The 85,023-nt window shown below is 72.4% G+C and carries 73 protein-coding genes, 1 tRNA gene, 1 pseudogene and 1 other annotated feature; of the genes and pseudogenes, 39 read left to right on the top strand and 36 right to left on the bottom strand.

Annotated features, from left to right (window positions below):
• A pseudogene (locus ACQKQD_RS25100) lies at window positions 1-204 on the top strand (methyl-accepting chemotaxis protein); the annotation flags it as partial.
• A 96-nt stretch (window positions 205-300) separates the two neighbouring features.
• Here ACQKQD_RS25100 and ACQKQD_RS25095 read toward each other — a convergent pair.
• Both ACQKQD_RS25095 and ACQKQD_RS25090 read right to left on the bottom strand, forming a co-directional pair.
• Window positions 301-573 carry a hypothetical protein gene (locus ACQKQD_RS25095; protein ID WP_427509872.1) on the bottom strand — a complete coding sequence of 91 codons (273 nt, stop codon included), beginning with the start codon at window positions 571-573 and terminating at the stop codon, window positions 301-303.
• Window positions 574-658: 85 nt separating this feature from the next.
• Window positions 659-1,576: an SGNH/GDSL hydrolase family protein gene (locus tag ACQKQD_RS25090; protein ID WP_427509871.1), complete on the bottom strand. Its 918-nt coding sequence runs from the start codon at window positions 1,574-1,576 to the stop codon at window positions 659-661.
• Window positions 1,577-2,040: 464 nt separating this feature from the next.
• Between ACQKQD_RS25090 and ACQKQD_RS25085 the strand changes: the two genes are divergently transcribed.
• The 4 genes from ACQKQD_RS25085 (at window position 2,041) to ACQKQD_RS25070 (ending at window position 8,991) form a co-directional block, all read left to right on the top strand.
• Entirely contained in the window at window positions 2,041-3,147 is a 1,107-nt protein-coding gene (locus ACQKQD_RS25085; protein ID WP_427509870.1) for a lipase family protein, read from the top strand.
• A gap of 146 nt (window positions 3,148-3,293) precedes the next feature.
• Window positions 3,294-4,727 (top strand): hypothetical protein, encoded by a 1,434-nt coding sequence (locus tag ACQKQD_RS25080; protein ID WP_427509869.1) that lies wholly within the window; start codon window positions 3,294-3,296, stop codon window positions 4,725-4,727.
• A 276-nt stretch (window positions 4,728-5,003) separates the two neighbouring features.
• Window positions 5,004-6,221, top strand: a complete 1,218-nt coding sequence (locus ACQKQD_RS25075; RefSeq protein ID WP_042672956.1) for a flagellin — start codon at window positions 5,004-5,006, stop codon at window positions 6,219-6,221.
• Between the two features lie 328 nt (window positions 6,222-6,549).
• Window positions 6,550-8,991 carry a PAS domain S-box protein gene (locus ACQKQD_RS25070; RefSeq protein WP_427509868.1) on the top strand — a complete coding sequence of 814 codons (2,442 nt, stop codon included), beginning with the start codon at window positions 6,550-6,552 and terminating at the stop codon, window positions 8,989-8,991.
• A 339-nt stretch (window positions 8,992-9,330) separates the two neighbouring features.
• On the opposite strand, the gene ACQKQD_RS25065 is transcribed toward ACQKQD_RS25070, so the two are convergent.
• From ACQKQD_RS25065 to ACQKQD_RS25050, 4 genes are all read right to left on the bottom strand, one after another.
• Window positions 9,331-9,777 carry a lysozyme inhibitor LprI family protein gene (locus tag ACQKQD_RS25065; protein WP_427509867.1) on the bottom strand — a complete coding sequence of 149 codons (447 nt, stop codon included), beginning with the start codon at window positions 9,775-9,777 and terminating at the stop codon, window positions 9,331-9,333.
• 101 nt (window positions 9,778-9,878) lie between these two features.
• Window positions 9,879-10,199 carry a YbjQ family protein gene (locus ACQKQD_RS25060; RefSeq protein ID WP_020094546.1) on the bottom strand — a complete coding sequence of 107 codons (321 nt, stop codon included), beginning with the start codon at window positions 10,197-10,199 and terminating at the stop codon, window positions 9,879-9,881.
• A gap of 42 nt (window positions 10,200-10,241) precedes the next feature.
• On the bottom strand, window positions 10,242-10,646 hold the full coding sequence (locus ACQKQD_RS25055) for a lysozyme inhibitor LprI family protein (protein WP_244540783.1): 405 nt from the start codon (window positions 10,644-10,646) through the stop codon (window positions 10,242-10,244).
• 50 nt (window positions 10,647-10,696) lie between these two features.
• A complete protein-coding gene (locus ACQKQD_RS25050) occupies window positions 10,697-11,737 on the bottom strand; it encodes a hypothetical protein (RefSeq protein ID WP_427509866.1) in 1,041 nt (346 codons plus the stop codon).
• Window positions 11,738-12,516: 779 nt separating this feature from the next.
• Here ACQKQD_RS25050 and ACQKQD_RS25045 point away from each other — a divergent pair.
• The 13 genes from ACQKQD_RS25045 to ACQKQD_RS24985 all read left to right on the top strand — a co-directional run bounded on the left by ACQKQD_RS25045 (window position 12,517) and on the right by ACQKQD_RS24985 (window position 26,336).
• Entirely contained in the window at window positions 12,517-12,774 is a 258-nt protein-coding gene (locus tag ACQKQD_RS25045) for a hypothetical protein (protein WP_020094549.1), read from the top strand.
• A 279-nt stretch (window positions 12,775-13,053) separates the two neighbouring features.
• On the top strand, window positions 13,054-15,147 hold the full coding sequence (locus ACQKQD_RS25040) for a caspase family protein (RefSeq protein ID WP_427509865.1): 2,094 nt from the start codon (window positions 13,054-13,056) through the stop codon (window positions 15,145-15,147).
• Window positions 15,144-16,478, top strand: a complete 1,335-nt coding sequence (locus tag ACQKQD_RS25035) for a hypothetical protein (RefSeq protein WP_427509864.1) — start codon at window positions 15,144-15,146, stop codon at window positions 16,476-16,478. Before ACQKQD_RS25040 ends, ACQKQD_RS25035 begins: the two co-directional genes overlap by 4 nt.
• A 161-nt stretch (window positions 16,479-16,639) precedes the next feature.
• Window positions 16,640-18,031, top strand: a complete 1,392-nt coding sequence (locus tag ACQKQD_RS25030) for a hypothetical protein (RefSeq protein WP_427509863.1) — start codon at window positions 16,640-16,642, stop codon at window positions 18,029-18,031.
• Window positions 18,028-18,540, top strand: a complete 513-nt coding sequence (locus ACQKQD_RS25025; protein WP_427509862.1) for a hypothetical protein — start codon at window positions 18,028-18,030, stop codon at window positions 18,538-18,540. The genes ACQKQD_RS25030 and ACQKQD_RS25025 overlap by 4 nt, the downstream gene beginning before the upstream one ends.
• Before the next feature lie 58 nt (window positions 18,541-18,598).
• On the top strand, window positions 18,599-19,729 hold the full coding sequence (locus tag ACQKQD_RS25020) for a hypothetical protein (protein ID WP_427509861.1): 1,131 nt from the start codon (window positions 18,599-18,601) through the stop codon (window positions 19,727-19,729).
• Between the two features lie 80 nt (window positions 19,730-19,809).
• Window positions 19,810-20,790: a trypsin-like serine peptidase gene (locus ACQKQD_RS25015; RefSeq protein ID WP_427509860.1), complete on the top strand. Its 981-nt coding sequence runs from the start codon at window positions 19,810-19,812 to the stop codon at window positions 20,788-20,790.
• Between the two features lie 106 nt (window positions 20,791-20,896).
• Window positions 20,897-21,712 carry an OmpA family protein gene (locus ACQKQD_RS25010; protein WP_427509859.1) on the top strand — a complete coding sequence of 272 codons (816 nt, stop codon included), beginning with the start codon at window positions 20,897-20,899 and terminating at the stop codon, window positions 21,710-21,712.
• A gap of 44 nt (window positions 21,713-21,756) precedes the next feature.
• Window positions 21,757-22,743: a hypothetical protein gene (locus ACQKQD_RS25005; RefSeq protein ID WP_427509858.1), complete on the top strand. Its 987-nt coding sequence runs from the start codon at window positions 21,757-21,759 to the stop codon at window positions 22,741-22,743.
• Between the two features lie 52 nt (window positions 22,744-22,795).
• Window positions 22,796-23,797, top strand: a complete 1,002-nt coding sequence (locus ACQKQD_RS25000; RefSeq protein ID WP_091680687.1) for a hypothetical protein — start codon at window positions 22,796-22,798, stop codon at window positions 23,795-23,797.
• A 33-nt stretch (window positions 23,798-23,830) separates the two neighbouring features.
• Window positions 23,831-24,556 carry a hypothetical protein gene (locus tag ACQKQD_RS24995; RefSeq protein WP_091680689.1) on the top strand — a complete coding sequence of 242 codons (726 nt, stop codon included), beginning with the start codon at window positions 23,831-23,833 and terminating at the stop codon, window positions 24,554-24,556.
• Between the two features lie 50 nt (window positions 24,557-24,606).
• Window positions 24,607-24,924, top strand: a complete 318-nt coding sequence (locus tag ACQKQD_RS24990) for a hypothetical protein (RefSeq protein WP_091680690.1) — start codon at window positions 24,607-24,609, stop codon at window positions 24,922-24,924.
• The gene (locus ACQKQD_RS24985) at window positions 24,921-26,336 is read left to right on the top strand and encodes a hypothetical protein (protein WP_427509857.1); all 1,416 of its coding nucleotides are present in this window, start codon (window positions 24,921-24,923) and stop codon (window positions 26,334-26,336) included. The genes ACQKQD_RS24990 and ACQKQD_RS24985 overlap by 4 nt, the downstream gene beginning before the upstream one ends.
• Here the strand turns inward: ACQKQD_RS24985 and ACQKQD_RS24980 are convergent.
• Entirely contained in the window at window positions 26,320-26,568 is a 249-nt protein-coding gene (locus ACQKQD_RS24980; RefSeq protein WP_427509856.1) for a hypothetical protein, read from the bottom strand. The genes ACQKQD_RS24985 and ACQKQD_RS24980 overlap by 17 nt on opposite strands.
• Window positions 26,569-26,872: 304 nt before the next feature.
• Here ACQKQD_RS24980 and ACQKQD_RS24975 point away from each other — a divergent pair, with 304 nt between their 5' ends.
• The 5 genes from ACQKQD_RS24975 (at window position 26,873) to ACQKQD_RS24955 (ending at window position 31,894) form a co-directional block, all read left to right on the top strand.
• A complete protein-coding gene (locus tag ACQKQD_RS24975; RefSeq protein WP_427509855.1) occupies window positions 26,873-27,289 on the top strand; it encodes a hypothetical protein in 417 nt (138 codons plus the stop codon).
• Between the two features lie 340 nt (window positions 27,290-27,629).
• Entirely contained in the window at window positions 27,630-27,854 is a 225-nt protein-coding gene (locus ACQKQD_RS24970) for a ribosome modulation factor (RefSeq protein ID WP_020094563.1), read from the top strand.
• A gap of 164 nt (window positions 27,855-28,018) precedes the next feature.
• Window positions 28,019-30,097 (top strand): ATP-binding protein, encoded by a 2,079-nt coding sequence (locus ACQKQD_RS24965; RefSeq protein WP_427509854.1) that lies wholly within the window; start codon window positions 28,019-28,021, stop codon window positions 30,095-30,097.
• 10 nt (window positions 30,098-30,107) lie between these two features.
• Window positions 30,108-30,776, top strand: a complete 669-nt coding sequence (locus ACQKQD_RS24960; RefSeq protein ID WP_091926902.1) for a response regulator transcription factor — start codon at window positions 30,108-30,110, stop codon at window positions 30,774-30,776.
• Between the two features lie 125 nt (window positions 30,777-30,901).
• Window positions 30,902-31,894: a DUF808 domain-containing protein gene (locus ACQKQD_RS24955; protein ID WP_026605162.1), complete on the top strand. Its 993-nt coding sequence runs from the start codon at window positions 30,902-30,904 to the stop codon at window positions 31,892-31,894.
• On the opposite strand, the gene ACQKQD_RS24950 is transcribed toward ACQKQD_RS24955, so the two are convergent.
• Together ACQKQD_RS24950 and ACQKQD_RS24945 are read right to left on the bottom strand one after the other, a co-directional pair.
• Window positions 31,868-35,107, bottom strand: coding sequence for an efflux RND transporter permease subunit (locus ACQKQD_RS24950; RefSeq protein ID WP_427509853.1), 3,240 nt, complete (start codon window positions 35,105-35,107; stop codon window positions 31,868-31,870). The genes ACQKQD_RS24955 and ACQKQD_RS24950 overlap by 27 nt on opposite strands.
• A gap of 108 nt (window positions 35,108-35,215) precedes the next feature.
• On the bottom strand, window positions 35,216-36,475 hold the full coding sequence (locus ACQKQD_RS24945; RefSeq protein ID WP_427509852.1) for an efflux RND transporter periplasmic adaptor subunit: 1,260 nt from the start codon (window positions 36,473-36,475) through the stop codon (window positions 35,216-35,218).
• Between the two features lie 88 nt (window positions 36,476-36,563).
• On the opposite strand from ACQKQD_RS24945, the gene ACQKQD_RS24940 reads away from it, so the two are divergent.
• A complete protein-coding gene (locus ACQKQD_RS24940; RefSeq protein ID WP_427509851.1) occupies window positions 36,564-37,163 on the top strand; it encodes a TetR/AcrR family transcriptional regulator in 600 nt (199 codons plus the stop codon).
• 142 nt (window positions 37,164-37,305) lie between these two features.
• On the opposite strand, the gene ACQKQD_RS24935 is transcribed toward ACQKQD_RS24940, so the two are convergent.
• The 3 genes from ACQKQD_RS24935 to ACQKQD_RS24925 form a co-directional block, all read right to left on the bottom strand.
• Window positions 37,306-37,380, bottom strand: a tRNA-Gly gene (locus ACQKQD_RS24935).
• Window positions 37,381-37,487: 107 nt separating this feature from the next.
• Entirely contained in the window at window positions 37,488-37,952 is a 465-nt protein-coding gene (locus ACQKQD_RS24930) for an NUDIX domain-containing protein (RefSeq protein WP_042670671.1), read from the bottom strand.
• Between the two features lie 13 nt (window positions 37,953-37,965).
• Window positions 37,966-38,661, bottom strand: coding sequence for a fumarylacetoacetate hydrolase family protein (locus ACQKQD_RS24925; protein ID WP_042670673.1), 696 nt, complete (start codon window positions 38,659-38,661; stop codon window positions 37,966-37,968).
• Window positions 38,662-38,798: 137 nt separating this feature from the next.
• On the opposite strand from ACQKQD_RS24925, the gene ACQKQD_RS24920 reads away from it, so the two are divergent.
• The 3 genes from ACQKQD_RS24920 (at window position 38,799) to ACQKQD_RS24910 (ending at window position 42,538) form a co-directional block, all read left to right on the top strand.
• The gene (locus tag ACQKQD_RS24920; protein ID WP_234082328.1) at window positions 38,799-40,244 is read left to right on the top strand and encodes an FAD-binding oxidoreductase; all 1,446 of its coding nucleotides are present in this window, start codon (window positions 38,799-38,801) and stop codon (window positions 40,242-40,244) included.
• Between the two features lie 258 nt (window positions 40,245-40,502).
• Complete coding sequence (locus ACQKQD_RS24915) at window positions 40,503-40,796, top strand: DUF2218 domain-containing protein (RefSeq protein ID WP_012320003.1); 294 nt, start codon at window positions 40,503-40,505, stop codon at window positions 40,794-40,796.
• Between the two features lie 149 nt (window positions 40,797-40,945).
• Entirely contained in the window at window positions 40,946-42,538 is a 1,593-nt protein-coding gene (locus ACQKQD_RS24910) for an ABC transporter substrate-binding protein (protein ID WP_427509850.1), read from the top strand.
• A 16-nt stretch (window positions 42,539-42,554) separates the two neighbouring features.
• On the opposite strand, the gene putA is transcribed toward ACQKQD_RS24910, so the two are convergent.
• Both putA and ACQKQD_RS24900 read right to left on the bottom strand, forming a co-directional pair.
• Window positions 42,555-46,241 carry a trifunctional transcriptional regulator/proline dehydrogenase/L-glutamate gamma-semialdehyde dehydrogenase gene (putA, locus tag ACQKQD_RS24905; protein ID WP_427509849.1) on the bottom strand — a complete coding sequence of 1,229 codons (3,687 nt, stop codon included), beginning with the start codon at window positions 46,239-46,241 and terminating at the stop codon, window positions 42,555-42,557.
• A 102-nt stretch (window positions 46,242-46,343) separates the two neighbouring features.
• Window positions 46,344-47,156: a hypothetical protein gene (locus ACQKQD_RS24900; RefSeq protein WP_427509848.1), complete on the bottom strand. Its 813-nt coding sequence runs from the start codon at window positions 47,154-47,156 to the stop codon at window positions 46,344-46,346.
• A 141-nt stretch (window positions 47,157-47,297) separates the two neighbouring features.
• On the opposite strand from ACQKQD_RS24900, the gene ACQKQD_RS24895 reads away from it, so the two are divergent.
• Window positions 47,298-48,344: a saccharopine dehydrogenase family protein gene (locus tag ACQKQD_RS24895; RefSeq protein WP_091926893.1), complete on the top strand. Its 1,047-nt coding sequence runs from the start codon at window positions 47,298-47,300 to the stop codon at window positions 48,342-48,344.
• A 143-nt stretch (window positions 48,345-48,487) separates the two neighbouring features.
• Here the strand turns inward: ACQKQD_RS24895 and ACQKQD_RS24890 are convergent, their stop codons facing one another.
• The 5 genes from ACQKQD_RS24890 to ACQKQD_RS24870 form a co-directional block, all read right to left on the bottom strand.
• Entirely contained in the window at window positions 48,488-50,011 is a 1,524-nt protein-coding gene (locus tag ACQKQD_RS24890) for a UxaA family hydrolase (RefSeq protein WP_427509847.1), read from the bottom strand.
• Between the two features lie 57 nt (window positions 50,012-50,068).
• Window positions 50,069-51,379, bottom strand: a complete 1,311-nt coding sequence (locus ACQKQD_RS24885) for an MFS transporter (RefSeq protein ID WP_427509846.1) — start codon at window positions 51,377-51,379, stop codon at window positions 50,069-50,071.
• Between the two features lie 107 nt (window positions 51,380-51,486).
• Window positions 51,487-52,557 (bottom strand): malate/lactate/ureidoglycolate dehydrogenase, encoded by a 1,071-nt coding sequence (locus ACQKQD_RS24880; RefSeq protein ID WP_427509845.1) that lies wholly within the window; start codon window positions 52,555-52,557, stop codon window positions 51,487-51,489.
• A 120-nt stretch (window positions 52,558-52,677) separates the two neighbouring features.
• Complete coding sequence (locus ACQKQD_RS24875; RefSeq protein WP_427509844.1) at window positions 52,678-54,177, bottom strand: M81 family metallopeptidase; 1,500 nt, start codon at window positions 54,175-54,177, stop codon at window positions 52,678-52,680.
• Between the two features lie 32 nt (window positions 54,178-54,209).
• Window positions 54,210-54,926, bottom strand: coding sequence for a DUF1194 domain-containing protein (locus ACQKQD_RS24870; RefSeq protein ID WP_091680721.1), 717 nt, complete (start codon window positions 54,924-54,926; stop codon window positions 54,210-54,212).
• Window positions 54,927-55,202: 276 nt separating this feature from the next.
• On the opposite strand from ACQKQD_RS24870, the gene ACQKQD_RS24865 reads away from it, so the two are divergent.
• On the top strand, window positions 55,203-55,370 hold the full coding sequence (locus tag ACQKQD_RS24865) for a hypothetical protein (RefSeq protein ID WP_427509843.1): 168 nt from the start codon (window positions 55,203-55,205) through the stop codon (window positions 55,368-55,370).
• Window positions 55,371-55,390: 20 nt separating this feature from the next.
• Here the strand turns inward: ACQKQD_RS24865 and ACQKQD_RS24860 are convergent, their stop codons facing one another.
• From ACQKQD_RS24860 to ACQKQD_RS24815, 10 genes are all read right to left on the bottom strand, one after another.
• Window positions 55,391-56,158, bottom strand: a complete 768-nt coding sequence (locus ACQKQD_RS24860; protein ID WP_427509842.1) for a DUF1223 domain-containing protein — start codon at window positions 56,156-56,158, stop codon at window positions 55,391-55,393.
• Between the two features lie 7 nt (window positions 56,159-56,165).
• Window positions 56,166-57,182, bottom strand: a complete 1,017-nt coding sequence (locus ACQKQD_RS24855) for a lipid A biosynthesis lauroyl acyltransferase (RefSeq protein ID WP_427509841.1) — start codon at window positions 57,180-57,182, stop codon at window positions 56,166-56,168.
• 139 nt (window positions 57,183-57,321) lie between these two features.
• A complete protein-coding gene (locus ACQKQD_RS24850) occupies window positions 57,322-58,344 on the bottom strand; it encodes a zinc-binding dehydrogenase (RefSeq protein ID WP_091926887.1) in 1,023 nt (340 codons plus the stop codon).
• Window positions 58,345-58,355: 11 nt separating this feature from the next.
• Window positions 58,356-58,673, bottom strand: coding sequence for an SH3 domain-containing protein (locus ACQKQD_RS24845; RefSeq protein WP_427509840.1), 318 nt, complete (start codon window positions 58,671-58,673; stop codon window positions 58,356-58,358).
• Window positions 58,674-58,675: 2 nt separating this feature from the next.
• Complete coding sequence (locus tag ACQKQD_RS24840; RefSeq protein WP_427509839.1) at window positions 58,676-59,443, bottom strand: SDR family oxidoreductase; 768 nt, start codon at window positions 59,441-59,443, stop codon at window positions 58,676-58,678.
• A complete protein-coding gene (locus ACQKQD_RS24835) occupies window positions 59,440-60,723 on the bottom strand; it encodes a beta-ketoacyl-ACP synthase (RefSeq protein ID WP_427509838.1) in 1,284 nt (427 codons plus the stop codon). Before ACQKQD_RS24835 ends, ACQKQD_RS24840 begins: the two co-directional genes overlap by 4 nt.
• Window positions 60,724-60,822: 99 nt before the next feature.
• A complete protein-coding gene (locus ACQKQD_RS24830; protein WP_427509837.1) occupies window positions 60,823-62,088 on the bottom strand; it encodes a Zn-dependent hydrolase in 1,266 nt (421 codons plus the stop codon).
• Between the two features lie 117 nt (window positions 62,089-62,205).
• Window positions 62,206-62,667: a tellurite resistance TerB family protein gene (locus tag ACQKQD_RS24825; RefSeq protein WP_427509836.1), complete on the bottom strand. Its 462-nt coding sequence runs from the start codon at window positions 62,665-62,667 to the stop codon at window positions 62,206-62,208.
• Window positions 62,668-62,897: 230 nt separating this feature from the next.
• Window positions 62,898-64,064, bottom strand: coding sequence for a carboxylate-amine ligase (locus ACQKQD_RS24820; protein WP_427509835.1), 1,167 nt, complete (start codon window positions 64,062-64,064; stop codon window positions 62,898-62,900).
• A 90-nt stretch (window positions 64,065-64,154) separates the two neighbouring features.
• Complete coding sequence (locus ACQKQD_RS24815; protein WP_427509834.1) at window positions 64,155-65,672, bottom strand: CHAD domain-containing protein; 1,518 nt, start codon at window positions 65,670-65,672, stop codon at window positions 64,155-64,157.
• 375 nt (window positions 65,673-66,047) lie between these two features.
• Between ACQKQD_RS24815 and selB the strand changes: the two genes are divergently transcribed.
• Window positions 66,048-67,985, top strand: a complete 1,938-nt coding sequence (gene selB, locus ACQKQD_RS24810; RefSeq protein ID WP_244526959.1) for a selenocysteine-specific translation elongation factor — start codon at window positions 66,048-66,050, stop codon at window positions 67,983-67,985.
• An 86-nt stretch (window positions 67,986-68,071) separates the two neighbouring features.
• Here the strand turns inward: selB and ACQKQD_RS24805 are convergent, their stop codons facing one another.
• The 3 genes from ACQKQD_RS24805 to ACQKQD_RS24795 all read right to left on the bottom strand — a co-directional run bounded on the left by ACQKQD_RS24805 (window position 68,072) and on the right by ACQKQD_RS24795 (window position 69,967).
• Window positions 68,072-68,371: a hypothetical protein gene (locus ACQKQD_RS24805; RefSeq protein ID WP_091680741.1), complete on the bottom strand. Its 300-nt coding sequence runs from the start codon at window positions 68,369-68,371 to the stop codon at window positions 68,072-68,074.
• A gap of 98 nt (window positions 68,372-68,469) precedes the next feature.
• Entirely contained in the window at window positions 68,470-68,748 is a 279-nt protein-coding gene (locus tag ACQKQD_RS24800) for an MSMEG_0570 family nitrogen starvation response protein (RefSeq protein ID WP_427509833.1), read from the bottom strand.
• Window positions 68,741-69,967 carry an MSMEG_0565 family glycosyltransferase gene (locus ACQKQD_RS24795; RefSeq protein ID WP_427509832.1) on the bottom strand — a complete coding sequence of 409 codons (1,227 nt, stop codon included), beginning with the start codon at window positions 69,965-69,967 and terminating at the stop codon, window positions 68,741-68,743. Before ACQKQD_RS24795 ends, ACQKQD_RS24800 begins: the two co-directional genes overlap by 8 nt.
• A 332-nt stretch (window positions 69,968-70,299) precedes the next feature.
• Here ACQKQD_RS24795 and ACQKQD_RS24790 point away from each other — a divergent pair, with 332 nt between their 5' ends.
• From ACQKQD_RS24790 to ACQKQD_RS24760, 7 genes are all read left to right on the top strand, one after another.
• A complete protein-coding gene (locus tag ACQKQD_RS24790; RefSeq protein ID WP_042669649.1) occupies window positions 70,300-71,109 on the top strand; it encodes an SGNH/GDSL hydrolase family protein in 810 nt (269 codons plus the stop codon).
• Between the two features lie 124 nt (window positions 71,110-71,233).
• On the top strand, window positions 71,234-71,761 hold the full coding sequence (gene hslV / locus ACQKQD_RS24785; protein WP_020094598.1) for an ATP-dependent protease subunit HslV: 528 nt from the start codon (window positions 71,234-71,236) through the stop codon (window positions 71,759-71,761).
• Window positions 71,762-72,231: 470 nt separating this feature from the next.
• Window positions 72,232-73,920 carry a methyl-accepting chemotaxis protein gene (locus tag ACQKQD_RS24780; RefSeq protein WP_020094599.1) on the top strand — a complete coding sequence of 563 codons (1,689 nt, stop codon included), beginning with the start codon at window positions 72,232-72,234 and terminating at the stop codon, window positions 73,918-73,920.
• 150 nt (window positions 73,921-74,070) lie between these two features.
• Window positions 74,071-75,741: a methyl-accepting chemotaxis protein gene (locus tag ACQKQD_RS24775; RefSeq protein WP_427509831.1), complete on the top strand. Its 1,671-nt coding sequence runs from the start codon at window positions 74,071-74,073 to the stop codon at window positions 75,739-75,741.
• Between the two features lie 129 nt (window positions 75,742-75,870).
• Window positions 75,871-75,926: a sequence feature (sul1 is cis-regulatory element that is thought to sense ions involved in sulfur or methionine metabolism; They are found in Alphaproteobacteria), on the top strand.
• Between the two features lie 60 nt (window positions 75,927-75,986).
• Window positions 75,987-77,483: a SulP family inorganic anion transporter gene (locus ACQKQD_RS24770; RefSeq protein ID WP_427509830.1), complete on the top strand. Its 1,497-nt coding sequence runs from the start codon at window positions 75,987-75,989 to the stop codon at window positions 77,481-77,483.
• A gap of 100 nt (window positions 77,484-77,583) precedes the next feature.
• The gene (gene hslU, locus ACQKQD_RS24765; protein WP_091680751.1) at window positions 77,584-78,897 is read left to right on the top strand and encodes an ATP-dependent protease ATPase subunit HslU; all 1,314 of its coding nucleotides are present in this window, start codon (window positions 77,584-77,586) and stop codon (window positions 78,895-78,897) included.
• Window positions 78,898-79,058: 161 nt separating this feature from the next.
• A complete protein-coding gene (locus ACQKQD_RS24760; RefSeq protein WP_020094603.1) occupies window positions 79,059-79,946 on the top strand; it encodes an EamA family transporter in 888 nt (295 codons plus the stop codon).
• A gap of 10 nt (window positions 79,947-79,956) precedes the next feature.
• Here the strand turns inward: ACQKQD_RS24760 and ACQKQD_RS24755 are convergent, their stop codons facing one another.
• The 4 genes from ACQKQD_RS24755 to ACQKQD_RS24740 all read right to left on the bottom strand — a co-directional run bounded on the left by ACQKQD_RS24755 (window position 79,957) and on the right by ACQKQD_RS24740 (window position 83,506).
• The gene (locus tag ACQKQD_RS24755; protein WP_010682249.1) at window positions 79,957-80,358 is read right to left on the bottom strand and encodes a PTS sugar transporter subunit IIA; all 402 of its coding nucleotides are present in this window, start codon (window positions 80,356-80,358) and stop codon (window positions 79,957-79,959) included.
• A gap of 174 nt (window positions 80,359-80,532) precedes the next feature.
• Entirely contained in the window at window positions 80,533-80,973 is a 441-nt protein-coding gene (locus ACQKQD_RS24750) for an HPr kinase/phosphorylase (protein WP_427509829.1), read from the bottom strand.
• Window positions 80,973-82,727 (bottom strand): stimulus-sensing domain-containing protein, encoded by a 1,755-nt coding sequence (locus tag ACQKQD_RS24745; RefSeq protein WP_419149864.1) that lies wholly within the window; start codon window positions 82,725-82,727, stop codon window positions 80,973-80,975. Before ACQKQD_RS24745 ends, ACQKQD_RS24750 begins: the two co-directional genes overlap by 1 nt.
• 68 nt (window positions 82,728-82,795) lie before the next feature.
• Window positions 82,796-83,506, bottom strand: a complete 711-nt coding sequence (locus ACQKQD_RS24740; protein ID WP_020094607.1) for a response regulator transcription factor — start codon at window positions 83,504-83,506, stop codon at window positions 82,796-82,798.
• A 313-nt stretch (window positions 83,507-83,819) separates the two neighbouring features.
• On the opposite strand from ACQKQD_RS24740, the gene ACQKQD_RS24735 reads away from it, so the two are divergent.
• Both ACQKQD_RS24735 and ACQKQD_RS24730 read left to right on the top strand, forming a co-directional pair.
• Window positions 83,820-84,605, top strand: a complete 786-nt coding sequence (locus tag ACQKQD_RS24735; protein ID WP_091680758.1) for a HugZ family protein — start codon at window positions 83,820-83,822, stop codon at window positions 84,603-84,605.
• 61 nt (window positions 84,606-84,666) lie between these two features.
• Window positions 84,667-84,867, top strand: a complete 201-nt coding sequence (locus tag ACQKQD_RS24730) for a hypothetical protein (RefSeq protein WP_010682254.1) — start codon at window positions 84,667-84,669, stop codon at window positions 84,865-84,867.
• Window positions 84,868-85,023: the final 156 nt, after the last annotated feature.

The following is an 85,023-nucleotide window of genomic DNA, read 5'->3' as shown; positions in this document are numbered from 1 at the left end:
GAGAACGTGCAGACGTTCCAGCAGATCGTGGCCTCGACCAACCAGCAGCAGCTGGGCATCGAGCAGGTGATGGGGGCGCTGCAGAACATCCGCCAGGCCAGCCAGCAGACGGCGGCCGGCACGCGGCAGGTCGAGGCCGCCTCCGCCAACCTCACCGAGCTCGCCCAGGCCCTCATGGCCCTGGCCGAACGTTACCGGCACTGATCCGCCGCTCCGACCGTCCTCCTGCGGCTACGGCCCGATCGTTCGGACCGCGCTCTCCTCGTCCGGCTGGTCCGGATCGGCGGAGGCCGGCGACACTCAGCCGCGATGCGCCGGCCGATGCGGTGCCTGTCGCCGGGACGCGGTCGCGGCGCGCGCGCGGGCTGCCCGGACGCGCACGATGTCGGCCATCCCGACCGGCCGCGGCGGTGCCTCGCCGGTGAACGGCATCCGGCTGTGGACATCGCCGTAATAGTCCGACCCGCCCATCCCGAAGCCGCCGGCGACGACGGGTCCGTCGAGGAGCGGCTCTCCGGCCGACGCTCCGGTGGCGATGAGGACGAGGAGTGGGACGGGGAGGAGGAGGCGCATGATCACATGCGTACACCGTCCTGCGTCAGCTTCGCGGCGGCGGCGGTCACGATGGCGTGCGCGCTGCCGGGCCGCGGCGCTGCCCTCAGGTGTCCGGGTCGACCCCGCGATAGCGCGTGGGATGCGTGCACGCCTTCTGCCAGCCGGTCCGTCCCTGCACGAAGCCGACCTCCAGGAAGTGAACGAGCGGGTTGACGCCGGCCACGCGAACATCCGGGTTCGCGTCGAGATACCCGTCGGTGCTGAAATGCCCGCTCGGGTCACGGCCCTCGCGCCAGCCGAGATCGAGGTAGTGTCGCGCCGGACCGTGGGGATACTGGCACGTGTCGGCGTACCAGCTCCTGTAATAGGCCTCATCGAAGCCCGGGAGCGGGCTCTCCAGATAATGATCGAGACCGTACCGGTCGCGGATCTGGCCGGCGACGCGCGCGGCGACGGCCGCGTAATCCCGCAGATGCGTCCCTTCCACGAAGGCCTCGTCCTCGGCGAGACCGAAGCGCGCTCCGCGCAGCGCCGCGAACGGGTCGAAGAACGAGACCCCCCGGCGTGCGCAGACGGCGCGGAGGAGATCGGAATAGACCTCGACCGCGGCGGGATCGCGCTCGGCAACCCTCGAGACCGGCGTCGGCGGCAGCGCCGAGACCAGCGTGTCGAGGGCGAAGGCCTGGAAGCGGTCGACGATGCGATCCGCGTGGTCGGAGAAATCGGCCGTCGCCGATCGCCCGAGCGCCGACGGCGAGCGGATGTCGTTGGTCCCGACGAACAGGACCGCCAGGAAGGCCGGCAGGGGCGCACGCAGCAGGTCGAGGGCCCGGTGGTACGAGCGGGCCGTCGCGCCCGCGAGCCCGGCATTCAGCACGGGACGGGAAACGACCGGCCGCGGCATGTGAGCCGCGTGCGAGTCGCCGGCGAGCACGACGCAGCCGCTCGGCGCAGCGTCGAAGACGGCCTGGATATGGCCGATCTTGTGACGGCGGAGGGCGCCGCTGCGGAGCGCCCTCACGGCCTCTGACAAACCCATACGAATCTTGAACACCGCCCCCGCGCCCCGCACCGTAGGAGGCTCAGTTTTCCCAAGTCCAGTCCCCCCGAGCGCGAATCCGATTTTCAACGCCGCCGGTGTTGCCGGGCGACAGTGCCGGGAATGCCGCCCGGGTCATGAATGCTGGCCGGTGGCGGAACCAGATTCGCCGGTGCGCTGTTGTGGAGCCCTCCGCGATGGTGCAATGGAGCCGCCCCTGCGGGCGCCGTCGACCGCCACGAATCCCGCTCGTGCTCTCGTCCTCGATCGATAACATGGTCCGCGGCTACTTATCGTTCACGCCCTTCAAGTTGAGAGACCTTCATCCGGCACCGGTGGCGCGGCGACATGTCTTTTTCATTCACGGATTCGACGCCCGCAGCGGCATCCGCTTCCCCGCCTTCTTCAAGCGGGAGCTTCACCGTCACGCGACCCGGTTCGGGGCGATGCCGCGCGCGGTCTCGGAGATCCGGACCGATCCGGATGGTCTGACCCGGAGCTGGACGGTCGACGCGCCCGCCGACGGCGACGGTGCGGCGGTCCGCTGCAAGACCCTGATCTGGAGCGATATCGTCCATGCGGATCTCGCGCGTCCCGTGTCGCGCAAGCTGGCTCTGCTGGCGCGGAGCGTCGCGGCGGGGCTCGCACAGGGATTGGTCTTCAAAACGTCCCGGTTCGGATGGCCCTACACGGTGCTGACCGCTTTCCCGTTCTTCGTCGCCTTCGTGGCCCCGGCGCTCCTGATCGCGGTCGGCACCGCGATCTACGCTGCCGTCAGCCCGGCGGCGCCGACGGAAACGGTCGGCGTGGCGCTGCTTCTCGCGGCCGCGGCGCTCGCGCTCCTGTACGGCGCCAAGAAGGCGCTCGGGCGCCTGTTCTTCTGGCACATCCTGAGCATCCGGATCTTCTTCTGGCAGCACGCGACCGGTCGGCGGCCGGATTACGCGGACCGGGTCGCGGCCTTCCGGGACCGTGTCCTGGCCGAACTGGCCCACTGGCGCGCGAACCCCGCGGACGCGCCCGACGAGGTCATGATCGTCGGCCACTCCCTCGGCGCAGCCATGGCGGTCGAGGTCGCCGCGCAGGTCCTCGCGCGCCTCGGGACCGACGATCGAGGGCATCCGCGCCTGTCGCTCGTCACGCTCGGCTCGGGGCTGCCCTTCGTGGCGCTCCAGCACGAGGCCCGCGCGCTGCGCGACGACATCGCGACCCTCGTCTTCAGCGACCGCATCGTCTGGTGCGACTACCAGGCCCCCCAGGATTGGCTCAACTGCTACGGCTTCAATCCGATCTTCGATCTCGGATTCGGACGACCCGCCTTCCTGGCCTGCAACCCGCTCATCCGTTCCGCCGGGGTCAAGGACAGGATACCCGAGGACGACTACAAGCGTCTGCGCCTCAAGCCTTTCCACATGCACTTCCAGTTCCTGAAAGCCAATTTCAGGCCGGGGGAGTACGATTTCTTCGAGATGATCCTCGGGCGGCAATCGCTGCTCGACCGCGCCCTGCGGCCGGTCTGCCGCCGCGCGGTCCCGCCCGCGCAGGGCGCGTGATCGCGTCCGCGGGAGACGCGTCGGGACACGATCGGAGCCGCCGGTCCGAGCCGCCGGATATCAGACGGCCACATTCCGGTCGTCAGCACGCCGCCGGAATGTCTCGGCATCTCGGAGTCAGGAGCGGACCGGTGGGAGCGATGGGAATGAGGATGCTGCCGGTTCTCGTTGCGCGGAAGGGCGCTCTCGTCGGGATGCTCCTGGCGGTGCTCGCCGTCCCGGTCGCGGGCGAGGCCGGCTGGAAGGGGCCGGAGGCGCAACCGCTGTTCGTCAACGAGGCCAATCCGGCCGGCTACAACTACGCGCCGAGCGTCATCACCGAGAACGGGACCACCGACATCTGGTGGTGCGGTCAGGGCAAGACAGACGTCATCTTCCATCGCTCTTACACGCCGCAGACCGGCTTCTCGCCGGTGCGGATCGTGTTCCAGCCGACGCCCAACTCCTGGAACCGGCAGTACGTCTGTGATCCCAGCGTGATCCGGGGCCGCTTCGTCAACCCGGCGGACGGGCAGACCTACGCATACGCGATGTACTATTCGGGCGCCGACAACCTGCCCGGAAACAACAACCAGACCGGCCTCGCCTTCTCGAACGACAAGGTGACGTGGGTCGACTACCCGGAACCGGTCATCAAGCCGATCAACCCGGTCGTCGCGCAGGGTAATTACGGCACCGGCCAGCCGGCGACCTTCTCGGACGGTCGGTCCGGCCTGTTCGTCTTCACCACGGATCTCACCGGGCCGCAGGGGGTGCGGGGCTTCGGGGACCTCTACGTCCGGCACACGGCCGACGGCGTGCATTTCGGGGCGCCGGCGCGGGTCCCCAACGCCACGACCGACGGCTCGACCATCAACCCGAACTCGGATTTCGCCTACGATCCCAAGACCGGCGAGGTCTACGTCATCACCGGGTTGCCGGGCCGCGTGTGCCAGCAGGTGGCCTGCAAGGATCCGGGGCGCAATCCCGACCGGGAAACCTACCAGATGGGGCTGTTCAGGATGCCCCTGAAGGCTGTGCTGAGCGGGGCGCCGGCGGCGTGGACACCCCTGGGCTACCTGAACTCCGACGTCACGGGCTTCTACCTGAACCACAGTCCCGGCTTCCAGCGCGACGGGGCGGGGTTCCTGACGCCGTTCCTGCCGGACATCACGGTCTTCTTCTCAGGGGGTGATCCCTATCCCGGCACGTGGCGGATCGCCGAGGCGCGGCGGCCGAGGGGCGCCGACCGCCTTCCCCTGCGGCGCGCCTTCGGGCCCGGCGGCCACTGGGTGACGACCGGCTATATCGGGCCGGGCTACACGATCGAGCGCAGCCTCGGCACCGTGTTGACGCTCCCGGCGCCGGGGACCGCGATGCTGATGAGCTGCGCGGCAGGACAGGACCACTTCCTCAGCCGCGACCCGCGATGCGAGGGCCAGACACCGCTCGGGCAGACCGGCTACGTCTACGAGGCGCAGAGGCCGGGGAGCCATCCGATCTACCGTTGCATCGCCGGAGGCCGCGATCATTTCGTGTCGACAGTCCCGGACTGTGAGGGTCACGTGTCCGAAGGGATGCTCGGCTACGCGCTGGACTGAGAATCCGTCCCGCGGCGCGAGGCGGCGGCCGGATCGCCTGATCCGCCCGCGCCGGACGGGATGGACTCCCGCCGCTTCAAGTCTCCGATGACCTCCTGGTCGGGACGCCCCTGATCGATGCCGTCCGGGACTGGCTTGCGCGCGCGGGCCGTAAATTTTCCGGTAACGCTACCGGCGCGGCGAAAATACTCGCGCGCTTAATCCGGACTTAACCCTAACCGGTATTCTTAGTCATCCCCGAGAATCGGGTTGCTCCGGTTGGAAAGATAGCGATCCATGTCCTCCATCACCCTGTCGGCCGCGACGCGCCAGAACCTGCTCTCGCTGCAGGACACCGCCCAGCTGATGGCGACCACCCAGAACCGGCTCGCGACCGGCAAGACCGTCAACTCCGCCCTCGACAACCCGACCAACTTCTTCACCTCCCAGGCCCTCGACGGACGCTCCTCGAGCCTGAACTCGCTCCTCGACGGCATCTCCAACGGCATCCAGTCGATCCAGGCCGCCAACCAGGGCATCACCTCGATCCAGAAGCTCGTGGACCAAGCCAAGTCGATCGCCAACCAGGCGCTCTCGACCCAGCTCTCGACCACCGGCACCGCCGCCAACGCCTACAGCGCCAGCACCGCCTCCTCGACCGTGCTCCTGACCATCAACGGCAGCTCGGTCTCGGCCACGGTCGCCGCCTCCTCGAGCGTCAACGCCACGGTCGCCGCCCTCAACGCCGCCGTCAGCTCGGCCTCGACCTCGTCGAGCGGCGCCTTCGGCGCCGGCGCGATCTTCTCGGTCGACAGCACCGGCACCAAGATCGTCCTGAACGCCCAGGCGGACGTGGAATTCCAGAACTCGGGCAGCCAGACGGCGCTCGGCTTCACCGCCTCGGCCACCACCGCCTCGACCTACGGCACCGCCGCCAGCACCGTGGTGTCCAGCGACCTGTCGATCTCGGGCGTGACGCAGCGCGCCTCGCTGGCCAATCAGTACAACAACCTGCTCAACCAGATCACGCAGCTCGCCAGCGACGCCAGCTACAACGGCGTCAACCTCATTGCCGGCAAGGGCAATGACATGAACATCAAGTTCAACGACACCGGCAGCTCGAACCTGAACGTCGCCTCGGTCGACGCGACCTCCAGCGGCCTGGGCCTGTCGTCGATCACCAACTCGAACAGCTCGACCAGCCAGAACGGCCTCGGCAACTTCCTGCTGAACGCCGACGTCAACAAGACCCTGGCGGTCCTGACCACGGCCGGCGCGGCCCTGAACTCCGCGGCGAGCACGCTGGGCTCGAACCTGTCGGTGGTTCAGAACCGCCAGGACTTCTCCAAGCAGCTGATCAACGTGCTGCAGACGGGCTCGGCCAACCTGACCAACGCCGACCTGAACCAGGAGGCGGCCAACTCGCAGGCGCTGTCGACCCGCCAGTCGATGGGCATCTCGGCCCTGTCGCTGGCCAACTCCGCCCAGCAGGGCGTCCTCCAGCTCCTGCGGTAAGCGATACGCACCGCGTCGACCGAGCGGCCGGAGTCGAACTCCGGCCGTTCGCGTTCGCGGCGTCCCGAGGCCGCATCCGGCCGGAACGCGAGAGACCGGTCCCGGCAGCACGACCGCCCGCAGCCCGCCGCTGTCCCCCGGATTCCCGTGGAGGCAGCGCCGGTCATCGCGGATCGGGAACCGGCGGACCCGCCCCTTTCCGGCATCGCAGGATCCGAACGCCCGGTGGCCGACGCCGGCACTGTCGGGACCAGAGGTCACACCCCCTTCTCGCATCCGCGTGCCGGTTGCGGTTGGACGCGGCGGCGGCTCCGGATAAGACCGGGCCATGAGCATCGAAGATCTTCGGGGGGAGGTCGAGCGGCTGAGTCGGCGCGAGCGCGCGCTGGTTGAGGAGAACGCGCGCCTGCGCGCGTCACAGGCCCCGGTCACCGCCCCGACAACCACTCTGGCCGGAGTCGGCACCGCCCGCTCCGATCTTCTGTTCACCGCCGCCGACAAGACCCGGATGGCGATGATCGTCACCGATCCGAACCTGCCCGACAATCCGATCGTCTTCGCCAACCGCGCCTTCCTGGAACTCTCCGGCTACTCGGCGGGGGAGCTGATCGGGCGCAATTGCCGCTTCCTCCAGGGGCCCGCGACGGATCCGGCCGATGTCGCCCGCATCCGCGATGCCATCGCCGCGCGGCGCGACGTGGTGGTCGAGCTGCTGAACTATCGGCGCGACGGCAGCACCTTCGTCAACGAACTCTACATCAGCCCCGTCTTCGGACCGCTCGGCGAGTTGCTGTTCTTCTTCGGCAGTCAGCTCGACCTCACGCGCTTCCGGCAGCGCGAGGCGCAGGCCGTCGAGCGGACCATCGCGCCGCGGCATGCCCGGGCGGACGACGCGGTGGGCTTCTGCATCGTCGAGCTGCGCTTCGACGGGGATGGCAGGGCCGCGGATTACCGCGTCGTGGAGACCAACGCCGCCTTCGAGGATCAGTCCGGCCTCGGCGCTGCGGCGGGACGCTGGATGAGCGCGCTCGAGCCGGACCACGCCCGACGCTGGTTCGACACCCTCGGTGACGTGGCGCGATCCGGGCACAGCGCCCGGTTCAAGGGAGCCCTGTCGCGAACGGGACCCATCCTCGATGTCCGCGCGATGCGGACCGGTAGCGGGACGCAGAACCGCGTCGCGATCCTTCTCGAGGATCCGGCGGTCCGGCAGGCGGACGAGGAGCGGCGGGAGGCCCGGACGCGCGACCGGAAGATCGAGCATGACTTGGTCTGGCGGACGAGCCGCGACCTTCTCGTGGTCTGCGCCCTCGACGGAACCTGCCAGGCGGTCAACCCGGCCTGGACGGAGCTACTCGGGTGGCCGGCCAGCAGCTTGGTCGGCATCCGCATCGATACCCTGATCCATCCGGACGACGGCGAGACCGCGGCCAGCGCGTTCGAGACGCTGCGGACCGGCCACACGCTGTCGGACCTCGACGTCCGGTTCCGGACCGCCGACGGCGCGTATCGCTGGATCGCCTGGAACGCCATCGCGCGCGGGGACCGGTTCCACGCGACAGGGCGCGACGTCACGGAGCGCCGCGCCCTCGAGGAGCAGCTGCGTCAGTCGCAGAAGATGGAGGCCGTCGGGCAGCTCACCGGCGGCGTGGCGCACGACTTCAACAACCTGCTGACCGTCATCAAGTCGTCGACCGATCTGTTGAAGCGACCGGGCCTCAGCGAGGATCGGCGGGGCCGCTACGTCGACGCCATCGCCGACACGGTCGACCGCGCCGCCAGATTGACCAGCCAGTTGCTGGCCTTCGCGCGCCGGCAGGCACTCCGACCGTCGATCTTCGACGTGGTGCAGTCGGTGGCCGCCATCGCCGACATGGTCGGCACGCTGACCGGCGCGCGCATCCACGTCGCGACCGACACGGATGCCGGCACGGACGCGGACGGCCGCAGGCTGCGCTGCCACGTCGATGCCGACCCCAGCCAGTTCGACACGGCCCTCGTCAACCTCGTGGTGAACGCCCGCGATGCCATGCAGGGCGAGGGCCGCCTCGTGATCAAGGTGCGGCGCGCGGACCGGATCCCGGCGCTGCGGGCGCATCCGGCCGTGCCCGGCGATTTCGTGGCCGTGTCGGTCTCGGATACCGGCTCGGGCATCGAAGCGGACCTCCTCGAACGCATCTTCGAGCCGTTCTTCACGACGAAGGGCGTCGGCCACGGCACCGGCCTCGGCCTCAGCCAGGTGTTCGGCTTCGCCAAGCAGTCGGGCGGTGACGTCGCGGTCGACAGCGTCGTCGGCGTCGGGACCACCTTCACGCTGTTCCTGCCGCGGTCCCAGCAGGCGGAGGTCCAGGAGGGCGTGCCGGACGAGCCGGAGCCGCTCGCCGAGGGTCACGGCACGCCCGTCCTCGTGGTGGAGGACAACGAGGAGGTCGGCGCCTTCGCCCGGCAAGCCCTCGTGGAACTCGGCTACAGGGCTGTCTGGGTGAAGGACGCACAGGCGGCTATCGCCACGATCGAGGCGAACGGCCAGGAGATCGAGATCGTCTTCTCCGACGTGGTGATGCCGGGCATGAACGGTGTCGATCTGGCCCGGGAGATCAGGCGCCGTCGTCCCTACCTGCCCGTCGTCCTCACCTCCGGCTACAGCCACGTGCTGGCGTCGGAGGGCACCGCCGGCTTCGAGCTCCTGCACAAGCCCTACTCGGTGGCCGACCTCAGCCGGGCCCTGCGTAGGGCGCTCCGGGAACGGTCGGCGCTGACCTTCGGCTGACGAGGTCGCATCCGACCGGACCGACGCGCGTTACGTCCCCGACCGCCCGAAGATTCGGACAGGACACCGCACCATGTCGTCGGATACGCCGCGTCCCGGAGACGACCCGCTGCCTCCCATCGACGATCCGCTGCCGGAGCCCGCACCGCCCGACGGGGACCCGCCGGCCGAGCCGCCGGCGCCGCGTCCTCCCGGTCCCATCGAAGTGGGGTGAGATCGGGCGCCGGTCGGCCGCCCGTTTGCTTGCGGACGAAGACTGCATCGGGGCCGGAGGAGCTTCCGGCGGAACCGAAGTGTTCACCGGCCCGCGACGGGGGCTTTGCGATGCCGCGCCGCTTCTCAATGCAGCGGGTAGCGGCTCAGAAGGTCGTCCGTCCTCTGGACGGTCTTGTCATAGAGGCAGGCGGGCAGCGCCGCGTTCGCGCCGCTCCCGTTGGCCCACTCGCTGTCGGTCAGGTCGCCGCAATCCGCGTCCCGGAAGGCGATCCAGGCCCGCTGCGCCCGCTCGAGCCGCGTCTTCCAGAGTGCCCTGGCGTCGGGGTCCGGCGTGCGGTCGTCGTGATCGATCACCGACATCGCCTTCCTGTAGGCCGCGTTGAGCTTCGCGTCCGCCTCCTGCAGGGCGCGGGTCATGCACGCCGTCGTGCCCGGCGTGGAGGTCTCGGTCAGACACAGTTTCGCGGACGGCTGGTCGGCTCCGGCGGTCGTCGGCACGGCGAGGCAGGCGAGCAGCCCGGCAAGGACGGAAGCCGAGGCCTGCAGCAGGCGTGGGGGCTTGTGAATCATGGCTCTGGGATCCGGTTCGCGCGTCGCATCGACCCGGCTGAGGGGTCCTGCGCGCGGCGGGTGACGGCGGGTCGGAGCGGAACGCGGCCCGGGCCGCGACCTCAGCGTGCCTCGACGACCACGGCGGTGCCGTAGGCGACGACGCCCATCATCGACTGGTCGGTGTCCGCCGTATCGAAACGCATCATGACGACGGCGTTGGCGCCGAGTTGCGCCGCGTTCTGCGCCATGCGGTCGATCGCCTGCGACCGCGCCTGCTCGATCAGCTGGCTGTACTCGCTGATCTCGCCGCCCATGATGCTGCGCAGTCCGGCGGTGAAATTGCCCACCGCACCGCGGCTGTGCACCACGGCGCCGAAGCAGGGGCCGCGGACCTCGCGCACGTGGTAGTTCGGAATGTTCTCGGTCGTGACGATGATCATGGCAGCTCACTCAGCCGGGTGGTTGGGAAAGACGGGAGGCAGTCAGGGCGAGCACGACAGGTCGCCGCCCGGACACTTGATCTGGGCTGCCAGGTCCTGGATCCGCTGGCGCGTCAGCGTGATCTTGCACGCGCCCAGGAGCATCGGGGCGATGCTTCCGTTGTCGTCGGGCGTCAGCGTGTTGAAGCCGGTCCGCAGGTTGCACTCGGAATCGCGGAAGGCGATCCAGGCGCGCTCGGCGGCGACCAGATTGCGTCGGCCGTTCTCGTCGAGCTTGCTGCGCAGGGTCGCGTAGCGGCGGTTCAGCTCCGCATCGGCCCGGTCGAATTCCTGGGCCGTGCAGGTGTTGGCGTCCATCTGGTTCGCGGAGGCGCCGCAATCGACCTCCGCCGCGTATCCGGCGGTCGGGACGAGGATCACGGCAGTGAGAAAGGCGTTGCGCAGCATGGCGGACTCGGTGCGGGAGAGGGCGGACGACACGGCGGCCGATGCGCAGATCACGGGTCGTCGGACGCCGACTGTGCGTCGCGGGCCCGGAAGCCGTAATAGCCGCGGTCGGCGTCGTAGAGGACGTCGAAGCCGTTCAGGACATGCAGCCCCGTGTTGACGAAAGGCTGCGGGCGCACCGTGTTGAGGACGATGCGTTCGGGAGCGAGCGGCGCGGCTCGGTCGCCGACATCGATCGCGTAGCCGGCCGCGTCGCCGAACTGGAAGCCGAGACGCGTTCCCGGGCGGAGCACGGCGTGATCGCCCGCATCGGCCCGGAGGCTGTCGGCGACCTGGGACGGCGGCAGCGTCAGGAACATGCCGGTGACACCGGTATCGAGGAGCCCCCGGCCGCAGGCGGCGGGCTCACGGCCGTCGACGGTGATGCAGACGGGAACGCCGAGCCAGTCGCCCGGCACGTGCGGGTGCGGGTCGAGCTTCACGAAGCGGTAGCGGCCGCGCGTGTTGGCGCGCGTCAAGCCGACATGCACGCCGCGTCGGGTCAGCACGTAGCCGCGGTGCACCGAACCGGGTCCCGGCGGCTCCGCGTTGAGGAGCGGATTGGTGTCCGGCGTGCTCTGCGTCTGGCTGTCGTCCTCGCGGCCGAAACCGATCCCCATCATCGCCACGTGGGCCGGCGTCACCTCGGGCGTGCAGCTGCGAGCGCGCGCGGTGCAGTCGATCCGGTCGACGGCGAGGACCCGGATGGGCTGCGTGACCACGCTCGCTCCATCGCGGCCGACGATGGAAACCGGGACGCGCACCCAGCGTCCGACCATGATCCGGCCGGAACTCGAGTAGGTCAGCCGTCCGGGCTCGCTCGGCAGGCTCTCGTTGTCGGGAATCCGAGCGGCTGAGACCACGATGCCGGTCGAACCGGTATCAACGAGCACCGGACGAGCCTCGCCGCCGAACGACAGGCCGAGGCGCGGGGACTTCGTGATGGCGTCGCCGGGTCGCGGCGCGTTGAGGAAGGGCAGGAAGATGCCGCGTCGGTCATCGCCGTAGCTCGGCCCATCGTCGGCCCACGCCGACATCGCCGGGCCGAGCAAGGCCGCGCTCGCGATCCCGACGCCGAGGAGAGCCGAGACCGATCGGGTGTGAGGGGCCTGAGGACGGACGGTCAGGCAAACTGAGCGCGGAGGATGCTGAAACACCTGGCACATGTCGGCCCCGGGAGATGTCGTTTCCGAGTCGACACCGCGCGCGATCCGCACCGGCGTCGAGAACAGCTCTTCAGTCCGCGCACGGTTGCGCAGGCGTGGTGGACCGGATCCGGGCGTTCGGCGGCGAGAGCCAGTCCACCCTCAGGCGGTCGGGAGCACGATCCGGTCCGCCACGCGCGCAGCCGGTGCCACCACGAGAGATTTCATGAATATCTCTCAGATTAATAGAAGCCCTTAACAGTATTCGCTGTCCATCGCGTAGGCTCTCAACGATCAGTAGACGCTGTATTGACCCCTCTCCGATCCCGGGTCAACGAATCGTGAGAAATAGTGTTACCGGTTCAGTAAGCTGGGATGGCTTGCGGCGGATGATGAGCATTCGACGCCGTCGCGTCGCGTGTTCTGGACCGAACGCAGCGCCCGCGTCGCTCTCGATCGGAGCGCGCCGACGGTCCTGAGGGTGAAGGCTGTTCGGGGTGACCCTGCCGTCGATGGTGACGGGCACCGCCGCCGTCGGGCGGTTTCCGGACGACCGACGCCATCTCGGCCGCGCCTGTCGGAAGAAATTTTTCGCGTCACACCGCGCCGGCCGCACGAAACCGCGTCTGGCCGACCCATGCCCCTGTCGAGGCGGACGATCCACCGCCCGACCAGGGAGACCCGAGATGACCAAGACCAAGATCCTCGTCCTCGCCGCCAGCCTTCTCTGCGCCGCGGGTCCCGCCCTCGCCCAAGAGGCCGCGCCGCAGCACGGGAACCAAGAGTTCCTCGGCGTCGATCTCGACAACGGCGGCGTCTACTACAACGGCCGCAACTCCGGCCGTTACTGCGTCTACCGCACGGTCGAGGTCTACAATCGCTACACCGGCTACTTCGAGGCGCGGCGCGCCCGCCGCTGCGGCCGCGGTCTCTACCTGCCGTGAGGAGCGAGACCATGCTGACCGCCCTCTCGCCGCTCCACCTCGCCGCCCTCAGCCTGATCGTCGCGTATCTCGGCTGGGGCTGAGATGCCCGCTCCCCGCGCCGGCACCTGTGCCCCCGATGTCATCCGCATCGTCGCGGAGGCCGCCTCGACCGGCCGCGCTCACACCGTGAGATTGTTTCCCGATCCTCCAGCGGATAACCCTGTCGCGCGTGCCGACCGGGCGCGCCCCGCTCCGAGGACGATGAAACCGGGCCGCGACCCGGACAGGAGGACGCGCTTGCCGAGAGCCAACCCGGTATTCGCGCTGCGGCGGGCCGCCCGCACCGCGCTCATCCTGCTCGGGGTGACCTGCCTCGCCCCGCTCGCGCCCGCCAGGGCCGCCCCGGATCCGGCAGCCTTCGCCGACAATGCCGACGCCGTGGCGGTGGTTATCGGGAACCGCAGCTACAAGCAGACCGTGCCTGTCGACTACGCGCACAACGATGCCGAGGCGATCCGCGCCTACCTGATCGAGCGCCTGGGCTACCGCGAGAGCAACGTCTTCCTCCTGAAAGACGCGACCCTCAACGAGTTCAACCAAGTCTTCGGCACCGAGCGGAACCCGCAATCCGGCCGCCTCTGGCGCAGCGTGCGCGAGGGCCGCTCGAACGTCTTCGTGTACTATTCCGGCCACGGCGTCCCGGATCTCGCCACCAAGCAGCCGTTTCTGCTGCCCGAGGACGGCAACCCGAACCAGGGCGAGAGCGGGTACGCGCTGGAGACCCTGTACCGCAACCTCGAGCTCGTGAAGCGCAAGATCGGCGCCGACCACCAGCTCGTCGTGATGGTCGATGCTTGCTTCACCGGCGAGACCGGCCGCAAGGGCGAGAGCCTGCTGGCGGTGTCCGCACCCGGCTTCGCGCCCGCCCGGCCGAAGACGGAGGGCGGCATCGTCCGGCTGGTGGCGACATCGGGCGCGACACCGGCCAACTGGGACGAGGCGAACAAGCTCGGCTTGCTGACCAGCCGGTTCCTGATGGGCGTGTCGGGCCTCGCCGACGCGCGGGACCATCAGGGCGACGGCGACGGGCTCGTGCAGTGGACGGAGCTGAAGCGCTACCTCCGCCGCGAGGTGGAGGACGCGGCCCGCCGCGCGTCGGGCCGCGAGCAGGTACCCGAGATCGACGAGGCCCCGATCGTCCTCAAGGCCTCCCTGCCGGTGGCGGCCGTCGCGAAGGGGGTCGAGGCCATCCGGGACGAGGCGGCCTGGCGGCGGGCTGAAGCGCTCAGCACCCGGGAGGGCTTCGAGGCCTATATCGGCGCCTGCGGCGAGACCTGCCTGTACCGGCCTCAGGCCATGGACAGGCTCCTGGCCGGGCAGCGCCGGGACGCGGCGGCGATCGACCAGGAGAACTGGGCCAAGTTCGGGACCCAGCGGCAATATCAGGCCTATCTCGATTCCTGCGGCGAGGTCTGCGCCTATCGCAGCCTCGCCGAGGGCTATCTCGGCGGCAAGAACCCGAGCGCCGATCCGCGCGTCAAGCGCTGCGACGAGCTCGCCGCCGGCACGGACGATCCCGACCGTCCGAGCGGGGTCGCGGGCGTGAAGCTCGGCCGGATCGAGCCCGCCGCCGCGATCGACGCCTGCCGCGGGGCCTCGGCCGCCTATCCGGACCTGCGCCGGCTCTCCTACCAGCTCGGCCGCGCCTACGACCGGGCCGACCGCTACAAGGAGGCCTTCGCCGCCTACGACCGCGCCGCCAAGGCCGGGAGCATCTCGGCGCTGAACAACCTCGCCGCCCTCTACGAGAACGGCCAGGGTGTGAAGCGCCAGCAGGCCGAGGCGTTCCGCCTCTATCGGCAGGCGGGCGAAGGCGGGAACGTGGTGGCGCTGGCCAACGCGGCCCGGATGCTGGAGTACGGCAACGGCATCCCGAAGGACGAAGCGCAGGCGGTCGCCCTGTATCGCCGCGCCGTGGCCGGGGGCGACGTCGCGTCGATCAGCAAGCTCGTGCCGCACTACGCGACGGGCGCCTACGGCTTCCCGAAGGACCTGCGGCAGGGCTTCGACCTCTTCCGGCAGGCGGCGGACCGGGGCGACCCGGTGGCCATGGCCACGATGGCGACGCTGATCGACAACGGCTTCGGGCGGTATTTCCCCGGCGTGCGCTCGGCCGACATGGTCCTGCGCGCGCTGAAGCACGGGGAACTCGGCGCCGCCTCCGTCTCGGCGACCGACACCGCCGCCCAGAAGCTCAAGCCCGAGACGATCCGCTCGGTGCAGCGCGCCATCAAGGACGCGGATTACTACACCGGTGCCCTGGACGGGCGGTTCAATCCGGTCTTCGTCCGCGCCCTCGATCAGTACGCCCGGGCGAACGAGACCGAATGAGGCGCCTCCTCCTCGCCGCGCTGCTGCTCGCCCCGGCGGCGGCGCGCGCCGACCCCGCGACGCAGGCGCTGGCACCGTTCCTCGATGCGGTGGCGGCCTGTGCCGGCCGGCCGGACCTGACGCTCGCGGTCGTCGGCGTCGAGCCCGGCCAGACGGCCCTGTCGCGCGAGCAGTCCGAGGAGGTGCGCCTCGCCGTCGAGACGCGGCTCCAGGCGACCGGCCGGGTCAGGCTGGCGGCAGCGGCCGACGTCGTGCGGATCAAGGCCCTGCGCGAGGGCACGACGGGCCTCTCGGGCGCGGAGGCCGAGGCGCAGATCCGGTCTGCCTTCGCGGGGGACGCGGCCGTGTTCCTGGTCGAGCCCCGCCGGGCCGGCGAGACCGCCTCCGTCCGGCTCCAGGCCGTGACGCAGAGCGCAGCCTGCAAGGCGACGAGCGACCCTCTGGTCGTGCCGATCCATGTCGGCGCCGGCGTCGCCGACGTCGACGCGGTCATGGACGGTGCGGTGAAGGCGTTCGCGCAGGCCGCACCGAATGCCGGCGCCGTCGAGGTCTGCCCATTCGTGGCGGAGGGCGGCCATTCCACCTGCGCCGGCGCCCTCACGGACCGCCTCGTCATCGCCCTCGACGCGGAGGCCCGCTCGGCCAACCGGGTGCTCCGCGGCGCGCGCCTCGACGTGCGCCGCCGGCCGCCCGGCACCGCCTGCGCCGGCACCGTCACCGCGCGCGGCCGCTTCCGCACGGACCACGACCGGCAATCCTGGATGGAGGTCGAGTTCCAGCGCGACGGCGCTGTCCTGGCCCCGACGGGACGACGCCGGATCGCGACGGTGGGGCTCGGCTGCGATCCCGTCCCGCGGCCGTTCCTGGACCACCTCGCCGCCACCGCGCGCACGGATGCCGGCCGCCTCTCGGTGGCGGCCGCCGCCACCCCGTTCGCGGCCGGTCAGCGCCTGGAGATGCGCATCGAGTCCCGCGTTGCGCAGAACCTGTACTGCTGGGTGGTCGCGGCCGACGAGACCGCCTTCGTCACCCTGCCGGTGCGCGACAACCCGGCCTCGCAGCTGGCCCTCAAGCCGGGAGACTCGCGGCGCTATCCGCGGGGCTACGGCCTCGACGAGATCGTCGCGGGGGAGCCCTTCGAGAACCTGTTCGCCTGCTTCGGCGTGCCGGGCGGCCTGCCGCCGGAGCTCGCCGCGCGGTGGCTGGCGGCGGCGCCGGGCGCCGACGGCGAGGCGCGTCTCCTGCAGCCCCCGGACGTGCTGGACCTGCTCGACCGGATCCGGGCCACGCCCGGGGTCACGGAGGCCGCCGCGCGCGTCGTGGTGCGCTGAGCCGGAGCGCGACGGGATCAGAAGCGCGTCTGGGCCGCCCAGAGCAGACGGGTGGCGCCCGGATGGCCGCCGGAGGTCGACGGATGGCCGGTCGCGAGGTAACCATAAGGCGAATCGAACGATCACAAGGGGTTGCGTGGCAGCCCGCGACCGGGAGGCGCATGACGGGCGGATACGATGAGCGCTGCGCGGCCGACCTCGCCAACGTCGGCGACGGCCGCGATCTCTCCCGCGCCGACCGTGCCTGGCTCGCCCGCGTGGTCACGGGTGCCGTGCGCCCGAACCGCGACAAGCCCCTCTGGGACCTCGCCCACGCCCTCGCCGCGCTGGCCGAGGCGGCCGGGGCCCGCGACGGGCGCGATCTCATCACCCTCGCCCTGGACCCGGGCCTCGCGCGACCGGCCGCCCTCGCAGCGCGCTTCGGCGGCGGCCCGGCCGTCGACGACCGCGGCCCCGTGCTCGGCACCGCCTGGTCCACCGGCTGGGCCGGGCTCGCCCGGCTCCTCGCGCTGGCCGAGTTCGTGCTCACCGCGGAGGACCTGGCCCAGTTCGCGACCGTCGCGGGCTGGCTCGACGAACTCGCCGCCGCGCCCGACCCGGAAGCCGCGGCGATCCTGGCCAAGCGGCTGGCCCGGCATCTCGCCGCCTACCGGAACGCCCATCTGCCGCTGGCGCCGCTGGAGCGGCGCTTCCGGGCGCTCCTGACCTTCCTGGGCGGCCACCGGTCCGTCGCGGACGACGACATCCTCGATTTCTGGCGCGCCGAGATGGCGACGGGCGAGCGGCCGGGCTTCCGCATCGTCGCGGAGCATTTCGTGACCTTCGAGGCGGCCGGCCGCCTCCTCGAAGGCCTCGACGCCCTTACGTCCCCCGCCGCCCTCGACGCCCACGCGGGCTGGGAGGAGCGGCTGGACGCGGCCCTGGGCGATCTCGCGGCCGCCGAACCCGCCGCGGCGCTGGCGACCGTGCTGGCGGACTGGCCGGAGGGCCCGAAGATCCTCACCGGCGCCGAGCGCGAGGAGCTGGCCGACTTCCTGCGCCTCGAGCCCTACCACCGGACCCGCCCGCTGACGACGCTCCGCGCCGTGAGCTTCGGCCGGGTCCAGTCGGGCATCGCCAACCGCCTGCGCCGCGGCGGCGGCGGCGCCGCCATCGCCGAGCGGGCGACCTGCCTGGAGGCCGAGAGCTACGCCGAACTCCGGACGCGCGCGGGACTGCTCGCGGCCCATCTCGGCCGGATGCTGCGCATCGCGGCGGCCCTCCGGATCGCCGATCGCGACGCGCTGCCCGAGGCGGTGCGGGCGGCGCTGGAGGCCGCCGAGGCCGACCTGCGCCGCGTCCGCCGCGCCGGATTCGACGATCGGGAGAGCCTCGCGGCCGGGTTCGCGGCCGCCGAACCGGCGCTGCTGCGCCTCGCCGAGGCGGCGGCCGACCTGGAGCGGTCGCTCGACGGACTCGCCCGGCACCGGCCGCTGGACGCGCTGTTCCCGGCGGATCGGGACATCTTCGCGGTCGCGTTCGCGGCGGCCTATGCCGGGGAGGCCGCGGCGTGAGCGACGCGGCACGGCTCCTCGCCGAGATCCACGCGGCCCGCGCCCTCGTGCGCGATGCGGCGACGACCGCCCGGCCGAACCACGCGGGGCTCTGGGCCCACGCGACCCGTGCGCCCGACGCCCCGGTCGACCTCGCGACGGTGCGGGCGATCCGCGGCGACCCCGCGACGGCCCGGCGCTACCGGACGATGCTCGGCGCCCTGGCGCTCGCCCACGCGCCGCTCGCCGCGGCCGCCTCGGACGGCGCGATTCTCCGGCGCCGGGTCGGCGCCTACGCGCTGGAGATCCTCGAGGCCGCGGACGGCGCGCCTCCGCTCCTCGTCCTGCGCGGCGAGTCGGGGCAGATGCCACGGGTGATCGAGGCGTGGCTCGGTGACGAGACGGTCCGGCTCGACCTCGGTCCGGCGATCGAGGGCGCGGCGCTGCTCGCCCTCGACCCGGCCGTGCCGGACGCGGCCCTCATGGGCCGGATGCTCCGCGACCCGGCCTGCGCGGTGTTCCTGCTTTGACGAGCCGTCGGACCAGCCGGCAGGCCGGTCTCGGCCCGTCCGGGAGACCGGCCCGCGCATGACGCGTCCGGCAATCCTCGTCGTGGTGCCCACGACCCGCGGACCGCTGGTGCTGCGCGGCCTCAGGCCGCGCCCCGGCCTTCCGGCCCCGGCCGCCTTCGCGGACGGCGATTATCGCCCGCTGCCGTGGTCGGCCGATTACGCCCGGCTCTGCGGGGCTGCCGGCCCGCTCGCCCGGTGGACGGGCCGGACGCCGGAGCCCCACGAACTGCGGCTGTCGGGCTCCTTCGATGCCGGACGCTCCTGGGAGGTTCCGGTCTGCCTGGCGCACGGCCTCGCCGAGGGCGGCCACCCGCTCGCCGCGGCACCGGAGGAGGCCGATCTCATCCTCTGGGCGACCGGCGCGGTCGATCTCGACCTCGCGGTGCTGCCCGGCGACTACGCGCTCCTCGACAAGATCGAGCGCTCCGCCGCGACGATCGCCGGAGCTCCGAACGCCGCGCTGGCGGTCCTCCTGCCGGACGGGCCGGAGCGCGCGCAGGCCGAGGCCGTCTTCCGCGGCATGGGCCGGAACGTGCGGATCCTGCCGTCGCACAGCGTGCCCGCAGCCCTGGCCGCATTGACCACGCTGCGGCCTCCGGAGAGGGCCGAGACGCCGCCGGCGCGGCGATGGTGGCGTCTCGCATTGCCGGCCGGCGCCGTCGCGGCGGCCGGCCTCGCCGGTGTGCTCGCTCTCGGGGCCACGCGGCCCGATCCCGTCAGTGAGCCGCGCCCCGACGCGCCGGCCGGTCCCGCCACCCCTCCCCCCAGCATCGAAGTCCGGATCGCGTCGCCGATCCACGTCTCCGAGCTGCGCGCCCCGGCGGGCTCCTCCTGCCGCCGCGTCGCCTTCGGAGCCGACCCGCCCGAGCGGCGCCCGGTACCGGCGGAGTCGGGCGATCACCTGGCCGCGAGCCGCCTCACGCCGGACCTGTGCGGGCTCGCCATCGGAGCGGAGCCGGGCCTGCGCGTCCAGGTCGGGCCGGAACTGCGCGACGCCGCCCTCCCGGCCGTCCGGCTGGCGGACGGCGCGCTCGGCTATTTCCTGCGCGAGGGCGCGCGGCAGAACCTCGTCTACACGGTCCAGGCCGTTCCGGAGGCCGGAACCGGCGCGGTTGCCGGCCGCCTGGTCCACACCCTGGCGCGCTGATGAGAATCCGGCGTGTTGCGAATGCTGTCGACCGAACCCGCGAGCGCGGGCCGGATTCGCGGACCGAGAGGAGGGAGAGGATGATCGCGATGCGCCGGAGAGGCCCTCTCCTTCTGGGAACGGCCTGCGCGCTGATCGTGCTCGGCCGGGGCGACGCCGCGCGGGCGCAGAGCGTCGGCTTCGATCCCGCCGATTACGGCCGGGCGCAGCTGCCCCTGCGCCAGACGACCGGCGACGCGGCCGCCTATGTCGACCAGAACAAGGGCGCCTTCGAGCCCGTGAGCGAGCTCGACCCGAAGGACGGCCTCGCGGCCCTCGCCCGACCGATCGGCCGCGTCGACATCGTGCTCCAGAACGGCCGCACCGGGCAGCAGGTCGGTGCCTCCTGCACGGGGACGCTCCTGACCGGCGACTACGTGCTGACCAACCACCATTGCCTGCCGCAATCGGGCGACCTGCGCCCGGTCAAGGCGTCGATCCTGATGGATTACCTGACCCTCGACGGGAAAGGCTCCCGCCGCTTCGAGATCGACCCGAAGCCCGTCGAATTCGACGCCCGCCTCGACTTCGCCCTCGCCCGCGTGGCGGGCAATCCGACCGCGACCTACGGCGCCGCGCGGCTCTCGGGCGAGCCGGTGACGGCCAACCGATCGATGCTGGTCATCCACCATCCCCTCGGACGTCCGAAGGTGATGAGCCGCTTCCGCTGCTTCGCCGTGAAGGATCAGGCGGAGGGCCCGGACCTGCGCCACCGCTGCGACACGCTCGGCGGCTCGTCCGGTTCGCTCATGTTCGACGCCTCCGTGGCCGGCATCGCGCTCCACAAGGAGGGCGGCCTCGATCCGAAGGATCCGACGAGCTTCAACAGCGCGACCCGCCTCTCGGCGATCCTGGGCCGGAGCCCGACCCTGGCGCGGATCGCGGCGGCCCAGGGGCGCCCGGTCGCCGCCGCGGATCCGGGGACCGGGCCGGTCGGGCCCGGCCCGGCACCCCAACCCAGGCCGGCGACCGACGGACCCCTCGACCCGGCCGGGATGAACGCCATCCTGCGGGGACGCTGAGCGCCGTCGCGAAGATCGCGAGGCCGGGCGATGAAAATCGCTCTGGGCCGCCCATGGTGGGGTGAGAGGGGCCGAAGCAAGGCCCGGGACACTGGAAGGGGAAGCGATGCGGACCCACGATCTGCCGCGCGCCGCGCGGGCGCGCCTCGGCCGCTCCGGACTGTTGCTCGCCGTCGGCCTCGCCCTCGCGCTGGCCGCGCCCGCGCGGGCGAACCCGCTCACCGAGGTGCCGGGTGCCCGGGCAGCGCAGCCGGACGAAGCGCCTCCGCCGCGGGACCCGGCCGCGGAGCGGGCGGAGGCCGAGGAGGCGCGGGCCGCGAACCCGGGTGCGACCGCGATCATCCGGTCGCTCGCGCCGTTCGCCGACGGCAATCCGGGAGCGCCCGCGCGGCCGCTGGCGGTCAGCCCCGACGACGGCGGCCCGGCGGTCCGCGTCGTTCCCGCCCGGTCGATCGATCTCACCGTGTTCTTCGCCTACGACAGCGCGCGCCTGACCCCCGAAGCGCGCATCCAGCTCGAACCGCTCGGCGAGGCCCTGCGCGCCGAGCCGCTCGCGGGCCACGGCTTCCTGATCGCCGGCCACACCGACGCCGCCGGCGGCCGCGCCTACAACCGCCGCCTCTCCCGGGCCCGGGCCCGGGCCGTGAAGGCGCATCTCGTCGAGACCTACGGCATCGCCCCGGAGCGCCTGCGCGTCCACGGCTGGGGACCCGCGCGGCCGAAGGATCCCGACGCACCCCTGTCACGGGTGAACCGCAGGGTGGAGGTCAGCCTGATCGCGCCGGCCCGCAGCGGTGCCCTCCGCTTCGTCCTGCCGGTCGCGGATGGTCCGTGCAGCGACCTGGCCGACCCGCGCCTGCGGACGGATCTCGACCTGGACGATTTCCGCGCGGCTCCGACCCCGCGTCCCTGCGCCGAATGACGCCAACTCGCCTCACCGACGGTCCGAAGACGGAGAGACCCGCGATGTCCTGGAGGATCCCGATGCCCCACGTCCGCACCACCGCGTTCCGCACCACCGCGTTCCGCGCCGCCTGCCTCGCCGTCCTGGCGCTCGGATCCGCCTACGCGGCACCGGCCCGGGCGCAGACCAAGCCCAACGTCGTCGTGATGGGCGAGGACGCCGACGAGGACGCGGTGCCCCGCGGCAACCGCATCTTCCAGCGGGTGATCCACGAGCTGTCCGAGACCATGAATCTGCGCGGCTACAACGTCTACGACGAGACCGCCGTCGCGATGGGGTTCACCCAAGCCAACCGGGTGCGCCGGCGGGATGCCGAGTTGATCGAGGTCGCCCGCGCGGTCCAGAATCCGCCGCTCGACGTGGTGGCGGTGTTCCAGATCTACGCGTCGGCGTCGAAATCCGCCTACTCGGATATCGTCCGGCCGGAGATCCGTATCCCCGGCCGCCTCCTCAACGTCCGCACCGGTCAGTCGCTCGGCTCGTTCGAGGTGGCCGGGCTCCAGTTGCCGCCCCTGCCCCAGGGATGCGACCGCGAGTGCCTGCTCGAGCGGGTCGGCGCCGAGGCGAAGACGGTGGCCGCCGACCTCGCGGCCGCCCTCACCGCGAAGCTCGACGGCGTCATAGCGCCCCGCCGCGGTGCCGATGCCGGCGCCGCGCCCCCCGACGCCGCTCCGGTCGGCGGCGCCGTGGCGGCGGCGCCCGGCGGCGAGGGCTGCGGGGGTTTGCCCAGCGCCTACGTCGTCCGTCTGAGCGGCTTCTCGGCCCAGGAGGTCCAGGCGGCCGAGGAGTACATGGCGGCCTTCCGCTGCTACGAGCACCACCGTCCGGTGCGCGCGAGCGGGGCCAGCACCGAGTACTGGTACGAGACCCGCTCGGATTCCGCCCGGCTCGGCCGGAACCTCCGCCTGATGCTGGAGCACATGAGCGCGCCGGGTCAGGTCCAGTTCTCGGGCAACACCTTCGTCATCAGCCGCGTGGCGACGCGGTAGCCGAACCTCGCCTTCCCCGCCTCGTCGTCCCACCGTTCCCTGAAGGTTGACCATGTCGGTTCGCGAGCGCCTGCGCGGCGCCCTCTCCCATCTTGTCCCGCAACGCCCGGCGCGGCGCGTCATCCTGGCCGGACTGGTCTTCGCGCCCCTGGCGATCGCGGCCCGCGAGGCCCGGGCCGACCCGGTCTTTCCGGGCGCCGGTGCCCTCGGCCTGACGCCGCCGGCCGGGATGAGCGTGAGCCGGCGCTTCGCCGGTTTCGAGCATCCGGCCGGCGCGTCGATCATCCTGGTGGAGATGCCGCCGGAGGCCTGGGACCAGATCAATGGCCGGTTCACCCCCGAGGCGCTGGCCGCCACGGGCTTCCGGGTGAAGGGCGGGGCCGAGCCCCTGCCGGTCGCGGGCGGTGAGGGCTTCGTCCTGCGCGGCACCCAGCCGGCCAACGGCCTGACCTACGCGAAATGGGTCGCCGTCGTGCGCGGCGCCCCCGGGACCGGGCTCGTCACCGTGCAGGTGCCCGAGAAGGCGGCCCGGCAGGTGCCCGCCGCTTCCGTCGAGGCCGCCCTCCGCACGATCGCGTTCCGCGCGAAGGCGAGCCTGACCGATCAGGTCGCGGCGCTGCCCTACACGGTCGGCGACATGGCGGGCTACCGGCCGGCCGCGGTCTTCGCGGGCAACAGCCTCCTCCTCACCGAGGGACCCAAGGACGTCGATCCCGAGCGCGAGCAGCCGGTGATCGTCGTCGCGCCCTCGCTCGGTCAGGCGCCGGTCCCGGCGGGTGCGGAGGTCGCGGTCGCCCGCCGGCTGTTCGCGGCGCAGAAGGACTTCGCCGACGTGAACGTCACGGACGAGGCGCGGTCCAGTCGCGGCGAGGCGGTCGTCGTGCGGCTGCGCGGCACCGGGACCGACACCAAGAGCGGCCGTGCCCTCGGCGTGACGCAGACGATGGTCTTCGACGGCCAGCGCTACCTGCGGGTGCTGGGCTTCGCCGATGCCGGTCGCCCCGACGCCCTGGACAGGGCCGACCGTGTCGCCGCCTCGGTAGCGATGCGCTGACCGACCTCTGCACCCACAACGAGAGCCTTCCCGATGCGCCCGCCGCTCCTCGCCCCGCTGCTCCTGGTCTCCGCCCTCGCCCTGCTCGCTGGCCCGGCGCGCGCGGAGGAGAACGAGTGCCGGCGGTCCCCCTCGCTCGCGTCCGGCGCGCCCCCAACCTTCGGGCGCATCAGCGCGCCGGGGCGCACGGCCTTCGTCAAGGACGGGCTCGCCCGCGCCGGCTGCCCGGACCCGAGCGCCGCCTGCCGCGAGCGCGCCTACCTGGTGAGTGCCGATCCCGTCATCCTCGGCGAGCGTCGCGGCGCCTATGTCTGCGCCCACTATCGCGGCGCGGGCGACGAGATGGGCCGGACCGGCTGGCTCCCGGGCGAGGCCGTCGCCGTCGAGCCACCCGGTGCCGTCGCGCCTGCGGACTGGCTCGGCACCTGGACCCGTGCGGAGGCGCGCATCCGCATCACCCAGGCCGACAAGCCGGGGCTGCTCACCTTCGGGGGCGACGCCACCTGGGGCGCCGGGGATCCGGAGCGGGCGCGCCGCGGCGGCGTCCATATCGGCGAATTCGCCGGCACGGTCGCCCCGCAGGGCGCCGCGGCGAGCTTCGCCGTCGGCGAGAACGGGGCGCTGCCGGTCGAGGCCGGTGACGCGTCCGATTGCAAGGTCTGGCTGCGGCGGGTCGGCCCCTGGCTGGTCGTCGACGACAACCTCGCCTGCGGAGGCGTCAACGTCACCTTCCGCGGCCTCTATCGCCGCCAGCCATGAGCGGCGCGGCGAGACGCGGCCGCCTCGGCTCCGCGCGGGGCTTGTGACCGATGGCCATCCCCACGATGGCGCGGCCGAGCCCGTCCCGGCGACGCCTGCGCGTGATCCTCATCCTGCTGCTGATCACGTGGCTGCCGGTCGTACCCTTCTCGCTCGGCCTCGCGCTGACGAGCCTGACCGGCTGCACCGTCAACGAGGCGGGGACGCACCCCTGCCCGGTGGCCGGACACGATATCGGCGGCCTGCTCTACACGCTGACGATGACGGGCTGGCTGCTGATCCCGTTCCTGCCCTTCATGGCCCTGACACTGCTGCTCACCGTCGTGCAGGGCCTGCTGATGATCCTTCGAGCGTGGTTGCGGCGATGATGCGGTTCACCTTCCGGCGCGCGGCCGCGCTGCTCGGCCTCGGCGTGGCAGCCGTCCCGCTGTCGAGCCTGGCGATCCCGGTGACGGCGACCCCGGCACGGGCGCAGGCGACCGAGGTGGAGGGACCGGCCCTCCCCTACGCCTCGACGCCCGACCTGCGGGCCGCCACGGTCGCGCGGGCGGTGCGCGACCAGCGCGCCACGAACCCGATCGCCGCGGCCGAGACGGCGCGAGAGCTGGCCCGGCACGATTACGACAGCGTCTTCCGCGGCTTCCTCGACGGGACGCCGCTGCGGCCGGACGATGCGGGCGACGTGCTCACCGCCTTCATCGCCCTGCAATGGATGGTCGCCAACGACGCGACGGTCGAGCCGAGCGCGGCGGCCCTGCGGGCGATCCGGACCCGGTTCGTGGCGCCGATGGCGGAACGGCCGCCCCTGTCCCAGCCGGCCACGCGGGCGGCCTTCGCCGAGCAGGTCAAGCTGCGCGCCGTTCTCCACCATGCCGGCTGGCAGGCGGCCAAGCGGCTCGGCGTGCTGCCGCGTTTCCTGGCGGGCCTGTCCAACGAGTTCATCCCGGTCGCCACGCTGCGGAATCTGGCGCTGACCGAGGACGGGCTGGTGCCGAAGGGCCGGGCCGGACGCGCGGCCCCGAAGCCGCCACCGGTCGCGGAGAGCCCGCCCGTGCCGGACGCGCGGCCGGCTCCCTCCCCGGCTCCCTCCGCCCCGGACGCGGCCGGTCCCCCGCGCCACGCCGCCAACTGGGATTCGGTCGAGGGCGTGTACTTCCGTTCGACCACCGGGTTCGGCGTCGGCGGTCTCATGACGATCGATTTCGAGCCGCTGATCTTCCTGCGCGACGGAACCTACTACGAGGTCGCCGACACCGCGCTCGAAGACGTGGACCTCGCCGCCGAGCGGGCCGCACGGCCCAAGCGATTCGGGCGGTGGAGCGCCAAGGGCGCCGGCTTCGTCCTGACCGACGCGCGCGGCCGCGCGAACGACTACGCCCTCGGCGACGGCAGCTTCTTCCGGGCCTTCCCGGCCGGCTCTGGCGAGCGGGTGGCGCGGGCGTACCGAAGGCTGTCGGGCGGCGGCAACACAGCCCTGGGCGGCGACGTCGCGATCGCCGTCGAGAGCCGCTACGACTTCCACGCGGACGGGAGTTACGGCCGCGGCGGCTCGGTCGGCGCGACGAATTCGGGGGCGAGCACCGGCGTCGGCACGGCGATCGCCCGTCGGCGCGCGCCGGAGGGCGGGCGCTACGCCCTCGATCGCCACACACTGACGCTGACCGCGGCGGATGGCCGGACCCGGCGCCTGTTCTTCGCCTACGGCTCGCAGAAGGATCCCCCCGAGATCGACCGCGAGATGGTCTTCGTGAGCGACGACGTCTTCAGCCCGGCGGACTGATCGGGATGCCGAGGGCGGCCCCTCGATCGGCGCGGATCTCAGGACGCGGGGCATCGCCGAATTCCGGGCCGAGCAGACCGCCGCCGAACCGCGCCCAGTCCTCCAGCGAGCGTCCGGGGGCGGCCTGCGGGCCCTGCTTGACCGGTCGCGGCGTCCGCGGCGCGCCGAGGCGCCCGTAGCGCCGGTACCAGGATCGCGCCCTCTGCACCGGCCGTCCCAACGCCTTCCGCATGCCGTCCCCCTGTGCAGCGCGCGCGAATGTCTACGGCCAAGCTAATCCAGGCCGGTCGCCCGGGCATGTCGGGCCGACCCTGACACGATTGCCGATCTCTCCGACTGCGGATCGGCGCCGGGCAACACAGATGAGCCTGCGGGACAGCGACCGGCGGTCTCCCGCCGTCCGCGAGTCCCGGGGAATGCGCGGTGGCCCGCGATGGCGGCCGGCATCGCTGTCCCGACAGACCGCGCCGCGCGGTCGGATCCGGCATCGGGTCCGATCCGTGCGGACGTCCTTCACCGTCTCTGGAGCTTAGCCCATGAAACGTCTCGCGATCGCCCTCACGGCGCTGTCGAGCCTCGTCCTGTTCGCCCCGTCGAGCGAGGCGCGACCCCACGGCCGCGGCTTCCATCATGGGCCCCACCATCTGGGCCACGGCGTCTGGAGGGGGCGGCGCCACGGCCTCCACCGGTACCGCCATCACCGTCTCCACCGGCACTACCGGCGGCACCGGGGCTACCGCGGATATCGCGGCGTCCACTTCCGCCCCGCCGGCTACGGCTTCCGGCCCCATGCGTATCGCTCGGGTGGCTGGGGCGGCTATCGCGGGGTCGGCTTCGCGACCGGCGCCGGCCTGGGCCTCGCGGCCGCTGCACGGCCCGGTCTCTACGGCGCGGCCTACGGGCGGACCTACGGGTACGGCTACGCGCCGGTCGGCTACGGCTGCGCCTACTAGGCGGCGCATCCGGACCGGGAGGCCGGGCCGTCACGGTCTCCCGATCGGCGTCCCACGCCACGCCCACGTCGGCGGGGCACTCGTGATCCTCGCGTCCGACGACGCGAGGATCTCGTGTCTCTCCGCGCATCATTCGGACGGATCGGGGCGATCTCCGAAAGATCCGGTGCCGCTTTCGTGCAATGGTCAATCGATCATCGCACGCACGGCCTGTCGGGATATTCCCGACAGGCGTCGGTGTGAGCGGTATCCCGGCTCGAAACAGCTTGCTTGGCCGTTCGAACTCGGCGCTTCTGACCCGGCGGGACAGGCTCCCGAGCGGCCGGAGAGATCAGCGCCCATGCTCATGGACATCGTCAAACAGGGCGCCCGCGCGCGCGCCGTCGGTCGGCCCCGCGACGCCTGCCCCTATCCCGGCGAGTCGCGCGAGCGCCGGGCCTGGTACGAGGGCTACGACGGCTCCTCGTGGGCGGTCGCGACGCGGATGCCGCACCCCGCCCGGATGCTGCCCGGATCGGCCCTTTCCGACGCCGGTGCCGCGTCCGACCCCGCCTCCCCGGCCTGACGGCGGCCCGACTTTCCCGTAGGAGAGCTGTGAGTTCACGGGCCGATGCGGGGATACGGGAGGCGGGCGACGGTGCGCGCGGGACGGCGAGACAGGGGCGTCGGGCCGTCCGAGCGATGGGCGCCGGGTCCGGACCGGCGCGCAGCGTGTCCGCGCACGGCCGCATGAATGCTCGCGCCCGCGACACCGCGATCCGGAGGCCCGAGCTCCAGCTGAGCCGCGGCAGCCGCCGCACCTTCGTCGCCCTCGCCCTCGCGGCCGCGATCCCGGTCCTGCTGCTCAGCGGCTGGGTCGCGACGCTGATGGCACAGCAGCAGCGCGACCTCGCCCGGAGCGCCGCCGTCGCCAGTGCGACCCGGGTGGCCGAGCGCGTCGCCTCGGACATCGCCGCCCAGATCGCCGTCCTCGAGGCCGAGGCCGCCTCCGCGACCCTCGACAGGCCCGACCTCGCGGCCTTCTACGCCGAGGCCGTGCGTCTCCGGCAGGCGCACCCGCTCTGGGAGACGGTGGAGCTCGCGCGACCGGACGGCGCCCAGATCGTCAACCTGCTCCGGTCCCTCGAGGAGGAACTCGGACCGACCTCGGACCGGACGAGCTTCGACGCGGTGGTGCGCACGCGGCAGCCGGTGATCGGCGGCATCGGCCCGGCCGGCTCGATCTCGGGCAAGCGCCTCGTCGCGCTGCGCGTGCCGGTCATCCGGGACGGCATTCTGCGCTACGTCCTCTCGATCCGGCTCGCCACGAACGCGGTGAGCTCGATCCTGCGCGACGCCGGCGCCCCCGAGGGCTGGGTCGGCACCATCGTGGACGCGGAGGGCAACACGATCGCCCGGACCCGGGCCGAGGTGGAGGAGCTCGGCCACCCGGCGAACCCGGCGCTCCAGGCGGCGATCCGGAACGCCCCGAACGGCTTCTACACCGGACCGACGCTGGAAGGCGCCGATGTCGAGGTGGTCTACCGGACCCTGCAGCATACCGGCGGCTGGTCGGTGCATTTCGGGATGCCGGTCGCGACGCTCAACGCGCCGGTCTCGCGGTCCTACGCCGTCCTGGGTGGCGGCAGCTTCGTCAGCATCGGGCTCGCCCTGGCGCTGGTCGGTCTCGTCGGCCGCGACATGGCGCAGCGCCGGGCGGGCGAGCAGGCCCGGTTCTCCCTCGCGCTCCGCTCCAGCGAGGAACAGGGCGCCGTCGCCGCCGAGGCCGCGGAACTCGGCACGCTGCGCTGGGACACCGTCGCGCACCGGGTCACCGGCTCGCCCCGCGCGGCCGATCTCCTCGGTTGGACGGCCGCCGCCGAGGGGCGCGACAGCGCCGTTGACGCCGACACGGTCCTGCAGGCGGTCGATCCCGAGGATCGCGGGCGCCTGAGCGAGGCCCTGCGCCGGAGCCTCGCCGAGGGCACGCCGCTCGACGTCGAGTTCCGCGTGACCCAGGAGAGTCGGGAGCCGCGCTGGGTGCGGGTCGCCGGCCGCGTGCCGCAGCTCCACGAGCATACCCCGGCCGGGCTGATCTACGGCGTGGTGTCGGACATCGAGCCGCGCAAGCGCGCGGAGGCCGAGCGCTTCGCGCTGCTGCGCCGCCTCGGCGAGGCCCAGGAGAACGAGCAGCGCCGGATCGCCCGGGAACTCCACGACCAGGTCGGCCAGACGGTGACCGGACTCTCGCTGGGCCTCAAGAGCATGGAGCGGCTCCTCGCACGCGGGGCCACGGCCGAGGCCGGCCGGCAGGTGGAGTGGCTGCAATCGCTCGCCGGGGAGATCGGCCGCGACATCCACCGGGCCGCCGTCGACCTCCGGCCGACCGCCCTCGACGATCTCGGCCTGCGCGAGGCCTTGGCCACCCTGCTGCGCGACTGGAGCCAGCGGCACGGGATCCGCGCCGACCTGGAGTTCCTGAGCGAGGCGACCCGGCTGCCGGCCGCGATCGAGACCGCCGTCTACCGGATCGTGCAGGAGGCCCTGACCAACGTCCTCAAGCACGCCCGGGCCGCGAGCGTCAGCGTCTCGGTGGAGAAGCGCGCGGGCGAGATGCGGGTCGTCATCGAGGATGACGGCATCGGCTTCAACGCCGACGAGCAGCGTGAGCGCGCCGGCGGCGAGGCGCCGGCCAAGCTGCGGCTCGGCCTGTCGGGCATCCGCGAGCGGCTGTCGCTCCTGAGCGGGACTCTCACGCTGGAATCGTCCCCGGGCATCGGTACGACGCTGTTCGTCACCATCCCGATTCCGGAACATCCCGAGACCTGAGGAGAAGCGCATGACGGACCGCATCCGCGTCGCCCTGGCCGACGACCATCCCATCGTCCTCGCGGGGATCCGGACGCTCCTGAACGCCGACCCGGAGATCGAGCTGGTCGGCGAGGCCACCAGCGGCAGCGAGGCGCTGCCGATGATCCACGCCGCCGACCCGGACGTCGCCGTCGTCGACGTCTCGATGCCGGGCCTCAACGGCCTGGAGCTGACCGAGCGCGTCGCCGGGTCGTGCCCGCGGACGCGGGTGCTGGTGCTGACGGTTCACGAGGACGCGGCCTACGTTCAGCCGCTGCTCAAGGCGGGCGCCCGGGGCTACCTCCTCAAGCGCTCGGCCGCGGAGGACCTGCTCCGCGCGGTCCGCGCCGTCGCGGCGGGCGGGATCTACCTCGACCCCTCGGTGGCGAGCCACGCCATGGCGCATCCCGGGGCCCCGACGCAGGGCGCGGAGTCCGAGCCGTCGGCCGAAGCGCTGAGCCCGCGCGAGACCGACGTGCTCCGGCTGATCGCGCAGGGCTTCAGCAACAAGGAGATCGCGCGGCGCTTCGATCTCAGCGTGAAGTCCATCGAGACCTACAAGGCGCGGGCCGCCGAGAAGCTGGGCCTGCGCACGCGCGCGGAGATCATCCGCTACGCCGCCGCGCACGGATGGCTCGACGCCCTGGCGCTGCGCTAGGCGCGAGCGAGCGGGGGCAGCCAGTCCCGGGCGACGGCCGGGTCCGCCGATTTTTCGCCGGTCAGGGATCAAATCCTGCCGCGGATCGTCTGTCTGGCGGACCGGTCAGGGACGAGGGGGGACGGGTGAGCGTCGGATTGATCGCCCTGTTGGACGATGTCGCCTTCATGGTGAGGGCCGCGGCGGCCTCGCTCGACGACGTGGCCGGCCAGGCGGCGCGCGCCGGCACCAAGGCCGCCGGCGTCGTCATCGACGACGCGGCCGTGACGCCGCGCTACGTCGTCGGCTTCGCCGCGGAGCGCGAATTGCCGATCGTCGGCAGGATCGCCCTCGGATCGCTGCGCAACAAGATCCTTTTCCTGCTGCCGGGTGCCCTGGCGCTGAGCGCCTTCGCCCCCTGGGCGATCACGCCACTCCTCATGCTGGGCGGCGCGTACCTGTGCTTCGAGGGCGCCGAGAAGGTCTACGAAGCCGTGTTCGCCCATCACGGCCACGGCGACGAGGCGGACCAGGAGGGTGGAGCCGGCGGCGATCAGGCCCGGGAAGACCGGCGCGTGGCGAGCGCTATCAAGACGGACTTCATCCTGTCGGCCGAGATCATGGCCATCACGCTGGCGGCGCTGCCGGAGGGCAGCTTCTGGATGCGGGCGGCGGTGCTGGCCATCGTCGCGGTCGGCATCACCGCGGGCGTCTACGGCGTGGTCGCGCTGATCGTGAAGGCCGACGATGCCGGTCTGGCCCTCGCCCGCAGCACCGCGGGCCCGCCGCTCGGAAGCCTGATCCGCGGGCTCGGCCGCGGCGTCGTCAAGGGCATGCCGATCCTGCTCAAGATCCTGGCCGTCATCGGGACGGCGGCGATGATCTGGGTCGGCGGCGGGATCCTGATGCACGGTCTGGAGACCTACGGGTTCTCGGCCCCGGCGCACGCCGCCCACGCGATGGCGGAGGCCGCGGCGGCGCGCGTGCCGTTCGCCGCGGGCCTCGTCGAGTGGCTCGTCACCGCGACCGTGTCGGGCCTCATCGGGCTGGTCGTCGGCGGGGCGCTGATCCCGCTGACGAACGTCGTGCTGGCGCCGGCGTGGCGCGCCCTGTCAGGCCTGTGGCAGCGGCGCGGCTGACGGGATCCCGTGATCGGCCGGCGCGGAGCCCGGCACAGCTACTGGCGCCGGGACCGGCGCTGCGGCGCCGTGATGCTTCAGGGGCCTGTTGCCGCTCAGGCGACGCAGCAGCACGTAGAAGACCGGGGTCAGGAACAGGCCGAAGGCGGTCACGCCGATCATGCCCGAGAACACCGCGACGCCCATCGCGCGGCGCATCTCCGATCCGGCGCCGGTGGCTGTCACCAGCGGCAGCACGCCCATGATGAACGCCATCGACGTCATCAGGATCGGCCGCAGCCGGAGGCGGCTCGCCTCGATCGCCGCCTGGAGCGGGGTCCGACCGGCGAATTCGAGCTCACGGGCGAATTCGACGATCAGGATGGCGTTCTTGGCCGAGAGCCCGACGAGCACGATCAGGCCGATCTGCGTGAAGACGTTGTTGTCGCCGGCCGACAGCCAGACGCCGAACATCGCGGCGAGCAGCCCCATCGGCACGATCAGCAGGATCGCCAGCGGCAGGGCGAGGCTCTCGTACTGCGCGGCGAGCACGAGGAAGACCAGGAGCAGCGCGAGGGGAAAGACCCAGACCCCGGAATTGCCCGCGATGAATTCTTGGTACGTCAGGTCCGTCCACTCGAAGGCGAAGCCCCGCGGCAGCGTCTCGGCCGCGATCCGCGTCGCCGCCGCCTGGGCCTGACCCGACGAGTAGCCGGGCGCCGCACCGGCGTTGATGTCGGCCGACAGGAAGCCGTTGTAGCGCATGGCCCGCTCCGGTCCGGCGGTCTGGCGGACGCGCAGCAGGGCGGAGAGCGGGACCATCTCGCCGGAACCGGCCCGGACCTTCAGCAGACCGACATCGTCCGACCGCGCCCGGAACGGGGCGTCGGCCTGGACGCGCACCGAGTAGGTGCGGCCGAACTTGTTGAAGTCGTTGACGTAGAGCGAGCCGAGATAGATCTGCAGCGTGTCGAAGACGTCCGTCACCGGGATGTTGAGCTGACGGGCCTTCGTCCGGTCGATGTCCGCGAAGAGCTGCGGCACGTTCATCTGGAAGCTCGAGAACAGCCCGACGAGTTCCGGCGCCTGGGCGGCCTTCGCCATGAACGCCTTCGTGGCGTCGTTCAGCGCCTCGTAGCCGAGGCCGGCGCGATCCTCGATCTGCAGCTTGAAGCCGCCGATCGTCCCCAGTCCGTTCACCGGCGGCGGCGGGAACATCGCGATGAAGGCCTCGGGGATCGCGGCGTACTTCTTGTTCAGTGACTGCGCGATCGCCGCCCCGTTGAGGGACGGGTCCCTCCGCTCGTCGAACGGCTTGAGCGTCGAGAACACGATCCCCGAGTTGGAGCTGTTGGTGAAGCCGTTGATCGAGAGGCCCGGGAAGGCGACGGCGCTCTCGACGCCGGGCTCCTTGAGGGCGATCTCGCTCATGCGGCGGATGACCTCCTCCGTCCGGTCGAGGGTCGCGCCGTCGGGCAGCTGCGCGAAGCCCACGAGGTACTGCTTGTCCTGGCCCGGCACGAAGCCGCCCGGGATCTGGCGGAACAGGCCGACGGTCAGCCCGACGAGCAGGACGTAGAGCGTCATCATCGCGGCCTTGCGCGACACCGCGAAGCCGACGCCGCGGCCGTAGCCGTTCGAGGCTCGCCCGAAGGCGCGGTTGAAGCGGCGGAAGAACCAGCCGAGCAGCCGGTCGAGGATGCGGGTGAGGCGATCCTTCGGCGCGTGGTGATCCTTCAGCAGCAGCGCCGAGAGGGCCGGCGAGAGGGTCAGCGAGTTGATCGCCGAGATCACCGTCGAGATCGCGATGGTGAGGGCGAACTGCTTGTAGAACTGGCCCGTCAGGCCGCTGATGAAGGCCAGCGGCACGAAGACCGCGACCAGCACGAGGGCGATGGCGATGATCGGGCCCGAGACCTCGCGCATGGCCTGGTAGCTGGCGTCCCGCGGGGACAGGCCGCTCTCGATGTTGCGCTCGACGTTCTCGACGACCACGATCGCGTCGTCGACGACGATGCCGATGGCCAGCACGAGGCCGAACAGGCTCAGCGCGTTGATCGAGAATCCGAAGACGTGCATCACCGCGAAAGTACCGACGATCGAGACCGGCACGGCGAGCAGCGGGATGATCGAGGCCCGCCACGTCTGCAGGAACAGGATCACCACGAGCACGACGAGGGCGATCGCCTCCAGCAGCGTGTGGATCACGGCCTCGATGGAGGCGCGCACGAACTGCGTCGGGTCGTAGACGATCTGGTAGTCGACGCCCTCCGGCATGGTCCGCTTGATCTCCGCCATGGTGCGGCGCACCTCGTCGGAGATCTGGATCGCGTTCGAGCCCGGCGACTGCGAGATCGGGATCGCCACCGCCGACTTGTTGTCGAGGAGCGAGCGCAGGGCGTAGTCGGAAGCGCCGAGCTCGATGCGCGCGACGTCGCGCAGGCGCGTGATCGCGCCGTCGGCGCCGGTCTTGACCACGATGTCGCCGAACTGCTCCTCGCTGCTCAGGCGCCCCTCGGCGTTGAGCGAGAGCTGCAGGTCGAGGCCCGGAACGGCCGGCGACGCACCGATCACGCCGGCCGCGGCCTCGACGTTCTGGGCCTGGATCTCCCGCACGACGTCGCCCGCGGACAGGCCATGCTCGGCCACCTTCTGCGGGTCGAGCCAGATCCGCATCGCGTAGTCGCCGGAGCCGAAGAGCTGGACCTGGCCGACGCCGTCGAGCCGCGCCAGGCGGTCCTTGATGTTCAGCACCGCGTAGTTGCGCAGGTAGGTCATGTCGTAGCGCCCGTTGGGCGAGACGAGATGCACGACCATGGTGAGGTCGGGGGAGCTCTTCACCGTGACGATGCCGAGCTGGCGCACCACCGCCGGCAGCCGCGGCTCGGCCTGCGAGACCCGATTCTGGACGAGCTGCTGCGCCTTGTCGGGGTCGGTGCCCAGCCGGAAGGTGACGGTCAGCGTCATGATGCCGTCGGTCGTGGCCTGGCTCGACATGTAGAGCATGCTCTCGACGCCGTTGATCTGCTCCTCGATCGGCGTCGCCACGGTCTCGACGATGACCTTGGGGTTGGCGCCCGGGAAGGTCGCGCGGACGACGACGGAGGGCGGCACCACGTCCGGATACTCGGAGATCGGCATCGCGAAGAGCGACAGCAGACCGCCGATGAAGATGAGCATCGAGAGCACGCCCGCGAAGATCGGGCGGTCGATGAAGAACTTGGAGAGATTCATGCCGCCCTCCGAGGGCGTGAGGCAGGGGCGTCCGGGCGGCCGCGTGCGGCCGCCGTCTCGAAGGCGTCGGGGATCTGGATCGGGCGGACGGGCGCGGCGCGCCGGCCGTCAGCGCTGCGCCAGCTTGCGCGGCCCGGAGGCGGCGTCCTGCGGGCGCGCGCCCATCGCCACCGGTTCGGGGCGCAGGAGGGTCCCGGGACGGACGCGCTGCAGGCCGTTGACCACGATGCGCTCGCCGCCCGACAGGCCGGAAGTCACGACGCGCAGACCGTCGACCGCCCGGCCGAGGGTGACGGCGCGGAACTCGGCCCGGTTGTCCGACCCCACGAGGAGCACGAACTTCTTGTCCTGATCGGTGCCGACGGCCCGCTCGTCGACGAGGACGAGGCGTTCCGGCGCGGCCTGACCGAGGCGCATCCGGGCGAACTGGCCCGGGATCAGGCGGCCATCGCCGTTGGAGAAGGTCGCGCGCACCCGGACCGTGCCGCTGCGCGCGTCGACCTTGTTGTCGATGAACTGGAGATGCCCGGCCGCGCGGGCGCCGTCGGCGGTCGCCATCTCCACGGGGATGCGGTCGAGCTTGCCGCGCCGGCCGCCCGGCTCGGCGACCGAGGCCAGCGCCTTCAGGACCACGCCCTCGTCGGCATCGAAGCTGGCGTAGACCGGATCGACCGAGACGAGCGTGGTCAGCACGGCGGCCCCGGCGCCCGTGGCCACGAGGTTGCCCGGCGTGATCTCGCGGCGGCCGACGCGGCCGCCGACGGCCGCCCGGACCTGCGTGTAGCCGAGGTTCAGGCGCGCCGCCTCCAGGGCCGCCTTCGCCGCGTCGAGGCTCGCCTTGGCCTCCTTGAACGCGTTGGCGCGGACGTCGAGGTCGCGCGCCGTGACGATGCGCTGGTCCGACAGCTTCTGCCCGCGCTCGAGGTCGCTCGCCGTCATGCCGACCCGCGCCTCGGCGCCCGCGACCTGGGCTTCCAAACGCTGGACCTCGGCCGCGTAGGGCGCGGGATCGATGGTCACCAGCAGGTCGCCGGCCTTGACCACCTCGCCTTCCGCGAAATGCGTGGCCAGGATCGCGCCGCCCACCCGGGCACGGACGTCGATGCGCTCGACGGCCTCCAGACGACCCGAGAACTCGTCCCAGAGGATGACGTCGCGCGGCTCGACGGTCGCGACCGAGGCCGGCATCGCCACCTCGGTCGGCGGCGTCGCGGCGACGGCCACGGTTCCCCGGACCAGGGCGCCGGGTATGAAGGTGTAGGAGACGCCTGCGAGAAGGGCGACTGCGAGGCTTCCGGCCGCGAGGCGCCGGGCACGGAGAGGATTGCGCGAGGGATGACGCTGAGGTTCCACGAGCGACTCCAACATCTGTATAGGTCGCTACACATGTCGGCATGGACGCGGGGCGTCAAGTGACTTATCTACCACTCGATATAAAAGTTGGAGTCCGCAGGCAATGGTGATGGGGCGCCCCCGGTCCTTCGACACGGACAAGGCCCTCGACGAGGCGATGGAGGTGTTCTGGCGCCACGGCTACGACGGCGCGAGCCTCGCAATGCTCACGAAGGCGATGGGCATCAAGCCGCCGAGTCTCTACGCGGCCTTCGGCAGCAAGGAGGGGCTGCTCAAGGCCGCCCTCGACCGGTACGCGCAGCGGCGCTCCGAGCACATGCGCTTCGTCCTGGCAGGCGAGACCGCGCGCGACGTGGCCGAGCGCTTCCTGAGCAGCATCGCCGAGAGCCACACCGATCCGGCGAACCCGCCCGGCTGCCTCCTCGTTCAGGGCGGTCTCGCCTGCGGCGCGGGCTCGGAGAACATCCCGTTCGAGCTGGCGTCCCGGCGGGCGCAGGGCGAGATGGAGCTCCGCGAGCGCTTCATCCGGGCCCGACAGGACGGTGACCTGCCGGCGGATTCCGACCCGGTCGCGCTGGCGCGGTTCCTGTCCACCGTCGCCTCCGGCATGGGCGTGCTGGCCTCCTCGGGCGCCGACCGGGAGGCGCTGCGGGAGGTCGCCCGGGTCTCACTGCGGGCCTTCGCGAAGGAACAGGACGCCTGAGCCGGGCTGACCGGGCGCGATCCCGCGCCTCGGTCCACCCGGACGCCGTTCGCCTTTCCGCGACCGGCAGTTCGCCGAGGTCCAGAAACGACAAAGGCCGCAGAGCTGCGGCCTTGTAGGTCGATCGTATGGTTGGGAAAACTGGAGCGGGCGAAGGGATTCGAACCCTCGACCCCAACCTTGGCAAGGTTGTGCTCTACCCCTGAGCTACACCCGCTCACTGTGCCGCGCCGCCCGGACTTTCGTGCCGGCGGCCCCCGGCGCGGCTCTCTAAACACCATTCCGCCGGGCGACGCAAGCGCCCTTTTCGCGAACCGTCACGATTTACCAGTTCGGCTCCGGCGGGAGGCCGTCGCGGATCTCCCGGAGCCGGGCGCGGGTCCCGCGCGTGGTCCCCTCGGGGAGCGCGTCCATCGGGAAAAAGGCGCACTCGGCGACCTCCCGGTCCGGCGCCTTCGGGCGCAGGACCGTGAAGGCCGGCAGGACGAACAGGGCCACGTGGTCGCGGGGCGCGGCGACCACGTTCCGATAGAGGCCGTGCAGGCGCGGCTCTCCCTCGGCGACGATCTCCGCCTCCTCGCGGAACTCCCGCACGATCGCGTCGCGCGCGGTCTCGCCGCGCTCGACGCCGCCGCCGGGGAGGTGCCAGCCACTCACGTAGGTGTGGCGCACCAGGGCGACGCGCCCGGCCCCGTCGAGGGCGACGCCGCGCACGCCGAGGGTCATGCCCCGGGACGCGAGCGCCCCGAGGTGGAACAGGCGCCGCAGCAGCGGCCGATCGAGGAGCATGCGGCCGCGCGGCTCAGACGACGTCGAGGGTGATGGCGCCGAGACCGTCGATCGCCGCGACCATGCGCTGGCCGCGCTGGACCGGGCCGACGCCAGAGGGCGTGCCGGTGAAGATCAGGTCGCCGGGCTGCAGGGCGAAGTAGCCCGACAGGTAGGCGATCTGCTCGGCGACGGACCAGATCATGTCGCCGAGGTCGCCCTTCTGGCGGACCTCGCCGTCGACCGACAGGGTGATGGCGCCCTTGGCCGGGTGGCCGATGGCGGAGACCGGGTGGAGCGCGCCGATCGGCCCCGACCCGTCGGCCGCCTTGGCGGTGTCCCAGGGCCGCGACATCTTCTTGGCCTCGTCCTGGACGTCGCGCCGGGTCATGTCGAGGCCGATGGCGTAGCCGTAGACGTGCTCCAGGGCGGTCTCGGCCGGGATGTCGCTGCCGCCGCTCGCGAGGGCCGCGACCATCTCCACCTCGAAATGGTAGTTGGCGGTCTTCGGCGGGTAGGCGTGGGCCGTCGGCTCCGGCCCGACGATCTGCAGGGCGTCGGCGGGCTTCATGAAGAAGAACGGCGGCTCGCGGTCCGGGTCCGCGCCCATCTCGCGGGCGTGGGCGGCGTAGTTGCGCCCGACGCAGTAGACGCGGCGGACGGGATAGAAGTCGCTGCTACCGACGATGGGGAGCGCGATGCGGGGCGGGTTCTGGATGACGGAGAGCATCTCTGCCTCTGCGGTGGATCGTCCGGGTGGACCGGCGCGACGACGCCCGGGCCCTACATCATCGTTGTAAGGTCCGCATCGGCGCGCGCCATACCGGCGCTTGCGTCCGGCCTGCTCCGGCCTACAGAATCCGCGCGATGACGCCGACAGCCGCCCTCGACACCCTGCTGACCGCGCTCCGGGACGGGCTCGGCGCGCGGCACGTGCTGATGGATCCCGACGCCCTCGCGCCCTACCTGACGGAGAGCCGCCGCCTGTTCACCGGGTCGGCCCTGGCCGTACTTCGGCCGGGGAGCACCGAGGAGGTCGCCTTCGCGGTCCGCGCCTGCACGCAGGCCGGGATCGCCGTCGTGCCGCTCGGCGGCAATACCGGCCTCACCGGCGCCGGCGTGCCGCAGGGCGGCGTCGTCCTGTCCCTGGAACGCATGAACCGCCTGCGCGCGGTCGACCCGGTGGACGCCACCATCACGGTCGAGGCCGGGATGATCCTGGAGGAGGTGCAGGAGGCGGCCGAGGCCGCCGGCATGCTGTTCCCGCTCTCCTACGCGTCGCGCGGCTCCGCCCGGATCGGCGGCGGCGTGAGCACCAATGCCGGCGGGATCGCGGTCCTCGCCTACGGCAACGCCCGCGACCTCGTCCTCGGGCTCGAGGTCGTGCTCGCCGACGGGCGCGTCTGGAACGGGCTGAGGGCCCTGCGCAAGGACAATGCCGGCTACGACCTGAAGCAGCTCTTCATCGGCTCGGAGGGCACGCTGGGCATCGTCACGGCGGCGGTGCTGAAGCTGTTCCCGCGGCCGCGCTCGACGAGCGTCGCCTTCGTCGGCCTCGACTCGGCGAAGGCGGCTCTGGACCTGTTCGTCTTCCTGCGGACGCGGATGGACCGCGACCTCACGGCGTTCGAGTACCTGCCGCCCTTCGCCCTGGAGATCGTGCTGCGCCACGTCCCGGGGACGGTGCGGCCGCTGGACGGCGCGCACGGCGCCTACGCGCTGATCGAGGTCGCGTCCGCGCGACCGGACGCCGACACGGGGGCCGAACTGGAATCGGCCCTCGGGCAGGCCCTGGAGGACGAGCTGATCGCCGACGCCACCATCGCGACCAGCGGGGCCCAGAACGCCGCGCTCTGGCGCCTGCGCGAGGGCGTTCCCGAAGCGCAGACCCGCGAGGGCGCCTCGATCAAGCACGACGTGTCGGTGCCGCTCTCCCGCCTGCCCGAGTTCCTGGAGCGGGCGGGGGCGGCCTGCCTCGCCGAGATGCCGGGCCTGAGGCCCTGCGGCTTCGGCCATTTCGGCGACGGCAACATCCATTTCAACCTGTCACAGCCGCCCGGCATGGAGCCCGCGGCGTTCCTGTCCGCCTGGGGCCGGTTCAACCGGATCGTTCACGACCTCGTGCACGCCCTGGGCGGCTCCATCGCGGCCGAGCACGGCGTCGGCCTCATCAAGCGCGAGGAACTCGCGCGCTACGGCGACCCGGTCGGACTCGACCTCATGCGGCGCCTGAAGGCCGCGCTCGATCCGGACGACCTGCTCAACCCCGGCAAGGTGCTCGTCCCGACCGATCGCGGCCCGCCGCCGGCCTGAGCGAATTTGTGCATCGCGCCATAATTCGGCGCGGAGACGCGTGCAGGACAGCCACGCCGCGCCGCGAACCGCCGGGGCGGCCCGTCGCGTTAAGGTGCTGCTAACGCTTCGGACACACGCTCAACAAAGACGGCGGAGACGGATCCGTCGGCGCCAGGCATGGCAATTGCTCTGAGGCCTCCCTATCTCGCACGTGCGAGATCGAACGACGAACCGTCACCGACAGGCTGTTTTCACATCCATCTGGAGACCGACGGAATGCCCACCTCCCAGGCCCGCGTGCAGACCACCGAGGCGAGCCGCTACCTGCAGCAGCTCTGCCGGCACTGGAGCCACAAGTTCAAGGTCGAGGCGACCCCCGTTCACGGCACCGTGCCCTTCGGCGAGGACCGCGTCTGCACCTTCGATGCCGAGCCCGACGCGCTGGTGATGCGCATCGACAGCTCCGACCCGGTCAACCTGACCCGGCTGGAGAACGTCGTGGCCGACCATCTCGCCCGCTTCGCCTTCCGCGAGAGCCTCGGCGACATCCGCTGGTCGCGCGCCGCCTGAGGGCCCGCGCAGCGCGATCACGGGCGACCCGTCCGGCTACCGGCCCGGGCGGGTTCTGAGATCCTGATCGAAGCGCGGCAGTGGCGCACCACTTGCACGCGAACCCGGCTTGCGGCCAGATCGGACGCCGCCGTGACCGGGATCGATTCATGAAGCGACGTACCCTGCTGACCGGCGCCGGAGCCCTGATGGCCGGGGCTCTCGCCCGGCCGGCCCTGGTCCGAGCGGCCTCCGCGACGACCCTGCGGTTCGTCCCCTACGCGGACCTCGCGCTCCTCGACCCGATCATCACCACCAATTACGTCACGCGCACCCACGCGCTGATGGTGTTCGACACGCTCTACAGCCTCGACACCGCCTACCGCGCTCAGCCGCAGATGGTGGCGGGCCACGAGGTCGCGTCCGACGGCCTCACGTGGCGCCTGACCCTGCGGGACGGCCTGCGCTTCCACGACGGGACGCCCGTCCTCGGCCGCGACGTGGTGGCGAGCCTGAAGCGCTGGGCGCAGCGCGATGCCTATGGCGGGGCCCTGTTCGCGACGGTGGACGAACTCTCGGCCCCCTCCGACACGGTGGTGCAGTTCCGCCTGAAGCGGCCCTTCCCGCTCCTGCCGGACGCCCTGGCCAAGCCGACCTCCTACGTCCCGGTGATCATGCCGGAGCGCCTGAGCGCGACGCCCGCGACGCAGCCGGTGCCGGAGATCGTCGGCAGCGGCCCGTTCCGCTTCGTCCCCGAGGAGCGGGTCCCGGGCTCACTCAACGTCTACCGCCGGTTCGAGGCCTATCGACCGCGCCCCGACGGCACGCCGAGCTTCACGGCGGGACCGCGGATCGCGCATTTCGACCGCGTCGAGTGGCGCACGATCCCCGACGGCGCGACCGCGGCCGGCGCCCTGCGCTCGGGCGAGATCGACTGGTGGGAGCAGCCCCTCGTCGATCTCGTGCCGGACCTGAACCGCCAGCCCGCCGTGCGGGTGGATCTGGTGGAAACCGCCGGGCTGATCGGCCAGATCCGCCTCAACCACACCCTGCCGCCCTTCGACAATCCCGCGATCAGCCATGCGCTGCTCGCGGCCGTCGACCAGACCGAGATGATGGACGCCGTCGCCGGCAGCGACCCGGCGATCCGGCGCGGGCCCGTCGGCATCTTCACGGCCGGCGGGCCGATGGCGTCCTCGGCCGGCATGGAGGCGCTGACTGCCCCCCGCGACCTCGCCGCCGCGAAGCGGGCGCTGGCGGCGGCGGGCTACAAGGGCGAGCGCGTCGTGCTGCTCTCCGGGACCGACGTGCCGCGGATCAACGCGATCTGCGAGGTGATGGCCGATGCCTGCCGCAAGATCGGGATGAACCTCGACGTCGTCGCCACCGACTGGGGGACGGTCAACCAGCGGATCCTGAACGCCAAGCCCCTGGACCAGGGTGGCTGGTCGATGTTCGGCATCTTCTCCGGCGGGCTCGACCACCTCTCGCCGGCCTACCATCTGGCCGCCCGCGGGAACGGCCGGGCCGGCGTGCCGAGCTGGCTGACCGACGCGCCCCTGGAGGAGCTGCGCGGCGCGTGGTTCGACGCGCCGGACCTCGACGCCCAGAAGGCGCTGGCGGCGCGGATCCAGGCGCGGGCGCTGGAGGTCGGCGCCTACCTGCCCTGCGGCCAGTATTTCCAGCCGACCGCCTACCGGCGGGACCTCGAAGGCATGCTGACCGGGCTGCCGCTGTTCTGGAACCTGCGCCGGTCGGCCTGACCGGGCAGTTCCGGGCTCACCCGACGCTCATCAGGCTGGCATTGCCGCCGGCCGCCGCGGTGTTGATCGTGGTGGTGACCTCCTCCACCAGGCCGGCCGGATCGTAGAGGTCGCCGGCCGCCAGCGCCTCCGGGCAGCGGGCCTGGATCGGCAGGATCGCGCCCTCGCGGGCCGCGACGGCCCTGTTCAGGGCCAGCAGGTCGTCGGCGTCGCCCGCGAACAGGACCCCGGCGATCGCGCCCGCGCGGTCGAGGTCCGGCGCCCGGGCAACCCGCGCCGCGCACGCTTCCGGCAGACCGTCCAGGACCGGATCGCGCCCGTCCGGCCCGATGACGACGGCCGCGTTGCCCGTGCCGAGGATCGCGCCGATCTGGAGCAGGAGCGCCGTCTCGGTCGCCGCGACGGCCGCGACGCGCCCACGGGGACGCAGCGCGTACAGGTTGTGCTCACCGACGGGACCGGCCAGCGCGATCGCGGCGCGGCCGGGATAGCGGACGGCTTCGAGCCTGTCCGCGAGGTCGTGGCGGTGCCGCGAGCGCAGCCACGCCGTGTAGGGACGCAGCGCCCCGTCGTCGGTGGGCAGCCCGTCGCGGGCGGCGGCGGGCGATCGCCGCAGCAGACGGCCGAGGATCAGCGGGCCGCCGGCCTTCGGGCCCGTCCCCGACAGCCCGGAGCCGCCGAAGGGCTGCACGCCGACAACCGCGCCGATGATGTTGCGATTGACGTAGCAATTGCCGGCCCGCACGCGATCGAGGACCCGGTCGATGGTCTCGTCGATGCGGCTGTGCAGCCCGAAGGTGAGCCCGTAGCCGGTCGCGTCGATCGCCGCCAGGAGCGCGTCGAGGCCGTCGCGGCGGTAGCGTAGCACGTGGAGCACGGGACCGAACACCTCCTGCTCGACATCGGCGACGGCCCCGATCTCGATCAGGGTCGGCGGCACGAAGGTCCCGGCGCCGGACTCGGGCGGCAGGGGAAACTGCTCCACCGGGAAGCCCCGCGCGCGCATCCGCGTCACGTGTCCGACGACCCGGTCGGCGGCCTCGGCGGTGATGACCGGCCCGACATCGACGGGCAGGGCCCGCGGGTCGCCCACCCGCAGCTCCCGCAGGGCGCCCTTCAGCATGTGCAGCGTCCGGTCGGCGATCTCCTCCTGCAGGCACAGGATGCGGAGCGCCGAGCAGCGCTGCCCGGCGGAATCGAAGGCCGAGGCGATGACATCGGCCACCACCTGCTCGGCGAGCGCGGAGGAATCGACCACGAGGGCGTTCTGGCCGCCGGTCTCGGCCACGAACGGCACCGGCTCGCCGAAACGGTTCAGCCGCTCCGCCAGAGCCCGCTGGATGCCCTTGGCCACCGCCGTCGATCCGGTGAACATCACGCCCTGCACGCGCGGATCCTCGACCAGGGCGGCGCCGACCCGGCCGTCGCCCGGCAGGAGGTGCAGCGCCTCGACGGGAATCCCGGCCGCGTGCAGCGCGCGGACGGCAGCGGCCGCGATCAGCGGGGTCTCCTCGGCGGGTTTCGCCAGGACCGTGTTGCCCGCCGCCAGGGCGGCCGCGACCTGACCGACGAAGATCGCCAGCGGGAAATTCCACGGCGCGATGCAGGCGACCGGACCGAGCGGCGCGTGCGCGTCACCGAGGGTCCGCTCGGCCTCGGCGGCGGCGTAGCGGAGGAAGTCGACCGCCTCGCGGATCTCCGCGACGGCGCTCGCGCAGGTCTTGCCCGCCTCCCGCACGACGAGCCCGATCAGCGGCGGCATCTGCGCCTCGAGGACGTCGGCGGCCCGCCGCAGGCAGGCGGCGCGCGCGGTCGCCGGCGTCGCCGCCCAGCCGGCCGCGCCCGCCTGCGCGCGCGCCACGGCGACCGCCACGGTCTCCACCGTCGCCGCCTGGTAGAATCCGACGACGTCCCGGCGGTCGGCGGGATTGTGGACGGGTTCGTCGGCCGCCGCGTCTTCCGCGCCCGAGGGCACCGCCCGCCACGCGGTGCGGGCGCTCGCCGCCAACCCGTCCGACAGCCGAGCGAGCTCCGCCTCGTCGGCGAGGTCGAGCCCGGCCGCGTTGGCGCGAGCCGGGCCGTAGAGCGCCCGGGGGGCCGCGATCCGCGGGTGCGGCGCGCCGGGATCCGGCGCGGCCTCGACGGCGGCGACGGGGTCGGCGATCAGGTCCGCGACCGGCACGGCCGCGTCGGCGACGCGGTTGACGAAGGACGTGTTGGCCCCGTTCTCCAGGAGGCGCCGCACCAGGTAGGCGAGCAGGGTCTCGTGCGTGCCCACGGGCGCGTAGATGCGGCAGGGCCGCTGCAGGACGGCGTCGGCCATCACGGCCTCGTAGAGCGGCTCGCCCATGCCGTGCAGGCACTGGAACTCGTACTGACCGAGCCGGAAATCCGGTCCCGCCATCGCGACGATGCTCGCCAGTGTCTGGGCGTTGTGGGTGGCGAATTGCGGAAAGACCGCGTCGGGCGCCGCGAGCAGCCGGCGCGCGCAGGCGAGGTACGAGACGTCGGTGTGGACCTTCCGGGTGAAGACCGGGAAGTCCGCCAGACCGTCGACCTGCGCCCGCTTGATCTCGCTGTCCAAGTAGGCGCCCTTCACGAGCCGCACCATCAGCCGCCGGCGGCACCGCCGCGCGAGGTCGATCAGCACGTCGATGACGAATGGACAGCGCTTGCCGTAGGCCTGGACCACGAAACCGAGCCCGTCCCAGCCGGCGAGATCCGGGTCGGCGGCGAGCCGCTCCAGGATGTCGAGCGACAGGTCGAGGCGGTCTGCCTCCTCGGCGTCGACGTTGAGACCGATGCCGTGGCCCTCGGCGAGGTGGGCGAGGTCCCGCACGCGGGGATAGAGTTCGGCCAGGACCCGGTCGCGCTGCGCGCGGGCGTAGCGGGGATGGAGCGCCGACAGCTTGATCGAGATTCCGGGGCCGCGGAGCACGCCGCGCCCGGCAGAGGCCGCGCCGATCGCCGCGATCGCGTCCGCGTAGGCGCGCCGGTAGCGCTCGGCGTCCTCGGCGGTCACGGCGGCCTCGCCGAGCATGTCGTACGAGTAGGTGAAGCCCTTCGCCTCGAGCCGCGCCGCGTGCCGCAGGGCCTCGGCGATAGTTCGCCCCGCCACGAACTGCTCGCCCATCATCCGCATGGCGAGATCGACGCCGGTCCGGATCACGGACTCGCCGCCGCGGGCGATCAGCCGGGTGAGCGCGGCCGACAGGCCGGCCTCGTCCCGGGTCGCCGCCAGCTTGCCGGTCACGAGCAGGCCCCAGGTCGCCGCGTTGACGAAGGGCGACGGGCTGTGCCCCAGATGGGCGGCCCAGTCGCCGCCGGCGATCTTGTCGCGGATCAGCGCGTCCCGCGTCGCCGCGTCGGGGATGCGCAGCAGCGCCTCGGCGAGGCACATCAGCGCCACGCCCTCCTGGCTGGACAGCGCGTACTCGTGGATCAGCCCCTCGACGCCGCCGCGGGTGCCCCGGCGCCGCAGGGTCTCGACGAGGCGCCGCGCGTCCTCGGCGACGCGCCGAGCCGCCTCGGGCGGCAGGCGCGCTTCTTCGAGGAGCGGGAGCACGCAGTCCCGCTCGGGCCGCCGGCAGGCCGCGACCACCGCCCGCCGCAGGGGCGACAGGTCCGCCAGGCCGGCCGCGAACGCGCCGAAAGGCTCGCTCGCCGCCGCGGCCGCCTCGTCGACTACGCCGGATCCGGACATGGGCCGCCCCTCGGACACGGCGCGCTGGCATCGCGCCGTCGCGGACTCACGCTACACCGTCGGGGGCCCGCGTCGAGGCCGAACACGCTGTGGCCGATCGCGTCACTTCGAGGCCTGCGCGTGGGCGGATTCCAGCGCGACGGCCAGGAGCGGCTGGGCACCCTCCCGGCGCAGCGTCGCCACGGGAATCACCACCGGGTCGGCACAGGCCTGGACGACGTGGGCGAGGTCGAACTGCACCGCGAGGCCGCCGGCCTTGGCGTCGAGCCACGCCATCATGGCCGGCGGCTGCCCGTCATAGGTCTCGGCGACGGCCTCGCGGCACTCCTTGTCGGCGTCGTCCGCCTTCGGATCGCCCGTCTTCGGGCGATAGCCCGCGAGGTAGAGGGCGTGCAGCCTCTTCGACGCGAGCGTCACCATCTTGGTCCCGCCCGGGCCCTCCGCCAGGGCGAGCTTGCCGGTCAGGGAGTTGGGCAGCAGGGTCGTCCAGTCGACCGGGGCGCCGGTGGTGAGATCGTAGACGATCGACATCGTGCCGCTGTTCGGGTGCGCGCCGCCGCAGAACCCGCTGTCGAAGATGACGAAGCTCAGGAAGCGCGGGCCGCGCATCGGGGCCTGGACGGTGCGCTCCCAGGAGCTGTTCTTCCCGCCCTGATCCTTGCACGCCTGCTCGGCCTTCAGGGCCCGCGCGTCGAGGCGCTTCAGCGCCGCGTTGATCCGACGCTCGGCCTCGTCGGCCGGCGCGGCGATCTGCGGCATGGCGGCGATGCCGGGGCTCGCGTCGGACGGCGCCTTCAGGACCACCGGCCCGTCACCGGCCCGGGCGGGCACGGCCAGGCCCAGGAGGACAGCGCCAAGGCAGGCGATCCTGCGGCTGGCGCGGCGCGCGCGCGGCGGGAGGTTACGCTCGTACATCGTGCCTCGGCTCCTGTTCGGGCGGGGACGGAGGGTGTCAGATCCCCGCCGCGGGACGATCGGATCGGCGCAGCCCTAGCATCCGGGGCGGCGACGCGGCGCGCGCTTTGACACCGGCGGAAGCGGTGTCAGAACCCCGGGATGACCGCGATCCTGATCTACGGCGCCACCGGCTATACCGGGCAGCTCCTGGCCGCGCACGCCGTCGGGCAGGGGTTGCGCCCGATCCTGGCCGGGCGCGATCCCGAGAAGCTGCGGCCGCTGGCGGCCCGGCTGAACCTCGAGATGCGGGCCGCGCGGCTCGACGATGCCGCGGGCCTGCAATCCGCCCTCGCGGGCGTGGCGGCGGTGATCCACGCGGCCGGCCCGTTCTCGCGGACGGCGCGGCCGATGGCCGAGGCCTGCCTCGCGGCCGGCGCGCACTACGTCGACATCACCGGCGAGATCGCCGTGCTGGAGGCCCTCGCGGCCAAGGATGCGGCCGCGAAGGCGGCCGGCATCGTCCTCCTGCCGGCGGCGGGCTTCGACGTGGTGCCGAGCGACTGCCTCGCCGCCCACGTGGCCGGCCGCGTTCCCGGCGCGACGCATCTGCGCATCTCCATCGGCGGGTTCGGCGGCTTCAGCCGCGGCACGGCCCGCACCATGGTGGAGGGCATCGCCTGGGGCACGCGGGTGCGCCGGGACGGGCGCATCGTCGAGTTGCCGAGCCCGCCGCGCGCCACCGCGGATTTCGGAACGGGACCGCGTCGGACCGTGGGGCTCGGCTGGGGCGACGTGTCGAGCGCGTGGTACTCGACCGGCGTCCCGAACATCGACGTCTACTTCGAGGCCTTCCCCGCCATGGCGGCGGCGGCCGGCCTGCCCGCCGGCATCCGGCGGATCATCGCGGGCGGCACCGCCCAGCGCCTGATCAACCGCGGCATCGACCGGCTGCCGGAGGGCCCTTCGGCCGCCGCGCGCGAGAAGGCCCGCAGCACCTTCCTGGCGGAGGCCTGGGACGGCGCCGGCCGCCGCGCGGCGAGCCGGATGGAGACGCCCGAGGGCTACACGCTCACCGTCTGGACCGCCTTGGAGGCGGCCCGCCGCGTCGCTGCCGGCACCGTCGCGCCCGGCTTCCACACGCCGGTCACGGCCTTCGGCCCCGACTTCATCCTGAGCTTCCCGCACGTGGTCCGGACCGACCTCTGAGACCAGGCCTGCACGGCGGTCGGAATGGCCGTCTCTGCGTGCGCAGCGAAGCAATCCAGGGCTGCGCCACACTCACCGAAGTTTCGCCTCCCCGGATCGCCGCGCTGCGCTCGCGATGACGGCGGAGCGCGCGCCCCGCTCCCTCACACGGTCGCGCCGATCTGCCAGGGGGCGAATTCCGACGCGCCGAAATCGAACTGCTCGCTCTTCGTCCGCTCGCCGCCGGCGACCCGCAGGATGAGGTCGAAAATCCGGTGGCCGGCCTGCTCCACGCTCTCCGCGCCGTCGAGGATCGTGCCGCAATTGACGTCCATATCCTCCTCGAGTCGACGGTACATGGCCGAGTTGGTGGCGATCTTGATCGAGGGCGACGGCTTGCAGCCGAACACGCTACCGCGGCCGGTGGTGAAGCAGACGAGGTTCGCGCCGCCCGCGACCTGCCCGGTCGCCGAGACCGGGTCGTAGCCGGGCGTGTCCATGAAGACGAAGCCCTTGGCGGTGACGGGGTCGGCGTAGCGCAGCACGTCGACCAAGTTGGTGCTGCCGGCCTTCGCCATGGCGCCGAGGGACTTCTCCAGGATCGTGGTCAGGCCGCCGGCCTTGTTGCCCGGCGACGGGTTCGCGTCGATCTCCGAGCCCTCCTTGCGGGTGTACTCCTCCCACCAGTGCATCAGGTCGACGAGCTTCTGGCCGACCTCCGGGCTGATAGCGCGGCGGGTGAACAGGTGCTCGGCGCCGTAGGTCTCGGTGGTCTCCGACAGGATCACCGTGCCGCCGTTCCGCACCACGAGGTCGCTGGCGATCCCCAGCGCCGGGTTGGCCGACACGCCGGAATACCCGTCCGAGCCGCCGCACTGCAGGGCGACGATCAGCTCGCTCGCCGGCACCGGCTCACGGTGGACCACGTTCGCCTCGGCCAGGATGCCGGTCACGAACTCGATCCCGGCCTCGACGGTCTTCCGGGTGCCGCCGAGGCTCTGGATGTTCATGCTGCGGATCCGGCCGCCGAGCCCCTGCTCCTCCAGGAAGGCGCCGATCTGGTTCACCTCGCAGCCGAGCCCGATCATGACGATGTGGGAGAAGTTGACGTGCCGCGCGTAGCCCGCGAGCGTCCGCCGCAGGAGCCGGAGCGGCTCGCCCATCGCCATGCCGCAGCCGGTCTTGTGGGTCAGCGCCACGACACCGTCGACGTTGGGATAGGGGGCGAGCGGGTCGAGGCCGAGGATCGGGTGCCGCCGGAACGCGTCGGCGATCAGGTCGGCGACGTGCGCGCTGCAATTCACCGAGGTGAGGATGCCGACGTAGTTGCGCGTCGCCACGCGCCCGTCGGGGCGGCGGATGCCCTGGAAGGTCGCGGGCGGCGTCACCAGCTGGGTCGGCCTCGCATCGACCCCGAACGCGTAGTCCCGGGCGAACTCGCCCATCCCGAGATTGTGGACGTGGACGTGGCGACCGGCCGCGATGTCCGCCTTGGCGAAGCCGATGATCTGCCCGTACTTGGTCACCGGCTCGCCGCTCCGGTGGGCCCGGACCGCGACCTTGTGGCCGGCCGGGATCCGCTCCGCCGCCGCGACGTTGTCGGCGACCGGCGTTCCCGGCTCGATGGCGCCGCGGGCCACGGCCACGCCGTCGGCGGGGCGGAGGGTGATCACGGGATACGTGGACATCGGTCTCTCCTCGGATTCCGTCGCGCCAGTCGCCGTCACCGCGCCGTCACCGCGCCGTCACCGCGCCGCTTCGGGGCGCAGGGCCGGGGCGCGAGCGTCGCGGACCGGCAGCGGCGCGATCTCGCCGACCACGAACAGGTAGATGAAGGCGCCCAACAGGCAGAACCCGCCGGCCACGATCAGGGGGATCACGAACGAGCCCTGGGTGACCGTCAGCATGACGCCGGTGAAGGTCGTCGTCACGATCCCGGCGACGTTCGACGCGAAGTTCTGGATGCCTCCGATCGAGGCCACGTGGGCCGGGGTCGGCGCCACGTCGCCGGGCAGCGCCCAGATCGAGGCCGCCGTGAAGGCGAGGCTGCCGTAGGCGACCGCGAAGCACAGCAGCGCCACGTAGATGTTGGGCGCGATGATCGACAGGGTGATCACCGAAGACATCAGCATGCCGCCGACGAGGCAGGTCTTGCGGGCCGCGGTGAGGCTCCAGCCGCGGCGGTAGAGCGCGTCCGACGCGAAGCCGCCGAGCCAGCCCGCGGGGATCGACGCCAGGGCGGGCAGGCTGCCGAGCGTGCCGAGCTCCGCCAGGGAGAAGCCCCGCGCCTTGACCAGGTAGGTCGGGAACCACGTGATGAAGAAGTAGATCACGAAGTTGAGGCAGAAGAACCCGGCCATCATGCCCCAGACCGTGCGGTAGCGGAACAGCGACAGCCACGGCACCTGGTTCTGGGCGTCCGCCGCGTCGACGGTCTTCGGCCGCTCCTGCGCGGCCCGCAGTCGGGCGAGCTCCTCCGGCGACACCTTCGGGTGGTTCTCGGGCTCGCGGTAGAGCCACATCCAGAACACCGCCCAGACGAAGCCCAGCACGCCGGTGACGACGAAGGATTCCCGCCAGCCCAGCGTCGCGATGACCCAGGAGACCAGCGGGATCGCCAGGGCCGAGCCCACCCGGGAGCCGCTGTCGAAGATGCTGCTGGCGAAGCTGCGCTCGCTGCGCGGGAACCACGAGGCCGCGACCTTGGCGAAGGACGGGTAGGCCCCGGCCTCGCCGATACCGAGCAGCATGCGCAGGCCGAGCAGGGACAGGAACCCCCGTCCCACCGCGGTCAGCGCCGTGCAGGCTGACCACCAGACCACCGCGACCACGAGGGAGAGCCGCGCGCCGACCCGGTCGGCCACGTAGCCGAAGGGCAGCTGCATGATCGCGTAGGTCCAGAAGAAGCCCGACAGGATCAGGCCCATGTCGGTGGCGTCGAGCCCGAGTTCCTTGGTCATGGAGGGCGCGGCGACCGCGAGGTTGGCGCGGTCGATGTAGTTGATGGCGTTGGCGGCCATGCAGAGGCCGATCATGAGCCAGCGCAAGCGAGGCATCGTGGGCTCCTCCCGTCTTCCGGGGATGGCGTCCCCGGTCCGTGCGGCGCCCCCGTTGTGGCCGGGGGTCGCCGCCGAGCGTGGTGTCGTGCCGGATCGTTCCCGGCTCAGGTGCGATAGGCGTTGCCGTCGAGGCCGTGCGGCCGGCCGGCGGCGAGCAGGGTCTCCCAGACGGGCTCGGGCAGCGGCACGCCCTCGGCGAGGCGCTCGGCCCGCATCCGCCGCTCCGGCTCGCCGGGCAGCAGGACCTCGGCGCCCGGCATCGGCTTGGCGCTCTTGAAGAAGTCGAGATAGGCCCGCGTCTCGGCCGCGAGGGCGTCCTCGGTGCCGAGGGCCGAGGGCGTGACGTAGATCGACAGCATGCCGTTGCAGATCCGCCGCTGCCCGGGCCCGGCCGTGCCGGAGCCGGTGAGCGCGCCGGCCAATAGCTCGCACATCAGCGCGAGGCCGGAGCCCTTGTGCTCGCCGAAGGCCCGGATCGCACCCGCCCCGCGCTGGTTGTCGCGCTCGACGCCCTCCAGCGGGCCGAACAGGGTCGCCGGGTCGGCGCTGAGGCGGCCGTCGGGCTCGATCAGCGCCCCCTCGGGCAGCGGCTTGCCGCCCCTCGAGGCGACGAGCACCTTGCCCTCGGCGACCAGCGACGTGGCGAAGTCGAGGATGATCGGGTCGCCCCCCGGAACCGGGAAGCCGGCCGCGAAGGGCGCCGTCGAGAAGCGGCGCTCCACGGAGCCGAACGGCGCCACGAGGAGGCTGCCCGCCACGTTGACGAAATGGACCGAGACGAGCCCCGCCGCCGCGGCCCGCTCGGCCCACTCGCCGATCCGGCCGATATGCCCGGCATGCCGCAGGGCGATGATCGCGACGCCGTTCGCCCGCGCCTTGGCGATCCCGAGATCGACGGCGACGGGGCCGGCCGTCTGCCCGAACCCGTAATGGGCGTCGACGAGGGCGAAGTTCGGCGCGTCGGTCACGATCTCGGGCGTGCGGCCGGCCTCGACCTCGCCGGCGCGCAGCCACTCGACGTAGCGGGTGACGCGGACCACGCCGTGGCTGTCGTGGCCGGTGAGGTTCGCCGCCACCAGGAAGCGGCCGATACGCTCGGCCTCCGGCTCGGCGCATCCCTCGCGCACGAAGATGTCCCGCACGTAGGCGGTCAGCCTGTCGGCCGGAATCCGCATCCCGTCTCTCCCTCGCCGCGCCTCATCGAGCGCGTGCGGGATGAACCTAGCGCCCTCGCACGTGCAGGGCGAGCACCGGCGGGTGACGGCGGCCGCCACCTGTCGTCCCCGCCGGACCGGTCATGGGTCGGACGGGACGGGCCCGGGCGGGTCGCCGTAGGGGAAGAAGTCGGCGGCCCGCATCTGCGCGTAGGCGAGGTGATCGAGGCGCACCGTGCCGAGGAACGGCTCCGGCGGCTCCACCAGCAGGATCGTGCGGGCGTAGCCGCTATCATCGAAGCCGCGCCGGAAATGCACCCGCGACTTGATCGCCACGACGTCGAAATCCGCCGGGTCCAGGCCGAGCCGCCACAGCTCGTCGGGCTCGACGATCTGCGCGAGCTGCGGGCTCAGCACGAGGACGTTGCCGGCCCCGAACGCGACGCAGATCCAGGTGCCTCCGCCGCCGCTGCCGGCGACGCCGGGCTCCGGCGCGGCGACGACGCGCAGCACGGTCCCGGTGATCTGCACCGGGTCGCCCGCGGACGGGTCGCCGCCACCGCCGACCGGCGCGTCGAACGGGTCGCCGGCCGCGAGGGACCCCGCCGCGATGCCGGGCGACGCCACCGTGGCGACCAGGGTGCGGGCGAGGCCCTGCCGGAGGATCTCGCGCAGCAGCCAGGTCGCCCGGCCCGACCGGTCGCTGTGGTCGGCGAGGACCACCGGGGCGGCGCCCTCCGCCACCGCCGCCCGCGCGAGGCGCACGCCGTCGGCGATCGTGTGGATCCGCGTCGTCTCGAGCAGCGCGCGCCGCTGCCGCCACGCGAAATCCGCGACGTCCCGCGCCACCCGCTCGGCGAGTGCCGGGTCGTCGTCGGTGATCGCCTGCACGGTCATCCCGCCGTCCGGGGCGTCGCCCCACGGGAAGCCGAAGAAGACGTTGACGTACACGTCCGGCTCGCGCGCCTCCCAGACGAGAGCCCGCTGCACGAGGTCGGACCACGGTGCGGCGCCGGTCCACTGCACGACGGTCGGCGAGAGGATCGGCACCTTGAGGGTCCGGTGCGCCGGCCGGAAGTCGCCGCGCACGGCGCGCACCAGCATCCGGGCGGCCCGCTGCCCCTGCAGGTGGCCGTCGTAATGCGGGAAGTACTTCACCGCGAAAGCCATGTCGGCGTGGTCGAGGAAGGCGGCGTCCTCGTTGCCGTGCAGGTCGAAGGTCCCGACCAGGATCGCCCCCTCGCCCACCGCGGCGCGAGCCTGCCGGGCGATGTCGGCCTCCGGCCTGGGGACGCCGCGCACCGCCATCGCGCCGTGCAGGGCGAGATAGACCCCGTCGAACGGGCCCTGCGCCCGCAGCTCCGCCACCATCTGCCCGAGGAAATGCGCGTAGGCGTCGGCGGTGATCCAGCCCGAGGCGGTGCCGGTGCGCGGCCAGAGCGGCGAGGTGATCCCCACGAGCTCGACGCCGTCGTACTCCCGCGCCACCTGCACGAAGCCGCCCATGTAGCCCTTGGGATCGGTGGCGAGCAGCGCGGCCCCGGCGGCCGGTGAGCCGGGATAGATGAAGTCGTCCCGGGTCGTGTCGTTCGGCAGGAACGTGACGGTCTCGTGCGTGAACTGGAGGACGGCAAGGCGCATCGATGGTCGGTCCTCTGGGATCCGGGTGACGGTCAGGAGATCTCGCGCACGAGCTTCGCGATGAGCGAGCGGCCGAAGGCCGCGAAGCTCTCGGCGGTCATCACGAAGGCGCCCTCCCCGCCGATCACGACGCTCCGGTAATACGCGGCCAGGCCGCCCGCCGGATTGGTATGCTCTTTCAGGAAGGCCGGCATCCCCTCGGGTTCGGTGAGGATGACGATGCCGTTGACCGTGATGCCGGCCGCGACGGCGGCGTCCCGGGCCTCGGCGATGGGCCGCCCGGCATTGCCGGTGCCGTCACCGGAGATGTCGATCACCCGGCGCTCGGCGCGGAACGGCGCGCGGGCCAGAAGGTCGGCGGCGAAACCGATCGCCGAGCCGATGGCGGTGCGTCCGTAGAACGGGCGCGGCACCGCGCGGAGGCGCGCCGCGAAGGCGGCCGCGTCCTGCGCCGAGGCGATCACCATCCAGTCGACCGCGACCTGCTGCTCGCCGGGTCCGGCCCAGTCGAACAGGGCGACGCCGATGCGCCCGGTCGGGCCGTCGCCGATGGCGCGCAGCACGCGCGGGTCGCCGAAGGCCTCGGCGTAGCCGCGGCGCTCGAGGTCGAACCGGGCCTCGCTGATGCTGAGTGACACGTCCACCGCGAGGACGAGGAGGAGGTCGACGCCCGTATCCGCCGCGCGGGCGGGGCGGCCGGCCAGCGACAGGGCGGCGAACATCCCGGACAGGAACGGGCGTCGCCGCATGGCCGACCCTCGATCTGGGGCGCCCGCGCGAGACGGCGGGCGGCTCACCCATGCAACGAGCCTGCCGACCCGCCGGTTCGAGCGCTCCGGCCGCGCCGCGCGAAGGTTCCGCCCCCGCGGCGCGGACCCGCGCCGCTTTCGGCCGCATCACGGGCCGGGGCGGCCGCCCTACCTGCCGCGGATCGGGGCGCCGCCGGCGCCGCCCACCCAGAGACAGTCGTCATGCAGCGTGTTCGCCGAATCGGTCGTGTCATCGAGAACGGGATCGTCGGAGCCGTGACCGGGACGGTCGCAGGCGTCAGCCGGATGATCGACGGGCTGATCGGGCTGGTGGGCCGTCTATCCGAGCGCCTCGACGCTCGCCTGTCGTCGCTCGCCGACGCGTCCCGGGCGCGCCACCGGCGCGAGGGCCGCCGGCAGATCGACCAGATCTCGCTGGAGTAGCGGCGCGCGCGACCCCGCGCCTAGAGCCCCGGTCCCTTGGCGGCCCCGAAGATGCGGCCCGGCTTGCCGTCGGCCGCGCCCTGGAGCAGGACGACCCAGCTGTCCGCGTCGGCGACGCGGGCCTGGGTGTCGGGCACCTCGAAGCGGGTCGGCTGGCCCGTCCAGGGACCGAGCCGCTGCATGCCGCGGACGACGTTGACGTAGGTCGCCGTCCGGCCGCCGTTCTCCCCGGACTGGATCGCGATGGCGCGGCTGCGGAGCACGGGTACCAGCCAGACGTCGCCGCGGATCTCGGTCTTGGCCTCCGGGGCCGCCCCGACCTCCACCAGGATCCGGTCGCCGTTGGTCTCCCCGCGCACCGGCACAGGCAGCCCGCCGTGCTGGCAGGCATCGCGGATCAGGCGCTCCAGGGCCGGCCGGTCGGACCCGACGGCGAAGCCGTTGCCGTCGACCACGACCTGGGGCGTGAACACCTGTCGGGCCCCGCGGCCCCGCGCGTAGGCGCGCTGGCGCTCGGTCAGCGGCCGCATCGCGAGCGTGTCCTTCCAGCCGAGATAGTCCCAGTAGGTCACCGGCAGGGTCAGGGCGATGACGCCGGGCTTGTGGGCGAGGTCGCGCAGCACCGGGTCGGCGGACCGGCAGGCGCCGCAGCCCTGGCTGGTAAAGAGTTCGACCACGGCGCGGACGGGCTCCGCCCGCGCCGGCATCGCGGCCAGCGTCGCGCAGGCAAGCAGCGCGGCGCGCAGCGCGCGGCGGTCGCGGGTCGGGGCGCGGTGCCGGGGCGTCATCGATCCATCAGACCGTCTGCGAGGCCGAAGGTGAAATCACGTTGGCTTGAGAGATCTCTACTGTCGGTTGAAGTGGCGCCGGCGCCACTCTCGGCTTGGGCAGCATGTCGGGCCGCCAGCGGCGATGCATCCACAGCCACTGGCCGGGATTCTCCCGCACCCAGCCCTCGACCACGGCCGTCATCGCCTGCATGGCGCCGGCGACGTCCATGGTCCCGTCGGCCGCCCTGGGCAGGTCCAGGGGCGGCGTCAGCTCGAGGCGGAAGCGGCCCTCCGGTAGGCGCACGACGCGCACGCCGTGCACCGGGCAGTCGTAGTGGCGGGCGAGCTTGGCCAAGAGGGGGTTGGCGAGGCATGGCCGGCCGAGGAACTCCACCACGACGCCGCGGGTGAAGTGCTGGTCGATCAGCTGACCCAGGTGGCCGCCGGTCTCGACCACGTCGCGCATGGCGAAGACGGCGCCCGGTGTGGAGGCGGCGAGCCCGCCCATTGTCCGGCGGCGGACCTCCTGGACGAGGCGCGCGGCGGCGGGGTTGTTCGGCGGCCGGAACACCGCGGTGGCGTCCAGGCCGAAACGGGCCGCGCAGATCGCCGGCAATTCCCAGTTCGCCAGATGCGCCGAGAAGATCAGACCGGGCCGGCCGTCGTCGCGCAGGGCGTAGAAGTGCTCGATCCCGGCGACCTCCGTCCGCAAGTCGCCGGTCGCGGCGGGATCGTAATCGAACAGGCTGTCGAGATGGGCGTATTCGGCCCCCGTCCGGCCGAGATTGTCCCAGGCCTCCAGGGCGATCCGCTTCCGCTCCGCCTCCGACATGTCGGGGAAGGCCGCCCGGAGGTTCGCCATCGCCGTGCGGTGCGCCGGCAGGAGCGGTCCGAGGGTTCGCAGGAGCGCGGCGCCGAGTGCCGTGGACCGGACCGGCCCGAGGATCCGAGCCAGCAGCACCAGGGCGCGGATCACCGGGATCATCGCGAAGCCCGCGAGGCGCGGGTACGACCGTTTGAGCAGGAGGGCGAGACGCAGCACAGTCGATTCCAGAGAACGGTACGGGCGGCCCCCCAGCGCACCCGTACAGCGACGTTTACGACAAGTCTCCCGCAGCGCGAAATGCGGATCGCCGCGCCCGGTGACGGTGCGGCACCGGGCGGGTGCGCCGCTGCCGGCGCTACAGGCTGACGAGGATCTTGCCGAACACCCGGCGCGATTCGAGGCGCTCCAGACCCTGCGCGAAATCCGCCAGCGGGTACACGGTGTCCACCACCGGTCGAATGCCCGCTTCCATCTTGGCGAGGGCTTGGCCGATATTCGCGAGCGAGCAGCCGAACGAGCCGGTGATGCGGTACTGCTGCTGGAACAGCTGCATCAGGTTCATGGTCGCCGAGACGCCCGAGGTCGATCCGCAGGTCACGAGCCGGCCGCCGCGCTTCAGGCAGAGCAGGGAGCCGTTCCAGGTATCGGCGCCGACATGCTCGAACACCACGTCGACGCCCTTGCGCTTCGTGAGCCGGCGGACCTCGCCCTCGAAGCGCTCGGTGCGGTAGTTGATGACGTGGTCGGCGCCGAGCTCGGCGGCCTTGCGACCCTTCTCGTCGTCGCCGACCGTCGTGTAGACCGTGCAGCCGATCGCCTTGGCCATGCGAATCGCCGCGGTCCCGATCCCGGAGCCGCCGGCATGGACCAGCACGCTCTCGCCGGGCTCCAGGCGCGCATTGTCGAACAGCATGTGCTGGACCGTGCCGAAGGCGATGCCCGCGCAGGCGGCGTCGGTGTCGCTGACGCCGTCCGGCACCTTCACGACGAGGCGGGCCGGCATGGTCACCAGCTCCCGGGCGAAGCCGTCGAGATGGAAGCCCATCACGCCGGACACGTCCTCGCAGAGGTTGTCGCGCCCCTCGCGGCAGGCCTTGCACTTGCCGCAGGTCATGGCGCCGTACGGCACGACCCGGTCGCCCGCGACGAGTCCGGTGACGCCCGCCCCGACCGACTCGACAGTCCCGGCCGCCTCCGCGCCGACGATCAGCGGCATTTTCCGCTTGGCGAAGGCCATGCCGCGGAAGCCCCAGACGTCGATGAAGTTGAGGCCGACCGCGCGGATGCGGATCCGGACCTCGCCGGCGCCGGGCGCGGGCGGCGGCTCGATCTCGGTGAGGCGGAGGTCGCGGTCACCGAACAACTGGAGGGCTCGCATCGTGTCTCTCGTCACTCCGGCGCCAGGTAGCGCCGCCGCGCCCAGCCGAGGGTGCGTCCGGCCTTCACCCGGCACCACGTGGTGCGGCTCGGCGTGTCGTTGGTGCAGCCAAAGACCAGGGCGCGGCTGCGGATCTCACCGATCTGCTCGGCGGACGGGTCCGGCTCGGCGCGGATGCTCAGCGGCTCGCCCGGCGGCAGACCGGAGATCCGGTAGACCTGCGGCTCCGCCCGGGCGTCGCCCGGGGCCAGGAGAGCCGCGCCGCAGAGGGCGGCGGTGAGGGCGAGGCTGGCGCGCATCGTCAGGGTCGTCCGGTTCGGCGGCGCCACCGTCAGGTCCGGTGGACGCCCATCATGGCGGTCAGGCCGCCATCGACGGGCAGCACGGTCCCGGTGATGTAAGATGCCCCCTCGCCCATCAGGAAGGCCGCCAGAGCCGCGACATCCTCGGACCGCCCGAAGCGGCCGGCGGGAATCTGCCGCTCCATCCCGTCCCGATAGGCGGCGTAGCGCTCCATCATGGCGGTGTCGACGAAGCCCGGGGCGATCACGTTGACGGTCACGCCGCGCTTGGCGGTCTCGATCGCCAGGGTGCGGCAATAGGCGATGAGGGCGCCCTTGGTCGCCGCGTAGGCGGCGTTGCCGGCGTTGGCCCGCAGGGCGGCGACGGAGCCGATCGCCACGATGCGGCCCGCGCGCGCCCGGGTCATCTCCCGCACCAGCGCCTTGGCGAGGCGCGTCAGCGAGAAGAAGTTGACCTGCATGGCGGCCTCGGCGCGCTCCTGATCGAGCATCGCCGCGAGGGCGTCGCAGGACTGGCCGGCATTGTGGACGAGGCCGTAATAGCCCGCGGCCTCGGCAGTCTCGCAGAAGGTGTCCAGCGCGGCCCGGTCGGCGAGGTCGACGGGATGGGCCGCAAAGGACCGGTCCGGGTAGGTCGTCCGCAGCTCGGCCAGCAGCGCCTGCGCGGCCTCGGCCGAGGCGCGGTAGGTGAAGTCGACGCCGAGGCCGGATCCCGCCAGCGCGCGGACGATCGCGGCGCCGATGCCGGACGCGCCACCGGTCACGAGGACCCGGCGCGGGGTGTCGGCGGCGCTCACGCGGGCTCCGCGCCGAGGACCAGGCAGGTGTTCTGACCGCCGAAGCCGAACGAGTTCGACAGCACGGTCCGCACCGGCAGATCGCGGGCGGTCTCCACGATGTCGAGGGCGATGGTCGGGTCCGGCACGCGGTGGTTGATGGTCGGCGGGATGCGGCCGTGGCGGATGGTCAGCAGCGAGACCGCCGCCTCGATGGCGCCGGCCGCCGTGAGGGTGTGGCCGATCATCGACTTGTTGGAGGTGACCGGCAGGGCGGCCGCGCGGTCGCCGAACACGGCCGCGAGGCCCAGGGCCTCCATCTTGTCGTTCTCCGGCGTCGAGGTGCCGTGCGCGTTCACCGTGTCAATCGCCTCGGCCGCCACACCGGCATCGTCCAGGCTCGCCCGGATCGCCGCGATGATCGGCGCGCCGTCGGGGCTGGACCGGGTGCGGTGGAAGCCGTCGCCCTTCTCGCCGCAGCCGAGGACGTAGCCGAGGATCGCGGCGCCGCGCGCGACGGCGGCCTCGGCGTCCTCGAGCACCAGGGCGGCCGCGCCCTCGCCCATGACGAACCCGTCCCGGTCCTTCGAGAACGGCTTCGAGGCGGTCGCGGGGTCGTCGTTGCGGGTCGAGAGCGCCGACAGCAGCGAGAAGCGGATCAGCGATTCCGGGTTCACCGAGCCGTCCGTGCCGATGCAGAGCGCCGCCGCGGTCTCGCCGCGCCGGATCGCCTCGACGCCGAGCTGGATCGCCGTGGCCCCCGACGAGCAGGCGGTCGAGAGCGAGATCGGCGAGCCCTTCGTGCCGAAGCGGTCGGCGATGCGATCGGCGACCGTGCCGAAGATGAACAGGTCGTGCCAGGGATCGAAGCGGCGCGTCGCCGCCGCCCGCAGGAGGCCGGCGTAGTCGACCGGGCCGTCGCCGCCCGCGGCCTCGGCCAGGGCCTGCCGCTGCGGCCACTCCATCTCGACCGGCGGGACCGCGATGAACAGGGCGCCCGGGAAATCGCCCCTGGCGCCGATCCCTGCCTGCGCCACCGCCTCCTCGGCGGCGACGGCGGCGAACCGCTCGGACAGGAGCGGCGCGACGAGCGGATCGGTGTCGAGGAAGTCCACCGTCCCGGCGATGCGGGTGCGCAGCGTGTCGGTCGGGAACCGCGCGATCGCGTGGATGCCCGACCGGCCCTCGGTCATGGCCGCCCACGTGTCGGCCTGTCCCTGACCGAGAGAGGAGACGACGCCGATGCCGGTGACCGCGACGAGCGGCCGGCCCCTGGCGTCGCGGTAGGATCGCGCGCTCATGGAGCGGTCCTTACGGGATTTTCCGCCGCGGTACACCTCCGCGCGGGCGGTGCGGCGCGCCCGGCGCCGGGACGACGGGCGCCGTCCCGGCGGGAAGCCTCAGGCGCGCGGCGCGTTGGCGAGGCGGAGCACCGTCTGCAGCAGGACGTCGGCGCCGGCGGCGCAGTCGGCCTGCGTGGCCGATTCCGACTCGTTGTGGCTGACGCCGTCCTTGCACGGCACGAAGATCATCGCCGCCGGGACCTTCGCGGCGAGGTTGCAGGCGTCGTGGCCGGCGCCCGAGATGATCCGGCGGCGCGGATGCCCCAGGCTCTCGGCGGACGCGTCGATCGCCGCCACGATCGCGGGGTCGAACGGCACCGGCTCCTTCCGCCAGATCCGTGTCAGCGCGATCTCCAGATGGCGCCGCGCCGCGATCTCGGCGGCCGCCTCGCCGAGCGTCGCCTCCATCGCGTCGAGGGTCTCGGAGCGCGGGTCGCGCACGTCCACCGTGAAGGCGACCCGGCCCGGCACGACGTTGCGGGAGGGCGCCAGGATCGCGGCCTCGCCGATCGTCGCCACCGCGGAGGGCGCGTGGCCCAGCGCGATCCGCTCGGCGGCCAGGGCGAATTCCGAGAGCGCGAGCAGCGCGTCGCGGCGGCGCGGCATCGGCGTCGTCCCGGCGTGGCTCTCGAAGCCGGTGATCACGCCGTCGAACCACATGATGCCCTGGCCGCCCTCGACCACGCCGATGGTCTTGCCCTCGGCCTCCAGGATCGGCCCCTGCTCGATGTGCAACTCGACGAAGGCGCCGATCTCCCGCGTGCCGACGGCCTCCACCCCGCGGTAGCCGATGGCGTCGAGGGCCTCCGCCACCGTGGTGCCGGCGGCGTCGCGCTTGGCCAGGATCTCGTCCGTGGTGAAGTCGCCCGCGTAGGCCGCCGAGGCCATCATGGCGGGGGCGAAGCGCGAGCCCTCCTCGTTGGTCCAGTTGACCACGAGGAGCGGTGCCTCGGTCTCGATGCCGGCATCGTTCAGGCTGCGCATCACCTCGAGCCCCGCCAGCACGCCGAGGACCCCGTCGAACTTGCCGCCGGTCGGCTGGGTGTCGAGGTGCGAGCCGAAGGCGATCGGCTTGCGGCCCATGTCGCGGCCCGGCCGCAGGGCGTACTGCGTGCCGAGCGCGTCGACCGACACGGTGAGCCCGGCCGCCTCGCAGGCCTCCCGGAACCAGTCGCGGACCTGACCGTCCTCGGCCGAGAGCGTCAGGCGGTTGATGCCGCCGGCCGGCGTGCCGCCGAATTCCGCGGTCTCCAGGATCGTCGCCCAGAGGCGCGCTCCGTCGGCGCGCAGGTTGTGGGTCTTGCTGAGGCTCATCTCGGCCATGACGGTTCCTTTCACGGCGGGTCGCCGTGCGACGCTGACGTTATAGGCGGGCGCGGCCGACTTGGCAGCGCTCCCACCATGCCCACCCGAGAGCAACCGCGGTGCCAACTGGGCCGGTCAGGCCAGCGGGCGCCGCACCGGGTTGGCGCGCAGCAGCGCGATCGCGTCGACCCGGAGGGCGACGGCGATCTCGCCGAGGGCGCCCGCCTCGATGTTGCTGATCCCGTCCTGGTCGGCGACGTCCGCGGCGATCAGGAAGACGTTCTCGCGCTGGGCCGCGGGCCGCTCGGCGACCGCCGCGACGTGGCGCAGGTTTTCGGCCCGGCCGAGGCGGGTGCGAGCCCGGGCGATGCCCTCGTAGAGCTCCGTCTCCAGCATGAGCGCGTCGTAGCCCTTCATCAGGACCGGGTCGGCCTTCAGGCCATGCAGGGCGGCGTCGAATTCGGGGCCCGCGACCTCGCCGTCGGTCACGATGACGTTGGCGGCGGCCGAGACCGCCGCGAGCATCAACGCCTTGTCGCCGGCATAGGCCGTCACGGTACGGCCGACATGGCCGAAGAGGTCGCGCAGGAGGCTCATTCCGGAGGGTCGGCCGCGGAGTCGGGGTGGCTGCTGGGACGCGAGGGATAGCAGAGGACGGCACGGAGGGAACCCGTCGCCGCGCGACCGGCCATAAAGGCGCGCGGTACCGGCGGCCAGACATCCTTCGGCAACATGGCCATGCGACTCATACGGCCGACCGCGTCCTCGAGCGCGGCCGACGGAACGCGGCCTCGACGATCCCCCCTCAGCCGGTTCCGCGCCCGTCGTCACGCCGCCGGAGCGATGTTCGGGTGCCCCCCAGGCCCGGACCTCGAGCCGGCGGCGGTCTCCGCCGCGAGATGATCGACCACCGCCGACAGAGCCGCGCGCTCTCGCGCGCCCGACCGGCGCGCGGCCGCGAACACGCCCATCTGCCGGTCGGCGCTGGTCCCCTCCGCCACGATCCGCGCCGCGTGCCCGCAGGCGGCGGCGCAGCCCAGCGCCTCGGCATCCTCGGCGATGTCGGCGAGGAGGGTCTCGACCAGCGCGGAGACCGGCACCGTCCGGACCTGCGCCTCGTCGATGAGCGTCGCGCGCACGCCGTCGCACTCGGCCCGCCAGAGATTCTCCATGACGAAGCCGCGGGAGGCGGCGGTCAGGCCGGCATTGAGCCGCTTGTCCCGAACCACCCGGCGCACGAGGCACCGGAACAGCGCGGCGATGCACAGCGCGTCGTCGAGGCGCGTGCAGCTGTCGGCGACACGCAGTTCGAGGGTCGGGTACTTCAGCGACGCACGCACGTGCCACCAGAGATAGCTGGCATCCGCGATGGCGCCCGAGCGGGTCATCACGTCGATGTAGCGGGCGTAGTCGTCGGCATCGGCGAACAGCTCGGGCACGCCCGTGCGCGGCAGCTCGGCGTAGGCGCGCATCCGGTAGCCGGCGAGGCCGGTCTGCTGCCCCTGCCAGAACGGCGAGCCGGTGGAGAGCGCGAGCAAGACCGGCAGGTAGGGCAGCAGCCGGTTGATCAGCCCGATCCGCGCCTCGGGGTCCGGGACCTCCACGTGGACGTGAAGGCCGCAGACGAGGTTGCGCCGGCCGAGCATCCGGAGGTCGGCCATGATCCCGTGATAGCGGGCCTTGTCGGTGGGGCGCTGGTCGCGCCACCGGGCGATCGGATGCGTGCCCGCGGCGAAGGTCAGGATCCCGCGCTCGGCGCCGATCTCCGCGAGGCTGCCGCGCAGATCCGCGAGATGCCCCCGCGCCTCGGCGAGATCGGCGGTCGGCGGCGAGGCCACCTCAACCTGGCACTGGAGCTGCTCGCGCTCGGCGTCGTCGAGGCGGGCCCGCACGGCGGCGTGGAAGGCCCGTAGTCCGGCCCGCGGCGTGCCGCGCGTGCGCGCATCGGCCAGGAAGAACTCCTCCTCGATGCCGAACCTGTAGGCGTGGGCCATCCGCGCTCCCTGCCCCGGACGGGCCGATCCGCGTCCGGCGAACGCCGCCGCACCGGCCGGGTTCCGACCGGGCCGGCAGCGCGAGAAGCCTCAGCGCCAAAAGGGCTTGACGTCGAGGAGCTCGGACCGTGCGTCCGCGGCCGCGTCGAGCAATTTCTGTGCCCCCGGATCGTCGGGACCCGGCATCGGCGGTCCCGACAGGCTCTCGGTCATCGACCGGGCCGTCTCCAGGTCGTTGAGCGCGCCGAGATGGTCCTGCAGGTCGGAGAGCGCGGCGCCGAACTTCTCCTGCCGGCGGACCGCCTTCTTCTTCCGGTAGAGACCGGCGAAGAACTCCGCGCCGTAGCGGAGCTTCTTGGCGGCGATCCGCGCCCGGTGCCGCGTGTGCGGATCGAGGTGCCGGAGGCCGCGCCCGCGCTTCTTGAGGCGCGCGCGCGCCTTGTCCAGCACCTGCGCGGCGAAGTGGCGCCCGTCGACGGCCGCGTCGGGGCCGGCGGCCCAGGAGCCCGCCTCGACCCAGCCGGCGAAGTCGATGACGAGCGCGCGCCATTGCGAGCTCTCGAGGGTCTCCGAGACCGCGTCGTACGCGGTGGCGCGCTCCGCCTCGGCGCGCGCGCGCAGGGCGTCCAGGCCGGGCTCGTCGGGGCGCTGTTCCGCGAGATCCGGCAGCGTGTCGCTCAGAAATACGTCGAGGTTGCGGGCGTGGCCGAAGGGCTCGGTGACGCGCTTGATCTCGTCGTTGAAGCCGGCCGCCCGGGGATCGCTCTCCAGCATGGGCCCGAACAGCGACAGCGCCGAGCGCAGGCGGCGCAGGGAGACGCGGATCTGGTGGAGCGCCTCGGGCGGGCGGCCGCCTTCCAGGAAGGCGGTCTCGTTGAGGCGCATGTGGCGCAGGCAGGCGCGCGCCACCCGGCGGAAGACCTCCCCGGCGCTCGCGCCCTCGGGCAGATCCACGGACTCGGCCTTCACGACGCCGGGCTCGATCCCGTCGAGGAGCGCGTAGCCGACGGCGCTCTTGGCTTTCACGCCGAGGCGCAGCGGCACGGTCTCGGCCAACTCCCGCGCCAGCGCGAACAGGTCGGCCGGATCGCCGGACTGGAGTTCCAGCTCGACCTCGCAGAGCGGCGCGACGCCCGAGTCGGTCTCGACACGGCCCTCGTCGAGGGTGACGAGCACGCGGGACTCGCCCTGCGCGACCGGGATCTCCCGGCGCTGCACCACGGTGGCGAACAGCCGCTCCAGCGGCGCGTCGGCCTCGCGCAGGACCGGCCCGGCGGCCGTGTCGGCCCAGGCCGCGGGCTCCGGCGCCTGCCCGGCGATCTCGCTCTCCCACTCGGCCCGGTCGAACAGGCCAACGCCGCCGCTCCCGGCCTTCACGGTCTGGATATGGCGGTCGCCCTTGGCGCGGACGCGCAGGGTCAGGCCGTTCTTCCGGAGCGCGCGATCGGGCGTGTCGTAGTAGGTCGTCACCAGGGATTCGGGCTCGGTCGCCGACGCGTCCTTCAACCGGGGATGGGACGCGAGCGCCGTCAGATCCGGCCCGGCGCAGTCGAGCTTCAGCTCGACCTCGCGGGGCTCCGCCGCGGCGTGGCTATCGGTGTCGCTCATACGCTCCTCTTCGTCGCCTGCCCCGGCTAACGAGCCAGGGATGGGCTCCGGTTGCATCGCATCCTGCGTCGCATCTCGCGGAACCGGCATCGGGGCGTGACCGTCCGACGCACCCGCGGCAGCAAAGGCGGCGGCGCCGCCGTCGTCAAGCTGGGACGGGACCGGTCGCCCGCGGCGGATGGATGCTGCGCTGCGTTAAAATCGCGCTTTCCCAAAACGGCACGGCGTGGCAAGACAAATTGTCCACAATCCATCTGCCTCGCAGCCCCGGCCCCGACCGCCCGGAGGCGCACACGGCGCCGCGACGCGCCGGCGCGGCGGATTCCCCTTCGAGCGAGCGGTGCGCCCCTTGTGGACGGCGGCGCCGCGGAGAAGATGCGGTCGGTGGCTGCTTTGAAGACACTCCTCGTCGGCGTGATCGGGCACGTCGATCACGGCAAGACGGCGCTCGTCCGCGCGCTCACCGGCGTCGAGACCGACCGGCTCAAGGAAGAGCGCGCCCGCGGCGTGTCCATCGTGCCGGGCTTCGCGCTGCTGACCGCCGCGCAGGGCGAGATCGACCTCGTCGACCTGCCGGGCCACGAGCGGTTCGTCCGCGCCATGATCTCCGGCGCCACCGGCATGCGGGCCGTTCTGCTGGCGGTCGACGCCCACGAGGGCATCAAGCCGCAGACGGTGGAGCATCTCGAGATCGCCGCCCTCATTGGCGTGCGCCGCGGTGTCCTGGCGCTGACCAAGGCGGACCTCGCGACGCCCGAGACCGTGGCCGCGCGCGCCGCCGAGATCGCCGCAGCGGCCGCCCGGGCCGGGATCGAGGCCGGCCCGGTCATCGCCACCTCGACCGTGACGGGCGACGGCCTGCCGGAGCTCGCCGCCGCCCTCTCGGCGCTGGTGGCGGAGACGGAACCGGTCCGCGACGACGGCTTCCCCTACCTTCCGGTCGACCGGGTCTTCTCCCGGCCGGGCTTCGGCACCGTCGTGACCGGGACGCTGCGACGCGGGCCGCTCGCGGTCGGCGACACCGTCGAGATCGCCCCCGGCGGCCGCACCGCCACGGTGCGCGGCCTGCAGATCCACGGGCGCGCAGTCGAGCGCGCCGAGCCGGGGCGCCGCACGGCGGTCGCCCTGCGCGGCATCGACCTCGACCAGATCGCCCGTGGGCAGGCGCTGTCGCTGCCGGGCCTGCTCGCGCAGAGCCCGTGGCTCGACGTGGCGATCACCGCGGCCGCGAGTCTGCCGGATGCTCTGGCGGGCGGCACGGCCTGCCGCCTGCTGTTCGGCACCACAGAGGTCGAGGCGCGGCTGCGGCTGCTCGACCGCGACGCCCTGGAGCCGGGCGCCAGTACCCAGGCGCAGCTCCACCTCGGCGAGCCGGTGGCGGTGCCGGCGCGGGAGCCCTTCGTGCTGCGGCTCGATTCGCCCTCCGTCACGGTGGCGGGCGGCCGGATCCTCGACCCGGCGAGCCGCCGCCGCCGGCGCCACGATCCCCGGGTCATGGCCGACCTCGCCGCCCTGGCGGCGGGCGGTCCCGCCGAGTCGATCACGGTCCGCCTCGGGCAGCTCGGCGCGGCCGGGGCACCGCTGAACGAGCTCGCCCGGATCGCCGGTATCGCGCCGGACCGCGCCCGGCAGGCGCTCTCCGAAGACGGTGCCCGCGCGATCGGCGACCGCTTCGTCGGGGCCGCGGCCTTCGAAGCGCTGCGCACCGGCACGCTGGCCGCCCTGGCACACCATCACCGCGACTACCCGATGGAGCACGGCATCGCCCTGGAGCGCCTGTCCCGCGCCCTGGCGCTGCCCGAGGCGGTGACCGGCGCGGTCCTGCGCGACCTCGCGGCGGCCGGCTGCGTCGCCCAGGCGGGCGCCCTGTGGCGACGGGCCGAGTTCGACCCCGCGCGGAACGAGAGCGAGGCCGCCCGCCGGCTGGAGCAGGTCTTCCGCCGCGCCGGCCTCAGCCCGCCCGACGAGGCCGAGGCCATCGGCCGGGACGTGCGCCGCCGCGAGGCGCTGACCTACCTCGTGGGAGCCGGCACGGTGATCCGCGCCGTCGACAGGGTGCAGCGCCGCGCCGTGCTGTTCCACCGGGAAGCGGTGGCCGCTGCCAAGAGCCGCCTGATCGACGCCTTCCCGACGGCGCGGACGGCGGAGACCGGATTCCTGGCCCGCGAGGCCGGCGCGACCCTGGGAATTTCGCGCAAGTTCTCGATCCCGCTGCTGGAGCACCTCGACGCCACGGGATTCACCCGCCGGGCCGGGGATCGTCGGGTGATCGTCGCCCTCGAACCCGGTCGGGCGGTCCCGGACGCCGGCTGACGCGGCGCGCTGGCTCCGCCGGCGTCCCGCACTTCACCCCCCCTCTTCCACGCTCGAGAAACGCGGCAGCGCGATCGGGAACGGTGCTAGTCGTCCACACCCAACCAGTCACCGCGTCCGGGCTCGTAGCAGGTGTACCCGATCAGGCAGTTCGGGTTGTCGCGGGTCGGCCGAAAGGCGCGCCGCGCGATCTCGGTGGGCTCGCAGAACGAGCGGTCGCGGACGAACCGGTCGTAGGTCATGCCGCCGGTCCCGAGGACGAGCGCTCCGCGGGCCTGGATGAGGCGGATCGTCTGCTGGCAGGTCATCGCCGTGGTGGACGGCCGCGTCTGCGCCGCCGCGGGCGACGCGGCCAGCACCAGCACTGCCGCAATCCGGGTCATCATCGCCTGGGCCTCCGCGCGCCGTGGGTCCTGCGGACAACCCGGCGCGCTGCTCGTCCGCGCCGCGTCGCCTCGCCGCACGGCGATACCGCGGGCCCTTATCAGTCCTCGAAGGCCTCGACGTGGACCGTCCCGGGCTCCTGCCGGCGGGCGCCTTCCTCGATCCGGTCGATCTGCGCCTGCGCGCGGCCGCACGGGAACCCGTAGCGGGCGCGGACGCGCTCGCTGGCGATGCCCAGGGCCAGCCGGGTCAGGGCGACGAACTCGTCGAGCGGGTAGTCCTGCCCGACCGCGAGGTGGTCCTTGATCACCAGCGACGGCGAGTAGCAGGCCTCGCGCGTCCCGTCCGGCCACCGGATATGGAAGCGCATCTCAGGCATCGCGCGGGACCCGCAGCGTGTTCCAGGCCGCCGACCCCGTGGCCGCAGCCATCAACGGCGCGTCCCCGGGCGCGAGTTCCGCGTAGGTCGGCAGGTGGCGCGCCGCGCAGGCGTCCCAGACATGCGCCCGGGCGACCTCCCGGCCGGCATTGCGCAGCCGCGCCCGCCGGCTCGGCTCCAGGCTCGCCCGCATGGCCGACGCGATGGCGTCGGTGTCGTCCGGGTTCACCGACAGGGCTTCGCCGGGGGCGATATACTCGGTGAAGGGCGGCCGGCCCGACACGATCACCGGCGTTCCGCTGGCCATCGCCTCCAGAACGCACAGGCCGTAGCTCTCCGCGAGGGATGGAGAGACCAGGGTGTCGGCGAGGCGGTAGAGGCCCGGCATGTCCGCCTGCGCCACGGCGCCGGTTCGGATCACCGGCAGCCCGGGCCCGACCTCGAGCCCCTCGCGCTCGAGCGTGGCGCAGCACCGGGCCTCGTAGCCGGCCTGATCGAGGGGCGGCGCGCCGCCGGCCACGACGAGTTGCGCGTCGGGGCAGGTCCGGCGCAGGGCCGCGAAGGCCTCGATGATCGCCAGCGTGTTCCTGCGCGCCTCGAAGCCGCCGACGCTGAGGAAGACCGGGCCGCCGCCGAGGCCGAGGCGGCGGCGGAGCGCGTCGTCCTCCGGCCCGGGATCGGGCGTGAAGGTCGCCCCGTCGACGCCCGTGCCGACCACGTCGGCCCGGGCGCCGTACTCGGCCGCCAGCGTCGCCGCCCAGGTCCGGCTGACGCAGAGCAGGCGCCCGGCATCGAGGATCGCCCGCTCCTCCCACTGCGCGAGCCGCGGATCCGTGAACGTGTCGATCCGGTGGACCGTGCGCACGAAGCCCGGGATGAGGCGGCGCCGGGTCAGTGTGGCGAGCGCGTTGCCGCTGATCCGGCACTGGGCGTGGAAGACGTCGAAGTCGCAGGCGGCGGGCGTCGAGAAGTGCGCCAGGTAGTCGGCGATCCGGGCGCCGACCAGCGCGGCGGCCGGTCCCGCGACCGGCTTGGCCGCGACCGAGATCACCGGACACTGCGCCGCGCGGAAGAAGCCGCCGCCGGTCGGGTCGGGCGCGTGGACCACCGCCTCGTGGCCGAGCCTGCCCAGGGCCTCCCCGAGAGCCAGAGCGTGGACCACGCCGCCGCGCGGGTCGGTCGAGTGCGTGAGGATCGCGATGCGCAAGCGGTCGACCATGGGACGGCTCACGGAGCCCCGCGGCCGGTCGGGGAAGCGCCGCGGCCCCGACCGCGCGCTCCGCCGCCCTGTCGGAGACGCGTCGGAGCGTGTTCTGCATGGTTCATGCCGACTCGACGTCGGGCGTGCGGGTGCCGCGACGCCAGCGTCGCTGGGGTCGACCCGCCGCGCAGATGTTGCCGGGAATCCTCGGGCAAAAGCGCGCCTCCCCACTCATGCCTAATTTTGCGTTACGAATTCAGTGCGTTTTCAAACTCTGCCCGGAACCGCTCTTTTCAGGGCCCTGTGTCAGATTGTATCTACCGCTCACGAGAGCCGGAGCCGTCGGTCCCGTGTCCAAGACGCTGAACACTGTCTTCCCCGCCCGCAGGATGCTGCGCCGCCTGGGCTTGTTGGGCGCCCTCTTGGTCCTTCCGACGGCGGTCCTCGCCTACGCGGACCTGCTGCCCGAATCCCTGGACATGCTGGGCTTCGACCTGGGCGACAGCCCGGACCTGCCCCACGTCGCCCGCCAGATCGCCATCGGCGCCCCGCTCAAGATCGTCGCCTTCGGGTCGTCCTCGACGGAGGGCGTGGGCGCGTCGACCCCGGCCAACGCCTACCCGGCCCGCCTGCAGATCGACCTGCGCAAGAAGCTTCACGGGATGGACGTGGCGGTCATCAACCGCGGCATCGGCGGCGAGCACGTCGACGACATGCTGGCGCGCCTCGACCGCGACGTGATCGCGGCCGAGCCCCAGCTCGTCATCTGGCAGACGGGCAGCAACGACCCGCTGCGCGGCGTGTCGCTCGACCATTTCCGCGAGGCCACCGTGTCGGCGATCCGCCGGATCCGGGACGCCGGCATCGACGTGGTGCTGATGGAGCCGCAATGGTGCCCGAAGCTCGAATCCACGCCGGGCGCCTCGCGCTTCCGCGACGCGGTGCGCAGCATCGGCGACGAGCTCGACGTGCCGGTGATCCGCCGGGCCGACCTGATGCACGGCTGGGTGCGCGAGGGTAAGCTGACGACCAAGCAGCTCTTCGCCGCCGACGGCCTGCACATGGCCGACCGCGGCTACGCGCTCCTGGCCGAGGCCGCCGCGCAGTCGATCCTGCAGGATGCCGGCCCGGTGCGCAGCCCCGAGGCGGTCGCCGAGTAGGCGCGCGATCCCGGCACCGGCTGGACTCGGCCGGCGAAGCTCCCCATCTCGGCGCGATCGAGAGCGGAGCCGAATCTTGAGCCAGGACGCATTCAGGTACGACGACCGGGGCGCCGTCCCCCAGATGCACGCGACCACGATCCTGATGGTCCGCAAGGGCGGCCGCGTCGTCATCGGCGGCGACGGTCAGGTCAGCCTCGGCCAGACCATCGTGAAGGGGAACGCCCGCAAGGTCCGGCGCCTCGCCAAGGGCGCGGTGATCGGCGGCTTCGCCGGCGCCACCGCGGACGCGTTCACGCTGTTCGAGCGCCTCGAAGCCAAGCTGGAGCAGTATCCCGGTCAGCTGACCCGGGCCTGCGTGGAACTCACGAAAGATTGGCGGACGGACCGCTACCTGCGCCGGCTCGAGGCGATGATGCTCGTCGCCGACCGCGAGGTCAGCCTGCTCCTGTCGGGCTCGGGCGACGTGCTGGAGCCCGAGAGCGGCGTCATGGCCATCGGGTCTGGCGGCAATTACGCCCTGGCGGCCGCCCGCGCGCTGGAGGACGGCGACCTCGACGCCGAGGCGATCGTGCGGCGGGCCATGACGATCGCCGCCGAGATCTGCGTCTACACCAACGGAAACCTCGTCATTGAGGCGCTGGATACCTGAGACCCGGCCGGGCAGAGCCGGGCTCGCCGGCTCTGCCGCCGTCGCCGCGCGCTCGATCGCACACGGTGTGCCCGCGTCGCCCGGATCCCGTCGCGGTCGCACGCGCATCGGCGCGGGGTCTGCCCGGCTGAAAGCGGGTCATCACAGCTTCCGCGCGAAACGCGCCGCGGGCGAATACGCTACGGCGCCGGTCTTCGCATCCTGCAAACCTTCCTCGAAGCCGCGCACGAATCGTAGCGCCGCAACGAAATCCGGCCCGGCGCCTCTTATCTCAGGTTGTACTCGCCGACGACAACAGTGCGCGGGACGATCACCGACGCTCGATTGCTGACAGCAGGTTTTCAACCGCCGTTCAACCGGGTTCATCCGGGCGATACAGCCCGCTGTAAGACAAAATTTACAGCGTATAATTTATCACAACCGCCAGGGAACCAAATCCGAATTCCCGAATGGGGCCCTGGGGACTAACTATGCGCTCGATCAACGATGTCCGGATCGTAACGAAGCTGACTGCCGCATTCGGCAGCTTGGCGGCGGTCACGGTGGGGATCAGCGCCATCGGATACAGTCACCTGTCTTCGATCGAGCGCGTCAATCATCTCACGGAGCACTCCTATCAGGTCATCTCCGCCCTCGACGGCCTCACGCAGGCGATGGTCAATCAGGAGACCGGCCTGCGCGGTTACCTGATCGCGGGCGATCCGAAATTCCTGGAGCCGCTCCGCGCCGGCCAGAAGTCCTTCAAGGTGTCCCTGGAGAGCGCCAAGTCGCTCACCGCCGACAACGCCGCCCAGCAGGCGCGCCTGGAGGCCGTGCGCGGCTCGGCGGAGACGTGGTCGAACGATATCGCCGCCAAGGAGATGGCCCTCGTCGAGGCGGGGAACCTCGACAAGGCCCGGCAGATCGAGGCGAGCGGCGCCGGCAAGGCGTCCATGGATGCCCTGCGCGCCAAGATCGGCGAGGCCGAGAAAGCGGAGCGCGACCTCCTCGCCGCCCGAAGCGACGAGCAGGCGCGCTCCTTCGGCGCCGCCTACCTCGCGAGCCTGCTCGGCAGCGTCGCCAGCGTCGTCATCGCGGGGCTGCTGGCCTTCCTCGTCTTCGCCATGCTGACCCGCCCCCTCGGCCGCCTCGTGGCCGTGCTGCAGCGCATGGCCCGCGGCGAGATCGAGGCCGAGATCAAGGAGGCCGCCCGCGGCGACGAGATCGGCGCGGTCGGGCGTGCCGTGGACGGGATCAAGGCGATGGTCGCCAAGAAGGCCGCGGAGGAGGCCGAGATGAAGCGGATCGCCGACGCGGCCGCCGCGGCCGAGCGGCGCCGGACCATGATCGAACTCGCCGACAGCTTCGATCGCGCGGTCGGCGGCATCGTCGGCATGGTCTCGTCCTCGGCCACCGAGCTGCAGGCGACCGCCCGGACCATGTCGGCGACGGCGTCCCAGACCTCGAGCCAGTCGAACACGGTCGCGGCGGCCGCCGAGGAGGCCGCCTCCAACGTCAACACCGTCGCGGCCGCGGCCGAGGAACTCGGCTCCTCGGTGCAGGAGATCGGCCGGCAGGTGGACGGCTCGGCGCATCTGGCGCAGCGGGCCGTCTCCGACGCCGATCAGACCGGCGCGCTCGTCCAGGAACTGAGCAATTCCGTGTCGCGGATCGGCGACGTGGTCGGGTTGATCTCCAACATCGCCGGCCAAACCAATTTGCTGGCCCTCAACGCCACCATCGAGGCGGCCCGCGCCGGGGCCGCCGGCAAGGGATTCGCGGTCGTCGCCTCCGAGGTGAAGGCCCTGGCCGAGCAGACTGCCAAGGCGACGCACGAGATCTCCGGCCAGATCGCGCAGATCCAGGCCTCGACCGGGCAGGCGGTGACGTCGATCGCCGGCATCACCGACCGGATCCGCGAGATCAGCGGCGTCGCCACCTCGATCGCCGCCGCGGTCGAGGAACAGGGTGCGGCGACCCAGGAGATCGTCCGCAACGTCGCGCAGGCGGCCGTCGGCGCCGGCGAGGTCACGAGCAACATCTCCGGCGTCGCCGGCGCGGCCGAGGAGACCGGCGTCGCCGCCGGCCAGGTCCTCGACGCGGCCTCGGAGCTGTCGCGGCAATCCGAGCACCTGACTGCTGAGGTCAGCCGCTTCCTCGACACCGTCCGAGCGGCCTGACCGGGTCGGGCGCGGCAGGCGCCGCGCCCCCCTCCAGCATCAGGCCACCGCTCAGAGGCGAGACAAATAATTCCAGATCAGCTCAGTTTACGACGTCTTGACGAATAACCGGCATTTTGACGCCAATCGCGCCTCGACGGTCGGATAGCAATGAAAATCGGCGGAAAACTCCTGAGCTTCGTCGGCGCCTGCAGCCTGACGACCCTGGTCGTGGCAGGGGTCAGCGTCGCGACGCTGAAGAGCTTCGAGCGCTCGCTGACGAGCGTCGAGAGCGCGTCGATCCGGGCGCTCGACGCCGCGAACTTCAACCGCCTCGCCGCCGAAGTCACCATGGACTCGCGCGGCGTCTACGCCTCCGCCGACCGCGCGGAAGCCGCGAAGTACACCGCCGGGATCCGCAAGGGTCTCGCCGAGATGGACGCGCTGCGGGCCGACTGGGCACCGCGGGTGACCGAGGCCGAGCGGCCGCTCTTCGAGACGATGGTGCGCAACGCCGACGCGTTCCGCGCCCTCCGCAGCGCCCTCGCGGACGCGGGCGACACGACCGGCCCCAAGGCGGCCGCGGAGCTCGGGTTCAACGACGCCAACCGGGCAAACCGCAAGGCCTTCCAGGCCAGCATCGACGCCCTGGTGAAGCAGGGCCGGGGCGAGATGGCGGCGATCAAGGCCGACACCCAGGCCCTGTTCGAGACGCGCACCCTCCTCCTGCTCGGCCTCGCCCTGATCGGAACCGTGATCTGCTGCGCCCTCGGCCTGCTCATCGGTCAGCGGCAGATCGCCCGGCCGCTGCGAGCGGTCTCGGACGCGATCCAGCGCCTCTCGCGCGGCGACCACACCCTGCCCGCCGTCAAGCCGGGACGCGACGAGATCGGCGCGATCTGGACGAGCATGCAGGTCTTCAGCGACACGATGCGGGAGGCCGAGGGCCTGCGGCGCGAGCACCAGCGGCTGGAGGCCGACACGGCGACGCGCAAGCGCGCCGAGATGGCCGGGCTCGCCGAGCGGTTCCAGGGCAGCATCGGCGGACTCGTCGAGCACCTCGCCGGGGCCGCCGCCGGGCTGGAGCGTGCCGCCGCGACCATGGCGAGCAACGCCGAGCACGCCGGCACGCAGTCGCAGGCGGTCACCCGCGCCGCCGAGACGACGGCCCACAACGTCGAGGCCGTCGCCGCGGCCACCGAGGAACTCGCCGCCACCGCCAGCGAGATCGGCGTGCAGGTGACCCAGACCTCGACGGCCGCCGAGAGCGCCGTCGAGGCGACGCGGCGGACCCGGGCGAGCGTCCAGGCCCTCGCCCGCAGCGCCGACGGGATCGGGCAGGTCGTCTCCCTCATCTCCACCATCGCCGGGCAGACCAACCTGCTGGCGCTCAACGCCACGATCGAGGCGGCGCGGGCCGGCGAGGCCGGGCGCGGCTTCGCGGTCGTCGCCACCGAGGTGAAGGATCTCGCGACGCAGACCGCCAAGGCCACCGAGGAGATCGCCGGGCAGATCGCCGCGATGCGGACCGCGACCCACGACGCCGTCGCGGCGATCGAGGAGATCGGCGGCACGATCGAGCAGGTCCACGGGATCGCCCTCGGCGTGGCCGCCGCCGTCGAGGAGCAGCAGCTGGCGACCCAGGAGATCGCCCGCAGCGTCTCCGAGGCCGCCAGCGGCACCCGCGCCGTCACGGACACGATGGCGCTGGTCCTGGGCGCGGCCCGCGAGACGGGCGCCAGCGCCGCGGAAGTCCTCGACGCCGCCGCCGACATCGCGCGCCGCTCGAACGGGCTCGGCGGCGAGGTCGCGGGCTTCGTGACCCAGGTCCGCGCGGCCTGAGGCGGCCGGATCGACGCGCCCGTCATTTCGGAACCGCGGAGCCGGACCCGCGATGACGGAGGCGTCGCCGAGCGTTTCCCGCCACGTTGTTGCATTGCAGCGCGGGCGCCCCTAGGGTCCGCGCATTCGCAAGGACCCGGTGAAAGCCCGGGTGGCTCTTCCGGCCGCCGATCCGCCGGACCACGCATTCGAGACGCGCTCTGACCCGCCAGCGACGCGGGCACGCCGCTCGTGCGGATACATCGATGTCAACACACGCAGCCCGGAACGCCGGATATCTCCGGTCGTGGACCTCCAACCTGCGCGGCGACACCCTGTCGGGGATCGTCGTCGCCCTCGCGCTGATCCCAGAGGCCATCGGCTTCTCGGTCATCGCCGGGGTCGACCCGAAGGTCGGCCTCTACGCCTCGGTCGTCATCGCCTGCACCATCGCCTTCGCCGGCGGTCGCCCGGCCATGGTCTCGGCCGCCACCGCCGCCACCGCGGTGGTGATGGTCGACCTCGTGCGCGAGCACGGCGTCCAGTACCTCTTCGCCGCCACGATCCTGATGGGCGTCATCCAGATCCTGGCCGGGTTGCTCAGGCTGGGCCGGCTGATGCGGTTCGTCTCGCAATCGGTGATGACCGGTTTCGTCAACGCGCTGGCGATCCTGATCTTCCTGGCGCAGTTGCCCGAGCTCACCGGGGTCACGCCGGCGACCTACGGGCTGATCGCCCTCGGTCTGGCGATCATCTACGGATTCCCGCGGATCACCCGCGCGATCCCGTCGCCGCTCGTGGCCATCGCCGTCCTGACGGCGATCACCGCGATCTTCCACCTCGACGTGCGCACGGTCGCCCATCTCGGCGCCCTGCCCTCGACGCTGCCGAGCTTCGCCCTGCCGGACGTGCCCCTCACCCTCGAGACCCTGCGGATCCTCCTGCCCTACGCGGCGACGCTCGCCGCGGTCGGCCTACTGGAGAGCCTGCTCACGGCGCAGATCGTCGACGACATGACCGACACGGCCAGTGACAAGAATTGCGAGTGCATGGGCCAGGGCGTGGCCAACATGACCTCGGCCCTGTTCGGCGGCATGGGCGGCTGCGCGATGATCGGCCAGTCGGTGATCAACGTCTCGTCGGGTGCCCGCGGGCGCCTCTCGACGCTCGTGGCCGGCGCGTTCCTGCTGGTGCTCCTCGTGGCGCTGCAGGACCTGCTGGCCGTCGTGCCGGTGGCGGCGCTGACGGCCGTGATGATCATGGTCTCGATCAACACCTTCTCGTGGCGCTCGCTGCTGCGGCTGCGCACCAACCCGCTGCCCTCCTCGGCGGTGATGCTGGCGACCGTCCTGGTCGTGGTCGCCACCAAGGATCTCGCGATCGGCGTGCTGGTCGGCGTGCTGCTGTCCGGCGTGTTCTTCGCCGGCAAGGTCGCCCGGCTCAACCGGATCACGTCCGCCCTCTCGGCCGACGGCGGCACCCGGACCTACACCGTCACCGGGCAAGTGTTCTTCGCCTCGGCCGGCACCTTCTCGGAGGCGATCGACGTGCTGGAGCCGGTCGAGCGCCTCGTGATCGACGTCCACGCGGCGCATTTCTGGGACATCTCGGCCATTGCGGCCCTCGACCGGGTGGTGCTCAAGGCCCGCGCCCGGGGCCGCGACGTGACGGTCATCGGCCTGAACGAGGCCAGCGCGACCCTGGTGGAGCGGTTCGGCCGGCACGACAAGGGCGACGCCGCGGCGGTCCCGGCGGCGCACTGAGGCGGCGACCGGCCGACGCGTGGCCCCTTGCGCGGGGCCGCGCGCGACCCCATTCCCGGCGCGGGGCCGTTTTCGGGCCGGGAACAGGGATGGCAAAGCGGTGACGACGTTCTCTCCCCGCGAGATCGTGTCCGAACTCGATCGGTTCATCGTCGGGCAACACGACGCCAAGCGCGCCGTGGCGATCGCGCTGCGCAACCGCTGGCGGCGCCAGCAGCTGACCGGTCCGCTCCGCGAAGAGGTCGCGCCCAAGAACATCCTGATGATCGGGCCGACCGGCTGCGGCAAGACCGAGATCGCGCGCCGCCTCGCCCGGCTCGCCAACGCGCCGTTCCTCAAGGTCGAGGCCACCAAGTTCACCGAGGTCGGCTACGTCGGCCGCGACGTCGAGCAGATCGTCCGCGACCTCGTCGAGGTGGCGATCGGCCTGACGCGGCAGGTCAAGCGCGAGGGCGTCAAAGCCAAGGCCGAGGCGGCAGCCGAGAACCGGATCCTCGACGCGCTGGTCGGCCCGACGGCGAGCCAGGCTACCCGCGACAGCTTCCGGCGCAAGCTCCGCAACAGCGAGCTCGACGACAAGGAAGTGGAGCTGGAGCTGACCTCCGGCGCCCCTGCGGGCATGCCGATGTTCGAGATTCCCGGCGTTCCGGGCGCCTCGATGGGCGCGATCAACATCGGCGACATGCTCGGCAAGGCGCTCGGCGGCCAGCGCGGCAAGCCGCGCCGTGTGCTGGTGCGGGACGCCTACGCGCCGCTGATGGCCGAGGAATCCGACAAGCTCGTCGACGACGAGGCGCTCGTCCGCGAGGCGATCCGCGAGGTCGAGAACAACGGTATCGTCTTCCTCGACGAGATCGACAAGATCTGCGCCCGCGAGGGCCGCTCGTCCGGGGACGTCTCGCGCGAGGGCGTGCAGCGCGACCTGCTGCCGCTGATCGAGGGAACGACCGTCGCGACCAAGCACGGGCCGGTGAAGACCGACCACGTGCTGTTCATCGCCTCGGGCGCCTTCCACGTCTCGAAGCCGGCGGACCTCCTCCCCGAACTGCAGGGCCGCCTGCCGATCCGGGTGGAATTGCAGCCGCTGACGGTGGACGATTTCAAGCAGATCCTGACCGCCACCGAGGCGAGCCTTCTCAAGCAGACGGTCGCGCTGATGGAGACGGAGGGCGTCACCCTCACCTTCTCCGACGACGCCGTGGACGCCCTCGCGCGAGTCGCCGTGGAGGTGAACTCCTCGGTGGAGAATATCGGCGCGCGCCGGCTCCAGACGGTGCTGGAGCGGGTGATCGACGAGGTCTCCTTCACCGCCACCGATCGGTCCGGCGAGACGGTGCCGATCGACGCGGCCTACGTGCGCGACCGGGTGCAGGATCTGGCCTCGAACGCGGATCTGAGCCGCTTCATCCTGTAAGAGCGGGTCACGGATCGCTCCGGGCCGGCGGCCGCCCCGCTGGCCCGGGACGGCGAGCCGTGCGCGAGGATGGCGTGTGCCATGAGGTCGAGCGTGGGCCGCGGCGGCCCCGGCATCTGCTATGCCCGCGCCGGGTCCCGGTCCTCAGGAATGTCGCCCCCGTGTCACGCAACAGGTTCGGCCTCGGCGATACGGTGCTGTCCGTGGCGGCGCTGGTCACCGGCATGGTGTCGCTCCAGTGCGGCGCGACCTTCGCCAAGAGCCTGTTCCCGGCGCTGGGCGCGGCGGGGACCTCGGCCCTCCGGGTCGGCTTCTCGGCGCTGATCCTGATCGCCGTCTGGCGGCCCTGGCGGCGCAGCCTCCCGGCACGCGAGGCCGGCTGGATCGCCCTCTACGGGACGGCCCTCGGGCTGATGAACCTCCTGTTCTACCTCGCGCTGGCACGGCTGCCGCTCGGACCGGCCGTGGCCATCGAGTTCGTCGGGCCGCTGGCGGTCGCGCTGATCGCGTCGCGCCGCCGCTCGGATTTCCTGTGGATCGGCGTGGCGGTGGCCGGGCTCGCGCTGCTGCTGCCGATCGCCGGCGCGGACGGCCTCGACCCGGTCGGCGTCGCCCTCGATCTCGGCGCGGCCCTGTGCTGGGCGCTCTACATCCTGTTCGGGCAGCGCGCGGGGCGGATCGACGGCGGCCAGGCCGTGTCCCTGGGCATGCTGACGGCGGCCCTCGTCGTGGCGCCGTTCGGCGTGGCGGAGGCCGGACCGGCCCTGCTCGCGCCCGGACTCCTCATCGCCGGCTTCGCGGTGGCGCTGCTGTCGAGCGCCCTGCCCTACTCGCTGGAGATGGTCGCCCTGCGCCGCCTGGACCGGAAGAGCTTCGGCGTTCTGATGAGCCTGGAGCCCGCCGTGGCGGCCTGCGCGGGTCTGGTCCTGCTGGGAGAGCGAATCAGCGCCGTCCAGTGGCTGGCGATCGCGCTGGTGATCGCGGCATCGGTGGGAATCACCGTGAGCGCGCGGCGCGCGGCTCCGCCGGCGGCCGTCCTGGAAGCCTGATCCCGGAGAACTACTTGCCCGCCAGGACGCGCGAGGCGACGTTGATGTATTTGCGGCCGGCTTCCTGCGCGTGCAGCACGGCGTCGCCGAGCTTCTCCTCGTCGCGGACGCTAGCCAGCTTGATCAGCATCGGCAGGTTGATCCCCGCCACGACCTCCACCGATCCGCCGTTCATGCAGGACAGCGCGAGGTTCGACGGCGTGCCCCCGAACATGTCGGTCAGCACCACCACACCGTCCCCGGTATTCACGCGACAGACCGCGGACATGATGTCCCGGCGTCGCAGCTCCATATCGTCCTCCGGCCCGATCGTGATCGTTTCGATCTGATCCTGTGGACCGACCACGTGCTCCAGCGCGGCCTTGAACTCGGTCGCCAGGAGTCCGTGGGTGACGAGCACCATGCCAATCATCGACACGTGTTCCAACGTCCTGTGTGTGCCGCCATGTTGTGCATCGCACAGCCCCCCACAAGGCGATCGCGACTTTTTTGCCCGGACATTGGTGCGATCATGCCACGGCCGCCGCGTGTGCGCCATGGGGGATACCAGTCTTGGGCGAATCGAGGCGCCTGTGCGGCTGCGAAGTCACGGCCGCGGCTTTCGCAGCGCCGCACGGACTAGGAGCGGTGCGATGCCGGCCGCCCGCGCACCCCGATCGAGGACGAGGCGCGGAACGGCGAGGCCGAGGATGTCGGCGGGTTCCGGCGGCTCGGGCAGGCGCGGTGCCGTCTCCACCAGGTCGACGGCGAGATGCAGCACCGCCTCCGGCCGCACCGCCAGACCGAGATCGGCCGCCGACAGGATCCCCTGGCCGCGGACCTCGACACGTCCGGCGAGCGCGGGATGAGGACCGGCCGTGATACGCCCGTCGCGAATCGCGCAGACGACCCGGTCGTCCGCCACGAAGGCCCCGTCCGGCGCGGCTGAGAGCAGGAGCGCGAGGCTCGACTTGCCCGCACCCGAGGGACCGCGAATCAGGATCCCGGCCCCGCACAGTGCGACGCAGGCGCCGTGCAGGGTGACCATCAGGCGTGAAGCTGCCGCGGCGCCGCCGGCAGGCGCACGATGAAGCGGGCGCCGCGCACCGTCGGCTCGCCGTCCTCGTCGGGGGCGCCGGGCCGGTTCTCGGCGCGGATCGTGCCGCGATGGGCCTGGACGATCTGGCGGGAGATCGACAGGCCGAGGCCGGAATTCTGGCCGAAACCCTGCTCCGGCCGGTCGGTGTAGAAGCGCTCGAAGATCCGCTCCAGGGCGTGCTCCGGGATGCCAGGTCCCTCGTCCTCGCAGATCATCTCGACCTCGCCGCGCACGCGGCGCAGCACGACCCGGACCTTCGCGTCGGTCGGCGAGAACGAGCGGGCGTTGTCGAGGAGGTTGTTGACCACCTGCCCGAGCCGGCTGTCGTGGCCGATGATCGTGAACGGCGCGTCCTGCTCCGAGCCCGTCGCCTCGACGTCGAGCTGGATCAGGCAATCCTTCGGGCGCCGGCGCTCGTTGGCGACCGACACGACGGTGGTGAGCAGCCGCCGGAGATCCACGCGCCGGGCCTCGGCGCGGGCGAGCTCCGCGTCGAGGCGCGAGGCGTCGGCGATGTCGCTGATCAGACGGTCGAGGCGCTTCACGTCGTGCTGGATGATCGCCATCAGCCGGCCACGGGACTCGTCGGTCTTGGCGAGCGGCAGTGTCTCGACCGCGCTACGGAGCGAGGTCAGCGGGTTCTTCAACTCGTGGCTGACATCCGCCGCAAAACTCTCGATCGCGTCGATCCGCCGGTAGAGGGCCTGAGTCATGTCGCGCAGGGCGCCCGACAGGTGGCCGATCTCGTCCGTGCGTTCGGTGAAGTCCGGGATCTCCTCGCGGGTCTTGATACCCATGCGGACCTTCTCGGCGGCCTCCGCGAGGCGGCGGACCGGTCCCGCGATCGCACCCGCCAGCAGGAACGAGAGCACCACCATCACCGCCGAGGCGACGAGGAAGACCTGCAGCAGACCGAACCGCTCCGAAGCGATGACCCGGTCGATGGCGTCGCCCTGAGTCGAGATCAAGAGGGCGCCGCGGACCGAGCCCGCCCGGTGGATCGGCACCGCCACCGAGACGGTGGTCTCACCGAGCTTGTTCCGGCGCACGAGGCTGCCGCGATTGCCGCCGAGCGCCGCCTGGACCTCCCGGAGCGAGTGCCCGTTCACCGGCCCCGTCTCCTCGGTGGTCTCGGACCGGCTGCGGAACAGGCCGCCGAGCTTGGACTGGACCGCCTCGAAGGCGGATTCGAGGATGCCGGGCTTGTGGGGCTTCGGCTCGAGCGGGTCGGGCCGGCTGGCATCGCCGCGCTTGAACAGGGTGCGGGTGTCGAACAGGAGGCCGCCCTCCTGGTCGTAGACCCGGGCGCGGTTGCCCGTCGGCGTCACGAGGCGCGACAGCAGCGGCGCCACCTTCTCGGGGTTCAGCGAGAAGGCGAGCGGCTGCGATTCCTCCTCCGCCGCCTCGCCGGCCTGCTGCTGGAGCAGCTTGTCGGGATCGATGCGGATCGTGTCGGTGTCCACCGAGGCCGAGGCGGCGATCGCCCCCGCGATGATCTCGCCCTGGATGGCGAGGCTCTGGATCCGGGCCTGGATCAGGCCCTGGCGGAACTGGTTGAGGTAGAGGAACCCGACGAGGAGCGCGATCAGCCCGACGAGGTTGAGGACGACGATGCGGCGCGTCAGGCTCGACGAGGCGCGCTGGCCGACCGCCTCCCACACGGCGCGGGGCCAGCCGAGCGGTCGGGACAGGGTCTGGGCCAGGGAGGCGCGGGGCGGGGCATCCTCGGTCTGGGTCTGGGTACGTGCGGCCACGGGGCTGATCCTGGAGATCACGCCTCCTTGAAGCGGTAGCCGACGCCGTAGAGCGTCTCGATCATGTCGAAGCTCTGGTCGGTGACCTTGAACTTCTTCCGCAACCGCTTGATGTGGCTGTCGATGGTCCGGTCATCGACGTAGACTTGGTCGTCGTAGGCCGCGTCCATGAGCGCGTTGCGGCTCTTCACGACGCCGGGGCGCTGGGCGAGCGCCTGGAGGATCAGGAACTCCGTGACCGTCAGCGTCACCGGCTCGCCCTTCCACGTGCAGGTGTGCCGCTCGGGATCCATCATCAGCGCGCCGCGCTCGAGCGACCGGGCCGCGACCTCGGCCTCGCCGCGGGGCGTGCTGCCGGGGGCCTCCTTGGCGAAGCGCCGGAGCACCGCCTTCACCCGCTCCACCAGCAGGCGCTGCGAGAACGGCTTATGGATGAAGTCGTCTGCGCCCATCTTGAGGCCGAACAGCTCGTCGATCTCCTCGTCCTTCGACGTCAGAAAGATCACGGGAAGGTCAGATTTCTGCCGCAGGCGTCGGAGAAGCTCCATCCCGTCCATGCGCGGCATCTTGATGTCGAAGATCGCGAGATCGGGCGGGGAGTGGCGCAGACCGTCCAGCGCGGAGGCCCCGTCCGTGTAGGTCTGGATGCGGTAGCCTTCGGTCTCCAGCGCAATCGACACAGAGGTGAGGATGTTCCGGTCGTCGTCGACGAGGGCGATGGTCGGCATGCGCGGTCCCTGACTGAACGGGCTCAGGCGCGGTCCCGGCTCTTCGCACAGGCCGCGCCACGTCCCGGCCCCGAGGGGGCAGACAAAAACGCGAACCGGGCAGTTTGGGCGCAGCCCGGCACACGCAAAGGGACAGGTGCTTTAGTACGGCCGATCGGAAAAAGCGAGCGGCGGTCATAGCTTGGCCGTAACACGGGAGCGCACCGGTCCTTCCGCGGCCCATCTGACGCGGTCGCGGTGCCTCGCGCCGCCGACGCTGCACCGCTAACGTGGCGGCGAAACCGGGCGGCTGTCCGGAGGGGAGGAATCGCGCATGGGCGAGACGATCGACACGGGTCCGGGCGCGGGCGGACCGGCCCGTCCGCTGCCGGCCGAGGCGGCGCCGTTCGACGCGATCGGCCTGGCGCGCACGCTCCTGCGCAGCGTCCGGTCCGGGGCGCTCGCGACCCTGGAGCCGGACGGCACGCCCTTCGCCTCCCTCGTCACCATCGCCACCGACGCGGACGGCACGCCGCTGATGCTGTTGTCGCGGCTGTCGGCCCACACCCGCAACCTGCTCGCCGACCCGCGCTGCTCGCTGCTGTTCTCGCAGGGCGGCAAGGGCGATCCCCTCGCCCATCCCCGCCTAACCGTGGTCGGACGCGCTCTGCAGACCGCCGAGGCGCGGGCCAGGGAGCGGTTCCTGGCCCGGCACCCGAAGGCCAAGCTCTACGCCGATTTCCCGGATTTCGGCTTCTTCGCCCTGGCGCCGGAGGCCGGCCACCTCAATGGCGGCTTCGCCAAGGCCGCGACCCTGACCCGCGACCAGCTCCTCCTCGACCTCTCGGACGCGCAGGCGATCGTGGCGGGCGAGCGGGGCGCCGTCGAGCACATGAACGCCGACCACGCCGACGCGCTGGCGCTCTACGCTGCCGGCGCCGGCGGCGCGGCCGACCTGCCCTGGCGACTCACCGGCCTCGACCCCGAGGGCATGGACCTGATGGCGGCCGACCGCACGGTGCGCGTCCCCTATCCGGAGCGCGTCACCGACATGGGTGCGCTGCGCAAAAGCCTCGTTGCCATGGCCGCGCGGGCGCGCGCGACCGGTGCGGACGCGTAAACGCGCAAGGACTTGGCGATCAGGCATGGCGAAAGGTCGCTGACCGCCCCATATCGGCCCCATGAGCGATACCCAGACAGATACCTACCCCTTCAGCCTCGACGTGGAGCCGGTCGGCGAGAGCGGCTCCCTGTTCCAGTGGAGCATCCGCAAGCACGGCAAGCTGCACCAGCGCTCGGACCGGAAGCATCCGACCGAGGCCAAGGCGCGCTCCCACGGCGAGGCCGAGATCGAGCGACTGATCCGCGACCGCGGTCGCTGAGCCGGATCGCTCCTCGGCGCCAGACACGATCGTGACCCGGGGGCCGGCCCGTTCCGGCCCCCGTTCGCTTGCGTGCGATCACCGACCGGGCCCGCTCCCCCCCGGGCGCTCAGGCCGCGCTTGGCGCCTTCCCGCCGCGCTGCTATCTCGCGCGGG

The sequence above is a fragment of the Methylobacterium sp. NPDC080182 genome, from assembly GCF_050281105.1.
Taxonomy (GTDB): Bacteria; Pseudomonadota; Alphaproteobacteria; order Rhizobiales; family Beijerinckiaceae; genus Methylobacterium.
This window is presented reverse-complemented; position numbering and strand designations above follow the sequence as displayed.

What these genes read in the sequence shown, in the direction of transcription:
- ACQKQD_RS25095 (WP_427509872.1), bottom strand. Translation starts at nt 573, where the DNA reads ATGCGCCTCCTCCTCCCCGTCCCACTCCTCGTCCTCATCGCCACCGGA.
- ACQKQD_RS25085 (WP_427509870.1), top strand. Translation starts at nt 2,041, where the DNA reads ATGCCGCGCGCGGTCTCGGAGATCCGGACCGATCCGGATGGTCTGACC.
- ACQKQD_RS25080 (WP_427509869.1), top strand. Translation starts at nt 3,294, where the DNA reads ATGAGGATGCTGCCGGTTCTCGTTGCGCGGAAGGGCGCTCTCGTCGGG.
- ACQKQD_RS25075 (WP_042672956.1), top strand. Translation starts at nt 5,004, where the DNA reads ATGTCCTCCATCACCCTGTCGGCCGCGACGCGCCAGAACCTGCTCTCG.
- ACQKQD_RS25070 (WP_427509868.1), top strand. Translation starts at nt 6,550, where the DNA reads ATGAGCATCGAAGATCTTCGGGGGGAGGTCGAGCGGCTGAGTCGGCGC.
- ACQKQD_RS25065 (WP_427509867.1), bottom strand. Translation starts at nt 9,777, where the DNA reads ATGATTCACAAGCCCCCACGCCTGCTGCAGGCCTCGGCTTCCGTCCTT.
- ACQKQD_RS25060 (WP_020094546.1), bottom strand. Translation starts at nt 10,199, where the DNA reads ATGATCATCGTCACGACCGAGAACATTCCGAACTACCACGTGCGCGAG.
- ACQKQD_RS25055 (WP_244540783.1), bottom strand. Translation starts at nt 10,646, where the DNA reads ATGCTGCGCAACGCCTTTCTCACTGCCGTGATCCTCGTCCCGACCGCC.
- ACQKQD_RS25045 (WP_020094549.1), top strand. Translation starts at nt 12,517, where the DNA reads ATGACCAAGACCAAGATCCTCGTCCTCGCCGCCAGCCTTCTCTGCGCC.
- ACQKQD_RS25035 (WP_427509864.1), top strand. Translation starts at nt 15,144, where the DNA reads ATGAGGCGCCTCCTCCTCGCCGCGCTGCTGCTCGCCCCGGCGGCGGCG.
- ACQKQD_RS25030 (WP_427509863.1), top strand. Translation starts at nt 16,640, where the DNA reads ATGACGGGCGGATACGATGAGCGCTGCGCGGCCGACCTCGCCAACGTC.
- ACQKQD_RS25020 (WP_427509861.1), top strand. Translation starts at nt 18,599, where the DNA reads ATGACGCGTCCGGCAATCCTCGTCGTGGTGCCCACGACCCGCGGACCG.
- ACQKQD_RS25015 (WP_427509860.1), top strand. Translation starts at nt 19,810, where the DNA reads ATGATCGCGATGCGCCGGAGAGGCCCTCTCCTTCTGGGAACGGCCTGC.
- ACQKQD_RS25010 (WP_427509859.1), top strand. Translation starts at nt 20,897, where the DNA reads ATGCGGACCCACGATCTGCCGCGCGCCGCGCGGGCGCGCCTCGGCCGC.
- ACQKQD_RS25005 (WP_427509858.1), top strand. Translation starts at nt 21,757, where the DNA reads ATGTCCTGGAGGATCCCGATGCCCCACGTCCGCACCACCGCGTTCCGC.
- ACQKQD_RS25000 (WP_091680687.1), top strand. Translation starts at nt 22,796, where the DNA reads ATGTCGGTTCGCGAGCGCCTGCGCGGCGCCCTCTCCCATCTTGTCCCG.
- ACQKQD_RS24995 (WP_091680689.1), top strand. Translation starts at nt 23,831, where the DNA reads ATGCGCCCGCCGCTCCTCGCCCCGCTGCTCCTGGTCTCCGCCCTCGCC.
- ACQKQD_RS24990 (WP_091680690.1), top strand. Translation starts at nt 24,607, where the DNA reads ATGGCCATCCCCACGATGGCGCGGCCGAGCCCGTCCCGGCGACGCCTG.
- ACQKQD_RS24985 (WP_427509857.1), top strand. Translation starts at nt 24,921, where the DNA reads ATGATGCGGTTCACCTTCCGGCGCGCGGCCGCGCTGCTCGGCCTCGGC.
- ACQKQD_RS24980 (WP_427509856.1), bottom strand. Translation starts at nt 26,568, where the DNA reads ATGCGGAAGGCGTTGGGACGGCCGGTGCAGAGGGCGCGATCCTGGTAC.
- ACQKQD_RS24975 (WP_427509855.1), top strand. Translation starts at nt 26,873, where the DNA reads ATGAAACGTCTCGCGATCGCCCTCACGGCGCTGTCGAGCCTCGTCCTG.
- ACQKQD_RS24970 (WP_020094563.1), top strand. Translation starts at nt 27,630, where the DNA reads ATGCTCATGGACATCGTCAAACAGGGCGCCCGCGCGCGCGCCGTCGGT.
- ACQKQD_RS24965 (WP_427509854.1), top strand. Translation starts at nt 28,019, where the DNA reads ATGAATGCTCGCGCCCGCGACACCGCGATCCGGAGGCCCGAGCTCCAG.
- ACQKQD_RS24960 (WP_091926902.1), top strand. Translation starts at nt 30,108, where the DNA reads ATGACGGACCGCATCCGCGTCGCCCTGGCCGACGACCATCCCATCGTC.
- ACQKQD_RS24950 (WP_427509853.1), bottom strand. Translation starts at nt 35,107, where the DNA reads ATGAATCTCTCCAAGTTCTTCATCGACCGCCCGATCTTCGCGGGCGTG.
- ACQKQD_RS24945 (WP_427509852.1), bottom strand. Translation starts at nt 36,475, where the DNA reads ATGTTGGAGTCGCTCGTGGAACCTCAGCGTCATCCCTCGCGCAATCCT.
- ACQKQD_RS24940 (WP_427509851.1), top strand. Translation starts at nt 36,564, where the DNA reads ATGGTGATGGGGCGCCCCCGGTCCTTCGACACGGACAAGGCCCTCGAC.
- ACQKQD_RS24930 (WP_042670671.1), bottom strand. Translation starts at nt 37,952, where the DNA reads ATGCTCCTCGATCGGCCGCTGCTGCGGCGCCTGTTCCACCTCGGGGCG.
- ACQKQD_RS24925 (WP_042670673.1), bottom strand. Translation starts at nt 38,661, where the DNA reads ATGCTCTCCGTCATCCAGAACCCGCCCCGCATCGCGCTCCCCATCGTC.
- ACQKQD_RS24920 (WP_234082328.1), top strand. Translation starts at nt 38,799, where the DNA reads ATGACGCCGACAGCCGCCCTCGACACCCTGCTGACCGCGCTCCGGGAC.
- ACQKQD_RS24915 (WP_012320003.1), top strand. Translation starts at nt 40,503, where the DNA reads ATGCCCACCTCCCAGGCCCGCGTGCAGACCACCGAGGCGAGCCGCTAC.
- ACQKQD_RS24910 (WP_427509850.1), top strand. Translation starts at nt 40,946, where the DNA reads ATGAAGCGACGTACCCTGCTGACCGGCGCCGGAGCCCTGATGGCCGGG.
- putA (WP_427509849.1), bottom strand. Translation starts at nt 46,241, where the DNA reads ATGTCCGGATCCGGCGTAGTCGACGAGGCGGCCGCGGCGGCGAGCGAG.
- ACQKQD_RS24900 (WP_427509848.1), bottom strand. Translation starts at nt 47,156, where the DNA reads ATGTACGAGCGTAACCTCCCGCCGCGCGCGCGCCGCGCCAGCCGCAGG.
- ACQKQD_RS24895 (WP_091926893.1), top strand. Translation starts at nt 47,298, where the DNA reads ATGACCGCGATCCTGATCTACGGCGCCACCGGCTATACCGGGCAGCTC.
- ACQKQD_RS24890 (WP_427509847.1), bottom strand. Translation starts at nt 50,011, where the DNA reads ATGTCCACGTATCCCGTGATCACCCTCCGCCCCGCCGACGGCGTGGCC.
- ACQKQD_RS24885 (WP_427509846.1), bottom strand. Translation starts at nt 51,379, where the DNA reads ATGCCTCGCTTGCGCTGGCTCATGATCGGCCTCTGCATGGCCGCCAAC.
- ACQKQD_RS24880 (WP_427509845.1), bottom strand. Translation starts at nt 52,557, where the DNA reads ATGCGGATTCCGGCCGACAGGCTGACCGCCTACGTGCGGGACATCTTC.
- ACQKQD_RS24875 (WP_427509844.1), bottom strand. Translation starts at nt 54,177, where the DNA reads ATGCGCCTTGCCGTCCTCCAGTTCACGCACGAGACCGTCACGTTCCTG.
- ACQKQD_RS24870 (WP_091680721.1), bottom strand. Translation starts at nt 54,926, where the DNA reads ATGCGGCGACGCCCGTTCCTGTCCGGGATGTTCGCCGCCCTGTCGCTG.
- ACQKQD_RS24860 (WP_427509842.1), bottom strand. Translation starts at nt 56,158, where the DNA reads ATGACGCCCCGGCACCGCGCCCCGACCCGCGACCGCCGCGCGCTGCGC.
- ACQKQD_RS24850 (WP_091926887.1), bottom strand. Translation starts at nt 58,344, where the DNA reads ATGCGAGCCCTCCAGTTGTTCGGTGACCGCGACCTCCGCCTCACCGAG.
- ACQKQD_RS24835 (WP_427509838.1), bottom strand. Translation starts at nt 60,723, where the DNA reads ATGAGCGCGCGATCCTACCGCGACGCCAGGGGCCGGCCGCTCGTCGCG.
- ACQKQD_RS24830 (WP_427509837.1), bottom strand. Translation starts at nt 62,088, where the DNA reads ATGGCCGAGATGAGCCTCAGCAAGACCCACAACCTGCGCGCCGACGGA.
- ACQKQD_RS24825 (WP_427509836.1), bottom strand. Translation starts at nt 62,667, where the DNA reads ATGAGCCTCCTGCGCGACCTCTTCGGCCATGTCGGCCGTACCGTGACG.
- ACQKQD_RS24820 (WP_427509835.1), bottom strand. Translation starts at nt 64,064, where the DNA reads ATGGCCCACGCCTACAGGTTCGGCATCGAGGAGGAGTTCTTCCTGGCC.
- ACQKQD_RS24815 (WP_427509834.1), bottom strand. Translation starts at nt 65,672, where the DNA reads ATGAGCGACACCGATAGCCACGCCGCGGCGGAGCCCCGCGAGGTCGAG.
- selB (WP_244526959.1), top strand. Translation starts at nt 66,048, where the DNA reads ATGCGGTCGGTGGCTGCTTTGAAGACACTCCTCGTCGGCGTGATCGGG.
- ACQKQD_RS24805 (WP_091680741.1), bottom strand. Translation starts at nt 68,371, where the DNA reads ATGATGACCCGGATTGCGGCAGTGCTGGTGCTGGCCGCGTCGCCCGCG.
- ACQKQD_RS24800 (WP_427509833.1), bottom strand. Translation starts at nt 68,748, where the DNA reads ATGCCTGAGATGCGCTTCCATATCCGGTGGCCGGACGGGACGCGCGAG.
- ACQKQD_RS24795 (WP_427509832.1), bottom strand. Translation starts at nt 69,967, where the DNA reads ATGGTCGACCGCTTGCGCATCGCGATCCTCACGCACTCGACCGACCCG.
- hslV (WP_020094598.1), top strand. Translation starts at nt 71,234, where the DNA reads ATGCACGCGACCACGATCCTGATGGTCCGCAAGGGCGGCCGCGTCGTC.
- ACQKQD_RS24780 (WP_020094599.1), top strand. Translation starts at nt 72,232, where the DNA reads ATGCGCTCGATCAACGATGTCCGGATCGTAACGAAGCTGACTGCCGCA.
- ACQKQD_RS24775 (WP_427509831.1), top strand. Translation starts at nt 74,071, where the DNA reads ATGAAAATCGGCGGAAAACTCCTGAGCTTCGTCGGCGCCTGCAGCCTG.
- ACQKQD_RS24770 (WP_427509830.1), top strand. Translation starts at nt 75,987, where the DNA reads ATGTCAACACACGCAGCCCGGAACGCCGGATATCTCCGGTCGTGGACC.
- ACQKQD_RS24755 (WP_010682249.1), bottom strand. Translation starts at nt 80,358, where the DNA reads ATGATTGGCATGGTGCTCGTCACCCACGGACTCCTGGCGACCGAGTTC.
- ACQKQD_RS24750 (WP_427509829.1), bottom strand. Translation starts at nt 80,973, where the DNA reads ATGGTCACCCTGCACGGCGCCTGCGTCGCACTGTGCGGGGCCGGGATC.
- ACQKQD_RS24740 (WP_020094607.1), bottom strand. Translation starts at nt 83,506, where the DNA reads ATGCCGACCATCGCCCTCGTCGACGACGACCGGAACATCCTCACCTCT.
- ACQKQD_RS24735 (WP_091680758.1), top strand. Translation starts at nt 83,820, where the DNA reads ATGGGCGAGACGATCGACACGGGTCCGGGCGCGGGCGGACCGGCCCGT.
- ACQKQD_RS24730 (WP_010682254.1), top strand. Translation starts at nt 84,667, where the DNA reads ATGAGCGATACCCAGACAGATACCTACCCCTTCAGCCTCGACGTGGAG.